Origin of the sequence: Luteibacter sp. Sphag1AF (assembly GCF_014192715.1) — a bacterium.
Taxonomy (GTDB): Bacteria; Pseudomonadota; Gammaproteobacteria; order Xanthomonadales; family Rhodanobacteraceae; genus Luteibacter.
Window position 1 is genome coordinate 169,010 of sequence record NZ_JACHYH010000004.1, and the last position, 115,343, is coordinate 284,352.

At 63.6% G+C, this 115,343-nt stretch carries 91 protein-coding genes, 1 tRNA gene, 1 pseudogene and 1 riboswitch (2 of these 94 running past the window's edge); of the genes and pseudogenes, 59 read left to right on the top strand and 34 right to left on the bottom strand.

Annotated elements, in window-relative coordinates:
• The 4 genes in view from FHW69_RS12535 to FHW69_RS12550 are tightly spaced (at most 35 nt apart) and all read left to right on the top strand, a layout consistent with a single transcriptional unit that may run on beyond the window.
• On the top strand, positions 1–112 hold the final stretch of the coding sequence (locus tag FHW69_RS12535; protein WP_183423410.1) for a spore coat U domain-containing protein. 389 nt of this gene lie to the left of the window's left edge; 112 of the gene's 501 nt are visible here — the last part of the coding sequence; the start codon falls outside the window, past its left edge; its stop codon occupies positions 110–112.
• A gap of 35 nt (positions 113–147) precedes the next feature.
• Positions 148–852 (top strand): molecular chaperone, encoded by a 705-nt coding sequence (locus FHW69_RS12540; RefSeq protein ID WP_183423412.1) that lies wholly within the window; start codon positions 148–150, stop codon positions 850–852.
• Positions 806–3,166: a fimbria/pilus outer membrane usher protein gene (locus FHW69_RS12545; protein WP_183423414.1), complete on the top strand. Its 2,361-nt coding sequence runs from the start codon at positions 806–808 to the stop codon at positions 3,164–3,166. Before FHW69_RS12540 ends, FHW69_RS12545 begins: the two co-directional genes overlap by 47 nt.
• Positions 3,163–4,164 (top strand): spore coat U domain-containing protein, encoded by a 1,002-nt coding sequence (locus tag FHW69_RS12550; RefSeq protein WP_183423415.1) that lies wholly within the window; start codon positions 3,163–3,165, stop codon positions 4,162–4,164. The genes FHW69_RS12545 and FHW69_RS12550 overlap by 4 nt, the downstream gene beginning before the upstream one ends.
• 5 nt (positions 4,165–4,169) lie before the next feature.
• On the opposite strand, the gene rsgA is transcribed toward FHW69_RS12550, so the two are convergent.
• A complete protein-coding gene (rsgA, locus tag FHW69_RS12555; RefSeq protein ID WP_183423416.1) occupies positions 4,170–5,225 on the bottom strand; it encodes a ribosome small subunit-dependent GTPase A in 1,056 nt (351 codons plus the stop codon).
• A gap of 98 nt (positions 5,226–5,323) precedes the next feature.
• On the opposite strand from rsgA, the gene FHW69_RS12560 reads away from it, so the two are divergent.
• The 6 genes from FHW69_RS12560 (at position 5,324) to grxD (ending at position 10,708) form a co-directional block, all read left to right on the top strand.
• Entirely contained in the window at positions 5,324–6,586 is a 1,263-nt protein-coding gene (locus tag FHW69_RS12560; protein ID WP_183423417.1) for an aminotransferase class I/II-fold pyridoxal phosphate-dependent enzyme, read from the top strand.
• A complete protein-coding gene (locus tag FHW69_RS12565; RefSeq protein ID WP_183423418.1) occupies positions 6,583–7,212 on the top strand; it encodes an SGNH/GDSL hydrolase family protein in 630 nt (209 codons plus the stop codon). Before FHW69_RS12560 ends, FHW69_RS12565 begins: the two co-directional genes overlap by 4 nt.
• Positions 7,213–7,239: 27 nt before the next feature.
• The gene (locus FHW69_RS12570) at positions 7,240–8,223 is read left to right on the top strand and encodes an RHS repeat-associated core domain-containing protein (RefSeq protein WP_221195526.1); all 984 of its coding nucleotides are present in this window, start codon (positions 7,240–7,242) and stop codon (positions 8,221–8,223) included.
• Positions 8,220–8,663: a hypothetical protein gene (locus FHW69_RS12575; RefSeq protein ID WP_183423420.1), complete on the top strand. Its 444-nt coding sequence runs from the start codon at positions 8,220–8,222 to the stop codon at positions 8,661–8,663. Before FHW69_RS12570 ends, FHW69_RS12575 begins: the two co-directional genes overlap by 4 nt.
• Before the next feature lie 160 nt (positions 8,664–8,823).
• Positions 8,824–9,693 (top strand): UDP-2,3-diacylglucosamine diphosphatase, encoded by an 870-nt coding sequence (locus FHW69_RS12580; protein ID WP_183423421.1) that lies wholly within the window; start codon positions 8,824–8,826, stop codon positions 9,691–9,693.
• Between the two features lie 91 nt (positions 9,694–9,784).
• A complete protein-coding gene (grxD, locus tag FHW69_RS12585; RefSeq protein ID WP_183423422.1) occupies positions 9,785–10,708 on the top strand; it encodes a Grx4 family monothiol glutaredoxin in 924 nt (307 codons plus the stop codon).
• 82 nt (positions 10,709–10,790) lie between these two features.
• Here the strand turns inward: grxD and FHW69_RS12590 are convergent, their stop codons facing one another.
• A complete protein-coding gene (locus FHW69_RS12590; protein ID WP_343204017.1) occupies positions 10,791–13,268 on the bottom strand; it encodes a protease pro-enzyme activation domain-containing protein in 2,478 nt (825 codons plus the stop codon).
• A gap of 764 nt (positions 13,269–14,032) precedes the next feature.
• Between FHW69_RS12590 and FHW69_RS12595 the strand changes: the two genes are divergently transcribed.
• On the top strand, positions 14,033–17,098 hold the full coding sequence (locus FHW69_RS12595) for a TonB-dependent receptor (protein WP_183423424.1): 3,066 nt from the start codon (positions 14,033–14,035) through the stop codon (positions 17,096–17,098).
• Between the two features lie 530 nt (positions 17,099–17,628).
• Positions 17,629–20,649 carry a TonB-dependent receptor gene (locus FHW69_RS12600; RefSeq protein WP_183423425.1) on the top strand — a complete coding sequence of 1,007 codons (3,021 nt, stop codon included), beginning with the start codon at positions 17,629–17,631 and terminating at the stop codon, positions 20,647–20,649.
• A gap of 123 nt (positions 20,650–20,772) precedes the next feature.
• Here the strand turns inward: FHW69_RS12600 and FHW69_RS12605 are convergent, their stop codons facing one another.
• Positions 20,773–21,906: an NAD(P)/FAD-dependent oxidoreductase gene (locus tag FHW69_RS12605; RefSeq protein ID WP_183423426.1), complete on the bottom strand. Its 1,134-nt coding sequence runs from the start codon at positions 21,904–21,906 to the stop codon at positions 20,773–20,775.
• A gap of 102 nt (positions 21,907–22,008) precedes the next feature.
• Here FHW69_RS12605 and FHW69_RS12610 point away from each other — a divergent pair, with 102 nt between their 5' ends.
• Positions 22,009–22,683 (top strand): TetR/AcrR family transcriptional regulator C-terminal domain-containing protein, encoded by a 675-nt coding sequence (locus tag FHW69_RS12610; protein ID WP_183423427.1) that lies wholly within the window; start codon positions 22,009–22,011, stop codon positions 22,681–22,683.
• Positions 22,684–22,692: 9 nt separating this feature from the next.
• On the opposite strand, the gene FHW69_RS12615 is transcribed toward FHW69_RS12610, so the two are convergent.
• The 5 genes from FHW69_RS12615 to FHW69_RS12635 all read right to left on the bottom strand — a co-directional run bounded on the left by FHW69_RS12615 (position 22,693) and on the right by FHW69_RS12635 (position 29,185).
• Complete coding sequence (locus tag FHW69_RS12615; protein ID WP_255494779.1) at positions 22,693–24,342, bottom strand: Na+/H+ antiporter; 1,650 nt, start codon at positions 24,340–24,342, stop codon at positions 22,693–22,695.
• Between the two features lie 121 nt (positions 24,343–24,463).
• Positions 24,464–24,931, bottom strand: a complete 468-nt coding sequence (locus FHW69_RS12620) for a hypothetical protein (protein WP_183423429.1) — start codon at positions 24,929–24,931, stop codon at positions 24,464–24,466.
• A 128-nt stretch (positions 24,932–25,059) separates the two neighbouring features.
• A complete protein-coding gene (gene mgtA / locus FHW69_RS12625) occupies positions 25,060–27,681 on the bottom strand; it encodes a magnesium-translocating P-type ATPase (RefSeq protein ID WP_183423430.1) in 2,622 nt (873 codons plus the stop codon).
• 164 nt (positions 27,682–27,845) lie between these two features.
• Complete coding sequence (locus FHW69_RS12630) at positions 27,846–28,028, bottom strand: hypothetical protein (protein ID WP_183423431.1); 183 nt, start codon at positions 28,026–28,028, stop codon at positions 27,846–27,848.
• 257 nt (positions 28,029–28,285) lie between these two features.
• Positions 28,286–29,185, bottom strand: coding sequence for a LysR substrate-binding domain-containing protein (locus tag FHW69_RS12635; RefSeq protein ID WP_183423432.1), 900 nt, complete (start codon positions 29,183–29,185; stop codon positions 28,286–28,288).
• 117 nt (positions 29,186–29,302) lie between these two features.
• Between FHW69_RS12635 and FHW69_RS12640 the strand changes: the two genes are divergently transcribed.
• Both FHW69_RS12640 and FHW69_RS12645 read left to right on the top strand, forming a co-directional pair.
• Positions 29,303–29,503 carry a hypothetical protein gene (locus tag FHW69_RS12640; RefSeq protein ID WP_183423433.1) on the top strand — a complete coding sequence of 67 codons (201 nt, stop codon included), beginning with the start codon at positions 29,303–29,305 and terminating at the stop codon, positions 29,501–29,503.
• A 68-nt stretch (positions 29,504–29,571) separates the two neighbouring features.
• Positions 29,572–30,519, top strand: a complete 948-nt coding sequence (locus FHW69_RS12645; RefSeq protein WP_343204018.1) for an aldo/keto reductase — start codon at positions 29,572–29,574, stop codon at positions 30,517–30,519.
• Positions 30,520–30,632: 113 nt separating this feature from the next.
• On the opposite strand, the gene FHW69_RS12650 is transcribed toward FHW69_RS12645, so the two are convergent.
• From FHW69_RS12650 to FHW69_RS12665, 4 genes are all read right to left on the bottom strand, one after another.
• A complete protein-coding gene (locus FHW69_RS12650; RefSeq protein WP_183423435.1) occupies positions 30,633–32,864 on the bottom strand; it encodes an NADP-dependent isocitrate dehydrogenase in 2,232 nt (743 codons plus the stop codon).
• 163 nt (positions 32,865–33,027) lie between these two features.
• Positions 33,028–36,159, bottom strand: a complete 3,132-nt coding sequence (locus tag FHW69_RS12655) for an efflux RND transporter permease subunit (RefSeq protein WP_183423436.1) — start codon at positions 36,157–36,159, stop codon at positions 33,028–33,030.
• A gap of 139 nt (positions 36,160–36,298) precedes the next feature.
• On the bottom strand, positions 36,299–39,538 hold the full coding sequence (locus FHW69_RS12660) for an efflux RND transporter permease subunit (protein ID WP_183423437.1): 3,240 nt from the start codon (positions 39,536–39,538) through the stop codon (positions 36,299–36,301).
• 69 nt (positions 39,539–39,607) lie between these two features.
• A complete protein-coding gene (locus FHW69_RS12665) occupies positions 39,608–40,888 on the bottom strand; it encodes an efflux RND transporter periplasmic adaptor subunit (protein WP_183423438.1) in 1,281 nt (426 codons plus the stop codon).
• Between the two features lie 381 nt (positions 40,889–41,269).
• Between FHW69_RS12665 and FHW69_RS12670 the strand changes: the two genes are divergently transcribed.
• Positions 41,270–41,803 carry a c-type cytochrome gene (locus FHW69_RS12670; protein ID WP_343204019.1) on the top strand — a complete coding sequence of 178 codons (534 nt, stop codon included), beginning with the start codon at positions 41,270–41,272 and terminating at the stop codon, positions 41,801–41,803.
• 12 nt (positions 41,804–41,815) lie between these two features.
• Here the strand turns inward: FHW69_RS12670 and FHW69_RS12675 are convergent, their stop codons facing one another.
• Positions 41,816–42,412: an ACP phosphodiesterase gene (locus FHW69_RS12675; RefSeq protein ID WP_183423439.1), complete on the bottom strand. Its 597-nt coding sequence runs from the start codon at positions 42,410–42,412 to the stop codon at positions 41,816–41,818.
• Positions 42,413–42,460: 48 nt separating this feature from the next.
• Between FHW69_RS12675 and FHW69_RS12680 the strand changes: the two genes are divergently transcribed.
• From FHW69_RS12680 to FHW69_RS12695, 4 genes are all read left to right on the top strand, one after another.
• Positions 42,461–43,147, top strand: coding sequence for an alpha/beta fold hydrolase (locus FHW69_RS12680; protein WP_183423440.1), 687 nt, complete (start codon positions 42,461–42,463; stop codon positions 43,145–43,147).
• On the top strand, positions 43,144–44,262 hold the full coding sequence (gene zapE / locus FHW69_RS12685; protein WP_183423441.1) for a cell division protein ZapE: 1,119 nt from the start codon (positions 43,144–43,146) through the stop codon (positions 44,260–44,262). The genes FHW69_RS12680 and zapE overlap by 4 nt, the downstream gene beginning before the upstream one ends.
• Before the next feature lie 89 nt (positions 44,263–44,351).
• Positions 44,352–44,801: a hypothetical protein gene (locus FHW69_RS12690; RefSeq protein WP_183423442.1), complete on the top strand. Its 450-nt coding sequence runs from the start codon at positions 44,352–44,354 to the stop codon at positions 44,799–44,801.
• Between the two features lie 65 nt (positions 44,802–44,866).
• Positions 44,867–45,598 (top strand): N-acetylmuramoyl-L-alanine amidase, encoded by a 732-nt coding sequence (locus FHW69_RS12695; RefSeq protein ID WP_343204020.1) that lies wholly within the window; start codon positions 44,867–44,869, stop codon positions 45,596–45,598.
• Positions 45,599–45,607: 9 nt separating this feature from the next.
• Here FHW69_RS12695 and ltaE read toward each other — a convergent pair whose 3' ends face one another.
• Positions 45,608–46,621: a low-specificity L-threonine aldolase gene (gene ltaE / locus FHW69_RS12700; RefSeq protein ID WP_183423520.1), complete on the bottom strand. Its 1,014-nt coding sequence runs from the start codon at positions 46,619–46,621 to the stop codon at positions 45,608–45,610.
• Positions 46,622–46,722: 101 nt separating this feature from the next.
• Here ltaE and FHW69_RS12705 point away from each other — a divergent pair, with 101 nt between their 5' ends.
• Entirely contained in the window at positions 46,723–47,241 is a 519-nt protein-coding gene (locus FHW69_RS12705; protein ID WP_183423444.1) for a gluconokinase, read from the top strand.
• A 106-nt stretch (positions 47,242–47,347) separates the two neighbouring features.
• On the opposite strand, the gene FHW69_RS12710 is transcribed toward FHW69_RS12705, so the two are convergent.
• The 3 genes from FHW69_RS12710 to FHW69_RS12720 form a co-directional block, all read right to left on the bottom strand.
• A complete protein-coding gene (locus FHW69_RS12710; protein WP_343204021.1) occupies positions 47,348–49,855 on the bottom strand; it encodes a glucose/quinate/shikimate family membrane-bound PQQ-dependent dehydrogenase in 2,508 nt (835 codons plus the stop codon).
• 116 nt (positions 49,856–49,971) lie between these two features.
• Entirely contained in the window at positions 49,972–51,648 is a 1,677-nt protein-coding gene (locus tag FHW69_RS12715) for an AMP-binding protein (protein ID WP_255494780.1), read from the bottom strand.
• Between the two features lie 103 nt (positions 51,649–51,751).
• Positions 51,752–53,395, bottom strand: coding sequence for a methyl-accepting chemotaxis protein (locus FHW69_RS12720; RefSeq protein WP_255494781.1), 1,644 nt, complete (start codon positions 53,393–53,395; stop codon positions 51,752–51,754).
• Positions 53,396–53,660: 265 nt separating this feature from the next.
• On the opposite strand from FHW69_RS12720, the gene FHW69_RS12725 reads away from it, so the two are divergent.
• The 3 genes from FHW69_RS12725 to FHW69_RS12735 are packed head-to-tail and all read left to right on the top strand — an operon-like array spanning position 53,661 to position 55,883.
• Entirely contained in the window at positions 53,661–54,716 is a 1,056-nt protein-coding gene (locus tag FHW69_RS12725; RefSeq protein ID WP_221195527.1) for a catalase family peroxidase, read from the top strand.
• Positions 54,713–55,282, top strand: a complete 570-nt coding sequence (locus FHW69_RS12730) for a cytochrome b (RefSeq protein WP_183423448.1) — start codon at positions 54,713–54,715, stop codon at positions 55,280–55,282. Before FHW69_RS12725 ends, FHW69_RS12730 begins: the two co-directional genes overlap by 4 nt.
• A gap of 49 nt (positions 55,283–55,331) precedes the next feature.
• Complete coding sequence (locus tag FHW69_RS12735) at positions 55,332–55,883, top strand: DUF2501 domain-containing protein (protein ID WP_183423449.1); 552 nt, start codon at positions 55,332–55,334, stop codon at positions 55,881–55,883.
• Between the two features lie 4 nt (positions 55,884–55,887).
• Here FHW69_RS12735 and FHW69_RS12740 read toward each other — a convergent pair whose 3' ends face one another.
• Positions 55,888–58,653, bottom strand: coding sequence for a response regulator (locus tag FHW69_RS12740; protein ID WP_183423450.1), 2,766 nt, complete (start codon positions 58,651–58,653; stop codon positions 55,888–55,890).
• 353 nt (positions 58,654–59,006) lie between these two features.
• A riboswitch (cobalamin riboswitch) is annotated at positions 59,007–59,223 on the top strand.
• A gap of 156 nt (positions 59,224–59,379) precedes the next feature.
• Between FHW69_RS12740 and FHW69_RS12745 the strand changes: the two genes are divergently transcribed.
• The 3 genes from FHW69_RS12745 (at position 59,380) to FHW69_RS12755 (ending at position 63,575) form a co-directional block, all read left to right on the top strand.
• Entirely contained in the window at positions 59,380–61,893 is a 2,514-nt protein-coding gene (locus FHW69_RS12745; protein WP_183423451.1) for a ribonucleoside-diphosphate reductase subunit alpha, read from the top strand.
• A 102-nt stretch (positions 61,894–61,995) separates the two neighbouring features.
• Positions 61,996–63,024, top strand: coding sequence for a ribonucleotide-diphosphate reductase subunit beta (locus FHW69_RS12750; protein WP_183423452.1), 1,029 nt, complete (start codon positions 61,996–61,998; stop codon positions 63,022–63,024).
• 158 nt (positions 63,025–63,182) lie between these two features.
• Positions 63,183–63,575, top strand: a complete 393-nt coding sequence (locus tag FHW69_RS12755) for an acyl-CoA thioesterase (RefSeq protein ID WP_183423453.1) — start codon at positions 63,183–63,185, stop codon at positions 63,573–63,575.
• Positions 63,576–63,592: 17 nt separating this feature from the next.
• Here FHW69_RS12755 and FHW69_RS12760 read toward each other — a convergent pair whose 3' ends face one another.
• Positions 63,593–65,197 carry an oleate hydratase gene (locus FHW69_RS12760; RefSeq protein WP_221195528.1) on the bottom strand — a complete coding sequence of 535 codons (1,605 nt, stop codon included), beginning with the start codon at positions 65,195–65,197 and terminating at the stop codon, positions 63,593–63,595.
• Between the two features lie 173 nt (positions 65,198–65,370).
• Here FHW69_RS12760 and FHW69_RS19065 point away from each other — a divergent pair.
• From FHW69_RS19065 to FHW69_RS12775, 4 genes and pseudogenes are all read left to right on the top strand, one after another.
• Positions 65,371–65,568 (top strand): annotated as a pseudogene (locus FHW69_RS19065) (MerR family transcriptional regulator); the annotation flags it as partial.
• Positions 65,569–65,802: 234 nt separating this feature from the next.
• Positions 65,803–66,795 carry an aldo/keto reductase gene (locus FHW69_RS12765; RefSeq protein WP_255494797.1) on the top strand — a complete coding sequence of 331 codons (993 nt, stop codon included), beginning with the start codon at positions 65,803–65,805 and terminating at the stop codon, positions 66,793–66,795.
• A 47-nt stretch (positions 66,796–66,842) separates the two neighbouring features.
• Positions 66,843–67,670 carry an NADPH-dependent 7-cyano-7-deazaguanine reductase QueF gene (gene queF / locus FHW69_RS12770; RefSeq protein ID WP_183423456.1) on the top strand — a complete coding sequence of 276 codons (828 nt, stop codon included), beginning with the start codon at positions 66,843–66,845 and terminating at the stop codon, positions 67,668–67,670.
• Between the two features lie 126 nt (positions 67,671–67,796).
• A complete protein-coding gene (locus FHW69_RS12775; protein ID WP_183423457.1) occupies positions 67,797–68,396 on the top strand; it encodes a hypothetical protein in 600 nt (199 codons plus the stop codon).
• Positions 68,397–68,491: 95 nt separating this feature from the next.
• On the opposite strand, the gene FHW69_RS12780 is transcribed toward FHW69_RS12775, so the two are convergent.
• Together FHW69_RS12780 and FHW69_RS12785 are read right to left on the bottom strand one after the other, a co-directional pair.
• On the bottom strand, positions 68,492–68,860 hold the full coding sequence (locus FHW69_RS12780; RefSeq protein ID WP_183423458.1) for a hypothetical protein: 369 nt from the start codon (positions 68,858–68,860) through the stop codon (positions 68,492–68,494).
• Positions 68,861–69,049: 189 nt separating this feature from the next.
• Positions 69,050–69,685 carry a sensor histidine kinase gene (locus FHW69_RS12785; RefSeq protein ID WP_183423459.1) on the bottom strand — a complete coding sequence of 212 codons (636 nt, stop codon included), beginning with the start codon at positions 69,683–69,685 and terminating at the stop codon, positions 69,050–69,052.
• Positions 69,686–69,898: 213 nt separating this feature from the next.
• On the opposite strand from FHW69_RS12785, the gene FHW69_RS12790 reads away from it, so the two are divergent.
• Complete coding sequence (locus FHW69_RS12790; RefSeq protein ID WP_159896214.1) at positions 69,899–70,072, top strand: DUF1328 family protein; 174 nt, start codon at positions 69,899–69,901, stop codon at positions 70,070–70,072.
• Between the two features lie 79 nt (positions 70,073–70,151).
• Here FHW69_RS12790 and FHW69_RS12795 read toward each other — a convergent pair whose 3' ends face one another.
• Entirely contained in the window at positions 70,152–73,448 is a 3,297-nt protein-coding gene (locus tag FHW69_RS12795) for a TonB-dependent receptor (protein WP_255494782.1), read from the bottom strand.
• A gap of 292 nt (positions 73,449–73,740) precedes the next feature.
• On the opposite strand from FHW69_RS12795, the gene FHW69_RS12800 reads away from it, so the two are divergent.
• Positions 73,741–74,160 carry a DUF4142 domain-containing protein gene (locus FHW69_RS12800; RefSeq protein WP_183423460.1) on the top strand — a complete coding sequence of 140 codons (420 nt, stop codon included), beginning with the start codon at positions 73,741–73,743 and terminating at the stop codon, positions 74,158–74,160.
• 21 nt (positions 74,161–74,181) lie between these two features.
• On the opposite strand, the gene FHW69_RS12805 is transcribed toward FHW69_RS12800, so the two are convergent.
• From FHW69_RS12805 to FHW69_RS12830, 6 genes are all read right to left on the bottom strand, one after another.
• Positions 74,182–74,258 (bottom strand) — tRNA-Arg (locus FHW69_RS12805).
• A gap of 170 nt (positions 74,259–74,428) precedes the next feature.
• The gene (locus FHW69_RS12810) at positions 74,429–76,321 is read right to left on the bottom strand and encodes a M61 family metallopeptidase (protein WP_183423461.1); all 1,893 of its coding nucleotides are present in this window, start codon (positions 76,319–76,321) and stop codon (positions 74,429–74,431) included.
• A 182-nt stretch (positions 76,322–76,503) separates the two neighbouring features.
• Complete coding sequence (locus FHW69_RS12815) at positions 76,504–78,009, bottom strand: amino acid permease (protein ID WP_183423462.1); 1,506 nt, start codon at positions 78,007–78,009, stop codon at positions 76,504–76,506.
• An 87-nt stretch (positions 78,010–78,096) separates the two neighbouring features.
• Positions 78,097–79,137, bottom strand: coding sequence for a glycerophosphodiester phosphodiesterase (locus tag FHW69_RS12820; RefSeq protein ID WP_255494798.1), 1,041 nt, complete (start codon positions 79,135–79,137; stop codon positions 78,097–78,099).
• A 56-nt stretch (positions 79,138–79,193) separates the two neighbouring features.
• The gene (locus FHW69_RS12825; protein WP_343204023.1) at positions 79,194–81,437 is read right to left on the bottom strand and encodes a TonB-dependent receptor; all 2,244 of its coding nucleotides are present in this window, start codon (positions 81,435–81,437) and stop codon (positions 79,194–79,196) included.
• A 312-nt stretch (positions 81,438–81,749) separates the two neighbouring features.
• On the bottom strand, positions 81,750–83,492 hold the full coding sequence (locus tag FHW69_RS12830; RefSeq protein ID WP_183423464.1) for an alkaline phosphatase: 1,743 nt from the start codon (positions 83,490–83,492) through the stop codon (positions 81,750–81,752).
• 106 nt (positions 83,493–83,598) lie between these two features.
• On the opposite strand from FHW69_RS12830, the gene FHW69_RS12835 reads away from it, so the two are divergent.
• The 7 genes from FHW69_RS12835 to argS all read left to right on the top strand — a co-directional run bounded on the left by FHW69_RS12835 (position 83,599) and on the right by argS (position 93,243).
• Positions 83,599–85,548 carry an alkaline phosphatase family protein gene (locus FHW69_RS12835; protein WP_183423465.1) on the top strand — a complete coding sequence of 650 codons (1,950 nt, stop codon included), beginning with the start codon at positions 83,599–83,601 and terminating at the stop codon, positions 85,546–85,548.
• A gap of 80 nt (positions 85,549–85,628) precedes the next feature.
• Positions 85,629–87,623: a bifunctional 2',3'-cyclic-nucleotide 2'-phosphodiesterase/3'-nucleotidase gene (locus FHW69_RS12840; protein ID WP_183423466.1), complete on the top strand. Its 1,995-nt coding sequence runs from the start codon at positions 85,629–85,631 to the stop codon at positions 87,621–87,623.
• A 132-nt stretch (positions 87,624–87,755) separates the two neighbouring features.
• Complete coding sequence (locus tag FHW69_RS12845; RefSeq protein ID WP_183423467.1) at positions 87,756–87,899, top strand: hypothetical protein; 144 nt, start codon at positions 87,756–87,758, stop codon at positions 87,897–87,899.
• Between the two features lie 162 nt (positions 87,900–88,061).
• Positions 88,062–89,153, top strand: a complete 1,092-nt coding sequence (locus FHW69_RS12850) for a homoserine dehydrogenase (protein ID WP_343204024.1) — start codon at positions 88,062–88,064, stop codon at positions 89,151–89,153.
• Positions 89,141–90,094, top strand: coding sequence for a homoserine kinase (locus FHW69_RS12855; protein WP_183423469.1), 954 nt, complete (start codon positions 89,141–89,143; stop codon positions 90,092–90,094). The genes FHW69_RS12850 and FHW69_RS12855 overlap by 13 nt, the downstream gene beginning before the upstream one ends.
• A 3-nt stretch (positions 90,095–90,097) precedes the next feature.
• Positions 90,098–91,402 carry a threonine synthase gene (gene thrC / locus FHW69_RS12860; protein ID WP_183423470.1) on the top strand — a complete coding sequence of 435 codons (1,305 nt, stop codon included), beginning with the start codon at positions 90,098–90,100 and terminating at the stop codon, positions 91,400–91,402.
• 83 nt (positions 91,403–91,485) lie between these two features.
• On the top strand, positions 91,486–93,243 hold the full coding sequence (argS, locus tag FHW69_RS12865) for an arginine--tRNA ligase (RefSeq protein WP_221195529.1): 1,758 nt from the start codon (positions 91,486–91,488) through the stop codon (positions 93,241–93,243).
• A 57-nt stretch (positions 93,244–93,300) separates the two neighbouring features.
• Here the strand turns inward: argS and FHW69_RS12870 are convergent, their stop codons facing one another.
• Positions 93,301–94,050 carry a tetratricopeptide repeat protein gene (locus tag FHW69_RS12870; RefSeq protein ID WP_183423472.1) on the bottom strand — a complete coding sequence of 250 codons (750 nt, stop codon included), beginning with the start codon at positions 94,048–94,050 and terminating at the stop codon, positions 93,301–93,303.
• Positions 94,051–94,244: 194 nt separating this feature from the next.
• The gene (locus FHW69_RS12875) at positions 94,245–94,406 is read right to left on the bottom strand and encodes a hypothetical protein (RefSeq protein ID WP_183423473.1); all 162 of its coding nucleotides are present in this window, start codon (positions 94,404–94,406) and stop codon (positions 94,245–94,247) included.
• Positions 94,407–94,644: 238 nt separating this feature from the next.
• On the opposite strand from FHW69_RS12875, the gene FHW69_RS12880 reads away from it, so the two are divergent.
• From FHW69_RS12880 to ubiA, 13 genes are all read left to right on the top strand, one after another.
• Complete coding sequence (locus FHW69_RS12880) at positions 94,645–94,926, top strand: Atu4866 domain-containing protein (protein ID WP_183423474.1); 282 nt, start codon at positions 94,645–94,647, stop codon at positions 94,924–94,926.
• A 167-nt stretch (positions 94,927–95,093) separates the two neighbouring features.
• Positions 95,094–95,228 (top strand): hypothetical protein, encoded by a 135-nt coding sequence (locus tag FHW69_RS19070; protein WP_255494784.1) that lies wholly within the window; start codon positions 95,094–95,096, stop codon positions 95,226–95,228.
• A gap of 89 nt (positions 95,229–95,317) precedes the next feature.
• A complete protein-coding gene (locus FHW69_RS12885; protein ID WP_183423475.1) occupies positions 95,318–96,901 on the top strand; it encodes a 2-isopropylmalate synthase in 1,584 nt (527 codons plus the stop codon).
• Between the two features lie 13 nt (positions 96,902–96,914).
• Positions 96,915–97,865 (top strand): branched-chain amino acid transaminase, encoded by a 951-nt coding sequence (locus FHW69_RS12890; RefSeq protein ID WP_183423476.1) that lies wholly within the window; start codon positions 96,915–96,917, stop codon positions 97,863–97,865.
• On the top strand, positions 97,862–99,277 hold the full coding sequence (gene leuC / locus FHW69_RS12895) for a 3-isopropylmalate dehydratase large subunit (RefSeq protein WP_183423477.1): 1,416 nt from the start codon (positions 97,862–97,864) through the stop codon (positions 99,275–99,277). The genes FHW69_RS12890 and leuC overlap by 4 nt, the downstream gene beginning before the upstream one ends.
• On the top strand, positions 99,274–99,870 hold the full coding sequence (gene leuD, locus FHW69_RS12900; RefSeq protein ID WP_183423478.1) for a 3-isopropylmalate dehydratase small subunit: 597 nt from the start codon (positions 99,274–99,276) through the stop codon (positions 99,868–99,870). Before leuC ends, leuD begins: the two co-directional genes overlap by 4 nt.
• Entirely contained in the window at positions 99,867–100,931 is a 1,065-nt protein-coding gene (leuB, locus tag FHW69_RS12905) for a 3-isopropylmalate dehydrogenase (protein WP_183423479.1), read from the top strand. The genes leuD and leuB overlap by 4 nt, the downstream gene beginning before the upstream one ends.
• A gap of 26 nt (positions 100,932–100,957) precedes the next feature.
• Positions 100,958–102,694, top strand: coding sequence for a dihydroxy-acid dehydratase (ilvD, locus tag FHW69_RS12910; RefSeq protein ID WP_183423524.1), 1,737 nt, complete (start codon positions 100,958–100,960; stop codon positions 102,692–102,694).
• Positions 102,695–102,751: 57 nt separating this feature from the next.
• Complete coding sequence (gene ilvC, locus FHW69_RS12915) at positions 102,752–103,777, top strand: ketol-acid reductoisomerase (RefSeq protein ID WP_183423480.1); 1,026 nt, start codon at positions 102,752–102,754, stop codon at positions 103,775–103,777.
• A 173-nt stretch (positions 103,778–103,950) separates the two neighbouring features.
• A complete protein-coding gene (ilvB, locus tag FHW69_RS12920) occupies positions 103,951–105,756 on the top strand; it encodes a biosynthetic-type acetolactate synthase large subunit (RefSeq protein ID WP_183423525.1) in 1,806 nt (601 codons plus the stop codon).
• Positions 105,757–105,758: 2 nt separating this feature from the next.
• Positions 105,759–106,241, top strand: a complete 483-nt coding sequence (ilvN, locus tag FHW69_RS12925; protein WP_183423481.1) for an acetolactate synthase small subunit — start codon at positions 105,759–105,761, stop codon at positions 106,239–106,241.
• Between the two features lie 99 nt (positions 106,242–106,340).
• Positions 106,341–106,493, top strand: a complete 153-nt coding sequence (locus tag FHW69_RS12930) for a hypothetical protein (protein WP_183423482.1) — start codon at positions 106,341–106,343, stop codon at positions 106,491–106,493.
• Positions 106,494–106,539: 46 nt separating this feature from the next.
• On the top strand, positions 106,540–107,556 hold the full coding sequence (gene ubiA / locus FHW69_RS12935) for a 4-hydroxybenzoate octaprenyltransferase (RefSeq protein ID WP_183423483.1): 1,017 nt from the start codon (positions 106,540–106,542) through the stop codon (positions 107,554–107,556).
• Between the two features lie 2 nt (positions 107,557–107,558).
• On the opposite strand, the gene FHW69_RS12940 is transcribed toward ubiA, so the two are convergent.
• Both FHW69_RS12940 and FHW69_RS12945 read right to left on the bottom strand, forming a co-directional pair.
• Entirely contained in the window at positions 107,559–108,257 is a 699-nt protein-coding gene (locus FHW69_RS12940; protein ID WP_183423484.1) for a ComF family protein, read from the bottom strand.
• A gap of 24 nt (positions 108,258–108,281) precedes the next feature.
• Positions 108,282–108,488 (bottom strand): hypothetical protein, encoded by a 207-nt coding sequence (locus FHW69_RS12945; protein WP_183423485.1) that lies wholly within the window; start codon positions 108,486–108,488, stop codon positions 108,282–108,284.
• Positions 108,489–108,628: 140 nt separating this feature from the next.
• Here FHW69_RS12945 and bioB point away from each other — a divergent pair, with 140 nt between their 5' ends.
• The 5 genes from bioB to bioC are packed head-to-tail and all read left to right on the top strand — an operon-like array spanning position 108,629 to position 113,272.
• On the top strand, positions 108,629–109,636 hold the full coding sequence (bioB, locus tag FHW69_RS12950) for a biotin synthase BioB (RefSeq protein ID WP_183423486.1): 1,008 nt from the start codon (positions 108,629–108,631) through the stop codon (positions 109,634–109,636).
• Positions 109,633–110,844, top strand: a complete 1,212-nt coding sequence (gene bioF, locus FHW69_RS12955) for an 8-amino-7-oxononanoate synthase (RefSeq protein ID WP_183423487.1) — start codon at positions 109,633–109,635, stop codon at positions 110,842–110,844. The genes bioB and bioF overlap by 4 nt, the downstream gene beginning before the upstream one ends.
• Positions 110,845–110,889: 45 nt before the next feature.
• Positions 110,890–111,627: a sulfurtransferase gene (locus tag FHW69_RS12960; RefSeq protein ID WP_183423526.1), complete on the top strand. Its 738-nt coding sequence runs from the start codon at positions 110,890–110,892 to the stop codon at positions 111,625–111,627.
• Positions 111,624–112,397, top strand: coding sequence for a pimeloyl-ACP methyl ester esterase BioH (bioH, locus tag FHW69_RS12965; RefSeq protein ID WP_183423488.1), 774 nt, complete (start codon positions 111,624–111,626; stop codon positions 112,395–112,397). Before FHW69_RS12960 ends, bioH begins: the two co-directional genes overlap by 4 nt.
• On the top strand, positions 112,394–113,272 hold the full coding sequence (gene bioC, locus FHW69_RS12970; RefSeq protein ID WP_183423489.1) for a malonyl-ACP O-methyltransferase BioC: 879 nt from the start codon (positions 112,394–112,396) through the stop codon (positions 113,270–113,272). Before bioH ends, bioC begins: the two co-directional genes overlap by 4 nt.
• 40 nt (positions 113,273–113,312) lie before the next feature.
• Here bioC and FHW69_RS12975 read toward each other — a convergent pair whose 3' ends face one another.
• Positions 113,313–113,870, bottom strand: a complete 558-nt coding sequence (locus FHW69_RS12975) for a DNA-3-methyladenine glycosylase I (protein WP_183423490.1) — start codon at positions 113,868–113,870, stop codon at positions 113,313–113,315.
• Positions 113,871–113,951: 81 nt separating this feature from the next.
• On the opposite strand from FHW69_RS12975, the gene FHW69_RS12980 reads away from it, so the two are divergent.
• Entirely contained in the window at positions 113,952–114,845 is an 894-nt protein-coding gene (locus tag FHW69_RS12980; protein WP_183423491.1) for an EamA family transporter, read from the top strand.
• Between the two features lie 6 nt (positions 114,846–114,851).
• Here FHW69_RS12980 and FHW69_RS12985 read toward each other — a convergent pair whose 3' ends face one another.
• Positions 114,852–115,343, bottom strand: partial view of a pyridoxal-phosphate dependent enzyme gene (locus FHW69_RS12985; RefSeq protein ID WP_183423527.1) — the 3' portion only. 462 nt of this gene lie beyond the right edge of the window; only the last 492 of its 954 coding nucleotides appear in the window; its start codon lies off the right edge, out of view; it ends in the stop codon at positions 114,852–114,854.

Genomic DNA, 115,343 nt, shown 5'->3' on the forward strand with positions numbered 1-115,343 from the left:
GGGGACCGGTAGCGGCACGACACAGTCGGTGCCCGTGTACGGTCGCGTTCCTTCAACGAACTTCCCGGCCGGCAGCTACGCCGACGTGATCACCGCCATCGTCACGTACTGACGGTGTGCCGGTGGTTCATGCGGGTGCGGGGCGCCGTGTTGCTCGCGGTCTGGGCGCTTTGCGTCCACGGCACGGCAATGGCCAGCGGCCTGCAGGTTTCCCCGATCGGATTGCAGCTGGCTCCCGACGCCCAGGCGGATGCCTTATGGCTCACGAATACGGGCAGCGACATCATTCATGCGCAGGTCCGCGTGTTCCGCTGGACACAGGTGGACGGCAAGGACGTGCTGGAACCGTCGCGCGACATCATCGTCAGTCCACCCATGATCACGGTGGCACCGGGCGAGCGCCAACTGGTGCGCGTGATACGCGGCGCGGATGCGCCGGCCGATACGGAAGCGTCCTATCGCGTGCTGGTGGACGAATTGCCGGTCGATCAGGACAGCAAGCCGGGACTGCGTTTCGTACTGCGCTATTCGATTCCCGTTTTCCTCAGCCCGACGGACGGGCGCGCCGTGGTCGCCAATCTGCGCGCGCAATGGGTCGATTCACCCGAGGGGCCGGCTGTGCGGGTGATCAATACGGGCAACGGACATGCGCAACTGGCGGATCTCGCGATAGCCGGGCCCAACAACCGGCATACCACCGTTCTGCCGGGACTCGTAGGCTATACGCTGCCGGGCAGCACCATGACGTGGCGCCTTCCGGAAGGCACACGACGCGCCGGCGCCACGCTGCGCGTAAGGATCAACGGTGACGCGTCGGAGTCGACTCTCGCCATGGACGCGGACGGCCGTTAGCCTTCTGATGCTGGATGCCGCCGCCCTGCACGCGACCTCCCGTGACGAAGCAGAGCCTGCTCCACCACCACCGACAGTCACGCCACGCACGCGCGTGGCCGGGGAAGACCTGTATCTGGAGGTGGTCCTGAACGGTACGACGACCAGTCGGCTAGTGCACTTCATCCGTCGCGGCGACGCGCTTTGCGCCTCCACCACGGATCTTCGCTCGCTGGGATTCGCCATTCCGCCGGACAACAACGAACGGTGCCTGGACGACGTGGAAGGCGTGCGTTACGCGTACGACGTGCCCATGCAGCGCGTGTCGATCAACGCAGCACCAGACTTGCTTTCACTGCCGCGCAAGCTGCTCAACCCGGCCGAACGTCCGGCGACCACGCCGACCAGTTCCACCGGCGTGCTGCTCAATTACGACATCTACGGATCAAGCGGCAGCGGTACCGGCAACCTCAGTGCGCTGGCTGAAGCGCGCGCGTTTTCATCGGGCCTCGGCGTATTGAGCAACACGGCACTGGCCCGCCGCTATCAGACGCCGGGCGAGGGTTGGCAGGGTGATTCCGTGCGCCTGGATACGCAATGGCGCATGTCGTTTCCACAGCGCTCAGAAGCACTGACCATCGGCGACACATTCACCGGATATCTTTCCTGGACACGCCCCACGCGCATCGGCGGCATTGCGTTCGGTACGGATTTCGCGTTGCAGCCGTACCGGATCACCACCCCGCTGCCGCAGTTTTTCGGCGAAGCCACGGCACCTTCAGCGGTCGAGCTGTATGTGGATGGCATCCGCCAGTACAGCGGGAAAGTGCCCGCTGGCCCGTTTCAGCTTACGGCCGTCCCGGGGGTGGATACGGCCGGACAGGCCCAGGTGGTACTGACCGATGCGCTCGGGCGCAGCAGCACCGTCACGTTTCCCATCTATTCCGCGCGCCAGCTGTTGCGCGCCGGGCTGGACGACTGGTCGGTGGAACTGGGCGCCGTGCGCGAAGACTACGGCATCCGCTCTTTCCAGTATGGCAACGCACCGATGGCCAGCGGCACCTGGCGGCACGGTGTCACCGACAGTTTCACCTTCGAGAGTCATGCGGAAGCGGGCGACGGGCGCGGCACGGCCGGCGCGGGCGCGGTGTGGACACCCGGCGGCGCCAGCGTGCTGAACGCATCGGTGTCGGCCGCCTATGGCGGCGGCATGCAGTACGGCGCCGGTTACACGTGGATGGGGCACTTCATGAATGTGTCACTCGATACGCTGCGCGGTTCGGCCAGCTATCGCGACGTGGCATCGCGATATGGTGCGCCGCCGCCGCGCGTGAGTGATCGCGCATTGATCGGATTCAACGTGCCACATGCCAGCTTTGGCGCGAACCTGGTCCGGCTTCAATACGCCGGACAACCGATGAGCCGCTACGCCGGGCTGTTTGCCATCGGTAACCTTGGGCGTGGTGCATCGATCAATTTCAGCCTCAACCAGAACCTTGACGAAGCCCGCGACCGCAGCATCTATGTGGGCGTGACACTCGCGCTGGACGCAAACACCACGCTCAGTACATCGGTACAGCGCGACCGCGACCACACCACCGGCATCGTGGATGCCAGCCGTCCGATCGACGGCGACGGCGGCTTTGGCTGGCACGTGCAGGCACGTGGCGGCCAGGACGGCGGTGGACTGGGCGAGCTGGGCTGGCTCACCAATCAGGGCCAGGTCACCGTCGGCGCCAGCAACATCGGGCCGGGCGGGTACAGCTACGCCGACGTCAACGGCGCGGTAGTTTTCCTGGGGGGCCACGTGTTTGCGGCACGACGCATCGACGATGCGTTCGCGCTGGTCACGACCGAAGGCGTGCCGGACATCCCCGTGCTGCTGGAAAATCGCCGCACGGGAGTCACAGATAGTCACGGCACCTTGCTGGTGTCGCGCCTGAATGCCTATCAGGACAACCGCCTCGCGATTGACCCGCTGGACCTTCCCGCCGACTCGCGCGTGCAGCGCGTGGAAGCCATCGTGGCGCCCGCAGATCGCTCCGGTGTGATCGTGCGCTTCCCGGTTCATCCGGTGCGCGCGGCCTCTGCGGTGCTGGTGGATGAGCACAACGCAGACATCCCGCTGGGAAGCCGCGTTGACGCCGGCGACGGTCAGCCTGCCGCAGTCGTGGGCTACGACGGGCTGGTGTATCTGGACAACCTCAAAGGCACGACGCAACTGCGCGTGACGCTGCCCGATGGCGGCGTGTGTGCGGCGACGCTGGTGTATCCGGACAGTGCCCGCGATCTTCCGCAACTGGGACCGCTTGTGTGCAGGAAGACCACGCCATGAAAATGATTTGCACACTGCTCTTACTGCTTGCCGCACTGTGTTTCGCGCCCGGCGCGCAGGCCACCACCACCTGCAAGGTCAACTCCGTCACCGCAGTGGCATTCGGGCCCGTGCAACCGACGTCGGGAAACATCACCACGATGGCCACGCTGACTTATTCATGCAGCTACACCGGCGGCGTCATCGGTGCGTTGTCCGGGGCATTCGTGCGCATGTGCGTGAGTCTCGGGCCGGGCGCGAACAACCTGTATAACCCGCGCACCATGCTCGACAGCAGCGGCGACGCGATGACCTTCAACATCTACAAAGACAGCGGGCACTCGCAAATCTGGGGTTCATCCGCAGACACCGGCACCACGCCCAACAATTTCACGACCCAGTTCGGCATTCTGTCCACGGGGACGAGCACCACCGGAACGATCACGCTGTACGGCCAGGTGCCGGGGCCGCAGGCAGGACTGGCGTTTGGCAGCTACACGGCCACGCTCACCAGTTCGATGGCGTACGCCTATAACGAAGTGCTGCTCAGCCTGGGCACCTATCCCACCACGTGCACGAACGGCAGCACGGGCAACGGCACCAGCGTCGGGCCATCCGTGAGTGTCACCGCCAACTCCCCCGCATCCTGTGCCATTGGCACCGCCACGGACCTGTCCTTCGGCACCGTGCCGGGGTTTCTCAACACCGTGACCGACCAGACCTCGCTGGTGCGCGTCACATGCAGCAATCGCAGCCCGTTCCAGATTGGCCTGGACAATGGCCAGAACGCGCTCGCAGGGCAAAGACGCATGGTCAACGGAACGAACCATGTGAGCTATGAGCTGTATGCGAACCCCGGACGAACAACACGATGGGGCAATACGCTCAACACCGATACCGTCAGCAGCGCAGGAACGGGCATTGAGCAGGACCTGACCGTCTACGGACGCGTGCCCGTGCAGACACCTGTCCCGCCGGGCAATTACAGCGATGTCATCACCGTCACGCTGACTTACTGATCCGGTCAGTCGTCCTGACCACGACGGAACTTGCGATGACTTTTCGTCGGTGGCTTGGCGGCCGCCTTGCGCTTGAGCCGGGCTTCCAGCGTGGCGGCCTGCTCTTCGCGCTCGTCGTGCAGCTTCAGGAAGCTGCGCCACCGCTGCGGCGACAGCTCGCCGGACAGAAGCGCCGCCTGGATGGCGCATCCCGGTTCGTTGGTGTGTCCGCAATCGGTAAAGCGGCACTGTGACGACAACGTCTCGATATCCGCGAACAGATCGAGATTTTCTTCGCCCGTGAGCTTGAGTTCGCGCATGCCCGGGGTGTCGATCAGGCAACCGCCGGTCGGCAGTTTCAGCAGCGCGCGGTGCGTGGTGGTGTGCCTGCCGCGGCTGTCGTGCGAACGGACGGCCTTGGTGGCCATGCGCTCTTCGCCAAGAATCGTGTTGGTCAACGTGGACTTGCCCGCGCCGGAAGAACCCACCAGCACGGCACTGCTGCCAGGCCCGAGGTACCGGGCCAGCAGCGGAACGGTGGCCGTGTCGCGCGTGTTGATGGCGTGGATGTCGGTGCCTTCGGCCACGCGTGCGCGTACGGCCGCGATGGCTCCCGGCACATCATCGGCCATGTCCGCCTTGCTGAGCAGTACGACCGCCTGCGCCCCGGACCCTTCGATCAGCGCCAGATAGCGCTCGATCCGGGTGGGATTGAAGTCACCATCCAGGCCCATCAGCACCAGCACGTAGTCGATGTTGGTGGCGATCACCTGGCGCTCGTAGCGTTCGCCAGCTGCTGCGCGGGTCAGCACCGTGCGCCGGGGCAGCACGGCCTCGATCACCGGATGGGACGCGTGATCCAGGAACACGAAGTCGCCCACGGCCGGCCGGATCGAGGGATCCAGTCCGCGTTTCAGGAACTGGCCCGCAGGCTGCGCATTGAACGTGCCCACGCCATCGTCCAGCTCGTAGCCGGCGCGATGCTGGGCCACCACCCGGGCCAGCCGGCGGCTGTCTTCGGGCAGGCTGGGTTCGCGCCAGCCGATCTGGCGCAGGCGCGCGATATCCGGTGTATCGGTCATGACGGCAATTATGCCCTTGTTCTGCCCCGATTTTGCCTCGCAGCGACAGATCGACGCTGCTAGGATCGGGAAGCGACCGCCGGAAAGGCCTGGCGGGCATGAACTTGAATGGACTTTTCGTGGCTCCGATCAAACCCAGCGCGCATCTTGCTGACGTACGTTATGAAATCCGCGGCGCGCTCACCCGGCGTGCACGTGACCTGGAAGCCGCCGGCCATCCGATCATCAAGCTCAACATCGGCAACCCCGGCCGTTACGGCTTCAAGACCCCGGATCATCTGCGCGAAGCCATCGGCGCGCACCTGGTGGACAGCGAAGCCTACGGCCACGAGCAAGGCCTGGAAGAAGCCCGCGAAGCCATCGCCGCCCAACAAATCGCCCGCGGCGCGCGCGGCGTGGAGGTGGAGCGCATCTTCATCGGCAACGGCGTCAGCGAACTGATCGACATCTCCCTGCGTGCGCTGCTGCAACCGGGCGACGAGGTACTGCTGCCCAGCCCGGATTACCCGCTGTGGAGCGCGGCCACCATCCTCAACGACGGCAAGCCGCGCTATTACCGCTGCCCGGCCGAGCGTGGCCACCTGCCGGACCCGGAGGAAATCGAGGCACTGATCACGCCGCAGACGCGCGCACTGGTGCTCATCAATCCCAACAACCCCACCGGCGCCGTCTATCCGCGCGAACTGCTGGAGCGCATTGTGGAAGTGGCTGGCCGTCATGGCCTGCTGCTCCTGTGTGACGAAATCTACGACGAGATTCTTTACGACGGCGTGCCCTTCCAGCCGCTGGCGGAAATCGCGGGCGACCTGCCCTGCGTCAGTTTCGGCGGCCTCAGCAAGGTGCACCGTGCCTGCGGTTACCGCGTGGGCTGGATGAGCCTGTCGGGTGATCCGCGCCGCAACGCCGAGTATCGCGATGCGCTTCAGCTGCTGGCCGCACTGCGCCTGTGCGCCAACGTCACGGCGCAGTGGGCGGTACGTCCCGCGCTTCTGGACAAGCCCACCATTGGCGAGCTCACCACCCCGGGCGGTCGCCTCCATGAGGCTCGCCGTGTGGTGCTCGAAGGGGTGGCGGCCAGTCCCTGGTTTGACGTCGTGGCACCGGGCGGCGCCATTTATGCGTTCCCGCAGGTACGCGCCGATGCGCTGCCCCACTTCGACGACACCGCCTTTGCGCTGCGCCTGCTGGAAGAGGAAGCCGTACTCGTGGTGCCCGGCACCAGCTTCAATCTGTCCGCAAGCCGCCACCTGCGCCTGACGCTTCTTCCCGAGCCAGCCCAGCTTGCGGAAGTGTTCGTGCGCATGGACCGCGTGCTGGCCCGCATGGCCGCAGAGAGCCAGCCGGCCAGCGCTGTCGCATGAAGTCAGCCACCTATCTCGCCCTCGGCGATTCATACACCATCGGTGAGGGCGTCGATCCGGCAGGCCGCTGGCCGGATCAACTCGTTGCACGACTGCGCACCGATGGCGTGACCATCGAGGATCCGCAGATCATCGCCACCACAGGATGGACGACGGACGAACTTTCCGCCGCCATCGACACCGCAACGCTCGCACGTCACTACGATCTGGTCACGCTGTTTATTGGCGTCAACAACCAGTATCGCGGTCGCCCTGCCGAGGAATATCGCGAACAGTTTCTGGCATTGCTGACGCGCGCCATGGCATTCGCAGGCGACGCACGACGGGTCGTGGTCGTATCCATCCCCGACTGGGGCGTCACCGCCTTTGCGCAGGATCGGGACCGCGCCGCCATCGGCCGCGACATAGACATCTTCAACGCCATTGCCCGCGACGAAACGATCCGCGCACACGCGCGCTGGGCCGACATAACACCCGCGTCCCGCATCGCAGGCGCGCAGCCGGACATGCTGGTGGCCGACGGCCTCCATCCTTCCGCCGCGCAATACGCGCTCTGGACTGACGTCATCGAACCCATGGCACGCGCCGCATTGAAAGAGGCAGGCTTTTCCGCGAAGCTGCCCTGATGCCAACCGGCATTGTTGGGGGGAATGATGCGCAAGCAGATGAAGAGCAGCTGGCATATTGCCGGCTCGTTGCTTTTGGCGAGCAGTTTGAGCCAGGCAGCTAACGCGAGTGAGAAGGTTACGTTCTACTACACAGACGTACAGGGAACTGTGCTGGCCACTGCTGATGAGCAAGGCAACCTCTCGGGAAGTTCAGACCGTAAGCCCTATGGCATCCAGGTCATGGGCATGCGCCAGAACGGCCCCGGCTATACCGGACACATCGACGATTCGGACACCGCCCTGATCTATATGCAGGCGCGTTATTACGACCCCGAGGTAGGGAGATTCCTGAGTACCGATCCTATTCGGCCATCTGCTGCCAACGTATACGGCTTTAACGGATACGCATACGCAAACAACAATCCGGTTCGATTCATCGATCCAGACGGTCGCTTCAGTCGCGGAGCAAACTGGGATGCGAAGAGTTGGAAGGAATTTAACCGCGCGCAACAGAACTCTGCGAAACGTCTGGAGAATGTTGCAGCAAAGATAAACGGGGCACTCAAGTCGGGCGCCGGCTTGAAGGAAGTCACTAGTGCATTTGAACGCAATTTCGGCGAAGGCTCAGCGACGACCGAGAACCTGACCAAAGTGGCGTCCGATCTATCCAGCATGGCAGCGGCCTTACGTGATACCAGCCCAGACGCTATTGCCGCGAATGCGACCACAACAAAAGAACTCCAGGCTTCATACAAGGATGTGAAGCCCACTACATTGGCGGGTGTCCCCAAAAGTGGACCAAAGCAAGTATTAGTAAATATGGATCATCCCGCCATTGGCAACGAGGTAGCGATGGCTTGGGCTGCCGGGCATGAGGCGGCTCACGCCGTGCTTGACTACGACGATCACTCAGTCAACGGTGTCAATGCATACAAGCTGGGAACTACCGAACAGCAGAACAGCTTCCGGGACCTTCCGAGCTCAGAACGCTTGGTCAACCCGGATCATCTAATGAATTTCTCCCCATGAACAACACTCATCTGCTTCGCGCAACCGCAATAGCTCTTCTTCTCGCCGTTTCAGGGTGCGCCACGACCAACACCTTTGAACGTCCTCCTCCGGAAAGTTACGAGCTGCAAATTGTCGACAATGTAGCCGCGCACCGCTTCGATCTGACACTGGTATCCCACGACCGGGCAATCTGCGTGGCCAATGAAAATTGGCCGGAGACTGGACGCATGCCGGTCGCCAACGACAAGGTGACGGTCACGACGGGGCAAGCCACCCTGCCTGTTGACGCAGCCATGTTCGACGTGTATTGCCCGGGTGGTTGTGGCCAGCAGCGGGCCACGCCCAAGAAGCCATTGACCGGCTTCATTTCCTACGAAGCCGTGGGCAACGTAGCGGAACTGGCGGCCGATCCGGACAAGCAGCTTCACTTCAGGGTGCAACCCACGTATTGCAGGTAGTCGGCGGCCAAGGACGCATGACGCACCAGGGATGGTGGATGAAGCTCAGGGCATGGGTCTGGCTTTAAAGAAGACGTCATCGTCCATGCCGTCACGCTGACACGCTGCTGCAACGTCGGGGGACGACCATGCCCATCCGGGACCTCCCGGAGCCACGCGCATGGCCAAGCTCACCTGCCGCACCGCGTTCATATCGGACGTGCACCTTGGTACGCCAGACTGCAAGGCGGACTTTCTCCTCGATTTTCTCCAGCATCTGGATTGCGGGAAGCTGTTCCTCGTTGGCGACATCGTCGACATGGAAGCCATGGCCCGGCGCCGCGGATGGCGGCGCGAGCACAGCGCCGTGGTCGGGCAGATTCTGGACATGGCCTCCCGGGGCGTCGAAGTCATCTATATCCCGGGCAATCACGACGCACCGCTGCGCGGCCTGGCCGGGCAGATGCTGGCGGGCATCCGGGTGGAACTGGACGCCGTGCACGAAGGCGCGGACGGACGCCGTTATCGGGTAAGCCATGGCGACGAGTTCGACCCGGAACACGTCGGCCGCACCTGGATGCTGTATCTGGGCGACACCCTGCACCGCGCCATCTGCTGGGCCAACCGCCGCGTGCATGCCGTGCGCCGCCGGATGGACCTGCCCTACCTGCCGCTGTCGATCATCATCAAGTCGCACGTGGGCAAGGCGCTGGCCTATATCCGCGGCTATGAGGAAAGGGTGGCACGGGACGCCCGCGAACGCGGTTTCGATGGGCACATCTGCGGACACATCCACTATGGGCACGTGCGCACCATCGACGGGGTGGTTTACCTCAACGATGGCGACTGGGTAGAGCACTGCACCGCTCTGGTGGAGGATGCCAGCGGCGCGATGGAGCTGATTCACTGGACGGGCCAGGCCACCCCGCTCGGCCGGGCCAGCCGGGAAACCGTGCTCCCCTCGCCGGCCGGCGCACTGGCATTTGCGCCGCTTGCCGACTGCCGGGCCAATCTGGCCGAACTGGAAGCGACCAGCCGCCAGGCCGCCTGACGGCCGGCAAGAGGTTGAAAACGGGGTCAAGGGGAACCATGTCCGGCCCATGCCGGTAGAATGGCCCCCTTATCTTTACCGCGGTGACCCCATGGCCCTCGATACCCCCACCCGTGAACGCATCGAAACGCTCCTGAACGACCACGAAGTGGTGCTGTTCATGAAGGGTTCGCGCGCCCAGCCGATGTGCGGCTTTTCCGCTGCCGCCACCAACACGCTGAACGAACTGCTGCCCACGTACCACACGGTCGACGTCCTGTCGGACCCGGAAATCCGTGAAGGCATCAAGGAATACGGCCAGTGGCCCACCATTCCGCAGCTGTATGTGAAGGGTGAGCTGGTGGGCGGTTCGGACATCATCCGCCAGCTGTATACCAGCGGTGAGCTGCACACCCTGTTCGGTGCGTCGCCGCCGGATCGCACGCCGCCTGAAATCACCATCACCGACAAGGCCGCTGACGCCATCCGTGGTGGCATGGCCAGCGCGCAGGGCATGTCGCTGCATCTGGAAATCGGCCCGGACCACAGCGCGGGCTTCCAGCTTGCACCCGCTGGCGACCACGACATCGTGGTGCACGCCAACGGTATCGAAGTGCATTTCGATCCGGGCAGCGCTCAGCGTGCCAAGGGCGTGATTATCGACTGGGTGTCCACCGTGCAGGGCGAAGGCCTCAGCCTCAAGTTCCCGGGCGCCGTCGAGATCCACTCGATGACCGTCGTTGAACTGAAGGCTCGTCTGGACGCGAACGACATCGTGCTGGTGGACGTCCGCCCGGCGCACGCACGCGCCATCGCCGCGCCGTTGCCGCAGGCACGCATCCTGGAAGACGAAGGCTACGAAGCGCTGGCAGCACTGCCGAAAGACACGGCCATCGCGTTCATCTGCCACCACGGCATTTCCAGCCGCGCAGCCGCCGAGCGCTTCGCCGCTCATGGCTTCACGCAGCTGTACAACGTGGAAGGCGGCATGGATGCATGGTCGGTCCAGATCGACAGCAGCGTTCCGCGTTACTGATCCGCTTGAAACCTGCCTGCCCCTGAGGCAGGCATGAAAAGGCCCCCATCGTCCGATGGGGGCCTTCTTTTTGCGCGCTACATCAGTTCGTCCAGGTAGCCTTCAAGGTCACACCGGAGAACGCGGCATAGCCATTCAACATCACGTAGTACGTGCCGGTCTGCGGCGACGCGACAGTGCAGCTTTCGGTGTTGCCCGTCACGTACGGGCGGCAGTCGTAGCTGGAGGTCGTCGGTGCCGAGCCGAACTTCAGGTACAGATCCGCATCACCGGTACCGCCGGAAATCGCGACCTTGAGGTTGGTGGCTCCGGCCGGGATCGTGATGGTGTATCTCAGCTGCGCATTCTTCGCCGCCGCAAGACCCGTCACAGCCACGCCGTTGCTCAGCACGTTGCCACCCGTCCCGCTGCTCACCGTGACCGAGGTCGACTTCGAATTGGTGGCACCGCCGTTGTCCGTCACTGTCTCCGTCGCCGTGTACGTGCCTGCGGCGGCATAGGTGTGGCTCGGGCTCGCAGTGGTCGACGTGGAGCCGTCGCCGAAGGTCCACGCGTGCGATGCAATCGTGCCGTCGCTGTCCGTGGAGCTGTCGGTGAAGGTCGCGGTCAGACCGCTGGTTACCACGCTGAAGTTTGCCACCGGCGGCGTGTTGGTCGTACCACCACCGCTGACCCAGTTGGCCTGCGCATACGTGTTGAGCTTGGAAATATCAAAGCTGCCGAAGCCGGTCGCCTGATCGAAGCCCGTGGTCGCGGTGTAGCCGTGGTTCTGATAACCGTTGTTGCCCGAGGTCACGTCATGCAGCAGCGATGTCTGCGTCGGGAAAGCGGCGTAGAAGTTCGATGCCGGGAAGCCGATGGCGTTGTTCGCTGCCGACTCGATACGGGCAAACGCACCCACGAACAACGGCGAGGCCAGACTGGTACCGCCCACCTGTTCGTTGGAACCGTTCACCACGATGACCGCACCTGACGACGAGGCCGCATCGAAGGCCAGATCAGGACCGACGCGCTTGCTCGCACCCAGTGCCGTGACCTGCCAGGCAGGCGCCGTCTCATAAAGGCTGGTGCCGCCACCGGTCGCCCACAGGCGCTGGTTGTTGTCACCCTCGCTCGGCGCGATGGCAGCGAGGCCTTCATTCCATACCGTCTCACCCGTCCACGTCGTGCCCGTGGTCGAGAGCGTCGTGCCACCCACCTGAATCACGTACGGGGAGCTGGCCGGTTCGCTGACCGAGTAATGCGTCAGATCGATCTTCACCGTGCCGGCCGAGTTGGCCACGTAGCCCGGGGAGCCCGAGGTCGGGTCGGTCGACCACTGGTACACGCCTGCGTCGCCCGAAGCGATGGAGAAGGTCTGACCCTGGGCCACGGCCTGCTGGAAGATCGCATCGTCGGCGGCCTGGGTACCGGACTGCTCTGCCGCCGTCTCATCTTCACCGAGGGAAACGTTGATGATCTTGGCGATGTTGTCGACAACGGCCTGGTTATAGGTAGAAGTGATGCCAGCGTCCGTGATGCCACTGGAACTGGAGTCGCCGTTGGCCGACGTGTAGAAGATCAGCTGCTTCACGCCACCGGAGATGCCGACGATGTCCTGGCTGTCCAGCGACCATTCGCCGTTGGAGTCCGGATCGTTGGCGAACGTGCCGCTGCCCACCTGCTTGACCAGCGTGTTGACCGTGGAAAGGCCCGCGCCCGTGGTGAACGTCTTCAGATCGGCGACCGTCTGGGTCATCGAGCCCCACGTGATGATGCCCACGGCCGTATTGGTCGCCGCAGGCACCGAGCCTGCGTCATAAATGGTGGCGAAGTCTTTCGGACTATGCGATGTCACCGCCGCGGCGGCCTGCGTGCTGGAGGCAGGACCGGGAACGGTGACGTTCTCCGGCTTGTACACGTGATGCAGCGTGTGTTTGACCGACACGTTTTGCAGACCGAGCACAGCGTTGACGCTGTCACCCAGTGCAGCAGGAACCATGGCCGGCGCATCGTTGGCGAAGAACTGGCGGCCATTGGCGCTGAACTGCTTGATGGACGTATTGAAGCCGTTGACGGCTGAGGTGGTCGTGCCATCTGCGGAAATCAGCAGATGGTTGGGCGCCACTTCAATATGGGTGAAACCGGATTGTGTCAGATGCGCGACCACGGCCTGGACCTGCGCATCCGTGGGCGCGTAATTCGCCTTGAACTGTGCAGGTGTGAGGAACTTGCCAAACCGGGCACTTCCTGGCGTGTTCACGTCACTCAGAAATGATTGCAATGCATCCGTGTTGCGAAGCTTCAGACTCACCACGATGTGCAGCGGGTGATCGGCTTCCAGCGCCGTGACCACGGCACCATTCAAACTCGGTGCGCCGGTCATGTTCAAAACGTACGACGAAGCAGAAACGGCAGGAGTCGCCGTACTGGCCGCAGTGACCACGCCTGTGGAAGTCGGAGCAAGCAATGCGGCCCGGGTTTTCGTACTCACCCAGCTATCGGCAGCATGCGCGGAAACGGAAAACATCGCTGCAATCACCGCGACGGAAAGAACAGTCCTGCGGGATACGACGCTCAACCTGTTGAATCCTTGAGTCTTCATATTGGTCCTGTAGGTAAGCCACATGGATTTTGTTCACGAAATAATTCCGTGAACCACGGCACTACTCACTTTGTGGCTTGGCGCGAAGCGGAATTCACAATCCGACTCAATGGCAAAAAATCGGGTTATTTATCCGCAAGTTATTACGACGCGCCATCCCCAAAGTTCAACACTCCCCTGCTCATTTCGAGCATCAGCATCGCAACCTTTCACTGGGCTTTCCTCTAATTCATCGAGTGAAAAAGTAATCGTCGTTCGTGATGTCGGACACAAAAACAATCCTTGATAGCCCCTTAAAACAAGGCATAAACGGCAACATGCCGATAATCAATCGACGTCTGGACGTCCATTCACAAACGCAGGTTTTTACGTAGGACTAATTCCTATTGTTGATTTACTTACATCGGTATTACGTTTGCTTCACGAGTCGCCATGCGGCCCGTGCGAGTCTTACGACAAAAAAGTGAGGCCGCTTGAGGGATCCATGGATGGCTTGCGTCGTGTCCTTGGGGAGTAGCTCTTATGTTCACGCCACCTGGTGCCTTCGCGTCATCCGCGCGCCCACGTCCGCACGTACTACCTGATCAGCAAATACAACGCATGAGCTGAGCGCGCGCCTGCGCGCATATCCGGCCTTGCGAACCCGTTGTGCACTGCACGACGGGCAGGGGAGGTTTTTGCCGTCAAAAAGGGCGGTGGATTCACTAACGCGAAAACGTTCGTACATTGAGGAGGCGTTTATGCCCGTTGTAACCCGTTCCCATAATCCCACCCCTCGCCGACTGGCTCTCGCCGTGGCCATCGCCTTTGGCGTGGTCGGCGCAGGCGGCGCATGGGCGCAAAGCAATTCCACTGGCGTTATCTTCGGTTCTGCCGCACCGGGGGACACCATCCACATTGAAAATGCAGGCACTGGTTTCAAGCGTGACCTGGTGACCGATTCCAGTGGCCGATATCGTGCGGCGTCGTTGCCGATCGGCGTTTATAACGTGTCGCTGATTCGCAACGGTACAACCGTCGACTCGCACAACGGCGTACAGACGTCCATCAGCCAGGGTACGGACGTGTCCTTCGCTGCAGGTGCCTCGGCCTCGTCGGCCAGCGCCACCACGCTCGGCACGGTCGAGGTATCGGGCAACACCCTGCCTGCCATCGACGTCAGCTCGGTTGACTCCCGTACGGTGCTGTCATCCGATCAGCTGCAGAAGCTGCCGATTGCACGCACGTCCATCAGCTCCATCGCGCTGCTCGCGCCGGGTACGGTGCAGGCGGCACGCGGTTACGGCAACGCGCTGTCGTTCGGTGGCTCGTCGGCCTCTGAGAATGCCTATTACATCAACGGATTCCAGGCCACCAACCCGCTGACCGGCGTGAGCTCGCGCCAGCTTCCCTATGACGCCATTGATCAGGAACAGGTGCTCATCGGTGGTTACGGCGCGGAATATGGCCGCTCCACCGGCGGCGTGATCAACGTGGTCAGCAAGCGCGGCACCAACGAGTTCAAGGGCGACATCCAGGTACTGTGGTCACCCAGCGAACTCGCGCAGCAGCCCCGGGACGTCCGGCTGAGGAGTGGAACGCTGTATGAGAAGGGCAACGCGTTTGCACTTCGCAACAACGACAACCTTCAGTACTCCGGATCGTTCTCCGGCCCGCTCATCAAAGACAAGCTGTTCTTCTTCGTTGCGGCCGACTGGATCAAGCAGACCGGCGACTACACCGGCCCCACGTCCGTCAGTGACGATGAGCATCAGTCCGCGAAGACCCGCCGCTGGTTGGGCAAGATCGACTGGAACATCACCGACAATCACATCCTTGAATTCACGGGCTTCGGTGATAACGAACAGACCGATTCGACGCTCTATGCGTACAACTACGCCACCGGTCGCGGCAACTTCCTGGGCACGCAGTACACCAAGAACTACAACCTGACCCAGACCAACGCGACGCCCGGCGGCAACACGTATATCGGCCACTACACCGGCTACATCACCGACGACTTCATCATCAATGCCATGTATGGCCGCTCCAACTCCAGCCATCAGCAGACGGTGAATGGCGTTTCCGGCACCCCCTGCCCTCTGATCACCGACGCACGCGCCGAGTTCACCAACAACCGCCAGACGGGCTGCCTGGTTGGTGCATCCACCACGCTGCTTCCGGGTGCCAGCGACAAGACCCGTGGCTGGAACATCAACCTTGAGTATCACCTCGGCGACCACGATCTGCGCGCCGGTATGGATAACTACGTGCTCCGCGCAACCTCCGGCGCCATCCCTGTGGGCGGCACGGCATACATCTACAACGACGTGGGTGACGGTACGTCGATCAAGCAGCGCCTCATCAACCTTGGCCTGAGCCCGACGCTGTACAACCCGGCCGACTTCCCGAACGGTTACTACGTTGAATCGTCGGCCCTCACCACCGGCACGTCTGCCCGCACCAATCAGCGTTCGCAGTTCATCGAAGATCGCTGGCAGATCACCGACCGCGTGAGCACGCAGATCGGCTTGCGCAATGAGCAGTTCACCAACTACAACGGCGTGGGCGAGGTCTACGCGAAAGAGCGCCATCAGCTCGACCCGCGCCTGGGCGTTTCATGGGACGTGTACGGCGACAGCTCGCTGAAGGTGTATGCGAATGCGGGCCGTTACCACCTCGGCCTGCCCACCAGCGTCGCGATTCGCGGTGCCGGCCCGTCCACCTTCCCGTCGCAGTACTTCTCCTTCACCGGCATCGATCCGGTCACCGGTATTCCGCAGGGCCTGAGCACGGGCGCACCGTACTCGCAGACCTACTACCTCAACGGCGCCAACGGTACTCCGCCTGACGCCAAGACCGTCTCCGCGCAGCAACTGCACTCGTACTACCAGGATGAATACATCCTCGGCTTCGACAAGCAGATGCCGGACAACTGGGTCGTGGGTGCGAAACTCATGTACCGCAAGCTGCGCAGCCTGATCGACGATACGTGCGATCCGGGTCCGCTGCAGGCCTGGGGCGATGCCAATGGTGTGGGTCCGCAGGTGGCCGCCGGTATTGCACGAAGCACCGGTTGCTGGCTGTACAACCCGGGGCGCGCCAACACCTTCACGCTGTCGCCGGCTGATGGCCAGTACATCAGCGTTCCGCTGACCGCCGACGCGATTGGCGAACCGAAGCCGAAGCGTGCGTACTACATGGTGAACCTGTATGCAGAGCATCAGTTCGCCGACAAGTGGTACGGCCGCATCGACTACACGTTCTCTCGCAGCTACGGCAACTCGGAAGGCCAGCTCGATTCGGACATCGTGCAGGCTGACGTGTCGACCACAGAAAGCTGGGACTTCCCGGCCATCATGGAAAACACCAACGGCCCGCTGCCCAACGACCAGAAGCACCAGCTGCGCGTTTTCGGCACGTATTCTCCCACGGACGAATGGCAGTTCTCCACGGTGACCCGTGTGGCCTCCGGCACGCCGGTCAGCTGCATTGGTGTTCGTCCGACCTCGGCGGGCGGCGACCCGTTCGGTTACGGCCCGGCCTATTTCTGGTGCAACGGCCAGCCATCACCCCGCGGTTCACGTGGCCGCACACCCTGGACGTATAACCTTGATGTGAGCGCCGCCTGGAAGCCGGCTTTCCTGGATCACAAGCTCGCCCTCAGCATCGACGTATTCAACCTTTTGGGTAAGCAGCGCGTTACCCAGTACTTCGAGGTCGGCGAACTGCCCAACGGCTCACCGAACCCGAACTATCTGCGTCCGCGTTCGTTCCAGGATCCGCGCTATGTACGCCTGGGTGCCCGTTACGATTTCACGCTTTAAAGGAATAACAAGACCGAAGGGCGGCGACTCACGATGGGTCGCCCGCCTTAGCACTCCCCAGATTCGGCAACTACCAGAGGGTAGTTGCCGTTTTTTTTGAAAGCAATTTGAAAGCCGAACGCCGCGCGATAAGTTTCGACTGCGCGTCAGAAGGATGAAAGATATTTCATACAACTCATGTCAACGAAACTTTCACGGTAATTTCCTGCAACAGGAAACCGCGTCAAATGGACGTCCGAGCGATTTCATGCGATTGCGAAAGATGAATTGACGCAAGTCCCGTACCAAAACCATGCACGCAATAACTTGCGTTCAGCAAAAGGCACATTGCCGCGTCTCAACACACCAAGTAGCGTCCGCCCCGGTCGAACGTTTTACTTTCGTTAAACGTTGGCAACCACACACACACGTGGGCAATCAGAACCGGGGAGATTCACAAAATGCATTTGCGCAGTTCTTTGGGGAACGCAACGCGTCGTTCACTTGCCGTCGCCGTTGCGGTATCGCTTGGCCTTGTAGCGACCGCAGCGATGGCACAGAGCACAGTGGGTTCGGTTTACGGTACGGCCGATGCAGGGGCACAGGTCACCATCGTCAACCAGGGTAATGGCTTCACCCGCAGTGTGACCGCGGGTAACGATGGAAAGTTCTCCATCTCGTCGCTTCAGCCGGGCGACTACCAGATCAGCGAAACCAACAAGGGTCAGACGGTCAACCGTGTGATCAGCATCGTTGCTGGCCAGGGTTTCAATCTGAATCTTGCTGCACCGTCGGGTGCCACCTCTGGCGCCGAGAATCTGAGCACGGTTTCGGTCACCGCCAATGCGCTTCCGCCGATCGATATCGCGTCGATGCAGACCAACACGGTTCTGACCTCCGCACAGATCAAGCAGCTTCCGATCGCACGCAACCAGACGGCTGTCGCATTGCTGGCACCGGGTGCCACCAAGGGCGACAGCGCCTTCGGCAACCTCGCTTCGTTCAGCGGCGCATCGGTTGCTGAAAACAGCTACTACGTGAACGGCTTCAACGTCACGAACTTCTTCCAGAGCCTGACCTATTCGCAGGTTCCGTTTGAAGCGATTGACCAGGAAGAAATCATGGAAGGCGGTTACGGTGCCGAATACGGCAACTCGACCGGCGGCGTGATCTCGGTCAACACCAAGCGCGGCACGAACGAGTGGAAAGGTGGCGTCGATGTCACCTGGAACCCGTACAACCTGCAGGCCAGCCAGCCCAACATCTACCTCCAGAATGGTTCGCTTCTGCGCAACACCGGCAGCAACAAGAACTACCTGGTTGGTAACAACAACACGGGCAATGCCAACGATTTCGGCACGCGCTACAACGCGTGGATCGGCGGCCCGATCATCAAGGACAAGCTGTTCATGTTCGCCCTCGTGGGTGGCACGAAGACCAGCGACGAGCACTACGGCGACGTGACCGGAGGCGGCAGCTACAACCGCACCTCCATCAGCGACCCGCGCTACCTCGTCAAGCTGGACTGGAACATCAACGAAAGCAACATCCTTGAGTACACCGGCTTCAGCGATACCAGCAAGACGAACCAGAGCATCTACGGCTATGGCTACGATGACTCCGGCAAGCCGTATCGCACCGACTATCTCGGCAACGTGTACGACAAGACGGGTGGCCAGACCAACATCCTGAAGTACACCAACTACGTCACCGATGACTTCACGATCAGCGCGCAGTACGGCAAGAGCGTGAACAAGCGCGCGAATACCGCGACCGCCGCCAACGGCATCGTGGAAACCTATGACGGCGACATCTTCGACGCCGCCAACTCGCCGGGTTGCCCGGGCATCACCGACAACCGTCAGCCGGTCAAGGCAGGCGCACAGGCTTATCCGCATTGCGGCTTCGCCGGTGAACTGAACACGCCCAACGGTGAAGACCGTCGTGGCGCAGGCCGTATCGACTTCGAGTACAAGCTGGGCGATCACGACCTGAAAGCTGGCTGGGCCCGCGACCACTTCACGTCGCAGACCGGTACCGCCTACGAAGGCGGCGCGCTGTACACGTACGTGTCGATTCCCGAATCCATCCTGGGCCACGCGCCCGGCCTTGATCCGTCCGACAGCGTCGTGGAACAGACGGTGTTCGCGACGGGTGCGAAGATCGGCGTGACGCAGAAGTCCTACTACCTGCAGGACGACTGGCACATCACGGACAACTTCATTGCCCGCATCGGTGCGCGCAACGATGGTTTCGAGAACACCAACAGCGTTGGCCAGACCTACGTCAAGCAGGTGCACAGCTGGCAGCCGCGCCTCGGCTTCTCGTGGGACGTTCATGGCGATTCGTCGCTGAAGATCTACGGCAGCGCCGGCGATTACTCGCTGCCGCTCGATGCCAACGTTGCACTTCGCGGTGCGTCGGCCTCGCTGTACCAGCAGCAGTTCTTCAGCTACACGGGCACCAACCCGCTCACGGGCGCCCCGACCGGCCTGGGCCCGCTTTCCGACGCATACGCTGCGGCGTTCCCGTCGCGTACGGGCGTCGTCTACCAGAACGGCGAAGCGGGCGTTGTGCCCGATCCGGGCTCGGTGGTCACGCAGGGTCTGAAGCCGTTCAAGCAGCGTGAGTTCATCCTCGGCGCGCAGCAGCAGGTTGGCGACTGGACACTCGGCATCAAGGGCATCTACCGCTTCATCCTCACGGGTGTGGACGACTCCTGCGACTTCCGTCCGATTGCCGCTTACGCCAACCGCACGTACGGTCTCGACCTCGATACCACGAGCCTGACGCCGGACGCATCGAACGTTCCGGGCTGCTACATCTTCAATCCGGGCAGCGGTGTCACGCTCAATACGCCTGTGGATGCTTCGGGCAAGATCTACAACATCCACCTGTCCGCAGCGGACGTGGGTGAGCCGAAGTACAAGCGCTCGTACGAAGCCCTTCAGCTCACCGCGGAACGCAGCTTCGACAACGTCTGGTACACCAAGGCGTCGTACGTGTGGTCGCACACCCGCGGCAACTCCGAAGGTGGCGTGGACTCGAACAACGGCCAGGCCGATACCGGCACGACCGAGCTCTTCGACTATCCGGAAATCATGGCTGGCACCAATGGCTATCTGCCGAATGATCGCGAGCACACGTTCAAGCTCTACGGCGCATGGCAGATCACGCCGGAATGGCTGGTTGGCGCCAACGGCATCTTCCAGACCGGTCGTCCGGAAAACTGCTACGGCCTGAATCCGATTGATTCGCAGGTCGTGGGCGGCTACGGCTCGGGCGCCTACCTGTACTGCAACGGCATGGTCGTGCAGCGCGGTTCCGTCGGTCGCACGCCGAACTACTGGAACATCGACCTGAACGCGTCGTACAAGCCCCAGTGGTTCAAGGGCCTGACGCTCACCGCCAACATCTACAACGTGTTCAACAAGCAGAAGGTGCTGTCGGTCAACGAAGTGGGCGAAGACAACAACGGTGCATCGCTGGCTACCAGCACGTACCTGACGCCTACCAGCTTCCAGCAGCCGCGTTACGTGCAGATCTCTGCCGAGTACGACTTCTCGCTCTGATACAAAAAATGAGATTGGGTACGCGCCGTTCCCGCGGCGCGCTACCTGGCACTCTCCCCAGATTGCCGCCGGCAACCCCGGCGGCTTTTTTTGTGCGCGCGCCGCCAGACCTGCGCGAGCGAGTCACCGTGCCTCTTCGGTATTTGAGAACATGTCGGTCAGACTGTGCGGCGAGTCAGCACCGAACAGGATGCCCTGCACCTCGTCGGCCTCGGCCGCTGCCGCCGCGCTGCGGATGAACAGCTCTTCCTCGTACGCAGCAAGCGCCGCCTCCACGTCGCCCGGATGCGCTACCAGCGCGTGTGCCAGTTGAGCGCCGTCGTACATCGCAAGGTTGGCACCCTCGCCAGAGGGCGGCATCAGATGTGCTGCATCGCCCAGCAGCGTGACGCCGGCGGTGCGGTTCCAGCGATGATCCTGCGGCAACGTGTACAGCGGCCGGAGCACGGGGGTTGTATCGCTGTCCGTGATGAGCGCCCGGAGTGCAGGTGCCCACCCTTCAAACTCATTCGCGATGCGGGCCAGCGCGGTCTTTGCATCGGCGAAGTCGATGGCGGCCATCCACGCTTCCGGCCTGCTGAGCGACACGTACGTGTGCAGCACGCCGCCCGGTTCGCGATGGGCCATGATGCCCTTCCCCGGTGCCACCGCGAACAGCGAGCCGCCACCCACCACCTCGGCGCTGGGCGCGTGACGGACGTCGCTGTCGTGCAGATGCGTCTCCACGTAAGAGATGCCGGCGTAGACAGGCTTCATCGCAGACACCAGCGGCCGGACCTTCGACCATGCGCCGTCCGCGCCCACCAACAAATCGGTGGTCGCGGTTGAGCCATCGGCAAAGGTGAGCTCATGACGCCCGTGGTCCTGTGACGCGATGGATGCCAGCTTGTGTCCCCAGCGGATCGTGTCCGCAGGTAGCGATTCCAGCAGGATTCGCCTCAGTTCACCCCGACGCACCTCCGGCCGCCCGCCCGAGCCGTCGTCGGGTGCCTCAAAGAGCACGCGACCATCGCGGTCGAGTACGCGGGTGGCCTGGCCACCGGGGAAAACGAGCCCGATAAAAGCGTCATGGAGGCCGGCAGCTTTAAGCGCCAGCTGCCCGTTGAAGTCATGGATGTCGAGCATGCCGCCCTGCCCGCGCGCCAGCGCGGACGTTTCTGCCTCATAGACGGTAGCGGCGATGCCGTGGACATGAAGGACGCGGGCCAGCACCAGACCGCCGAGACCGGCGCCTATGATTGCGATGGGGGTATGCACGGGGAATTCCTTGATGGGGTAGCGGCCGACGTTCCGGGCACGTCCGTGGAACGTCGTTCCAGTTAGATTGGAACGACGTTCCACTTATGTCAATATGCACCCATGGCCAGCAAAGCACGCACCGCACCGCGCCGGGAGGAATCACTTTCCCGGGAACGCATCATCGAAGCCTCCATCGACCTGCTGGACAGCGGCGGCGAAGCAGGGCTCACCTTCCGTGCACTCTCCGAACGGCTGGCGACTGGCGCGGGCGCCATCTATTGGCACGTGGCCAACAAGAGCGACTTGCTGACCGCCGCGAGTGACGCCGTCGTGGCGCAGACGATGGAGGCGCACGTGGACGCGGCCACGCCTGAGGCGGCCATTCGCACCCTCGCGCTGGGCATGTTCGATGCCATGGATGCGCATCCGTGGGTCGGCACGGCACTGGCCAGGGCGCCCGGGCAGTTACCGATGCTGCGCCTCATGGAACGGCTTGGCCAGCAAGTGAATGCGATGGGTGTGCCGCATCATGCGCAGTGGGCCACCGTGTCGGCGGTGTTGAACTTCATTCTGGGTGTGGGCGGCCAGAACGCGGCCAACTCGCAGACGGGCCGTGAGCAGAAGCTGGATCGGAACCACGTTCTGGGCTCGCTTGCTGCCACGTGGTCGGCGCTGGACGCCGAGGCTTTCCCGTTCACCCGAAGCATCGCCGAGCAGTTCAGCTCGCACGATGACAAGGCGGATTTTCTGGCAGGTGTCGACCTGATTCTGCGCGGTATGCAGCCGCAGGTCTGAAGGCGCCACCTAGCCGGCATGCAGGCCGGTAAGCGCCGCCTCGGCCAGGTCCACCTCGCGCAGCAATACGCCCAGCGTTTCATCGTTGATGTGGTGCGTGCCACGCAGGTGATACAGCTCCTTGCGCTCGGCACGCAGCGCGGCAAGCCGAATGGCGCGCTCGGTTCCCGCCTCCGCGCGGGCCTTGTCCGGAACGTCACCCTCTTCGCCCGCCGCTTCCATGCGCTGCTGGTAATCGGACATCACCCTCGCGGCCACCTGTGACGACAAGGCCACGCTGTCCTCGTCCGCATCTTCCTGGATGCGCTTCACCTCCGCCTCGATGCCGCGCAGCGCGGCCTGTGCCGTCAGGGCGCGCGCCTCACGCTCCTCACGGACGCGCGGGTCTTCGCCCGGCAGCTTCAGACCTTTCACCAGCAACGGCAGCCCGATGGCGCCGAAGATCAGCGTGCAGAGAATGACTCCGGAGGCGAGAAAAACAAGAAGGTCGCGAACAGGAAACGGCACGCCCTCGCGAATCACCAGCGGAATGGAAAGCACGCCGGCCAGCGTGATTGATCCGCGCACGCCGGCAAGCGCCGTCGTCCACACCAGGCGCACACCCGGCCTCGGTCGCGATTCATGGCGCACCAGCGAGCGCAGCAACACGAAGCGCAGCGACACCCATACCCAGATGAAACGCAGCAGCACCAGCGCCAGCGTGATCGCCACCACATAACCCGCCAGATACCACATGTGTCCGCCACCGGCCTGCGCAAGATCCAGCTTCGCGTTGCCCAGCACGCCCGGCAGTTGCAAGCCCAGCAACAGGAAGATGATGCCGTTGAAGGTGAACTCCACCATCGACCAGACGCTGTTGTTCTGCATGCGCGTGGCAACGTGACCACCCTTCAGCACGTCGGTGTAGTTCATCATCATGCCGGCTGCCACAGCGGCCAGAATGCCCGACACGTCGAAATGCTCGGCCAGAAGGTACGCCGCGAACGGCAGCAAAAGCAGCAGCGCAACCTGGCTGGAGGGATCGCCCTCGCCGCTCCAGCGCACCAGCCGGCGACGCACGTGCCCGAACACCCAGCTGACCAGCGCACCGGCCAGAATGCCGCCCAGGGCCTTGATGAAGAAATCGACGGACGCATCGGCCAGCGAGAAATGCCCTGTCACCGCCGCCATCACGGCGAACTGGAGGGCCACCAGGCCCGACGCATCGTTGAACAGCGCCTCACCCTCAAGCACGTGCAACAAGCGCGAGGGAATGCGGCTGCCACCCGTAATCGACGTCACGGCCACGGCATCGGTGGGTGACAGCACCGCGGCGAGCGCGAAGGCCACCGGCAAGGGCACGGTGGGAATCATCCAGTGGACGAAGTAACCCACGCCCACGATGGTGAAAAACACCAGCCCGATGGCCAGCGCGAGAATCGGCCCACGCAGGAGAAACAGCTCACGCTTCGGAATGCGCCAGCCATCCGCGAACAGCAGGGGCGGAATGAACAGAAGAAAAAACAGCTCGGGATCGAACTGGACCCGCATGCCAAACATGGGCATGGCGAGAACGGCCCCCAGGCCGATCTGTACGAGCGGGAGGGGAAGCTTGATGGGAAGCAGGCGTACCACCGCACCGGACAGCGCGACGACCAGCAGCAAGACGAGGGCGGTCATGACAATACTCATGCCCTCAACGCTAACGGGGCATGGCAGCCATGTCGAGATAGAAAGAGCGCTGCCCGGTCACGACAACCGGGCAGCGCTCAGTTTCAGGGCCGATGGCCGCGACCTGGCCTCAGAGGCACTCGGTAAGCACTTCGTAGATGGGCACCCCGGTTCCCGGAAGCGGAGCTTCCATCGGATCGGACGCCTCAAGCGCGCTGTAGAAGTCCTCGACCGGGGTTCGCGGGGCGAGCGGAATGCGGCACTGGAAGAAGTGGCTGTTGGTCGTTACCTCACCCGTTGCAGGCAGCACCTCGTCGTAGCTGCCGAAGAATGTCCACAGACACTCCTGCATGTATCCCTTCCGGCTGTCGGCCGAACAGGTGAAGCGTATGGAGCGAAGGTTGCTGTAGTCACCTTCGCAGAAGGTGTCACCACAGATGAAGTCAAATGAACGGTTGAGCCTTTCGCGCAGTTCGTCGAAACGATCCAGGGCGAACTCCTTGCTGGGATAGTCCACCACGTCGACATAGCGGCTTTTGGCGGCAAATGCCGGCAACGATGCGAGCAACAGCAACAACAAAAGACTGATTCGGAACACGATGGTCTCCTTGCGTGAGGGTCCGCAAATCAGACCTCACGCAGCCACCCGCCCGAAAGAAGCCGCGCTCACCCCACCCCGTAGGCCGCCCACCCGGATCAACCGGATGGGCGGCCGGCACGCTCGGATCAGAGCCAGCGACCGAAGCGCCGGATGTAGATCGTCTTCATCAGCTGCGTCAGCACGCAATAGCAAAGCAGCGTCACGGCCAGCCAGGCGAAATAGATGCCCGGCAGCGGCTGCATGCCGATTTTCGCGCCAATCTCGCTGTACGGAATGAGCATGCCGATCACGATAATCAGGCCAGTCAGCGCCAGCACCGGCGCGGATGCCACGCTTTGCAGGAACGGAATGCGGCGTGTGCGGATCATGTGCACCACCAGCGTCTGCGACAGCAGGCCCTCGATGAACCAGCCGGACTGGAACAGCGACTGATGTTCCGGGCCATTGGCACCGAAGTAATGCCACATCAGATAGAACGTGGTCATGTCGAAAATGGAGCTGACCGGGCCAATCCACACCATGAAGCGACCGATGTCGCCGGCGTCCCACTTGCGCGGCTTGCGCAGGTATTCGTCATCCATGCGATCAAACGGAATGGACAGCTGCGACAGGTCGTACAGCAGGTTCTGCACCAGAATCTGCAACGGCAGCATCGGGAGGAACGGCAGGAATGCGCTGGCCACCAGCACGCTGAACACGTTGCCGAAGTTGGAGCTGGCCGTCATCTTGATGTACTTCATGATGTTGCCGAAGGTGATGCGACCTTCGATCACCCCCTCTTCCAGCACCATCAGATTCTTTTCGAGCAGGATGATGTCCGCCGATTCCTTGGCGATATCCGTCGCGGTATCCACGGAGATGCCAACATCGGCCTCGCGCAGCGCTGGCGCGTCATTGATGCCGTCGCCCAGAAAGCCGACGGTGTGCCCGCGACGCTGAAGCGACTTGACCACGCGCGCCTTCTGCACCGGCGACATCTTGGCGAACACCGTGGTTTTCACCACCAGATCGTCGAGCGCGTCATCGTCCAGCGCTTCCACGTCCCGGCCCAGCACGGAAGCGGTAACGTCCAGCCCCACTTCGGAGCAGATCTTGCGCGTCACGGCTTCGTTGTCACCGGTGATGACCTTCACGGCCACGCCATGGTGATGCAGCGCGCGGATCGCGGTGGCGGCGGAGTCTTTCGGCGGATCGAGGAACGCCAGGCATCCCACGGCGATCAGGCCACTCTCGTCCGCAATGCCGTAGGGACGGTCGTGCTTAGGCTCGCGACGGATGGCGACCACTAGTACGCGCAGGCCATCCTCATTGAGGCGACGCGTCATGGAGCGGATTTCGCGACGCTTCTCATCGGTCAGCGTCTCGATGGTGTCGCCAATCTTCGCCTCGGTGCAGATGGCGAGCATTTCTTCCACCGCGCCCTTGCACACAAGCAGATGCTGACCATCCTCCCCGCTGACGATCACCGACATGCGACGGCGCTGGAAGTCGAAGGGGATCTCATCAACGATGCGGTACTGGCGCGCGCTTGGCTCCAGGTCGCGGTGTGCGAGCACGGCCTTGTCCATGAGGTTGCGCAGGCCCGTCTGGAAGCGGCTGTTGAGATAGCCGTATTCCAGCGCTTCGTCCGACTCGGCGCCGGAAAGATCCAGATGACGTTCCAGCACGATCTTGTCGAGCGTGAGCGTGCCGGTCTTGTCGGTGCACAGCACGTCCATCGCGCCGAAGTTCTGAATCGCATTCAGTCGCTTGACCACCACCTTGCGCTTCGACATGGCGATGGCGCCTTTGCCGAGATTGGCGGTGACGATCAGCGGCAGCATTTCCGGCGTGAGGCCCACAGCCACCGACAAGGCAAACATGAAGGCCTGCAGCCAGTCACCCTTGTCGATGCCGTTGATCAGGAAAACAATCGGCACCATCACCGCCATGAAGCGGATCAGCAGCCAGCTCACGCTGGAGACGCCACGATCAAAACTGGTCTGCACGCGCTGCCCGGACAACGTGTGTGCCAGCGAGCCCAGATACGTGCGGCCGCCGGTGGCCAGCACCACAGCGGTTGCCGTGCCGCTGACTACGTTGGTGCCCATATAGCAGACGGTGGCCAGGTCCAGCGGATTTTCCACGCTGCCGGTGTCGCGGCCGTTCGGCGCCACTTTCTCCACCGGCAGCGATTCGCCGGTGAGGATGGCCTGGCTGATGAACAGATCCTTGGCGGCGATCAGGCGAAGGTCCGCAGGAACCATGTCGCCCGCGCCCAGATGCACGATGTCGCCCACCACCAGCTCTTCCACCGGCACTTCGATGCGCTCGGCATGGCCATCATCAGCACGGCGGGTGACGGTCGAGGTATTGCGCACCATCGCCTTCAGCTTTTCAGCCGCGTGCGAGGAACGGAATTCCTGGGTGAAGCTCAGCAGCACACTGATGCCCACCATCACCGCGATGATGATCGGGCCGGTGAGGTCATCCGGCTCGGTGGCCAGCTGCACGATGGCCAGCACCAGCAGCACGATGATGAACGGGTTCTTGAAGGCCCGCAGAAGCTGCAACGTCCAGTGCGGCGGCTTCTCGTGGCTGACCTCGTTGACGCCGTCACGGTCGAGTCGCGCGGCAATCTGCTCCTCATTGAGGCCCTGCAGGCTCGTTTCCATGGACACAAGCAGCTCCGCGCCCGGGCGCCATGCGTCGCGGACGAGGTTGTCACTGAATGTGGGGGTGGCCGTAGCCTTGCCGCGCTTGTTCATCACTCGCTTTCCCTGGTGCACGTTCAAGCCACCAGGCGCGAGCAGACGTCAACGTGAGTTGCGACGTCCCGCGCCAGCGCGTGGCTGACGAATGGTGTTCTTGTGCTGGTCTGCCGGCCCGGTATTTCGCGGCGTGTGCCGCGCCCGGGACGCTATGTCGCCGCTCATACTGGCGAAAGGGTGCGACTCTGGGGTTTCGCCTGGCTTTCATCCGCAAGACGGGAACGCGGCACGGTGATGGTGCGCGGACGAGCGGAAGCAGCGTTGCCGGCACGACGACGGGCCAGGGCGAACGCAAGACGGCGGCCGAACATGCGGGCACCGGACATATCAAGATTGAGCTTCATGGCTCACTCCTCAGATAACGGAAGCTCACGGCTTCCGTCGAGAGTGAGCCGGACTTTCCCCAGTCAGGAAAGCGCCGACTGACCGTTACGGTCGCCGCGGGCGGTTATTTTTGAACGCCGCCATCCGATGCTTGCGGATGTCGGCGCGTCGACTAGGGTAGACGTCCATATGCCTTGAATAAGGAAAGGTCGGGATGCTGGCCGCACGTGAAATCCGCGCGGTAGCGCGAGAATTGTCGTGCTGCGGCGCGCAAGTGTCAAGCTCCGCGAGGCATGCCGATGCCCGCTTCGTGGCATGCCGCTTCCTCCCGCAACCAATCGCGGAACGCCGCTACGCCAGCGTGGGATTCCGAACGGCGGGGGTAGACCAGATAGTAGGCTTCAGCCACCCGCAGGCGCTCTTCACACAGCACGACCAACGACCCGCACTCGATAAGTGAACGGGCCATCACCAGGCGCGCGAGGGCCACGCCCATGCCTTCCAGGGCCGCCCGTTGCAGGGTTTCAGTGTTGTCGAAGCGCGCCACGTAGCGATTGGGCAGTGGCATGCCGAATTTGTCCGCCCATCCGGTCCAGCGACCGGACGGGTCGCCCAGCAGGGGCCAGCCAGTCAGCGAGGTATCCGGCATGCCGCCCATGCGTTCGATCAGGGCCGGGCTTGCCACGGGCACGATGTATTCGCCGAAAAGGCGCTCGGATATGCAGCGCGGCCACTGCCCCAGGCCGTACCGTATCGCAGCATCCACGGGTTCCCGGTCGAAATCGACCAGGGCAGCGGTGGATTGCAGGCTCAGTTCCAGTTCCGGATGGCGCGCCACCAGCCGCGGCAGTCGCGGAACCAGCCAGCTGGATGCCACCGAGGGCAGCACACTGACCGTCAGCGCATCCTGATGGCGCCCCGCATACCGGTGCAGCGCCTGTTCGATGCCGTCGAAATGGTGACCGATGGCATCCAGAAGGTGGTTGCCCTCCATGGTCAGCGCCACGCCGCGCGGCCCGCGCTCGAAGAGGCGGCGTCCCAGGCGGGATTCCAGATTGCGGATCTGATGGCTCAGGGCGCTGACCGTCAGATTCAACTGGTCTGCCGCACTGGACAGCTTGCCAGTGCGCGCCACCAGTACAAAACCTTGCAACAGGGCCAGCGGCATCCGCGACATGTGAATTCCCCTCAAGTCAGGATTGCAAACATATCGCTTTTTCGGCTGCCGTCCAAAGCGCACGCTTTGACCCCACAACAAGTCGCAGCGTCCTGCGACGTGATCGGGGAGAGGATCATGGCGTCGATGTTCACCGGACTGGCGTTCCTGCACGGACACATTACTAACCGCGAGTTGATCTGGTCGCTGGCCCGACCGGCCACACCGGCCCCGGCCCCGGAAAAAACGGCCCGCAAGGAGCGGCCCGTCCGCGCCGCTTCGGAGGCCTGCACGCTTGCACCCTGCGACTGCGTCATTGCACCGCGCCACGCCTGCTGAGTTGGCGACATCACCTTTACCGCCTTCACGGCATCATGGTGGCTTTCCGCATCTGTCTGGAGAGCCCCGTGACGAAACGCAAACTCGGCCAATCAACCCTTGAGGCAGCCCCGCTGGCCTTCGGCGGCAACGTATTCGGCTGGAGCGCCGATGAGAAGCGCTCGTTTGAGCTTCTGGATGCGTTTGTCGATGAAGGCCTGAACCTCATCGACACGGCAGACGTCTATTCGGCATGGGTGCCCGGCAACGAAGGCGGCGAGTCGGAAACCATCATCGGCAAGTGGCTGAAGAAGTCCGGCAAGCGCGACAAGGTACTGATTGCGACCAAGGTGGCCAAATGGGGCCGTTACCCGGGCCTGTCGCCGGTCAACATCCGCGAAGCCGTGGAAGACTCGCTGCGTCGCCTGCAAACCGACGTGATCGACCTGTATCAGGCCCACGAGGACGATCCGAAGGTGCCGCTGGAGGAGACGATGAACGCGTTTGCCGACCTGGTGAAACAGGGCAAGGTGCGCGTGCTTGGCGCATCCAATTACAGTGCCACGCGATTTGCCGATGCCCTGAAGATCAGTCGCGAAAATCACCTGCCGCGCTATGAAACGTTGCAGCCGGAATACAACCTGCTTGATCGCGCGGGTTACGAAAGTGAATTGCAGCCGCTGGTCGTCAAGGAAGGTGTGTCGGTCATCAGCTATTACTCGCTGGCCAGCGGTTTCCTGAGTGGCAAGTATCGCTCCGAGGCAGATCTGGACAAGAGCAAGGCGCGCGGCGGCTCGGTAAAGAAGTATCTGGATGCGCGCGGCCTGCGCGTGCTGGATGCGCTGGATGAGGTGGCTCACGCACATGGGGCGACGCCGGCGCAGGTGGCACTGGCGTGGCTGATGACGCGCCCGGGCATTGCAGCGCCCATTGCCAGTGCAACGACGGTGGACCAGCTGCGTGAGATTGCTGGTGCGGCGAAGCTGGCGCTCAGCGCACAGGACATTGGCAAGCTCGACACTGCCAGCGCCCCGTAAAGTCGCTGGCAAGCCCGCGATGGGTGCTTGCCAGTGAATGGACGTCCATCCGCGTCGACAAGAAAAAGCCCGCCCGCACCCCACAGGTGCAGGCGGGCCTGGGCCGGACTGACTTACGCGGTCAGCATGGCCAGTGCCGCATTCAACGTGGCGCTGGGGCGCATGGCCTTGCTGACCCGTGCCAGGTCCGGCTGGTAATAGCCACCGATGTCCACGGCGTGACCCTGCACACCGACGAGTTCGGCAAGAATCGTTGCCTCGCCCTCTTCCAGTGCACGTGCCAGCGGAGCGAACTTCGCCTTCAGAGCAGCATCATCGTTCTGTGCGGCCAGAGCCTGCGCCCAGTACATCGCCAGATAGAAGTGGCTGCCACGGTTATCCAGTTCACCGACCTTGCGGGCGGGGGACTTGTTGCTGTCGAGGAACTTGCCGTTGGCCTGATCCAGCGTGCGAGCCAGCACGGCAGCACCCGCGTTGTCGTAGCGGTTGCCCAAGTGCTCAAGCGATGCCGCCAGCGCAAGGAATTCACCCAGCGAATCCCAGCGCAGGTAGTTCTCTTCCACGAACTGCTGCACGTGCTTGGGGGCCGAACCACCTGCACCGGTCTCGAACAGGCCACCGCCAGCCATCAGCGGCACGATCGACAGCATCTTGGCGCTGGTGCCCAGCTCCATGATCGGGAACAGATCGGTGAGGTAATCACGCAGCACGTTGCCGGTGACCGAGATGGTGTCCTCACCCTTGCGGATGCGATCCAGCGAGAAGCGCGTGGCTTCCACCGGCGACATCACGCGGATGTCCAGACCCGTGGTGTCGTGATCCTTCAGGTAACGCTGCACCTTGGTGATGACCTGCGCATCATGCGCACGGGCCGGGTCCAGCCAGAATACGGCCGGCGTCGAACTCAGGCGTGCACGGGATACGGCAAGCTTCACCCAATCCTGGATCGGCGCGTCCTTGGTCTGGCACATGCGCCAGATATCGCCCGCTTCGACTGCGTGCTCCATCAGCACGTTGCCCGCGCTGTCGGTGACGCGCACGTGGCCATCGGCTTCGATCTGGAAGGTCTTGTCGTGCGAGCCGTATTCTTCCGCCTTCTGCGCCATCAGGCCCACATTGGGCACGCTGCCCATGGTTGCCGGATCGAAAGCGCCATGCGCCTTGCAGTCCTCGATCACCACCTGGTACACGCCCGCATAGCTGCGGTCGGGAATGATGGCCTTGGTGTCCTGCAACTTGCCGGAGGCGTCCCACATCTTGCCGGAGTCACGAATCATCGCGGGCATGGATGCGTCGACAATGATGTCGCTGGGCACGTGGAGGTTGGTGATGCCCTTGTCCGAATTGACCATCGCCAGGCCGGGGCGCGTGGCGTATTGCGCGGTCACGTCGGCTTCGATGGCTGCCTGCTGGTCAGCCGGCAGCGACTTGATGCGCGAGTACAGGTCGCCGATGCCGTTATTCGCATCGAAGCCCACCTGGCGCAGCACGTCGGCGTGCTTGCCAAGCGCATCCTTGTAGAACTCGTTGACGACGACACCGAACATGATGGGGTCCGAGACCTTCATCATCGTGGCCTTCAGATGCAGCGAGAACAGTACGCCCTGGCTCTTCGCATCGGCGATCTGCGCATCAATGAATGCGGACAGTGCCTTCTTGTTCATGACCGCTGCGTCGATCAGCTCACCGGCAGAAATCGCCGTCTTTTCCTTCAGAACCTTGCTCGTGCCGTCCTTGCCGAACCATTCGATGCGGACATTTCCGGCCTGCTCGACCAGTACGGACTTCTCGCTGCCGTAGAAATCACCGCCATCCATGTGGGCAACGTGCGATTTGGAATCGTGACTCCACGCACCCATGCGGTGCGGATGCTTGCGGGCGTAATTCTTGACCGAAAGCGGTGCGCGGCGATCCGAGTTGCCTTCGCGCAGCACGGGGTTGACGGCACTGCCCTTCACGCGGTCGTAGCGTGCCTTGGCGTCTTTCTGTGCGTCGTCGCGCGGCTCGTCCGGATAGTCGGGAAGGTCGTAGCCCTTGCTCTGAAGTTCCTTGATGGCAGCCTTGAGCTGCGGCACCGACGCGCTGATGTTCGGCAGCTTGATGATGTTGGCTTCCGGCGTCGTGGCCAGTTCGCCAAGCTCAGCCAGATCGTCGGCGATCTTCTGATCGGCCTTCAGGCGATCCGGGAACTGGGCAATGATGCGCCCGGCGAGCGAGATGTCGCGCGTTTCCACGGCGATGGACGCGGTAGCCGTGAACGCCGCCACGATGGGCAACAACGACTGCGTGGCGAGGAACGGCGCTTCGTCCGTCAGGGTGTAGATGATCTTTGGCGTACTGGACATGTCAGGGACCTCTCAGGTTACGGCTCGTGTTGGGGGCGCCAGAGGCTGGTCGCAAGGCGCACGCGTGCGCCGCGCCCGGTTCCGGTCGCGCAAGCCCTTCATTGTCGCGGTTTCGCGCCGGTTTTTGAACGCCGCCGTCAGTGCGGCGGCGTATGGACACGACTCAGCTGGCTTTCGCAAGCTCGCGGCGCGCCCGGCGACGGGCGATGCGGGCGGCCTTGCGCGCCTTCCAGCGGTCGCTGAGGCACGCGAAGATCACGTACAACGCAGGCGTGCTGAGGAGCGTGAGGCTCTGGGAGATGATGAGACCACCGATCATCGCGATACCCAGCGGACGACGCAACTCGGAACCTTCGCCCAGACCGATCGCCAGCGGCACCGCCGCGAGAATGGCGACCATCGTGGTCATCATGATCGGCCGGAAGCGCACGAGACATGCCTCACGAATGGCTTCCATCGAGGTCTTGCCGTGCTCGCGCTCCGCCACCAGTGCGAAGTCGATCATCATGATCGCGTTCTTTTTCACGATACCAATGAGCAACACCAGCGCGATCATCGCGATGATCGACAGCTCCGTGTCCGTAATCAGCAGCGCGGCAAGCGCGCCCACACCCGCAGCAGGCAGCGTGGACAGGATGGTGACCGGGTGAATCAGGCTCTCGTACAGCATGCCCAGCAACAGGTAGACCGTGATGATCGCGGCCAGGATCAGCAGCGGCATGTCGCTCTGGCTCTGCTGGAAACGCTTGAAATCGCTGCCCACGTCCAGGCGGATGTCACCGGGCATGCGCATGTTGCTGATGGTCTTCTGAATGACCTGCATCGCCTCGCCCATGCTCACGTTGGGAGCGAGGTTGAAGCTGACGCCCATGCTCGTGTACTGGTCTTCGTGCACGATCTGGCTGGGTGCAAGTCCCGGCTTCTGCTGAGCGACCGCCGTGATGGGTACCATCGCACCGGAACGGGACTTCACGTAAAGCTGGTTGATCGCTTCAGGCGTGGCGGCAAGACCGGGCAATGAGTTGATGATGACGCGGTACTGATTGATGTCCGAATAGATGGTGGACACAGCGCGCTGACCGAACGCGTTATACAGCGCGCCGTCGATATCGCCGATGGACACACCCAGACGCGCCGCATCGTCGCGGTTGATGACCATGTTCTGACGAAGGCCCTGCGCGTCGATGTCGCTGCCGACATCCTTCAGCATCGGATTTTTCTTCAGCTCATCGACCAGCCTGGGCAGCCATTCCTGCAATTCAACGATGTCGTTGCCCTTCAGCGACACGGAATACTGCGCACCCTGACTCGAACCACCACCGCCACCGGTGGGCAGATCCTGCAACGGGCGAAGGCGCAGATTGAGGTCGGGGAACTTGTTGGCCTTGGCACTCAGGCGCGCCAGTGCGTCGAACGTGGTTTCGTCGCGGCCCTCGGCGCGTGTCTTCAATTCGATGTTGAAGTTGCCGCTGGAGCCCGTACGGCTGGTGCCCAGACGCGAGCCCACCGCCTTCACAGCCGGGTCGGCCAGCAACATGTCGGTGACGCGAGCCTGGCGGATCATCATCTCGCCGAACGACACGGTGGAGCTGCTGGTTGCGCGGGCAGAAATCAGACCGGTGTCCTGCAACGGAAACAGGCCCGCCTTGACCATGCCTGCCAGCACGAAGGTCAGCGCGATAAGAAACAGCGGCGTCAGCGCCATCAGCAGAGCGTGACGCAGCGTCCAGTCCAGTGCGGTGCGATAGACACCCAGCATCCGCTCGTGGAACACATCCAGCTTGCGACCCAGCCACGACGGCTTGCCCTGATGCTTGTGCGCAGAAAGGAAATGGCCACACAACGAGGGCGTGAGGGTAAGCGACACCAGCGCGGACACGCCGATGGCCGCGCACAGCGTGACCGTGAATTCCTTGAAGAACATGCCCGTGATGCCGCTGGCGAACAGCAGCGGAATGAACACGGCAACCAGTGAGGCCGTGATCGAGACGATCGTGAAACCGATTTCCTTCGCCCCCAGCAACGCGGCCTCGAATCGGGGTATGCCTTCATCCATGTGACGGATGACGTTCTCGATGACGACGATGGCATCGTCCACCACGAAGCCAATGGCAATCACCAGCGCGAGCAGCGTGAGGTTGTTCAGCGTATAGCCCAGCACATACATCACCACGAACGCGCCAGCCAGCGACAACGGCACTGCCAGGCCCGCAATCACGGTGGGCGCCAGGCGGCGAAGGAACAGCGCCATGGTCATGATGACCATCGCAAGGCTGATCATCAGCGTGATCTGCACTTCCGCCAGCGACGCACGGATGGTGGGCGTGCCATCGAAGAACGGTGAAAGCTTCACGCCGGCCGGCAACCAGGTCTGCATCTGCGGCACCTGGGCCTTGATGTTGTCGACCGTGGCGATCACGTTGGCGTCGGACTTCTTGTACACGTACATCAGGATCGCGGGACGACCGTTGAACCAGGCCGCCTGATACGCATCCTGCTGACCGTCGTACACCTTCGCCACGTCGGTAAGGCGAATGGGAACGTTGTTCTTGTTAGCGATGATGAGCTTGCCGAATTCTTCTGCAGTGTGCAGCGAATCGGTGGCGGTCACCGACATCGTCGTGTGACCGTCGGAAAGGAAGCCCTGCGGCGAGGTCACGTTGGCCGCAGTCAGCGCGTTGCGCAGCTGATCCGGCGACAGGCCCATCGCATTGAGCGCGCGCAGATTCACATCCACACGGATGGCAGGCGTGGCACTGCCCGCGATATCCACCGACGAGACGCCTTCCTGCTGGCGCAGACGCTGCGCGAGGATGGAGTCGGCCAGGTTGTACAGCGTGGTGGGAGACTGCGTGTCGGAGGTCAGCGCCAGCACGATCACCGGATCGTCGTTGGGGTTGGCCTTCTGGTAACTGGGGGCATTGAGCAAACCGCTGGGCAGATCCGCCTGCGCACCGTTGATCGCGGCCTGCACGTCACGTGCGGCAGCGTCCAGATTGGTGCCGTTCTGGAAGAACAGAAGGACGAACGTGCTGCCCTCGGAACTGTTCGATCGCATCTGGTCGATGCCTGGCACCTGACCCAGATGGCGTTCCAGCGGAGCCGCCACGGTCGACGCCATGGTGCTCGCGTCCGCGCCGGACTGCTGGGCCTGCACGAAGATCGCCGGAAACTGGATGTTCGGAAGCGCAGCCACGCCCAGCATGAAGTAGCAGATCATGCCGCAAACGAAAATGCCGATGGCAAGCAACGACGTGCCGATCGGTCGGCGGATGAACGGGCCGGAAATATTCATGCGCGGTGGAGTCGATGTGTCGAATCGGAAGATGCTGACGTCATCGCAACAATAACGTCACTCCCGCAAAAAGGTTTCGCCGGGCGGGTGACCGTCCGGCGAAAGATGAGGTGGATCGGGAACCTTCCCGGTAACGCCATCAGTTGGCGGTTCCCGGGGTTGCCTGAGCCAGAGCGCGACGTTCCTTGCGCACCTGCAACCAGTCAGAGAAGCGTTCCATGTACAGATAGATCACCGGCGTGGTGTACAGCGTGACCAGCTGCGACAACAGCAGACCGCCAACGATGGACACACCCAGCGGCTTGCGCAACTCCGAACCGATACCGGTGCCAAGTGCCAGCGGAAGCGCGCCGAGCAGTGCGGCTGCCGTGGTCATCATGATGGGACGGAAGCGCAGCAGGCAGGCGCGACGGATGGCATCGTGCGCGTTCATGCCGGTGCGCTTCGCCTCGATGGCGAAGTCGATCATCATGATCGCGTTTTTCTTCACGATGCCGATCAGCAACACGATACCGACGATGCCGTCCACCGAGAGGCTCATGCCGCACATCAGCAGTGCGAGCAGTGCGCCCACGCCCGCGGGCGGCAGGGTGGAGATGATGGTGATCGGATGGATGTAGCTCTCGTACAGCACGCCCAGCACGATGTAGATGACCACGATGGCGGCAAGCAGCAGAAGCACTTCGTCGCCCACCGAGGAAGAGAACTCGGCAGCCTTGCCGATGAACTGGCCACGGACCTGCGGCGGGAAGTTCAGCTGCTTCTCCACCTCGGCAATCGCATCCACTGCCGCCGACAGCGAATAGCCCGGCGCCAGGTTGAACGAGATGGTCACAGCGGGAAGCTGCTGCAGGTGGGTGACGACCAGCGGCGCATTGGTGACCTTGGAGCTGGCCAGCGATGCAATGGGAATGGTGCCACCGCTACCAACCTGGAAACCGACGTTGCCGGTGTTGCCAATGCCCGAGGGCGTCGCCGAGTTGCTGGACGCCAGCTGGCCGAAGCTGGTGGCGTTGCTGCCCGTGAGGGCACCGTTGCCGTTGCCGCGGACGGTCAGCTTGTTCAGCAGATCGGAGCTGGTGCGGAATTCCGGACCCACTTCCAGCACCACGCGGTACTGATTGAGCTGGGTGAAGATCGTTGAAATCTGGCGCTGACCGAACGCGTCGTACAGCGTGTCGTCGATGGTCTGCACCGGCACGCCAAGACGGCTGGCCGTGTCACGGTCGATGGTGAGCTTCAGCGCCTGACCCTGATCGGCCAGGTTGTTGTCCACGTCGGCCAGCTCCGGACGCTTGCGCAGCGCCTGGGTCATCTGGTTCGCGTAGCCGGAAAGCTCCGTAGCATTCACGTCCGACAGCGAGTACTGGTATTCCGTGGCCGACACCTGGCTGTCCAGCGTGACGTCCTGCACGGGCTTCAGATACAGCGCCACACCGGGAATGCCAGCGGCGGCCTTCTGCAGGCGTGCCACCACTTCTTCCAGACCGTCGCGCTCGCTGCGCTCCTTCAGCACCAGCGACAGCTGACCCTGATTCAGCGTGGGATTGACCGAGCCCGCGCCGATGAAGGCGGCGACACCCGCCACGGCCGGGTCTTTCTGCAAGGCATCCGCCACGGCCTTCGTGCGCTGTTCCATTTGCGGGAAGGCGACGTTCTGGTCAGCCTGCACCACGGCCGTGATGAGACCGGTGTCCTGCTCAGGCAGAAGACCCTTCGGGATCACCATGTACAGCACGACGGTGAGCGCCACCGAGAACGCGGCAACCATCATCGTCAGCGGACGGTGATCCAGCACCCAGTCCAGACTGCTGCCATAACCTTCAACGATGCGCGACCACCAGGTGTGCTTGCCCGAGGCCGACGCGTGCTCGTGCGCATCTTCCGCATCGGGCAGTTCGTCGGCTTTCAGCAGGTACGCGCACATCATCGGCGTGAGCGTCAGCGACACCAGCATGGAGATGGCGACCGCGATGGTCAGCACCCATGCGAACTCGTGGAACAGGCGACCGGTAACGCCGGGCATCAGCAGCAACGGCAGGAACACGGCGATCAGCGAGACCGTCAGCGACACGACGGTGAAGCCGATTTCCTTCGCGCCGATTTCTGCGGCTGTCTTGCCGTCGTGGCCCTGTTCGATATAGCGGACGATGTTCTCGATCATCACGATCGCATCGTCGACGACGAAGCCGGTTGCGACCGCCAGCGCCATCAGGGAGAGGTTGTCCAGCGACATGCCGGCAAACGACATGACGCCGAACGTGCCCATCAGCGAGAGCGGCACCGCCACCGACGGAATGACCGTGGCCCACAGGCGGCGCAGGAACACGAAGATCACCGCCACCACGAGGCAGACCGTGAGGATCAGCGTGAACTGCACATCTTCCACCGACGCGCGGATGGTGATGGTGCGGTCGGCGAACACTTTCAGATGGACGTCCGCCGGCAGCACTTTCTGCAGGTCGGGGATGGTCTGGCGGATGTGCTCCACCGTCTGCACGATGTTGGCACCGGGCTGACGACGGATATCCAGCAGCACGGCAGGCTTGCCGTTGGCCCAGGCGGCCAGCTGGTCGTTCTCCACGCCATCCACCACGTTGGCCACATCCGACAGGCGCACAGGCGCACCGTTGGCGTAGCTGATGATGGTGTTCTTGTACTCAGCCGCCGTGGACAGCTGATCGTTGGTGCCGATGCTGTAGGACTGCGTCTTGCCGTTCAGCGTGCCCTTGGGCGCATTGACGTTCGCCTCGGTGAGCGAGCTGCGCACGTCTTCCATCGTGAGGCCAAGATTGGCCAGCTGCGCGGGATTGACCTGAATGCGCACAGCCGGACGCACGTTGCCCGCGATGGACACCAGGCCCACGCCCTGCACCTGCGCCAGCTTCTGCGCCAGGATCGAGTCCGCATAGTTGTTCACGTCACGCAGCGGCAGGCTGTCGGACGTGAGCATCAGCGTCATGATCGGCGCGTCGGCCGGGTTCACGCGGTTGTATACCGGCGGATACGGCAGGTTGTTGGGCAGCGTGCCGCGGGCCTGATTGATGGCTGCCTGCACGTCCTGCGCGGCGATGTCGATGTCCCGGTCCATCGCGAACTGCAGCACGATGGTGGACAGCCCGGCAGACGAGTCGGAGCTCATCATCGTCAGGCCGGAAATCTGGCCGAAGTTGCGCTCGAGCGGCGTGGTGACCAGCGCCGCCATCGTCGTGGCGCTGGCGCCCGGATACTGCGTGCTGACCACGAGGCTGGGCGCGTCGATTTCCGGCAGCGCCGACACCGGCAGCTGGCGGTAACCGAGGATGCCGAGCAGAAGCACCGCCACCATCAACAGTGACGTGGCAATCGGCCGGCGAATGAAGAGTGTCGAAAAACCCACGTGACGTTCCTGGTTGTGGTGCTGTCGGCCCGCTGGGCCGGTCCCGGTATGGGCCGGCCCGTCTTTCGATCAGCCGCGGCGACCGCCGCCCTGTCCCTTGCCCTGACCCTTGGCCTTGGAAAGCTCATCCGCCGTCGGCGCGGCAGGCACCTGACCCGGCGCCAGCGGCTGGATCTTGCTGCCCGGCTTCAGGCGGAACTGACCTTCCGTGACCACCTTCTCGTCGATCTTCAGGCCCTTGGCGATCAGCACGTGGCTGTCACCCACTTCGCTGGCCACATCCACAGCCTGCATCTTGACGGTGTTGTCGCCCTGCACGAGGTACACGTAGTCGCCATCGGGACCACGCTGCACAGCCTGAGCCGGAATCACCAGACCGTTGCTGACCGTGCGCACCTTCAGCTGCACGTTCACGAACTGACCCGGCCACAGCTCGGTCTTCGGATTCTGGAACACCGAGCGCAGGCGGAACGTACCGGTGCTGGTGTCGATCGTGTTGTCGATCACATCCAGTGCGCCGGTGGAAACCACGTGGCTGTCGATGCGATCCAGCGCCATCACTTCCAGCGAACCGGCCGCACCACCCGGCGTACCCATCGACGAACGGACCATGTCCAGGTTCTTCTCGGGCAGATAGAACATGACGTAGACCGGATGCAGCTGGGTCAGCGTCACGATGGCGTCGGTCGTGGCGACAATGTTGCCCACGTCGACCGAGCGGATGCCTGCCAGGCCATCAATCGGTGCGATGACCTTGGTGAAGCCAAGCTGCACCTGCGATGCGCGGATGGCAGCGTTGTCCGCCGCGACCGTCGCTTCAGCCTGGCTGAGCGTGTTCTTCAGGTTGTCCAGGTCCTGCTGGGAGACGTACTGCTGTCCGCCCTTGCTGACGAGGTTCACCGAACGGTCGAGGTTGTTCTTCGCCGTGGCCGCAGCGGCCTGGTCCTGGCGCAGTTTTGCCACCGACTGGTCGTACTGCGACTGGATGGTGCGCGGGTCAATCTCGGCGATCACGTCGCCCTTCTTGACCTCCTGGCCTTCCTTGAAATTCAGCTTCATCAGCTGACCGCCCACCTGCGAGCGCACCGTGACGGTGTTCAGGGCCTGAACCGTACCCAGCGCCGTGAGGTAAACCGGCACATCCTGGGAAACCACAGGCACCACCGTGACGGGCACGGGCGGCTGGTCCTTGTCCTTGCCATCACCGCCCTGCTCGCTCTTGTCCTGCGACTGTCCCTGAGCGCCACCATGTGCTGCACCGCCCTTCTTTCCCAGAAGGAAGTGAGCCGCTACGGCACCTACAGCGACCAGGACAAGGACAAACAGCGCGATCTTCCAAAAACGCGACATGAAACACTCTCCGAATGATTGAGGCCTGGAGCACCTGCTCCGGCCGCCGCGCCATGCGCATGAGGGCTGCAACCCTCTGTCGAAACAATGGATCGGGTGATCCACGGCGCCAATACTAGGTGTACCGGAACGGGATTGAACAATGCCGGTTGACAGGGGGTACCCATGACTGACGACATGGATAGCCGAAAACCCCTACTTTGACGCCCCCGTATGAGCGGGAGTTTAGAGAGGAAATGTGACGGATGGTTCCGCTATGATTGAGGTCCTGTCGCGCCCCTGTGGTGCGGCACGTGGGGGCCAGGGGCTTTCGCGTGGTTGAAAAGGCAAGCCTTGTGCCGGGATCGGCCCGAGGGCATACCCATCTGACTGGAGTACAGCGTGAGCGGTTCCCCGAGCAAATCAGATCAGAACTTCGTGCGTCAATTTTCGTGGCTTACGCTTGGACTCAGCGTATTGGCCCTTGTCCTGATGGTCATCGCTTACTCCATCTATTCGGGCATCCCCAAAGAACAGGACCCCACCCAGACCCGTGCCCAGACCGCGCGCATCGCGCCAGTAGGCGGGGTTTATGCCGGTGATACGGGCCGCGCCGCCATGGCTGCCGCCCAGGAAGCCGCTGCCAAGGCCGCCGCCGCACAGGTCGCTTACGGCGGCAGCACCGACGGCAAGACCATTTACGACAACCTGTGCCACAGCTGCCACACCGCTGGCGTGGCCGGAGCGCCCAAGCTTGGCGACAAGGGCCAGTGGGGCACGCGCATTGCCGAAGGTACGGCCACGCTGATCAAGCACGCCATCGAGGGCTACACCGGCCCGGACGGCAACCACATGCCGGCCAAGGGCGGTAACCCGTCCCTGACGGATGAGCAGGTCGAAAACACCGTCAAGTGGATGGTCGATCAGGCAAAGTGATGCCCTGAAGCCCTACAGGCCGGCCGCATGGCTGGCCTTCCAGCTTCCCGCAAACGCCTTGAGCTGCGGGAAGAAAACCCCGAAATGCTGTCGCAGTGCATCGTCGTTTGCCACAAGCAGTGGCATCGACTCGCCTACAGGGTTGGCCCGGGTCAGCCGGCGCGACAATCCCTGCAAGGCACGCTCCACCACCTCTGCACGCATATAGCCTGCCGGCAGGTCGTTGCCGTCCATATAAGAAAGAAAGCGCAGCAGCGACGGCGGCAGCGGAAAATCAGCCGCATGCAGGTCAGCGCGGAACCTCGCTGAGAAAGCGTCCAGCGGTTCGTCGGACCAGCGGGCGAAATCGCGCGCCAGACAATAATCGAACCACACGTCCAGCAGGATGCCCGCATAGCGGCGAAATGGCGGTGGAATCAGCGTCCTCGCCGCGCGGACCTCGTCGTGCTGATCCGTGAAGCTGTCGATGGCACGGTGAAGCTGAATCCCCAGACGCACCGACTCCGGAAGCTCAGGGTCGGGCGCGCCGTGCACGAAATCGCCGAGCAGACCGCCCAGTCGCAAGCCCGTGTCAGAGCCCGCCAGCAGCGCGTGAGCAAGTACATTCATCGAGGCCAGCCGTCACGGACTTCACAACGGCCGGGTATCATGGTGGTCATGAGCGATCACAATTCCCCAGCGCCGGAACGTTTTCCGGCCGAAGCCGCCAGCTTCGCGCTCGCCGGCCCCGCAGGCAAGCTTGAGACCATCACGGAAGTCAGCGAAACGGAGGTCGCTCGCAAGGGCGTGGCCGTCATCTGCCATCCGCACCCGCTTCAGGGCGGCACGATGCACAACAAGGTTGTGACGATGCTTGAGCGCTCGCTGCGCGAGTCTGGCCTCGACACCGTGCGTTTCAATTTCCGCGGCGTGGGCGAGTCCGAAGGCCAGTTCGATGATGGCCGCGGCGAAGGCGAGGACCTGGCTGCCGTGGTGGCGTGGGTGCGACGTACGCGTCCGCACGACCAACTGTGGCTGGCAGGGTTCTCGTTCGGCAGCTACGTCACCCTGAACGAAGCCGTCCGCCTGCGCGCTGATGCACTCATCAGCATCGCCCCTCCCGCAGGTCGCTGGGACTTCGAAAGCATCCGGATTCCGGCATGCCCCTGGCTGATCGTGCAGGGCGAGGCCGACGAAGTCGTGGACCCCGAAGCCGTGTTCGCGTGGATCGACAGCCTGCCGGTGGAGCCCACGCTGGTGCGCATGGCCGACACCAGCCATTTCTTCCACCGTCGCCTGATGGATCTGCGCGGCGCGGTGAAGCACGCCATCCTCGACTGGCTTCCGCCGCAGCGCAACGCATGAACTGTCCGACGCTAACCCCCAGTGAACGCTATCGTGAAGGCGTGGCCGGCCACCGCTGGGAGTCCGATCCCGCCCAGGTGCCCGTCCTGGCCCAGTTTGACCGGCTGCACGCCGCACTCTGCCAGGCCACTCCTGCCGCACCGTCCGGCGGCCTTTTCGGCAAGCTGCGCTCCATGCTCGGCAACGAACAGCCCGAACCCATCCGCGGCCTGTATCTGTGGGGAAGCGTGGGTCGCGGCAAAACCTTCCTGATGGACCTGTTCGTCTCCAGCCTGGCGCCCGGCCTGGCGCTGCGGCGCCACTATCACCGCTTCATGCTGGAAGTGCACGAATCCCTGCGTGAGCTGGGCGAACGGCAGGACCCGTTGATCGAAGTGGCTGCGCGCATTGCCGCGAAAGCCCGCGTGGTCTGCCTGGACGAGTTTCTGGTCAACGACATCGGCGATGCCATGATTCTGTCGGGCCTGCTCGATGCGCTGTTCGCACGCGGCGTCGTGCTGGTCACCACCTCCAACACGGCCCCGCCCGGCCTGTATCGCGACGGCCTTCAGCGTGCGCGCTTCCTGCCTGCCATCGCGGCCATCGAAAAGCACTGCGTCGTGCACGAGATGGTATCGCCACACGACTGGCGCCTGCGTGCGCTCACCCAGGCATCGGTATACCTCACGCCGCCGGGTCTTGAAGCAGAACGTTCGCTGCAGCGCATCTTCACCAGCCAGGCGGAAGGCGGCATCCGCGACGACGAACAGATCGACGTACAGGGCCGCGCCATTCCTGCCCGGCGTCGCGCTGACAACATCGTGTGGTTTGATTTCACCGCATTGTGCGAGGGCCCGCGCGCGGTTGCCGACTACATCGAGCTTGCGCGGCGCTTCCCCTCCGTCGTGGTGTCCAACGTTCCACAATTCACTGTGTACACAGAAAACGAGGCGAAGCGATTCATACTGCTGGTCGATGAGTTCTACGACCGGCACGTCAAGCTGATTCTCTCCGCTGCCGCGCCGATCACCGAGCTTTACGATGGCCAGCGTCTGCGCGCGGAATTCGGCAGGACAGAGTCACGCCTTATCGAGATGCAGAGCGAGGACTACCTCGAACGTGACCACAAACCGTAATACCAACCATCCAGACGGGTCTGGTGACACACGACCCGTTGCCACATGCTTTCATCGCGGACTTGCCGCGCAAACAAACGAGGGTCGCCATGGATAAGTGGGAGCTGGTCCCGGGCCGCGGAATTGTCCGTGGCGAAAACAATATCTTCTTCGGCACCCAGCGCAAGGCATTGCAGGACAGCCTCGGTGGCAAGCCTTCCGGCGACCAGCTCTGGGACGACGAAGACGAATACAGCCTTCCTGACGGCAGCGACTGGCTGCGCCTTCGCTATATGGATGGCAAGCTGTGCGACATCGAAGTCCTCGGTGGCAGCCTGCAATACGAAGGCATTGAGCTTGTGGACACCACGGGCCCTGAACTTGAAGCCGCGATGAGCGCGGCAAAACACGACCTGGTAGACACCCAGTGGCTCAGCCAGGGCCGTGATTGCATCGACTTGCAGATCGTCGTTGCCACGCGCGCCGACGAGGGCGAGGAAGGCGAAGACCGTGAGCGCATCGCGTGGGTGTTCACCAGCGTGGACTTCAAGGTCGAATGATCCCTCAGCCAACAAGCGCATGCAGGCGTGCCGCGTCCCCGCTTCTGTGGTGGCGCGGCATTTGCGTGTGCCTGTTGCTGCTACTGACGGGCTGCGCCACCACCGCGCCCACTGTGCCACCGCAGCGCAGTGCGCTGGCCCACTGGACGCCGTCACCCAACTTCAACGCACGGCGCGCGCAGCTCATCGTGCTGCATCACACCTCCATCGGCAACATGGAGGCATCGCGGCGCGTGTTGTCACGTGCTGGCGGCGGCAACCCGGTCAGTGCGCACTACCTGATCGGCGACGATGGCACGATTGACCAGCTGGTAGATGACCGGGATCGCTCGTGGCATGCAGGCGCGGCCACCTGGGCGGGCGTCACCGATATTAACTCATCGTCTATCGGCATCGAACTGGACAACGATGGCGTCGCTCCGTTTTCGAGCGCGCAGATTCAGGCACTTATCCGGCTTCTGGCTGACCTGACCACGCGCCTGGGCATACCAAAGCAGGCGGTGGTTGGCCATGGCGATATCGCGCCCGGCCGCAAGAATGATCCGAGTGTGCAGTTCCCGTGGGCGACCCTTGCACAGTATGGATACGGCCTCTGGTACGACCAGCCGCTGATTCCCGCACCGCCCGCTTTCGACAGCCTGGCCGCGATGCGGCTTGTGGGCTATGACGTCAGCAATCCACGTGCAGCGATCATCGCTTTCCATCGGCACTACAGGAACATGGAAACCGAGATGCTGGACGCAACCGATGCGTCCATTCTTTATTCCCTCCAGCGCAAGCTGATGGCACCGCGCTGATGCGTCCTTTCATCCCGTAAACGAACGGAACGCCGCAATCGTGCGCTCGATATCGTCGTCGCTTACATGCAGGTGAGTGACCAGGCGAACGTGGGGCAGATAGCCAATGCTCACCCGTACACCCACGCTGCGCAAATGCTGATCCAGCGCCTTCAGCCGGGGCGCAGGCACATCCACAAACACCATATTGGTATGGCAGCCGGTGACGTTGATGTCTGGCACGCTGCGCAAGCCATCTGCGAGGTGCTGCGCACGTGCGTGATCCTCTGCCAGTCGGCCCACATGATGATCCAGCGCATACATCGCTGCCGCGGCCAGCATGCCCGCCTGGCGCCATCCGCCGCCGGTGACCTTGCGCCAGCGACGTGCCTTGTCGATCAATGCCGCACTGCCCAGCAATACTGATCCCACGGGTGCGCCCAGACCTTTTGAAAGGCAGACCGACACACTGTCGAAATACTGCGTGATGTCGCGGGCGGGTCGGCCATACGCCGTAGCCGCGTTGTAAAGGCGTGCGCCATCCAGATGGAGGCCCAGGCCGCGACGCTTCGCCAGATCATGTGCCTGCTCAAGGTAGGCAAACGGCAGCGCGCGGCCGTGCCACGTATTCTCCAGCGCCAGCAGCTTTGACCGCGCAAAATGCGGGTCCACCGGCTTGATCGCCGCCTCCACCTTGTCCAGCGGCAGGGTGCCATCCGCATCCTGCACAATGGGCTGCGGCTGAATGGAGCCGAGAACAGCAGCACCGCCCCCTTCGAAGCGATACGTGTGTGCATCGGCGCCAACGATGTATTCATCGCCTCGCTCGCAATGGCTCATCAGGGCAAGCAGGTTGCTTTGGGTACCCGTGGGAACAAAAAGGGCAGCGTCGAAATTCAGTTCGCGGGCCATCCGGTCCTGCAACGCGTTGACGGTGGGATCTTCGCCATAGACGTCATCTCCCACCGGCGCATCCAGCATGGCGGCCCGCATGGCCGGGACGGGCTGGGTGACAGTGTCGCTGCGCAGGTCGATCCACTTCATGGCGGGGGTACTCATGGGCTGAAAGCCTTAATGGTAACGCTCGTCGGCTTCACGTCGCGCGTGGACAATACGGAAATGACCAACAGAGGAGTTCCAGGACCATGATCGTGATCCTGATGGGCGTGTCCGGCAGCGGGAAATCAACTATCGGCGTGCGCCTGGCGACCATCCTTGGCTGTGAATTCGTGGACGGCGACTCACTTCACTCCGACGCAAACCGCGCAAAGATGGCGCGTGGTGAGCCTTTGAACGATGCTGATCGCGCACCCTGGCTGGATGCCATTGCCGAAGCCATGGATGCACGCCGCACTATCGACGCCTCGCTGGTGGTGGCCTGTTCCGCACTGAAACAAGCCTACCGGGATCGCCTGAGCGCGGGCCACAACGACGTGCGCTGGGTCTATCTGCGCGGCACCCGCGCGCTGCTGGCCGAACGGCTGGGTCACCGCACCGGGCATTTCTTCGACCCTGCACTGCTCGACAGCCAATTGGCCACGCTGGAGGAGCCCGCCCATGCGGTCACGGTAGACATCGGGCCGGAGCCGGGCGACATGGTCAGTCAGATCGTCGCGGGGCTGTGTTCCAAGGCGCACGCTGGGCGCGGCGACGACAGCGACTGAGGCTTCGTCAGTGACCCATCCGGTCACGGCGATCGCTCCAGACTTGCGACTGCGCCCGCATCCGCACGCAGGTGATGCCCAGGGGCATCACCTGCGCGCTCAGACATCAATCCGGCAGCGAATACGCAATCACGGCATCACCCTGTTTCGTGCCCAGCGAGCCGTGGCCGCCAGCAGTCACCAGGATGTACTGCTTGCCATTCTTGTCCGCATAGCTCATCGGCGTGGCCTGTCCGCCTGCGGGCAGGCGCGCCTCCCACAGCTTCTTACCGGTGCGCACATCGTAGGCGCGAACGTAGTAATCCAGCGTGCCTGACAGGAAAGTCACGCCGCCAGCGGTGGTCACCATGCCACCCAGGCTCGGAACGCCCAGCGGCATCGGGATCGGCAGAGGCGCGCTATCCACGATGGTGCCGTTCTTGTGCTGCCACATGGTCTTGCCCGTTTGCAGGTCAACCCCTGCGACGTAGCCCCACGGCGGCGCCTGGCAGGGAATACCCAATGGCGACAGGAATGCGGAAAGTTCGATGGCGTACGGGATGCCCTCGGCCTTCTTGATGCCCTCCGTCTCGCTGGTGGCCATCTTTACTTCCATCTTCGCGAGCTGTTCTTTGGGAATCAGCCGCGACTGGAACGCCATGTAGCTCGGATTGACCAGCATCAGCTGACGATCCGGATCCACCGAGATGCCACCCCAGTCAAACACGCCAAAATTGCCGGGGAAGACCAGCGAGCCCTGCAACGAGGGCGGAGTGAACATGCCGTCGTAGCGCAGCGAGCGGAAGCGCACACGGCACCACAGCTGGTCGAGCGGGGTCGTGCCCCACATGTCCGCTTCGGTGACTTTGGGCGGGATGAAATTCAGCGCCGACAGTGGCTGGGTAGGCGAGGTGTGATCGCCTTCAACGGCCCCCTGCGGACGTGCCACTTCGGTAATCGGGAAGATCGGCGTGCCATCACGACGATCCAGCACATAGATGCTGCCCTGCTTCGTGGATGCGAGCACCGCCGGCTTCACTCCGTCGGCTGTTTTCAGATCCATCAGCGTCGGTTGACCGCCCACATCCATGTCCCAAAGATCGTGGTGCGTGAACTGATAGACCCAGCGCAACTTGCCCGTCGCGATATCCAGGGCCACCAGCCCGGCGCTGAATTTCTCCGACGTGGGAGTACGCCCACCGCCGAACTGATCCGGGGTCTGATTGCCCATGGGCAGATACACAAGACCCAGGTTTTCATCGACGCTGAAAAGCGACCAGACGTTGGGAGAGTTGCGCGTATAAACCTTGCCCTCGGCAATCGGCGCGGTTTCATCCGGGTTGCCCGGATCGAAGTTCCACACCAGATGTCCGTCATGCACATCAAACGCGCGGATGACGCCCGACGGCTCATCGGTCGAGTAGTTGTCCGTCACGTGGCCGCTGATGATCACCAGATCACGCGTCACGGCGGGGGGCGACGTGGAGTAGTAGCCACCGGGATTGAAGGGTCCAATGTTGGCGCGAAGATCAATCGTGCCGTGATTGGCGAAGTCATCGCACGGCACGCCAGTGTCAGCGTTCAGCGCAATCAGGCGGGCATCGGCGGTTGGCAGGAACAGCCGGCGCGGACAGCTGTTGGCAATCGCCGGGGCTGCCACGGGCGCACCGCTGGTCGATGCTGCCGCCAGTACGGGCGATGTCGACGAACTGGCAGGCTGGCCAATGGTGGCCGACGCGGCGGGTGCGGCGGCCGGATGGGACATCCCCGCATATTTGGCGTCGTCGTGATACGACACGCCACGGCACGTCATGTGCTCCCAATGCTTGAACCCGACAGGGCTCTGAATCTTCGGGTCATATTCCCAGCGCTTCTGGCCGGTCGCGGCATCCACGGCAAGCACGCGGCTGTGCGGAGTACAGATATAGATCGTGTCGCCGATTTTCAGCGGCGTATTTTCACTGGTGGTCTCGGTCGGATCATCCGGGCCAACCTTGTCGCCCGTCTCGATCTGCCAGGCGACCTTCAGCTTCGACACGTTGTCCGGCGTGATCTGCGTCAGCGGTGAATAACGCTGGCCATAGGGCGTACCGCCGTAGTCGGTCCAGTCGCCGGGAGCCTTGGCCTGCTGGTCTGCCTGCGGGCCGGTGACATCGGCCATCGGCAACTCACCCCGCAGGTCGTGATCGGTATGCACCATGCCCACGATGCCCACCACCAGTGCGACAAGGACAGCGAGCCACAGCGGGAGCACACCGGATCGTGGAGTCACCCGCACGTCCAGCGAGCTGTGAATTCGCACCAGCCCCCGGCGCACCCACGGCGTCAGCAGCCACAGGCCCATGACCCACCAGACCCACAACCTGGGCAGCAATTGCCACCAGTCCAGCCCCACTTCGCCGATAGCCCAGACAGTGGTGCCGAAAAGCAGCAGCGCGAATAGCCAGAGCGCCGCTGTGCGGCGCGACAACAGCAGGCCCGCAACCACAAGGGTGACGATGCCTGCAATGAGGTAATACCCCGAGCCACCGTGTGCTACGAGGCGAAGCCCCCCCAGCACGAGGGCAACGCCGAAAAGGGCGTAGACCACAGCGGTAACAAGTGTGACCGGACTGAAGCGCGATGCTCGATTCACGGCTAGGCCTTTTCGGTAAAGACGATGAACATGTCGCCCCTGACCTGCCATGGCTCACTTTATGCATCGCAGCAGAGGCCCACACCCCACTACAAAATCCGTTCGTGCACGTGAATTTAGGGTGATTTTTCGCCCAGTTCCTTCGCCATCGCTTCGCGCATCAGATACTTCTGCACTTTTCCGGTAACGGTCATCGGAAACGCGTCCACGAACCGTACGTAATGGGGCACTTTGAAGTACGCCAACTGGTGCCTGCAATAGTCCTGGATACCGGCGACGGTCGCCGTGGCGCCCTCGCGCAGACGTATCCACGCGCAGACCTGTTCGCCAAATCTTGCGTCCGGCACCCCAAAAACCTGGACATCCTGCACGTCGGGGTGTCCGTAAAGAAATTCCTCGATTTCACGGGGCGAAATGTTCTCGCCACCACGGATGATCATGTCCTTCAGCCGCCCCACGATAGTGCAGTAACCCTCATCATCAAGCACGGCAAGATCACCGGTATGCATCCAGCGTCCGGAGTCGATGGCATCGCGCGTGTTGACCTCGTCGCCCCAGTAGCCACGCATCACTGAATAACCGCGCGTCAGCAATTCGCCCTGCGTGCCGCGCGGAACGATTTGCCCGGCTTCGTCCACCAGCTTCACTTCCACATGCGGATGAATGCGACCGACCGTAGCCACGCGCTTGTCCAGCGGATCGCTGGCTGTCGTCTGGAAGCTCACCGGGCTGGTTTCAGTCATGCCATAGGCGATGGTGACCCCGGCCATGTTCATGTCGCGCACCACGCGGCGCATCACTTCAATCGGGCACGGCGAGCCAGCCATGATGCCCGTACGCAGGGATGAGAGATCGAAATCGCGGAAGCGCGGATGCTCAAGCTCTGCAATGAACATTGTGGGCACGCCATGCAACCCGGTGCAGCGCTCTTCCGCCACCGCCTGCAAGGTAGCCAGTGCGTCGAAGCCTTCGCCGGGAATGACCATGCACGCGCCATGCGTCACGCATGCCAGGTTGCCAAGCACCATGCCGAAGCAGTGATAGAAAGGCACAGGAATGCACAGGCGGTCGTCTTCGGTCAGCTGCATGGCTTCACCGATGAAGAAGCCATTGTTGACGATGTTGTGGTGGGTCAGCGTGGCACCCTTGGGCGCGCCGGTCGTGCCTGAGGTGAACTGGATATTCACCGGATCATCAAACGACAGCATCGCTTCAACGTCGCGCAAATGCGCCAGCGCCGCGTCGTCAGCCACAAGGTCGTTCCAGCGAAGGGCACCCGGCTGCGGCGCATCGTCCAGAACAATGACGTGGCGCAGGTCCGGCAGGGCGGCGCAGGACAGCTGCCCCGCCGGGGCCGCGCCCAGTTCCGGTGCGATGCCCAGGAGGATGTCCAGATAGCGGGACGACTTGAAGGCGCGCGGCAGAATCAGCGCACGACAGCCAACCTTGTTCATCGAATAGGTCAGCTCATGCGAGCGGTAAGCCGGATTGATGTTGACGAGAATGAGTCCCGCCTTGGGTGCGGCGAACTGTGCCACTACCCACTCGGCGCGATTGGGCGCCCAGATGCCCACGCGGTCGCCGGGGACCAGTCCCAGCGCCAGCATCGCGGCAGCGACGCGTTCCACTTCCGCATGAAATTGCTGGTAGGTCCAGCGAACGGACTGCTGACGCACCACCAGCGCGGGACGATCCGGCCAGCGTGCCGTGATCCTGTCGAGCAGCGCGCCGACGGTTTCTCCGAGTAGCGGCGTGGAACTCACACCGTGAACATAACTTGCCGCGTGTTCCAATCCACGCCCTCCGCTCGATGACATGGCCTGAGCATAAACCGGGCAGGGACATTTGCGCGAAGGGGACGGCCGGACGCCTGAAGTACGCCCGGCCATCAGTGCATCATGCGGTGGCCAGTTCACCGAAGGACGTGTCGTGCGAACGGACGTCCGCGCTGGCGCGGCCGGGCACCACGTCTTCCACTACGAAGAAGGCAATCTGTTCGCTCAGTGCCGCCGCCTGATCCTGCATGGACTTGGCCGCCGCCGACGCCTCTTCAACGAGTGCCGCGTTCTCCTGGGTGACCTGATCGATCTGCGAGATGGCCACATTGACCTGATCGACACCGGAGGACTGCTCCTGACTGGCCGCCGCAATGTCGGCAACGATGTCGGTCACCTTAGTGACGCTGGCAACGATGCCCGTCAGCGCTTGGGCAGACTGTTTCACCAGATCGCTGCCCAGATCCACGCGCTCATGGCTCTGGGTAATCAGACGCTTGATGTCGCGCGATGCCTGCGCACTGGACTGCGCCAGACGACGCACCTCGGCTGCCACCACCGCAAAGCCACGCCCCTGCTCACCCGCACGCGCGGCTTCCACCGCAGCATTGAGCGCCAGCAGATTGGTCTGGAACGCGATCTCGTCGATCAGGTTCACGATGTCGCCAATGCGACGGCTGGAATCGCCGATATCGCTCATCGCCTGCATCGCCTGCGCCGCCACGCGACCACCATGCTCCGCGTCGGCACGAGCGCCACGGGACAGGCCATCTGCGTGCCTCGCGTTTTCCGCATTCTGCTTGACCGTCGCGGTCATCTCTTCCATCGAGGCTGCCGTCTCTTCGAGGCTGGAGGCCTGCTCCTGCGTACGCTGGGACAGATCGTCGTTGCTCCTCGCAAGTTGCAGCGCCGTGGTCGATACGACGTGCGCGCCTTCCTGCACTTCGGACACGATGCCCGCCAGGCGACCGCGCATGCGATCCAGCGATTCCAGCAGACTTCCCGGGCCAAAGGCCATCTCGTCGGACTGACGAAGATCACCATCGGCAATGCGGCTGGCAATCAGGAGCGCGTGCGAGGGCTCGCCGCCAATGGTGTCGCGAATGCTCTGCATCGAAAACCACACCACCAGCATGACCAGCAGCGCGATGAGACCCGAACGGGTCAGACCAGAAATCAGGTCGTCGTGAAAGGTCGCATCAATATCGGTGAAGTACGCCCCGGTGATGAAGTGCATGTCCCACGGGGCATACAGTTTGGAATAGCTGATTTTCGGACGATGCTCATTGGTCGTGGGCATCAGCTGCGTGTAGCGGGTCAGGCCGTGGCCTTTCGTCTTGTCGACGTCGCGCATGGCCACGTAATGATGAAAGCCTTCGCCATCCACGTCATCGCGGATGCTTGTACCTACCTGTTTCGCGCGCAGCGGATGCATCAGCAGCCTGACGTCCGAATCGAACACGAAGATGTAGCCTGTGCCGTCGCTCCAGCGCATAGCGCTGATCGCCTCAAGCGCCTGCCTGCGCGCCTCGACGTCGCTCATTTCGCCCTTTGTGGCGCGCTGGCGATATTCCTCTGCAATGGAGATCGCGGAATCCACCTGGCTTTGCAGCGAACTGGCCAGTTCACGCATCTGCGTCGCCCGTCCCTGCACCACCGATATCACCGTCAGGGTCACCAGACCCATCACCACGACCGCCATCACCATCCACACGCGCGTATTGAGCGCCGTGTGGCCGAACCACCTGCGAATAACGGACAACATTGATCTCACCCCGAGAAGCGTCTGTGGGGACCGGCTGGCCCCCAATGACGGAGTAGCGGCTTGAATTCGTGAAACTTTACGGTTCAGGGTGAATTACTTTCACGAATTATTAACTTTGGCCCTCAGGGCTCGCCCAGGGGTCCGCCACAGCACGAATCTGCATGACACCGGCCCCGCCAGCCCCGATGCTGGCCCCGAAAGCAAAGACGAAAGACCCCGGTCAGCTCGAACGACCCCCTGCGGAGTTCAAGAAGCGATGCCTGACATGACACCCCCACGCCCTCCCCTTACGGGCCGCCAGCGCACGCTGCGCATCGCGTTGATCAGCTCGGTGGTGGTCGTCTCCGCCGCCGCATTTGGATATGTGGGCGGCTGGCTGGCTCCCTCGCGGCTGTCGCCCGGACGCATCGTCGACACGCTTGAGCACAACGGCGGCGATCATCCGGGCTTCCGGCGCAATCACGCCAAGGGCGTGTGCGTGGCGGGGGTGTTCGAGGCCAGCGGAGATGCGGCGACCCTGTCGCGCGCCGGCCTGTTCGCCCATGGTGTGCAGACGCCGGTCCTTGGACGGCTGGCCATCCCTGGCGGCAATCCGTACGCGGCGGACAGCAGCGTGCCCATCCGCAGTTTCGCGCTCCGCTTCACCGAAGCCAATGGCCAGCAATGGCGCACGGGCATGAATGCGATGCCGGTGTTTCCGGTCACCACGCCCAAGGCCTTTTACGACCTGCAAGTGGCCACCGCGCCGGACCCGGCTACCGGCAAACCCGACCCGGCCAAGGCGGGCGCATTCTTCGGTGCGCATCCGGAAACCCATGCGTTTCTCGGCTGGATCAAGACGGCCAAACCGTCGGCCAGCTACGTGACCGAGTCCTACAACTCGCTCAACGCGTTCTACTTCGTGGATGCCAACGGTAAGCGCCACGCCGTTCGCTGGTCGCTGGTGCCTGATGCCAGCGACGCAGCGCCTGGCCCCGCAGGCGACGCGGACTATCTGGCCACCGATCTGAACAGGCGCCTGGCGGCCGGCCCGCTGCGCTGGCATCTGCGCGTGACGCTGGCGGCCCCGGGTGACGTCGTGGACGACGCGACCGTCGCGTGGCCCGCTGACCGTCAGCAGGTGGACGCCGGCACCCTGACCATTCTGGCCACGCAACCTCAGGAAAGCGGCCCGTGCCGGGACGTCAATTACGATCCGCTGGTGCTGCCCGATGGCATCATGGGCAGCAACGATCCCCTGCTGGCCGCGCGTTCGGCGGCTTATGCCGACTCGTATCGTCGCCGCACTACGGAAGAAGCGCGCGGGGAGAGTGCACGATGAAGACCATCCCGAAACCGTTTCATCCGCTGGCCCGTGCGCTGCACTGGCTGATGGCCATCCTTGTGCTGGCCATGCTTTTCATCGGCGCAGGCATGGTCACCTCGGTCACACAGACGCACGAAACACTGATCCACATCCACAAGCCGCTGGGCATCGCCATCCTCCTGCTGGCAGTCATCCGGATCGGGGTGCGGCTGACCCACCGCCCGCCACCGCTTCCGGCTGATCTGTCGCCGCTGGTGCGTTTCGGTGCGCATGCGTCCCATCTGGTGCTGTACGGACTTCTGCTGGCCATGCCGCTGATTGGCTGGGCCATGGTGTCTGCCAGCGGGGAGCCAGTGATGCTCAGCCCATCGCTGCGGCTGCCGTCGCTCGTGCCGGCCAACCCCGTGTTGTTTGCCTGGCTGCGCAATGGCCACGCATGGCTGGCCTGGCTGCTGTTCCTGGTTGTGCTGGTGCATCTGGCGGCAGCGCTCTATCACGGCCTGATCCGCCGGGACGGCGTGCTGCGCTCCATGCTGGGGGGCAAGGCCGCGCCCGCCGATCCTGAGGACACATCCGGATAACGTCCGCGGCGGTACTTATGTGCACCTCGCCCCCTGCCGGAGTCACGCCATGCGTCCGTCCCGTCGAGCGTCCTGTTTCGCCCTTCTCCTCGTTGCCGCCGCTGGCTGTGCCAGCGCGCAGAGCATGGATCAGCTCAAGGGCATGATGGGCGGATCATCCGCCTCGTCCTTGACCTCCGGCAGTGCCAGCAATGCGGCCGGCATCATCCAGTTCTGCATGAAGAACAACTTTCTCGGCGGCGACAGCGGCGCGGCCGGGGTGAAAGACAAGCTGCTGGGTTCGCTGGGTGGAAGCAGCAAAGCCAGCGATGCCAGCAACGGCTCGGCCACCGACAAGCTGATGAGCAAATACGGCGTCGGCGGCAAATCGGCGACTAAAGACCAGGGCTACACCGATGGCGCAGCCGGCATCCTGAAAACCGGTGACGGCAAGAGCTTCGACCTGAACTCGCTGGGCAGCAATGGCGCCAAAGGCAGCATGAACCTTGGCGCGCTGGGCGGCTCCGGCGCAGAAAACTCCACCGGAGACCTCAAGCAGAAACTGACCCAGAAGGTCTGCGACAAGGTCCTGTCACAGGGCAAATCCATGATCGGGATGTAACCGGTCAGGCAGTCGCTGACCCGGTCAACACCCGGCTGACGGCCGCCATCAGATCGTTGGCGCCGTAAGGCTTGCCGATCACCGCCGTGCGGCCGTCGTCCACCATGCCATCCACCATCCGGTCGCCCGTGGCGAATACCACGGGCAGCCCTGGCTGGATACGCCGCAGTTCCTGAGCCAGTTCAACACCCGACATACCCGGCAAACTCACGTCTGCCAGCAGTACGTCGATGCGGTGGGTCTGGTGCACGCGCACCGCTTCTTCGCCGTCGGCCGCTTCAAACACGCGGTGGCCCTTGCTTTCCAGCATCTCGACAATCGACATGCGGATCAACGCGTCGTCTTCGCAGACAAGAATGCGCAGCGATGCAGGCACGGCGGGGATCACGGGCGTCACCGATTCGGACGCCTCGGACGCCGCATGATGCGCAGGCACCATGCGACGGCGACGGTTGGCCAGCACGCTGCGGATCTTCCGCGCCAGCGCCTCGCGGGAGTATGGCTTGCTCAGCAGATCAATGCCTTCATCCAGCCGGCCACCGTGCACGATGGAATTTTCGGTATAGCCGGAAGTGAACAGCACGCACAGGTCGGGAATGCGCTCTACCGCCTTGCGAGCCAGTTCGGGACTTTTCAGCGGGCCCGGCATCACTACATCGGTAAACAGCACGTCGATGGCCATGCCGCTTTCGATGATCGACAGCGCGCTCTGCGCATCGCGTGACTTCAGCACGCGGTAGCCAAGCTCCGTGAGCAGCCCCACCACGATGTCGCGCACGGCGTCGTCGTCTTCGGCAACAAGAATGGTTTCGTCACCTCCGCGCACCTCCCCTTCGTCCAGCGCCACCTGGCGATCTTCGCTTTGCGTGGAGCGCGGCAGATAAAGCTTTACCGTCGTGCCCTGACCGGGCTCGCTGTAGATCTTGATGTGTCCACCGGACTGCTTCACGAAGCCATAGACCATCGACAGGCCAAGACCCGTACCGCGGCCTTCCGGCTTGGTAGTGAAGAAGGGATCGAAAACGCGGTCGATGATGTCCGCGGGAATGCCCGAGCCGGTATCGCTGACGGCCAGCATCACATATTGACCCGCCCGCACGTCACCGTGCGCCTGTGCATACGATTCGTCCAGCAGCGCGTTGCCCGCTTCGATGGTCAGGCGGCCACGGCCTTCCATCGCATCGCGTGCGTTGATCGTGAGGTTCAGCAGCGCATTTTCCACGTTGGTCGGATCGACCAGCGTATTCCACAGGCCACCGGCGATCACCGTCTCCACTTCCACCGCTTCACCCAGCGCCCGGCGCAGCAGGTCGTCGATTTCGCGCACGAAACGGCCGATGTTCACGACCTTGGGCGCCAGCGGCTGGCGCCGGCCAAAGGCAAGCAGCTGCGAGGCCAGCTTGGAACCACGGGTGACGCCGGCCATGGCATTGGCCACGCGGCGTTCGGCGCGTTCGTTGCCGGCGATGTCACTGGCAAGCAGTTGCAGATTGCCGCTGATCACCTGAAGCAGATTGTTGAAGTCGTGCGCAACGCCGCCCGTGAGCTTGCCGATGGACTCCATCTTCTGCGCCTGGCGCAGTTGCTCCTGCGCATTGAGCAGGGCGTCCTGACGTTCGCGATCCGCCGTCACGTCACGGGCCACCGCGTGGATGATTCCGTCGCTCGGCACAGCGCGCCATGACAGATGGCGGTAGGAGCCATCCACGCAGCGATAGCGGTTTTCAAAACGAAGGGTGGCATCGCCGCCCGCCAGATGATCGGTTTCCACTTCCGTACGCGGCATGTCTTCCGGGTGCACGAAATCCAGGTACGAGCGTCCGATGGTTTCCTTTTCCGTCCAGCCAAGAATCGCCGTCCATGCCGGGCTCACCGCCAGCAGATGGGTCCGGACGTCGGCCACCACCATGATGTCGCTGGACAGGCGCCACATGCGATCACGCTCTGCGGTGCGCTCTTCCACCTGCAATTCCAGCGAGGACGCCAGCGCCTGAAGCTCCTGCTCCGCGCGGCGACGCTCCACGGCAACACGCGTGCGATTGGCGAATTCGCGCATCAGCGCAATTTCTTCAGGCAGCCAGCGGCGGGCGTGCTCGTGATTGAGGTACAGCAACGCGACGAATCCGCCGTGCTCGGTCACCGGCATGTTCACGAACGACACGGCGCTGATGGCGCGCAACGCGTCTGCCGTCGCCGCCGTGCGCGCGTCTTCATACGCATTGGCACACACCACCGTGGTGCCACGCTTCAGATCTTCGATATAGGTGCCGTACTCACGGAAGTGCAGCACGCCCGCCAGGGTATGGATGCCCGGCGCATTCCAATCCCGTTCGATGGTGATGGTTTCGGTGACCGGATCGATGGTGCCATAGCCGGCCCGGCTGACCCCGAGGGTCCGTCCCAGAATCTCGGCGGCCCGGTAAGCCACCTCCGCCATGTCGTTAACGTCCCGCAGCATGGTGCTGAGCTCGGCCAACGCCCGCCGCCGCAGGTCGGCGCCGTCCAGATCGGAAGGCGGGGGTGCCTGTGCCGGGACCAGGGACAGCCAGGAGGCATCTTCCTGCGTGGCCTCAATCACCACGATCCAGCGGGACAGGTCGTGGGAAGCGGTAAGTTCCATCCGGGTAGAAATGCCGCGAGCCGCTGCCTGCAATGCCATCGCCAGTCGCTCTTCATCCGCCCGGACCCAATGGGTGAGGATGGCCTGCGAGCCAGGCTGTGCGTCCGTCGCTGCCAGGCGGCTCTGCATCCATGTGTTGGCGAACAACATCGTCCCCGCCTTGTCGGCGACGACAATTCCGTAAGGGACGGCGTGGAGCGCCTCCTTCAGAAGGGCATGATCGTGAAGCGCGAACGATGGCGGCATGTACGGCAAACTTCCCCCGGGACTGACCTGCAATTCTAACGTGGCCCTGTGTCGGGACTTGTCAGTGTCATCTTCACATTAGGGCGCTGCCCGGCCGTCTTACATTCCATGTAAAAAAGTCCCACAAAACGGTTGAGATTTTCCGCGCTTTCTGGTCCTTCACTCGCCGTGAAACATCGCGAAAATTCGTTCCGAAGTCCAATCAATGACATAGCCTTAACACACTACATCTTGTGTTGACCTGCCCTCTTCCCGCCTATATCGTGTGCCTCGTTGGTGTTCGTCCAGACGCGACTGTCGGGCGGACTTAAAAGGGAATCCGGTGTGAAACCGGAACTGCCCCGCAGCGGTAAGTGGGAACGATCCTGTCACATGCACTGGCCCTTATTGAGAGCTGGGAAGCGACAGGTAGGCTGGCTCCGGAAGGGCCGAGCCCACAGAGTCCGAAGACCTGCCAGCAACCGCCGTCCGACCGGCGACGGTAGTGGTGACGACCTCCGCGGGGAGGCACGTCGCGGCGCGGGGCCCGTTTCGGGCATCCCGTCCACGACCCATTCCGCGCGTCTCATCCGGTAATCAGCCCTGCGCGTGGGAGCAGGCGAGCTTTCCTGGCCTTGGGGCAAGCCGAATATGACGACCATGGATTCCTCCGCGCGCGAGCGCACCACCTCGACGGCTGATGCCGCGAGCACTTCCACTGACAAAGCTCCGGCCGCCGGCTACAAGACCAGCGCCGAGCGTCCCGCACCGGATTTCACTCTGACTCCTCCGCATAATCCCGGCCAGATGCGCGTTACCAAGCGCAACGGTGGCCACGAAGTCGTCGACGTCAACAAGATCGTGCGCGCGGTAACTCGCAGCGCCGACGGCCTTTTTGCCGTCGACCCGATGCGCGTCGCCCTGAAAACCATCGGTGGCCTGTACGACGGCGCCACCACCCAGGAACTCGACCAGCTGTCGATCCGCACCTCGGCCGCCCTCACGGCGGAAGAGCCGGAATACGGCCAGCTCGCCGCGCGCCTGCTTTCCGCGTTTGTGGACAAGGAAGTGTCGGGCCAGGAAATCCAGTCGTTCTCGCAGTCCATCCTGCGCGGCCACGAACTGGGCATCCTGAACGACCGCCTGCGTGACTTCGTCACGGTCAACTCGCGCAAGCTCAACGACGCTATCGACATCCACGCGTCGCGCCGCTTCGAATACTTCGGCCTGCGCACCGTGTATGACCGCTACCTGCTGCGTCATCCGCAGAAGCGCACCGTCATCGAAACGCCGCAGTACTTCTTCATGCGCATCGCCTGCGCACTCGGTGGCAACGACATCGGCGAAACGCTGGAGCTGTACAAGCTGCTCTCGTCGCTGGAATACCTTGCCAGCTCGCCCACCCTGTTCAACGCCGGCACGGCGCACGAGCAGCTGTCGTCGTGCTTCCTGCTCGACTCCCCGCAGGACGCGCTGGAAAGCATCTACCAGAAGTATGGCGACGTCGCGCAGCTGTCGAAGTTTGCCGGCGGCATTGGCCTGGCGTACTCGCGCATCCGTTCGCGTGGTTCGCTGATCAAGGGTACCAACGGCCATTCCAACGGCCTGGTGCCGTGGCTGAAGACGCTGGACGCTTCGGTCGCCGCCGTGAATCAGGGCGGCAAGCGCAAGGGCGCTGCCTGCGTGTATCTGGAATCGTGGCATGCAGACATCGAGGAATTCCTCGAACTGCGTGAAAACACCGGTGACGACGCACGCCGCACGCACAACCTCAACCTGGCCAACTGGGTGCCGGACCTGTTCATGCGTCGGGTCGAAACCGATGGCGACTGGTCGCTGTTCGATCCAAAGATCGTGCCGCACTTCGTCGACAGCTGGGGCGACACGTTCGACGCCGCCTATGTCAAGGCGGAAGCGGAAGGCCTGGCCGTGAAGACCGTGAAGGCGCGCGAGCTGTATGCCCGCATGCTGCGTTCGCTGGCCCAGACCGGTAACGGCTGGATGACCTTCAAGGACCGCTCCAACGCCACCAGCAATCAGACGGCCAAACCGGAAAACGTCATCCATCTCTCGAACCTGTGCACCGAGATTCTGGAAGTCACCTCCGAAGGCGAAACCGCCGTCTGCAACCTGGGCTCGATCAACCTGTCGCGTCACGTCATCGACGGTCAGTTCGATTACGAGAAGCTGGCCCAGACCGTGCGCATTGCCGTGCGCCAGCTGGACCGCGTGATCGACCTGAACTTCTACCCGATTGCCACGGCAAAGACGGCCAACGTGAAGTGGCGTCCGGTGGGTCTGGGCGTGATGGGCCTGCAGGACGTCTTCTTCAAGCTGCGCCTTCCGTTCGACTCGGCCGAAGCACTGGCGCTGTCCACCCGCATCGCTGAAGAGATCTACTTCAACGCCCTGACGATGTCGAACGAGATCGCCGAGCGTGAAGGCGCGCACCCGGGCTTCGCGGAAACCCGTGCGGCCAACGGCGAATTGCAGTTCGACTACTGGCCGCAGGCCACGCCGACCGGCAAGGACGACCGCTGGGCTGCCCTGCGCGAGAAGATCAAGACGCACGGCCTGCGCAATTCGCTGCTGATCGCCATTGCCCCGACCGCAACCATCGCGTCCATCGCCGGTTGCTACGAGTGCATCGAGCCGCAGGTGTCCAACCTGTTCAAGCGCGAAACGCTGTCGGGCGACTTCCTCGTCGTCAACCGCTACCTCGTGGAAGAGCTGAAGACCCTGGGCCTGTGGACGGCCGACGTGCGCGACGCCATCAAGCTGGCTGAAGGCTCCGTGCAGGGCATCACCGCCATCCCGGCGCCGCTGCGCGAGGTGTACCGCAACACGTGGGAACTGCCGCAGAAGGCCCTCATCGACCTGGCAGCCGCACGCGGCGCGTACATCGACCAGAGCCAGTCGCTGAACCTGTTCATGGAAAATCCGAACATCGGCCAGCTGTCCTCCATGTACATGTACGCATGGAAGTCCGGCATCAAGACGACCTACTACCTGCGTTCGCGTCCCGCCACCCGCATCCAGAAGACCACGGTCTCCTCGGGCGCGGCAGCGGCTCCGGTCGCAGCCCCGGTGGTTGCGCAGGAAGAGGCAACGGCGGCGGTGTTCTGCTCGCTTGAGAACCCCGAGTACTGCGAAGCCTGCCAGTAAAAACAAAAGCGGGGCGGGAGACCGGGATGCGAGCCTTCAACGAGGTTCCTCCCGGCTCCTGACCCCCTGTTCCATGCCCCACCGAATTTCGAGGTTCACTTTATGTCCGCAGCTCCGATCACCCGCGATTCCCACATTCTCGACCCCGGCTTTGAGCTGACCCTGCGGCCGATGAAGTACCCGCAGTTCTACGAGATGTACCGCGCCGCGATCCGCAACACGTGGACCGTTGAAGAAGTGGACTTCTCGCTGGATACCTCGGACCTCAACACCAAGATGTCCGATGCGGATCGCCACCTGATCCATCGCCTCGTCGCCTTCTTCGCCACGGGTGACTCCATCGTGTCGAACAACCTCGTGCTGAACCTGTATCAGCACGTGAACTCGCCCGAAGCGCGCATGTACCTCTCCCGCCAGCTGTATGAAGAAGCGCTGCACGTGCAGTTCTATCTCACGCTGCTGGACACCTACATCCCCGAGCCGTCCGAGCGCAACAAGGCGTTCGCCGCCATCGAGAACATTCCGTCCATCCGTCAGAAGGGCGAGTTCTGCTTCAAGTGGATCGACTCCATCCAGGGCCTCAACCGCCTGGAAACCCGCGAGCATCGCCGCCAGTTCCTGCTGAACCTGATCTGCTTCGCCGCATGCATCGAAGGTCTGTTCTTCTTCGCGGCGTTTGCGTACGTGTACTACCTGCGTTCGCGCGGCCTGCTGCACGGCCTGGCTTCGGGCACCAACTGGGTGTTCCGCGACGAGTCCGGCCACATGGCCTTCGCGTTCGAGGTGGTGCGCACCGTGCGTGAGCAGGAACCGGATCTGTTCGACGACGAAATGCGCGCGCAGGTCGAAGCGATGATGGAAGACGCCATCGCATGCGAAACCCAGTTCGCCGCCGACGTGCTCTCCGGCGGCGTTGCCGGCCTGTCGGTCAACGACATGCGCCAGTACCTGGAATATTGCGCCGACCAGCGCCTGGTCCAGCTGGACATGCCGAAGAAGTACGGCTCGAAGAACCCGTTCGACTTCATGGACCTTCAGGACGTGCAGGAACTGACCAACTTCTTTGAGCGCCGCGTGTCGTCCTACCAGGTCGGCGTGCAGGGCGAGGTCACGTTCGACGCATCGTTCTGATCCCGCTGCCCGGCTGAAAGCCCGCCCCTGCCACGCAGCGGCGGGCTTTTTAGTGGCCCCAGGACGTCCCCGAGGGGGCGGCATTAAGCCCGTGTCTGGCGTGCGGCCAGCCGGAAAGGGCTATAATGCTGCATTGCACAATACCCCTGAGAATCCCCATGCAGCCCGCTACCCGCCTCACCGAAGCCCGTCTCCTGGAAATTGTTTTCCCGGATCACACCAACCACCTGGGTACGCTTTTCGGCGGCCAGGCGCTGGCGTGGATGGACAAGGCCGCCTTTCTTGCCGCGTCGCGTTACTCGCGCAAGGTGGTGGTAACCGCGCGTTCGGAGCAGGTGGATTTCCACGTGCCTGTGCGCAAGGGCCAGATGGTGGAGCTGATCGCCACCGTGGTCGGCGTGGGCCGCACCTCGATGAAGATCGACGTGGCCATGTTCACCGAAGACCTGATCTCCGGCGAGCGCGAGCTGTGCACGCGCGGCACGTTCACCATGATTGCGCTGGACGCCGACCACAAGCCGACGCCTGTCGAGCCGCTGCCCACGGCCTGAAGCCCATCGTCGTGCGCTCACTCCCCGGCCGTGGCGCCATGGGAGTGCAGCGCACGATACGCATCGCGAAGCGCGGTCGGATCGTGTTTCGCCTTGTAAACCTGGGGTGGCTTGCGCGTCAGCCCCAGCAGTGACCACGCCGCCGTCATGGCCGAGCGTACCGAGTACTCCACGGTGAACACCACATCGTCCGGCTGCTCGCAGAACTGCCCCACGATGGCCAGGTTGTGGAAACCCTCCGGACGAACCTGAGGACGATCTCCCGCCTTGCGGCGAAGAAACTGGCTGGTGATGAACGGCATCATGCAGGGAATGCACGTAGTGCTCGCTGCGATGCGCCTGTCGCTGTCGTCGATCCCCAACTGGCCTAGCAACTCCGTCAGGATCTCGCGACCACTGCACTCGCCGATGGGTTTATCGACGAAGTTGCCGCGCGCACTCATGTCCAGCGCGTAGCCCCACACCACCTGCACGCCATCGGGCTGACCGATGAAGTGCGGCTGGTGCGGCACGACGATCGACATCAGCCAGCGCGAATCAGCGAAAGTGATGAGTCCGCCCTCGCCTGGCACGTTGCCTGTCATGTCGAGGATGTGCTGAAGCAGCGCGGGATCACGCAACGTCAGTGTGAATGAGGTCCAGCGCGAATCGTCGGCGTGATCGCAGAATGCGCGCGGATTGCCCAGATGCGGACGGTTGCGCGCAATGCGTTCCCAGAAGCTCCATGCGCCGCCGTCCTTCTTGCCAGGCAACACAGGCGCGTGGTCCATGTCGCCCAGCGACGAGGCTTCCGTCATGGACCCCAGCGTCGCCACCACGATGTCGTCAGGACGCACGGTCATCGCAGCAAACACGCCATCACGGCGATAGAAGATGGCCTCCACGCGCTCACCATCCTCGCCATGCACGAAGCCAAGATCGGTCACCTCGGTGTTGGCCTCGAAACGCACGCCGCGATCCTTCAGCCAGCGCGACAGCGGCAACACCATGGAGTCGTACTGGTTGTAAACCGTGCGCATGATGCCGCGCAGCCTGTTGAAGCCACCGACCATGTGAATGAAACGCACCAGATAGCGCTTGAATTCCACCGCGCTGTGCCACGGCTGGAACGCGAATGTCGTACACCACATCAGCCAGAAGTTGGTGCCGAAAAACGTCCGATCCATGCGGTCAGCGATGGAACTGTCGCCAAGGATGGCTTCCGGCGTCACGGCCAGCGCTTCCAGCGTCACGATCTGTCGCTCTGTCAGACCGAATGGCGGAGCGGGGATCGGCTGACCACCGCGCACCAGGCGCGCTTTGGAATCGGTCTTCAGCACCCGGTTCCACGCCATGATCTCTTCCGTCACCGTGCGCCCGCCATCCAGTGTGGGAATGGAATCGAACAGGTCGTACGTGCACAGATATTTGCTCTCGATCATCCGGCCGCCGCGCACGACGTAGCCGTTGGTGGGATCGCCTGCGCCATCGAGCGCACCGCCGAAGCGCCCTGACTCCTCATAGATGGTGATGTGCCTCCCCGGCACGCCGCCATCCCGGATGAGAAACACTGCTGTCGCCAGACTGGCAATACCGCCGCCGATCAGATGCGCGCGAACGTGCCGGGTGTCGATGGTGGGCATGAGCTGAACCGTTTGAGCGAGGGTAAGCAACATTTCTACGCTGTCCCGGCCAGCCCTCGTTGACGTGAATCAATTGAGCGCGACGTGCGTCGCTCACAGGTTTGCGAGGACATGAAAATCCCTTCACGCACACCTGTTGACTTCGAGCGCGCTCGAAGGGTTATCGTCCCTGCATGCCTACCGCACTCAGCATTCGCGAAGCCGCCCTCGCTACGGGCCTGACCGCGCACACCCTGCGCTATTACGAACAGATCGGCATCATCGATCCGGTGCCCCGGCGCTCTGGACAGCGCATTTACGGGGACAACGAGATGGCCTGGATCGAGTTCGCGCTGCGCCTGCGCGCCACCGGCATGTCCATGCGCGACATCCAGGAATACGCACGCCTGCGTCGCGAGGGTGAGTCCCCGGCCAACGTGCGCCTGAAAGGCGACCTGCTGGCCCAGCATGCGCGAAGAACTGCGCCAGCTCACCGAAACCATTGCCCGGCTGGACGAAAAAATCGAGCTCTACCGCACGATGTACGACCAGCCCCTTCCCGACATCCCCGCGGACCCGGCCCCCTCGGCCGCTCCGATTACCCCCTCGCCCCGGAGAAAACAGGCATGAACCATCGCACCTTAGGCAAGCACGGCCCGAAGGTCTCCGCCCTCGGCCTCGGCTGCATGGGCATGAGTGAGTTCTACAGCGGCCGCGACGACGCCGAATCCATGGCCACGCTGGAACGCGCGTTCTCGCTGGGCATCGACTTCCTTGACACCTCCGACGCCTACGGCCCGCACACCAATGAAGAATTGGTCGGAAAGGCTATCGCCAGCCGTCGCGACAAAGTGTTTGTGGCCACCAAATTCGGCATCGTCCGCGACACATCCAACCCCGGCGCCCGCGGCATCAACGGACGGCCGGACTATGTGAAGAAGTCGGTCGAAGGCAGCCTGAAGCGCCTTGGCACCGACTACATCGACCTTTACTACCAGCACCGCGTGGACCGCGAGGTGCCCATCGAGGAAACCATCGGCGCGATGGCTGACCTGGTGGCGCAGGGCAAGGTGCGTTACCTGGGCATGTCCGAAGCGTCCAGCGCCACCATCGAGCGTGCGCACAAGGTTCACCCCATTACCGCGCTGCAAACCGAATACTCGCTGTGGACGCGCGATCCGGAAACCAACGGCATCCTCGATACCTGCCGAAGGCTGGGCATCGCCTTCGTGGCGTACAGCCCGCTGGGCCGCGGCTTTCTCACCGGCGCGATCACCCGGCCGGAAGATTTCGAGGACGACGACTATCGCAAGAACAGCCCGCGTTTCCAGGGTGAAAACTTCACCAGGAATCTGCAGATGGTCCAGAAGGTCAAAGACTTCGCGACCGCGCGTGGCTGCACGCCTTCACAGCTGGCGCTGGCCTGGGTGCTGGCACAGGGTGACGACATCGTGCCCATTCCCGGCACCAAGCGGCGCAAGTATCTGGAGGAAAACGCAGGAGCACTGGACGTACGGCTGGAGCCTTCGGAGGTCGCGCAGATCAACGCGTTCTTCCCGGCCGATGCGGTGGCGGGCGAGCGTTACCTGCCCACCATGATGAGCTCCCTCAACGGCTGAGGCGCCTCTCACGTACAATGGCGGTTCTTTGAATGCATTGAACCGCCATGTCGTCCCCTGATCATTCGCCGCTGGGCAAAGCCACCGTCTACGCCGACCGCTACGACGCCGGGCTGCTCTTCCCCATTCCCCGCCAGGGAAAGCGCGACGAAATCGGAGTCAGCCATCCGCTGCCGTTCCACGGCACGGACGTCTGGAACGGCTATGAGCTGTCCTGGCTGAACCCCGCCGGCAAGCCGATGGTGGCCATCGCGGAGTTCCGCGTACCGGCCACCACGCCGAACATCATCGAGTCGAAGTCCTTCAAGCTGTATCTGAACAGCTTCGCCCAGGAGCCGCTGACTGACACCGACGCCCTGCGCGCGGTGCTGGAGCGTGATCTTTCGGCGGCGGCAGGCGGGCCGGTTTCCGTGGTCCTGCACACGCCCCGTCAGCTGGAAGGCACGCCCATCGAGGAGCCCAAGGGCTTCGTGGTGGACGATCTGGACATCGCGATGGACGCCTACGGGCCGCCCCGTGCCGACTTCCTCGGCACGGGCGAGGGCGCCGAAGTCACCGAAACACTGGTTTCCCACCTGCTGCGCTCCAACTGCCCGGTAACCGGTCAGCCGGACTGGGGCAGCGTGCAGATCCGCTATACCGGCGCCCCCATCGACCGCGAAGGGCTGCTCCGCTACATCGTCTCGTTCCGCAACCACACGGAATTCCACGAGCAGTGCGCGGAGCGCATTTTCATGGACATCACGGCGCGCTGCGCGCCCGTCGCCCTCACCGTCTATGCGCGCTACACGCGCCGCGGCGGCCTGGACATCAATCCGTTCCGCAGTACCGACCCCACCGCGGTGCCTGCCAATCCGCGTGGCGCCCGCCAGTAACGGGGCCGTTCATGCGCACTTCATTGCTCTTGCCTTTACTTACGTAGCCTGTACTCTGCCGCGGCCACAGGGGAAACCACGCCGCGGTCCCCCGATTTGAATCGAACGTATCCGGAATCACACGCCATGAAGCTTTCCTTCCGCTCCACCGTTGTCGCCACGGCTACCCTCGCCGGTATGCTGGTCCTTACCGCCTGCGGCAAGAAGGAAGAGCAGGCCGCCGCGCCGGCACCGTCCGCCACGGCTGCTGCTCCGGCTGCCGCTTCCACCGCTCCGGCCGCCGCCTCCACCGCCGCCGTGGCCGCTCCGGCAGCCGCCAGCACCGCACCGGTCGCCGCAACGCCGGTCGCCGCTCCCGCCGCTCCCGCCGCAGCGGGTGAGTCGCTGAAGGTTTCCTCCGTCACCCTCGGCAATGCCGTGGGCGCCGACAAGAAGGTCGCCAAGGCCAAGAACACCTTCGTCGTCAACGACAAGACGATCTACGCCAGCGTTGCCACCGACGGCACCTCGGCCGGCGCCACGCTGAATGCGAAGTGGACCTACCAGGATGGCGAGACCGTCACCACGGTCAGCGACATCAGCCAGTCCATCAGCACCGACGGCCCGGCAGTCACCACCTTCAAGATCCAGAATCCGACCGAGTGGCCGGAAGGCAAGTACAAGCTCACCGTCTCGCTCAATGGCCAGGCTGTGGGTAACGAGGCATTCGAGGTGAAGAAGCGCTAAGCGCCTCTTCACCGTGCCAACGAAAAAGCGACCGGTTCCCCGGTCGCTTTTTTTTATGGACGGGCTCGCAAATCCCGCGAGTGGGCTCGCCCGAATCAAATATGCTCGTGCAAACGCACCGCATCCACAGCGCGGCTGAGTTGCTGCATGTCGTAGGGCTTGGAGACCGTCAGCGAGTCCACATACTCAGGGGGAATGTCCGCCGGACGCGCGCACGTAGTCACGATGTACGCGATGCCCCGGCTGGACAGCGAATCGAGCACCGGCCACGCCATGCACCCCTGGAGATCCAGGTCGACGACGGCGAAGTCACACGGAGTGTCGCGGACAGATGCCATGGCCCGGTCCACCGACGCCGCGCTGGCCACGACGCGACAGCCAAGTCGCGCCAGCACGTCTTCCAGCGTGCCGGCCAGCAACAGATTGTCTTCAAAGACCAGTACGCGCGGCATATTCACATCCACGACGCCCCCTTTGTCTGGTTTTCCCCCCGCAAATCCAGCATACGCCGAACCTTCACGCGAAAACCACACTGAGATGCGTCAGTTAATACGCATTTTCATGATCATTTTTTTATGACCCCTGCCCGCTTTTGCACGTAAACGATTTCCCCGAAGCCGGGGACAACCGCATGGACGTCCATTCGCAAGGCTTCAACGGGCATGCGAGGCGGGAAGCCGGAGGGTAACTTGCAGGCCCGCCGGATCAAAAATCAGCTCACTGCCGCCATTGACCTCGTGCGCCAGCTGCCGCTCGATCAACCGGAGACCAAAGCCCCGGAGAGCCGGCGGAAGCACGGGCGGACCATCGCGTTCCGTCCAGAGAATGGCCACCTCGCCCGTAACGGCGTTCGATGACCAGTGCACGTCCACTTGCCCGGCAGGTACAGACAACGCCCCGTGGCTCACGGCATTGGCCACCAGCTCGTGCAACACCATGCCAGTGGCCCAGGCCTCCCGGGGGCTCAGAAGTACGGTCGGCCCGCTGAGCGAGAAGCGCCCAGGTTCCACAAGCGCACCCAGCGCCTCTGCCACCAGGCGGGCAAATGACAGCCTCCTCCACTGGAGCTCCGTCATCAGCCGGTAGGTGCGATTCATGGCATCGACGCGCCCCACAAACGCATCCACCTCCGGACGATCGCCCGAACCGCCCAGGGTCTGCGATGCCATGGCACTGATCACGGAAAGCATGTTGCGCACGTGGTGATTCAGCTCGCGGATCAGCGAGTCGTCATGCGGGCCGGTTTCAGCAGAGTTGGTGTAGTCCACCGGATCAGGCCTCAAAGGCATGCGGAACCTCATTCTAGCCCTGGCAAATCGCCGCTTTGCCAGCCGATGTGTACGGCCCGACAAAACCTGGTGATACCTCACCTCACCGGGCACTGACGTGAAATTCAATCCAGGAATGGTCGAATGACACCCGGAACGGCTATTCACCCGCCGCCGAAATTCAACCGAGCGATCCCTGCACACGTGGGGCGTAACTCAAGTGAGGAGTCAAACATGCTGCACTGGGCCGTCGTATTCTTCATCATCGCCATCATCGCCGCGGTTTTCGGCTTTACCGGCATCGCCGCGGGTGCAGCCAGCATCGCCAAGATTCTGTTCGTGGTGTTTTTGATCCTGTTTATCCTGTCGCTGCTGTTTGGTGGCCTGCGTCGCGGGCCTCGCATATAACCAACCCTGGTTAAAGGGAAAAGAGGCGGTACCGGCATGCCCCCAGAGCTGCCGGCACCGTCTCTTTTTTTATGCCTTATCAGAACGTGTAACGAGCCGTAATCTGCACTGACCAGCGCGACTGCGCACGATCATCTTCGGTCACGTAACCACCCGGGTTGTAGTTACCCTTCGCATCCACCGGCAATGCGTACACGTACTTGCCCGTGGCCGGGTCCACGCCCGCGAAGTTCGCCAGACTGCGCATGTACGGATAGCCGATGTCGCGGACCTGGCCCCAGCGCTTGTTGATCATGTTGGTAACGTTGAACAGGTCAAGGCGAAGCTCACCCTTGTTGCCCTTGAACAGGCCGGGGATCTCCTGGCGAATGGCGATGTCCAGTTCGTTGACCCACGGCGAATGAGCACCGTTACGCTGGGCCACCGTGCCCTCGCGCCCCTTCAGGTAGCTGTCGCGACCGATGAAGCTGTAGAACTGGTCGATGGTGGCCTGCTTCGTACCCGCCTGGAACTGCACGTCACCCGGCTTCGGAATGTAGGCCAGACCCAGCGGCCAGGACGTACCTGTGGCATTGATGCCACTGACATCATTGCCGAACGTCCAGCTGTACGGCTGACCAGTGTGGCCATCGTAGAAGGCCGAAACGCTGGTCGTGTAATCGCCGAAGAAGCGATGCTGCCAGCTCAGCGACGCGATGATGCGGCGGCTGATCTCGAAGTTGCTGTGGCCTGTCGCATCCGCATTCGGGTTGAACACGGCGTCGTTTGCCCACGTGCTGGCGGCAACTTTCTCGTTACCCGAACTCACGTCCTTGGAGCTGCCGAACACGAAGCCCACCGAGCCGGACCAGTCGGAGTCCGCCGTGAACGGCCTGGACAACTGGAGCGTGCCGTAAGTCGCCTGACCCTTGCTGGTGTTGCTCAGATAGATGACGTTGCCGAAGGCCGGATTGCGATTGGCACGCGCCGATGCGCACACGCCGTTGGGCGTGGCGCAGATGGCGGCACCCGTGGAGGTCTTGCCCACGGTACGGAACGCGTCAGGATTCGTGGTGGTCCAATAGCTGTCGCGGCCGTCCGGCAGCACGCCCGTGGCCGCACCCAGGTTCAGATCCTGGAAACGGACGGCATTCTTGGTTTCCAGATGCTCCACTTCGGCGGTGAGCACGAGGTTGGACCACGGCAGCTGATGATCGAAGCCCAGGCTCGCCTTCCACACCGTGGGCATCTTGAAGTTCGCGTCCGTTACGTCGACTTCGGGCGAACCACCCTTGCGCACGTTGGACGGAATCAGCGGATTCATCGGGTCAGCCGTAAAGCCCGTGCCGTTGGACGACGAGTAGCTGGTCAGTGACAGACCGTTATTCGTATACGGGTTGGACAACCACACCCCCGGAGGCGCACCTTCGGACAAGCCGATACCGCCACGCAACTGCGTGGGACGCTCGGTGTTGAAGCTGTAGTTGAACGAGGCACGCGGCTCAAGCACGCCGTTGCCGTCAATCGTCGCGTTGTTCGGGTAGCCCGGAAACGCGCTGTTGAAGGCCGGATTGTTCAGCGGTGCGTTGCTGACTTTCGGCAGGTCATAGCGCAGGCCGTACTGAAGCGAGAGATTGCCGATCTGCCAGGTGTCCTGTGCAAACAGGCCCCACTGCGTCAGATTCCAGCGCGCGGCGATGCTGTCCAGGTTGCCATCGGTCGGCTGATACACCGAATAGCTGAAGTAATTCTTGTTGGCGAACGCATCAATGCTGGGGAAGACGTAAGCGCCGAATTCCGTGCGACCGAACAGGTTGTAGAACTCGTCACGCTGGTAATCGACACCGGCCTTGATGGTGTGATCGCCCGCAAACCACGTACCGGCGAAGAAGCCGTTGTAGCTCTTGATGCCAAGGATGTTGTAGTGACGGAACTCTTCCTCACCCAGGTTCACGAAGGGACCGGTGATCGTGCTGCCGTTGACCACACCGTTGGTATAAACCTTCACCTGCGGCTGGCGCGTCTGCACCGTCGGACTGGCGTCATATTTGGAATAGGAGAACGCGGCCTCGGTCGAGAACGAATCATTCCAGTCGTCGTATGCGTTCAGGACCCACTGCGAATTCTCGCGATGCTTATCGAACCAGTAGCTGGAAAGGCTCAGGCTCGGCGACGTCGATGAGGTGCTGTAGCCATTGAGGTTGGGCTGTTCGCTATTGGTCTTGTCGTAGCGCAGGCTGAGGCGATGGCCATCGGCCACGTTCCAGTCGAGCTTGAACAGGCCACGCTTTTCCTGCTGGTCAGCGCCCGCCGCGTTCAGCGTGCCCGGCGTCATGCCGAGGCTGGAGGCGATCTGCGAGATGCGGTCGATATCAGCCTGGCTGATCGGAACGATGTTTCCCTTGCCCGAGCCCAGCGGGCCGAAGTTCGGCGCCGGCGCCAGCGTCTTGGACTTCTCCACGCTGGCGAAGAAGAACAGCTTGTCCTTGATGATGGGGCCGCCGACGGTGGCGCCGCCGGTCCACTGGCGCGTGTAACCCTTGAACTCATCGCCCGCCTGGTTCTTGCCCACCATGTTGCTGGCGTTGCGGTACACGTAATACACCGAACCGTGGAAGTCGTTGGTGCCACTCTTCGTCACGATGTTGATGTTCGCGCCCACAGCGCGCTTGTTGGCGACGTCGTAGTTGGCGGTGGAAATGTTGTATGCCTCGATCGCATCCAGCGAAATGGGCTGATTCAGCGCCGGCAGGCCGTTGTCTTCAAGACCGAACGAATCGTTCGTCGGCACCGAGTCAATGGTGATGTTGTTGTAGCGGCTGTTCTGGCCGAGCGCGGAAATCTCGCCCTTGCTCTTGTTGGTGATGGTGATCGCAGGGTTGAGGCGCGCAATGTCCTGAATCGAACGATTCGGCACCGGCAGCACTTTCAGTTCCTGCTGCGACACCTGGGTGCCCATGCCCTTGTTGTCGGCGGTGAAGATCTGCGCCATCGCCACGTCCGTGGCGTTGGCCCGCACCGTCACGCCTTCCATCTGCGTCGGCGCCGTGCTGCCCTGCGCCGAGACCGTCAGGTCCAGGCTCGTGTCCTGCGCGAGCGTGAGGTAGATGTCGTCACGTTCTGCTGCGCCACCCGGCGTTTTTGCCGTGACGTCAAACGGACCACCGACGCGCAGACCCTGCGCCTTGTAGCGACCTTCGGCATCCGTGGTCACCACGCGCGTGGTGCCCGAGGGAACGTGGACGATTTCTACCGTGATGCCAGCCGCAGGCGCACCGCTCGCGTCCAGGACGCGGCCGCTGAGCGATGAGGAGGTGTTTTGGGCATAAGCCGTGCTGGCCATCAAGAGCGACGCGATGGCCGCCGAAAGCCAGCGCTTGCGGATATTTCCGTGCATTCCAGGTCCCCAATAAATCCATTGATGCTCAACCCCGTACCGTCGGGGCGAGCCGCGGACGATAAGGGGCAAGCGTGACCGATTCGCGACATATTGCGTTGTGGAACGTGTCCGGTTTCGCAAAATCCGTCATGCACGTGGCCTGCACCTGACGGGGCTTAACGTCGCGCCACGGCTTGAGGAGAACGGCATGCACGGTTTTCACAGGGCCCTGATAGCAACATGGCTCGTCTTCGGCGGAGCGGCTGCCTGGGCACAGCCGCCGCAAGCTCCTGCGAGCAAGGCAGGGGCTGTGGACAACGATTTCCTGCGCCAGGCCAGCGCTGCGGGACTCACGCAGATCGCGCTTGGCAAGCTCGCTGCCGGCCATGCCGGCTCCAGCGACGTGAAGAGCTTCGGTGAACGCATGGTCACCGACCACACCGCCATCAACGTCGACATGGCGAAGCTGGCCGGCAGCAAGGGCAAGCAACTGGCCACGTCATCCGATCCGGATCAGCAGCAGATCATTTCCAAACTGGGGGAGATGACCGGCGCCGATTTTGATCGCGCGTACTCGGACACGGTGGTGAAGATGGACAAGAACGCGCAGGGCATCTACGAACTGGAAGCCACGCATGGCGAGGATGCGGACATTCGGGAATTCGCGCGCAAGACGATGTCCACGCTGAAGGAGCACGACTCGCTGGCAGGCTCGCTGCCCTTGTTCTGAGGCATGCTCACACAGAAAAACTGGCGCGCCCGGAGGGATTCGAACCCCCGACCAATGGCTTCGGAAGCCACTACTCTATCCGGCTGAGCTACGGGCGCAGGTGCAGCGGACGCGTAGTGTAGCGGAGATGGAGGGGGCCCGCGACCCTTCGGAATGCAGGCCACCGCCCCTGCGTGAGAGCGGGGCGTCTCGCGATTCGCGCGCCGTCGACGCGTCGGGGTCCGGTCCCGCACCCATACAAGAAGGCGCCCCGAAGGGCGCCTTCTTCTTACTTCGCCTTGTACAGCTCGCCCAGCCAGTCGGGCTTGCTGGTGTCCCGCTCAAGATGCGGGTACTTCAGGCCGTCGTGGTAGTCGATGCGAACGGTCTTGTACTCATCGAAGTTCTTCACCAGCAGCTCGACCGGCACGTTGGTGCCCTTGGCTGCGGTGACGGCATCCTTCAGCGCTTCGCCGGAGAATTCCTTGCCGTTGACCGCGACCACGTGCATGCCCGGCGACAGGCCGGCGTTGAAGGCCGGACCATCCCAGCGAACGTCGCCGATGTCGCCCTTCGAGGAGACCGACACGCCCAGCGAGTAGGTCAGGTCAGCGAAGCCGCGACGGGCTTCGATGGCCTTGACGGCGTCGGACGGCTTGTCGGTGTAGACCAGCTTCCAGCCACCGCGTGCGATGCCGTCGATGGGGCCCTTGTGGCCGTCGATGCGCTCGCGCAGGTAGGTCGCCCAGTCGTACGGCGCGATGCCGTTGAGGGTGGAGACCACGTCCTCGAACGTGTACGGATTGACCTTCCAGTCACCGTCCTTCATGCCGAAGAACGCCTTGGCGAAATCGTCCAGCGAGCGCTTGTTCTTTGTCAGTTCGCGCAGACGCGTATCCACGTCCAGCCACACCATCTGGCCGCCGGAATAGTAGTCTTCGCTCATCTGATAGTTGCGATAGGCGAGCGGACGACGCTGTGCAATCGTCGGATCGTTGGTGGTGTCCTGGATGTTGCGCCAGGACAGACCCGGGCGACCCTGGTCGTAGGTTGCTGCCACATAGGCCAGCGAATCGCGCGCCTGATCCTGCGTCACCAGACCCGAACGGGCCGCAACGACGTTGCCCCAGAACTGCGTCTGGCCTTCGTACACCCACAGCAGGCTGTCGCCCATCGGAACGTTGAAGCTCGGCGTGGCCAGATCGGCGCCACGACGGTACTTGCCGTCCCAGGAGTGGTTGTACTCGTGCGCGAGCAGGTCGCGTCCCATCCAGTTCTTGTCCCACTCGGTGAAGTAACCCGGCGAGGCGCTGTTTTCGCTGGAGCGGTGGTGCTCAAGACCGATGCCACCCAGCTTTTCAGTCAGGGCCAGCAGGAAGTCGTAGTGGTTGTAGTGGCGTGCGCCGTACAGCTTGTCCATCTGCTGGACGAGCTTGCGGTGGATTTCGAGCTGTTCGGGCTTGATTTCCAGCGACTTGGCGTTGTCGGCCACGATGTTCAGGTGAACCGGCGAGCGGCCATTCGGATCGAGGTCCACGCGCTTGAAATACTTGCCGGCGAAGACCGGCGAGTCGACCAGGTTGTCGAAATCAATGGGCTTGAAGTTGACCGTGCTGCCACTCTGGCTGGCCACTTCCAGCGCGCTGCCGAACTGGAAACCTTCCGGCAGCTTGAGCGAAGCTTCGATCTGCACGCGGTCAGCGTTGTAGCCGGCCGGGTAAAGCGCCACCTGGTTCCACTGCACGTTGACGATTTCAGGCGTCATGACGATGCGGCCCTGACGGGTGTCCTGCGCGGTCAGCGTCTGGAACTCCACGTCGACGCCAGTGGCGCCTTCGGGCACGTTCACGTGGAACGCATACACATTCATCTGATCGCGCGTCCACTCGATGCGCTTGCCGTTCGCCGTGACCACGAGACCGGCGAACTGGTCGATCGGGCCGGTCGGGGAATGGTGGCCCGGAATCCACTGCGGGAACAGCAGGGTCAGGGGGCCAGCCGCGGCCGGGATCGTCTCACGCACGCGGAAAATGCGGTGGTTGAGATCGGTGGCGTCCACGGAGAGCTTCAGGGTGCCGTTATAGGCGACGTCCTGCGGCGGCGGTACATCAGCATGAGCGGCCGACGCGCCGATACCGGCGATGGCGGCCAGCAGCGCGGAGGCGAGGATGGTGGCTTTCAATGGGGTCTCCCGAAAGGTGCTGGTAGCGCTCCGCCATCCTTGCCGAGCTTGTGGGTCGCGCGCCCGGGTCAACCCGCCGCGCAAGCGGTCGATGCTAACGGCACCGCCCCCCCGACCCACCCTGCCATTCGTCACGACTGACGCAACGGATGCGCCAGCCGGACGTTTCCCCGGGTATGCCGTCAGCGATTCAGGCGGCTGTGGCGCACGCCATAAGCGAAATACACGATCAGGCCGATGAGCATCCAGATGGCAAAGCGCTCGAAAGTGATCCACGGCAGGCCGTAAATCAGCGCGGCCGAGAACAGCATGCCCAGTGGGGCAACGAACCAGACAGCCGGCGTGCGGAACTTGCGCTCCAGGCCGGGCTTGCGCACCCGCAGCACCAGCACCGAGGCGCAGATGAGGATGAATGCGCTGAGCGTGCCGATGTTGACCAGCTCGGCCACTTCGCCAATGGGCAGCAGACCGGCGACCAGCGCGGTGAAGATGCCGAGGATCATGGTGGGACGGGCCGGCGTGCCGAAGCGCGGATGCACGCGCGAGAACCATGCAGGCAGCAGGCCGTCGCGGGACAGCGCAAACCAGATGCGCGCCGCACCCAGCATGAAGGCAAACAGCACGCTGATGACACCGATGACGGCTGCCACGGCGATGACGTTGCTGAGCCACGGCAGGCCAATGGCATTGAACGCATCCGACACCGAGGCTTCGCCGCCGAGCGTCGTGTAAGGAACGATGCCGGTGAGCACCAGCGACACGGCGATGTACAGCACCATGGCGACGGCCAGCGACAGCAGCACCGCACGGGGCAGATCACGCTGCGGTTCTTTCGCTTCTTCGGCGGCCGTGGTCAGCGTGTCGTAACCGAACACCGCAAAGAAGACGACGCTCGCGCCGGTCAGCACACCGTGCCAGCCGAAATGGCCCATGCCCTTGGCGTCGAAGATGCGTTCGGGAATGAACGGGTGCCAGTTGGCCGTGTTGATGAAGAAGGCACCGACGCCGATCACCAGCAGCACGCCGATGACCTTGATGCCGACGATCACGGTGTTGAGGCGGGCGCCCCACTCAGTCTTGACGGACAGCAGGATGGCGACCAGTACCGAAATGCCGGCGGCAATGACATTGAAGCGATGCGCGTCGGTCGGGCCGGGAACCGGATCGGAGACGCTGATGCCGACGGCAACGAGACCCTGCTGCCAGAAGTAGCGCATGGTGTCCGGACTCATGCTCTTCTGCGCCCATTCGGGAAGATGCACTCCCGCCGAGGCCATCAGGACCTGCACGTACCCCGACCAGCCGATGGCGACCACGGCCACCACCAGGGCGTATTCAAGCAGCAGATCCCAACCGATGATCCATGCCGCGCCTTCGCCCAGCACGGCGTAGCCGTAGGTGTAGGCACTTCCGGTGACGGGGATAAGACCCGCGAATTCCGCGTAGCACAGGGCGGCACAGGCACTGCCCAGACCGGCGATGATGAAACTCAGGGCTACGGCAGGGCCCGCGTTGACCGCTGCCTGCTGGCCGGCCAGCACGAAGATGCCGACGCCGATGATGCCGCCGATGCCGATGGCGGTCAGCTGCCACAGACCGAGCACGCGGCGGAAGTCGCGGCGCGCGCCCACTTCCGCCTGCAACATCTCCACGGACTTGTGGCGGAGAAATTTCTGGAACACCGACATCAGACAACCCCTGAAAACTGGCGAGGCGGCGATCATAGCCAATCGCGCGCCCAGGGGTTTCCGATGATCCTCAACCCCGGCGGCTGTTTACCTGTCCAGCGCCTTGCGACCCAGCGCCGGGTCGTCGGTGAAGAACGCATCGATGCCAGCCGCCAGATAGGCACGGATTTCCGCGATGGAACCCGCATCGTTGCGCGCCGCATCACCCGCCGTGCTGCGGAAGTCCTTCGCCAGGAAGTGATTTTCCGGGCGGAAGGTATACGGGTGCACCAGAAGGCCAGCTGCGTGAGCGTCACGGACCAGCGCCGTCGGCTTGCCCAGCGAACCGTCCGCATTGAGCGGAATGATGCTGCGCGTGGCCGGGCCGATGGCATCGGCATACGTAGCGACCGTTTTGAGACCTGCCGGGCTCATCATCGTCGCGTAAGTGAGACCGGGCTCATCCGCCGGGTGTGACGCCGGTGCCTCGATCAACTGAAGCAGCGTCACATTCGGATGCGACTTGCCGAGCTTGCCGCGCAGGTAACGCAGGTTGCCCACTTCAAACGACTGGATTTCGACCGGCGCCGTACGCGTATAGGTGTGCGCGTCGATGGTGGCCAGCACCTTGTCCTCCATCGGCAGGCCCAGGCCGATGAAGTACGTGGAGTGCTTGATCTCCGGAATGATGCCCACCACGCGGCCCCGCGCCGCCGATTCCGCCGCCACGAAATCAATGATTTCGTCGAACGTCACCAGTTGGAACTGACCGTCGTAGCGGGCGTTTTCCTTGCGGATCTCCGGCAGGCGTTCGCGGGCACGCAGGGTCTTGAGCTCATCCAGCGTGAAGTCTTCCGTGAACCAGCCGGTGACCGACACGCCATCAATGGTCTTGGTGGCCCGACGCGCTGCGAATTCCGGATGCGAGGCGACGTCGGTGGTGCCACCGATTTCGTTCTCGTGGCGCGCTACCAGCGCGCCGTCCTTCGTGGAAACCAGATCCGGCTCGATAAAGTCCGCACCATCCTCGATAGCCTTGGCGTACGAGGCCAGCGTGTGCTCGGGCCGGAGCGCACTGGCGCCCCGGTGACCGATGACCAGAACCTTGTGCGCCAGCGGGGGCGTGGAGCTTTGGGCATGTGCAGACATCGCGAGCGTTCCCATTACGGCAGCCAGAACGCACGAGGATAGACGAATCGTCATGCTCAGAATTCCGCGGACAGCGTGAGGAAGCTCTGGCGCGGCGCGCTGGCGTGGAAGGCCAGTGCACGGCCGTTCGGGTCGGTGCCGGCAAACGCCGTGAGGTTGGTGGCGTAGCGCTTGTCGGTCAGGTTGGTGACGTTGAGCGCCAGCGCCAGATCCTTCAGACCCATGAGCGGGCCAAACGAGTAGCCGGCACCCAGATCAAAGCTGGTGGCGCCCGCCACGCTCTGGTCGTTGGTATAGGTGTAGTAGCGCTTGCCGGTGTACTTGCCGCGCAGGCTGGCAAACCACGGACCCTGGTGCCAGCTGATTTCGCTGGCGAACATCTTCCTGGGCGTGTCGACCGTGGTCTTGCCCTTCACCGGAACAATCGCGCCGTTGGCCACGTAGTTGTCCTCGTAGGTCGAGTCGTTATACGAGACCGAGTTGTACCATTCCAGGCCCTTGATGGGCTTCAGGATGAAGGTCAGTTCGGCACCCTGGCTCTTGACCGAACCCACGTTCACGAAAGCGGTGTTGCACTCCGGACGCGTACCCTGCTCGATGCTGGGGCACGGGTTGAGCGACAGCAGACGGTTGTCGAAACGCACGTCGTAGACCGCAATGGAGGCTTCGTAGAAGCGACCCGTGCTGCGGAAACCACCGTCCCACGTACGCGACTGCTCGGGCTTCAGGGTGCCGCGGGTCGCGTTGAACGCCGCCTGCGTCACCGACAGCGGGCCACCAGCACCGCCGCCCTGGAACGCCGCGATGTTCTTCGCATAGGAAAGGAAAAACTCCTGGCCCGGAGCCAGCTCATAGGCGGCACCGATCTGCGGCAGGAAGGCCTTGCCTGCGTCAATGCGGCCGTTGGCATACGGGCTTTCCACCCCCGGCAGTTCACGCGCCACCATGCTGGTGTGCGGGCTCTTCACGCCCACATCGACGCTGAGCTTGTCTTCCAGCAGCTTGAAGCTGTCCTGGATATACGCCTGCTTCGTCGTGATCACATAGTCCTGCGAGAACAGGCGGCGATCCGGGTTGGTCAGGAAGCGGTCATCGTTGATCGGGCCGGTGATGTAATAGAAGTTGCGCTCGACGTGATGGTTGTTCTTCTCGTACCAGACGCCCGCTTCGAGATGATGGCCACCGATTTCATACTGAAGCGACGCAATCGCGCCATTGCGGTTGATGGTGTAGTTGGTGCTGCGCAGGGAGATCGGCAGCTCCTGGGCCGTGCCCGGGTTGGACTTCTGACCCGGCGCCCACCAGTGGCCCTGGCCTTCGTCTTCGTGGTGATACACCTGCGTGTGCAGCGTGACGCCATCGGCCACGGCGAAGTCACCGGCCAGGTAGTACAGATTGTCGTTACGCAGCGCGCGGCTCAGGTAGTACGCGTCGTCGATGTTGTCCACGCCGCCGGAGAAGCCGCAGCGCGCATCCTTCACCGTGCCTTTGGTGTAAGCCGGCGAGCAATACGCGGCGGCCAGCGCACGCTGCCAGTCCGGTGCGTAGAGATTCCAGTCCCAGCCGAGGCCGCGCTGCATGCCGCTCTTGGAAAGGTAGGTGTAGTCAGCCTGGCTGGTACGCGAGGTATCGGCAAACGCGGTGATGCGATTGCCTTCACCGAATTCATATACCGCCTTGCCGTTGAACTGCTTGGTGCTGGTCGGCGAATTCGGCGAAGCCCACATGTCCGCACCGGCATGAATGCCGGACAGGTACATGGAGAAGCCGTGATAGTCGCCCGTGTCGATACGCGCGTACGTGCGACGGTTGTTGTCGCTGCCGATGGTCTGGGACACCTTGCCACCAAAGGTCTTGGACGGATCGGACGAGAAATACTGGATCGCACCGCCCAGGTCGCTGGTAGACGGCGTGCCGAGCGAGCCTATGCCTTCGGCCAGTTCCACCGACGTGAGGTTTTCAGCAATCAGCGCGCGGCTGATGTTCAGGCCGTTGTAGTTGCCGTAGGCGTTGTCGCCCAGCGGCAGGCCATCCATCGTGTAACCAAGGCGGGTGGTGTTGAAGCCGCGCAGCGTGATGGTCTGCGACTCTTCATTCGCGCCGAAGGCATCGTTTGCCTGCACGGAAACGCCAGGCAGGCGATTGAGCACCTTCTGCGGGCTGGTACCGGGCGGAAGCACGCGCTGGTCTTCCGGCGTGATGCGCTGAACCTGACGGGTTTCACCCTGACCGATGACCGACACGGCGTCGAGCTGCTGCGCCTTGTCGGACGTCGGCGGCGTGTCAGAGGCGGTGGTAATGACTGCCGTTTCAAACGGAGCATCGCCCGCGTGGACCACACCGGCAAAGGCGGCAGTGAGGGCAAGAACAAGCAAGCGGCGCTGATACATCGACACGACTCCGAAGGCCTTGACAGCCATTGTCACGATTGAAGGGAATCGCAAGATCGTGAGGTGCGGATGTGTACAGGGTCTTACAGCGCTGTTTCAGTGTTACGCAGCGAGATGTGCGTCATGCAACACATCCGGAGCCATCCCGCTCCCACAGATTGAACATTCTGTGAGAGCGAGCTTGCGTGCGATACATGCCTGCGACGACACGCCTGTCGCTGATTACTTGATGGACTGCGTCTTCCAGGCTTCGTACGTCGGCCGATTCACCGGCACGCCATCAGCGTTGCAGCTGCCAAGCTTGCACAGCTCGCCGCGAATCAACGGTGCGTGCTGCACGATGACGTGGAAGATCGCATTCTCTTCAAGCTCGCCATGGAATGCAGCGGCGCCGGGACCATGCGCGAAGATCGCCACGTCTTCACCGCCATGCGTTTCTGCCTTCATCGGATACACCGACTCCTGCATGTAGTCCGGCGCGGTGGTGTCCACGTGCGTGAGGTCCGGGCGCCCCTTGGTCACGCCGGTGTATGTGCGCGGGTTGTGCGGATACGTCTTGCTGCCTTCCGGCTGCGCATCGCTAGCACCGGTGTAGCCCGGGCCATTGGCGAAGGTGAGCGTGGTGTACGGTTTGCCGGAAGCGTCCTTCGCCAGGCCGGCGCCGCCTTCTTCGTCGTAGCTGTCCGTTGCGCCGCGTACCAGGCCGAGGATCGGGTTGCCGCGCGTCGGATAACCCGCAAAGGCCATGGTGTGGCTGTGATCGGCGGTCACGACGATCAGCGTGTCGGATGCGTCCGTGTTGTCCAACGCCGCCTGCACGGCATCGGCCATGCCGATGGTTTCGTCCAGCGCGCGATACGCATTGCCTGCATGCAACGCATGGTCGATGCGACCGCCTTCCACCATCAGGAAGAAGCCGTTCGGGTTCTTCTTCAGCACCTTGATCGCCGTGGCGGTCATTTCAGCGAGGCTGGGCTCACCGGCTTTGTCGTTGGGACGGTCGTGCGCGTAGTTCATGTGCGAAGGCTCAAAAAGGCCCAGCACATTCGTCGTCTTGCTGATGTCCAGCGCCTTGAACTGCGCTTCGTTCCACACGTATTCGCCGCCCGGATGCTTCGCCTTCCACTCGGCGATGAGGTCGCGACCGTCCAGGCGCTGGCCCGACTTGTCGGCGTACTCCGGATCGGCAACGCCCCTGGGCATGAACTCGGTGCGTCCACCGCCCATGGCGACCGTCAGGCCGCTGGCCTGGGGGAAGTCGACCAGTTGGGCGGCGAAGTCCTTGCAGCCCTGCGCGCGGATGTCGGCCGGAATCGCCGCGTCCACTTCCCAGTTGCGCTCGGGCAGATGGCCATAGGTGGCGGCCGGCGTGGCGTGCGTCACGCGCGTGGTGGTCACCGCTCCGGTGGACATGCCCGCCGCAGAGGCAAGCTCCAGCGTGCTGACCAGTTCCTGCCCCTTCGAGGTCAGGCAGTCCTGGCGCTTCGGCACCTGGGACACGCCGATAAAGCCGGCGCGCGTTTTGACGCCCGACATGATGGAGGTCATGGTGCCTGCCGAGTCCGGGGTCTGCTGGTCGGTCTCGTAGGTGCGACTGAGTGCGCTGAACGGGAAATTCTCAAAGCTCAGCCGGTAGCTCTCACCGTCCACGCCCTTCAACTGACCCGCGCGGATGTGCGCCGCTGCGATTGTCGGGATGCTCATGCCATCGCCGAGGAAAACGATCACGTTCTTCGCGTGCTGCCCGCCCGCATTGGCTTCCTGACTGGCCTTCGCCGCCTGGGCGGCGCCGTTGCGGAACCACCACTCAGGGGTTTCCTGGGCAGGGCGCTGGATGGCTGGCACGTCGATTGCGGACGGAGCCGGGGTGGCCGGGGCGTGCGGCGACGGGGTAGCGCAGCCAGCGACCAGAGTGGCCGTGGCGCTCAGCAGGGCGAGCCGGAGGCTCGTCGGGATGGGCTTCATGCGGTGTCCTTCGGTGGTGTCAGCCCACGAGGGTAACGCCCGGCGACAGCAAACTGAAACAAAGGTGAAGGACCATGGCTGATTGTTCCGTCATCCCCACGAGCCCATGATCCCGCTGCGCACCCTCGCTTTCTGCCTCGCCGCGGCCGCTGCCGCGCTTTCCCCTGCGCTGGCCAGCGCCGTACCCGCACGCCGCGTGATCGTCTTCGTGTGGGATGGCATGCGTCCGGATGCCATCAGCCAGGAAGACACCCCGAACCTCAAGGCCATGGCGGATCGCGGTGTGTTCTTCGCGGACAACCATGCCACGTACCCCACGTTCACCATGATCAATGCGTCGAGCTTCGCCACCGGCTCGTTCCCGGGGACGATTGGCTTCTTCGGCAACCGTTTCTGGGCGCCCGGCACGAAGGGGCGTGACGCCAAGGGCGGCGCCATTGATTCGGTGTCGCCGGTCTATACCGAGGACTACGCAATCCTGCGTGCGCTGGACGAACACTACGACCACGAACTGCTGCAAGTACCCAACCTGCTGTCCCGTGCGCAGAAGGCAGGCATGAAGACGGCCGTCGTCGGCAAATCCGGCCCCGCGTTCCTCCAGGACTATAAGGAAGGCGGCGTCATCCTCGACGAGAACGTGGCGCTGCCGCTGGCCTTCGCAAAGCGCTTGCAGAAGGCGGGCCGCCCGTTGCCCGCCAACACCGTGAATGCCTATGAGCCGGATCGCTTCTCGCTGGAGCCGGACAACGACAAGCCCACCGCCCAGTTGCCCATCGTGACGCTGAAAGACGGCGTGACCTCCGATGCCTCCGATGGCGCAGGCACCACGCCCGCTGCGGCCAATGCGTATCTGATGGATACGTTCCTCAGCTACATCCTTCCCCAGGAAAAGCCCGATGTCAGCATCGTGTGGCTGCGCAACCCGGACATCACCGAGCATCAGTACGGCGTCGGTTCGCCGAACTTCCACGTGGCGCTGCGCCAGCAGGACGAACTGCTGGGCAAGCTGGAGACAAAGCTGCGCGAGCTTGGCATGGACGCGGATACCGACGTGGTCGTGGTGTCCGATCACGCACACAGCAATATTGCAGGCCCGACTGATCTGTTCCCGCTGCGCGGCATCAACGACGGCCGTGTCGCCAATGTTGATGCCGACTGGGGTTACTCGGTATCCGGCTCGGTGCGTCTGGCCGATGAAATGACCCGCGCAGGTTTCACTGCCTTCGACGGCACAGGCTGCATCTACTCGCCCGTGATGTCGGGCATCCGCGCCGATGGATCGCAGTTGCGTCCCACGAAGTTCGATGACGACGGCCGTCTGTGCGGCAAGCCGGGTCCGTACACCACGCCTTCGTACAAGATGCCGGCGGAACTGCCCAAAGGTGCTTTCGTCCTTGCGCCCAACGGCGGCAGCGAATATCTGTATCAGCCGGAGCACAACGCCGATCAGGTCCGCCGAGCTGTGCGTTTTCTGCAAAGCCGCCAGCCGTTCGGTGCGATTTTTGTCGACGAGCGCTATGGCCGCATTCCCGGCACGTTGCCCCTGGCCAGCGTGCATCTGGAGAATCGCCGCGCGCCGGACATCATCGCCAGCTACGACTACGACGCGAACGCCGTGGTGCAGGGATTCCGCGGCACGCTTTACAGCAGCATGTCCAACGAACGTGGCATGCATGGCAGCTTCAGCCCGGTGGATGTGCACAACACGCTGATTGCCAGTGGCCCGCATTTCCGCCGCGCCTGGCGCGATGAACTGCCCAGCGGCAACGTGGATCTTGCGCCCACGCTGGCCGCGATTCTGGGCGTGTCGCTGGGTCGCACCGACGGACGCGTGCTGCACGAAGCGCTGGAAGGAAAGGCCGGTCGTGCCGCCGACACATATCGCGTGGTGCCTGCGGACGTGCGCACCGACGAAGCTACGGGCCTGACGATGCAGCGCATCGACGGATCGGCGCTTCCGGCAAGCACGTATCGTTTTATTCTGCGAACCAAACGCCTCAATGATGGCGAGCGCGATTACATCTATTTCGACGAAGCCAAGGCAGAGCGCCACTGACCGCAGGCGATGCCGCCAACGAGCATCGCCTGGCTCATTCTGTTAATTTTCGCCCCCTCAAGTACCCACCGGACGTCCCCATGTTCAAGCCTTTCGCTCTGGCCACGCTCTCGGCCGCCCTGCTCGCGGCGTGTGCTGCCGCCCCCGGCAGCAAGCCTGCCGCCACCACCACGGCCCCGCAGGGAGCGAAGCTGGATCTGGCGATTCTGGAAACCACGGACGTTCACTCGAACATCCTGAGCTACGACTACTACAAGCAGAAAGACGATCCGACGCTGGGCTACGAGCGCGTCGCCACGCTGATCCGCAATGCCCGCAAGGAATTCCCGAACACGTTCCTGTTCGACAGCGGTGACACCATCCAGGGCACCGTGCTGGCCGACTACCAGGCAACGGTGAAGCCGATTGGCTGCGACACGGAACTGTCGATGTACCGCGCAATGGATGCGCTGGGTTACGACGGCGGCACCGCAGGCAACCATGAGTTCAACTACGGCCTGTCGTTCCTCTCGCAGGTAACCGGCACGCCGATGAACGTGGAGGGCGGCAGCGACAAGGCCTGCGCCGGCCCGCATTTCCCGCTGGTGCTGTCCAACGTGTTCAGTGCGCGCGACGAAAACCCCATCTTCAAGCCGTGGACCATCGTCGAGAAGACCGTGACCGCCACGACACCCGACGGCAAGACGGTGAACGTGCCGCTTCGCGTGGGCATCATCGGCTTCACGCCGCCCCCGATCATGGAATGGGACAAGCGCAATCTGGAAGGCAAGGTCACCGTCACCGGCGTGATGGAAGCGGCCAGGCGCTACATGCCCGAAGTGCAGGCTCAGCATCCTGACCTGATCATCGGCATCCTGCACGGCGGCCTCAACACCGAGCCGTACTCGCCGACGATGGAAAACGGCGGCTGGTATCTGGCCGGCGTTCCCGGCATGGATGCGCTGTTGCTCGGTCATTCCCACACTGAATTCCCCGGCCCCCATTACGCCGGCATGGCCGAGGTCGATGCAAAGCGCGGCCTCGTGCGCGGCGTGCCCGCTGTCATGGGCGGCTTCTTCGGCAAGGATCTTGGCGTCATTCGCATGACCCTCAAGCGCGAGGGCGATCACTGGGTCGTCGACAAGTCGGCCAGCCACAGTGAAGTGCGTCCGATCTGCGCGAAGAAAGACGACTGCGTTGCACCGGACCCGTCCATCGCACCGCTGGTGAGTGATGCTCATCAGGCCGCCGTTGCCTACGTCAACACGCCTATCGGCAGCAGCGATCACCGCATGAGCAGCTACTTCGCCGATGTGGGCGACATGTCCGCGCTTTCGGTCGTGACGGCCGCCCAGCGCGACTACGTCACCGAACAACTCGGACGCGAGCACCCGGAACTGAAAAACGTGCCGGTGCTGTCGTCGGCTTCTGCGTTCCGCACCGGCTTCGGTGGCCCGGAAGACTTCACCGATGTGGAAGCAGGCCCGCTGACCATCCGCAACGCGGCCGATCTTTATTTCTATCCGAACACGCTGGCGGCTGTGAAAGTTGACGGCAAGGGCCTGAAGGCGTGGCTGGAAACCAGCGCCACGCGTTTCAACCGCATTGACAGCAAGACCACGGCTGCGCAGCCGCTGATCAGCAAAAAGCTGCCGGGCTACAACTTCGACCAGATTCAGGGCGGCATCCAGTACGTGATCGACCTGTCCCGGCCGGACGGCGAGCGCATCACCAGCCTGCGCTACAAGGGCAAGCCGGTGAAGCCCGATCAGACCTTCGTCGTGGTCACCAACAACTACCGCGCCAGCGGTGGCGGCAGCTTCCCGGGACTGGACGGCAGCAACATCGTGCTGAACGCGCCGGACGGCAATCGCGAGGTCGTGATCCACTGGATCGAAGCGAAGAAGAACATCACCCGGGCCGATGTCGAGAAGACGTCCTGGCGCTTTGCCCCCATGAAGACGGCTGGCGATGTGACCTTCGTGTCGGCCTCGGGCAAGGAAGATGTGGCCCGTGAGTCGGGCCTGAAGAACGTCCGCCAGCTGAAGGACAACGGTGACGGCACGGCCGTCTATACGATTGATCTGTCGAAATAAGACGACACGGCCGGCTTTGGGGGAGCGGGCTTGCTCGCGATTCCTGCCAAGCCGGCCGGATCCATGCCCATCGCCGTCAGGCTTGCTCTCATGCGCTTGACAGCCGCCCCGGCCCGGGCCTAACGTCGGCCCATGTCATTCCTCGCCCACGCCCCCTGCTTTTTCTCTGCCGTGACCACGGCCGGGGCGCGCGCGTCCGATGTTCGCAACACCACCGCCACGACCACCACGACCACGACTACTACCGTCGAGGGCCGGGAGCTCGTGCGCGACTAGATCTGAAAGTCGCAACCGGCCCCGCCCTCGCAAGGGATGGGTCCGGCGCGCAATCCACGTCTTCCGATCTCAAGCGAACAGGGGCCTCTCACCCGGAGGCAACCCGTGTCCAGCGCCATCGCACAACCTGAAAGTCCGCATCACCGCGCGCCACGACGCGTAGTGGCTCCCCCGCTCGTGGTCGACATTGGCCTCATCGGGCCCGGCAAAGTGGGCACCGCCCTGCTCGCCCAGCTGAAAGATGCGGCACCACGCCTGCTTCGCGACGCCGGGCTGCATCTGCGCCTGCGCGCCGTCACCGACAGCCGGCACATGTGGCTGGATTGCGACGACGAGGCCCTCAATGGCCGATCCCATGGCGCCCAGACCTGGCGGCCGGCGGATCTGCACGCCTTCGGTGCTTACGTTCGAGGCGAAGGCGACGGCGTGGCCCTGCTGGCCGATTGCAGCGCCAGCGACCGCGTGGCGGATCACTACGCGAGCTGGTTGTCGGCCGGATTGCACGTGATCACCCCGAACAAGAAAGCGGGTAGCGGCGACCTCGCCCGCTGGCACGCCATCCACGAGGCAGCGGCAGAAGGGTCCGCGCACTTTGGCTACGAAGGAACCGTAGGCGCAGGGCTGCCCGTGATTCAGACCCTGCGCGACCTGCTCGATACGGGCGACCAGCTGATTGCCGTGGAAGGCATGCTGTCCGGCACGCTGGCATGGCTGTTCAACCGTTACGACGGGAATGCCCCGTTCTCCCGGCTGGTGCGTGAGGCGCACGACATGGGCTACACGGAACCGGACCCCCGCGATGATCTTTCCGGCGTGGACGTGGCACGAAAACTTGTGATCCTGGCCCGGGAAGCCGGCATCCGGCTCACGCTGGAAGACGTTCGGATCGAAAGCCTGGTTCCTGAGCACCTGGCCAACGTATCGCGCGAGGATTTCATGGATGCGCTGGCAGACATGGACGCCACGATGGTCGCCCGCCACGCCCTGGCCCAGGCCGAAGGATGCGTGCTTCGCCACGTGGCACGGCTGGACCAGAGCGGCGCGTCGGTGGTTCTGCAAAGCATTCCGCGCGACCACGCCTTTGCGCATTCCCGCCTGACCGACAATGTGCTGCGCTTCGCCACGCGCCGTTACTGCGACAATGCGCTGGTCGTGCAGGGTCCGGGGGCCGGCCCGGAGGTCACGGCCGCAGCGGTATTTACCGATCTGCTGCGCGTGGCCGGTGCGATGGGAGTAAAACGATGCGCATGCTGAAAGACACCTTCTCCATTCCCCGGGCCGATATGGCCAGCGCACAGGCCTTTGCCAGCGTCGGCAACGTTGGCATCGGCTTCGACATCCTCGGCCACTGTGTAGCGGGCGCCGGCGACCGCGCGGACGTGCGCCGCATCCCGGAGCGCGAAGTGCGAATCGCTGCCATCGATGGCGTGATCACCGACCTGCCCCTTCGCCCCGAAGAGAACACGGCCGGCGCGGCGCTGCTGTCGCTGCGTCATGCCCTGGACCTCCCGTTCGGCTTTGAACTTACCCTGCACAAGGGCATCGCGCTCGGTTCAGGCATGGGTGGCTCGGCCGCATCGTGCGTGGCCGCGCTGGTGGCCGCCAACGAATTGCTGGACGAACCACTGTCGCGCGAGGCGCTTTATCCCTATGCGCTGGATGGTGAATCGGTGGCCAGCGGCAGCCGTCACGGCGACAACGTGGCGCCCATGCTGCTCGGCGGCCTGGTGCTGTCCACCCATGACCGTCTCATCCGCATTCCGGTGCCGGCCCAATGGCATTGCGCACTGGTGCATCCGCATTACGTGCTGGAAACCCGCCGCGCGCGCGCCGCGCTGGCTGGCAGTTACGAGCTGGGCCAGTTCGTCACCCAGAGCGCGAATCTCGCGCTGGTGCTGGCCGGCTGCTACCGCGGTGAAGCAGCCCTGGTCCGGGAAGGTCTGTCTGATGTACTGGTGGAGCCGCGTCGCGCGCCGCTGATTCCGGGTTTTGACCGGGTGAAGCAGGCTGCGCTGGATAACGGCGCCATGGGCGCCAGCATTTCCGGCGCAGGCCCCAGCGTGTTTGGCTGGTTTGAAGACGCCGCCAGCGCCGGGCGCGCGTCGCTGGATATGGTGGCCGCATTTGCCGAGGCAGGCTATGCCAGCGACCGCCTGGTCGCTCCCGTGGACGGCCCTGCCGCCAGGGTGGGTTGAGCCATGCGCTTTGTCAGCACACGGGGCAACGCCCCGGCAGCCACGCTTTCCGATGCCATCAACGCGGGCCTGGCGCCCGATGGCGGGCTATATGTTCCCGAGAACATGCCACATCTTTCGCCAGACGATTTCCCGCAGGGGCTCTCCCTGGCGCAGACCGCCGCGTATCTGCTGGCTCCCTTTTTTGCAGGCGATGCACTCGCACCGGAGCTGAAGGCCATCTGCGCGGAGGCCTTCGCCTTCGATGCGCCGCACCGCGCGCTGGCGATGCCTGGCGCGCACGTGCTCGAGCTCTTTCATGGCCCCACGGCGGCATTCAAGGATTTCGGCGCGCGTTTCCTTGCAGCCTGCATGCGCCGGCTGCGCGCAGACGCAACGCGGCCGCTCACCATTCTCGTGGCAACTTCCGGCGACACGGGCGCTGCGGTAGGCGCTGCTTTCCACCGGGTGCCGGGCATGCGCGTGGCCATTCTTTATCCGGACCATCGTGTGTCGCCGCGCCAGGCGCATCAGCTGGGCAGCTTCGGTGACAACGTGGACGCCCTGCGCGTGGCGGGCAGCTTCGACGACTGCCAGCGCATGGTGAAAGCCGCGCTGGGCGACCGCCAGTTGCAGGCCGACGTACCGATGAGCTCGGCCAACAGCATCAGCCTGGGCCGCCTGCTGCCGCAAATGGCGTACTACGCGCACGCGGCACTCAATCACTGGCGGCGCACGCACGACGCGCTGAATGTGATGGTGCCCACCGGGAATCTTGGCAACGCGGTGGCCTGCCTGTGGGTGCGCGCGATGGGCTTGCCGGTAGGCGAGGTGATGTTTGCCTGCAACGCCAACGACACGCTGCCGCAGTTCTACGCAGGCGCGCCGTACCGGGGCCGCGACGCCATCGCCACCATCGCCAATGCCATGGACGTGGGTGCACCCAGCAATTTCGAGCGCCTGGCGCATCTGTTTGGCGGCGAAGACGCAGCCCGGGCCAATGGGCATGCGCAGAGCGTGGACGATGCAGAAATCCGCGACGTCGTGCGTCGCCATGCCCTCAGTGACGGCGAAATCTATTGCCCGCATACCGCCACGGCCATTCGCGTACTGGAGCGCCAGCGTCTGGCGGGCGATCACCGCGCCTGGACCGTGGTGGCTACGGCGCATCCGGCCAAGTTCGACACCATCGTCGAGCCACTGGTGGGGCGGCCCATCCGCGTTCCCGATGCGCTGGGCGCCATGCTCGACCGCCCGGCCTACGCGGCACCGATGGCTGCCGATCACGGCGTTTTTCACCACTGGCTGCGCCACGGCCGCGCGGCCTGACCCGCAAGGAGGCGTCTCCGGACGCCTCCGGCGTGCGCCACAGCCGGTATCATTGCCGGTCGCACTTTGAACGGATGAAACCCATGTCGCACCACTCCGACGCCACGCTGGCCAGCCGGGTCGATCACCTGCTGGAAGCCGCTTTCCGCGATTGCGGTCTGCCGACCGACACCGCGCGATCGGTGCCGGCCTCGCGTGCGGAACTCGGTGACCTGCAATGCAATGGCGCCATGCCGCTGGCCAAAACGCTGGGTCGCCCGCCGCGCGACATCGCCACCGACGTCGCCGCACGCCTGCGCGAGTTGCCCCAGCTGGAGTCCGTGGACATCGCCGGCCCGGGCTTCATCAACCTGCGCCTGTCGCCGGCCTTCCTGGCCTCGGTGGCTGAAGAGCAGCTGGCCGCAGACGGCGCCGGCATCGTGCGCCAGCCTCCGCAGCGCATCCTGATCGACTTCGGTGGCCCGAATGTGGCCAAGCCGCTGCACGTGGGCCACCTGCGCTCCCTGGTCATTGGTGAAAGCCTGCGTCGCATTCTCGGAGCGCTGGGCCACCACACCATCGGCGACGTGCATCTGGGCGACTGGGGCTTGCAGATGGGCATGCTGATCGCGGAAATCCGCCTGCGCTGGCCCGACCTGCCCTGCTTCTCGGCCGAACCGACGTTGCCCGAAGGCGTGCTGCCGCTGGGCATGGACGACTTGCAGAAGCTGTATCCGGAAGCGGCTGCCGCGTGCAAGGCAGAACCCGCCCGCATGGAAGAAGCCCGCGCCGCCACGGCGGCGCTGCAAGCCGGCAACCCGGGTTACATGATGCTGTGGCGCGCGATCCGCACCATTTCGCTGGATGCGCAGCGCCGTGACTTCGACTCGCTGGACGTCCATTTCGACGTGCTGCTGGGCGAAAGCGATGTGCAGTCGCTCATTCCCGGCATGCTGGACGATCTGCGCGCGCGCCACGTGGCCGTGGAAAGCGAAGGCGCGCTCGTCATTGAAGTGGCGCAAGAAAGCGACGGCAAGCCCATGCCGCCGTTGCTCGTGGCCAAGTCGGACGGCGCCGCGCTGTACGCCACGACGGACCTTGCCACCATCCTCGACCGCAAGCAGCGCGACAATCCCGACCGCATCGTCTACGTGGTGGACCAGCGCCAGGCGCTGCACTTCGAGCAGGTATTCCGTGCCGCCCACAAGGCCGGGTACGCCGATGGCATCGACCTGTTCCACGCGGGCTTCGGCACGGTAAATGGCCCGGACGGCAAGCCGTACAAGACCCGCCAGGGGGGCGTGGCCCAGCTGAAAGACCTGCTGAGCGATGCCATCGACAAGGCACGCGAACGCGTCGCCGGAAATACCGAAGTCAGCGATCCGGAAGCCCTGGCCCGCTCGGTGGGCATGGCCGCCATCAAGTTCGCCGACCTGTCGAGCTACCGCACCTCCGGCTACATCTTCGATGCGGATCGCATGGTCTCGTTTGAAGGCCGCACCGGCCCGTACGTGCAATATGCGTGCGTGCGCATCGGCTCGATTCTGGCCCGTGCCAGCGAGCGCGGCGCGGCGCCGGGCCCGATCACGGTCGATGCACCTGCCGAACGCGCGCTGGTTCTGGACTGCGCCCGCTTCCCGGAAGTGGTGACGTCGGCCGCTGCCAACCTCGCCCCGAACGAGATCGCCGATTACGTGTTCGGCCTCGCCCAGACCTTCAGCCGCTTCTACAACGAATGCCCGGTACTCGCCGCCGAAGAGGAAGCCACCCGCGCATCGCGCCTCGCACTGTGCGCGCTGACCCGCAACGTGCTGGTCCAGGGCCTGACCCTGCTGGGCATCGTGGTGCCGGAAAAGATGTAATGCGATATCCGGTGGGCACCGCGTCGCGGATGCCCACCGGGGTTGTCGCGCGCATCGTTACTTCGCCTTGGCGCGAAGATCCCTGATGTAGCCAAGCTCGCCGGTGGACTTCGGCTCGCCGGGCTTGATCTTCAGGCAACCCTCGTACGCTTTCACGGCCTCGTCCAGACGCCCCAGTTCCACCAACGCGTAACCGCTGCCCCGATAGGCGATGCACTTTGACTTCACCGGGTCAGAGGCGATGATCTCAGCATCGGCGAGCGCTTCGTTGTACAGGCGCAGCGAACTCTCGAAGTCGCGCTTGATCTGGTAGACGTAGGCGAGTTCAGACTTGTACTCGGTTTCACGGGGAGACAGGGCAATGGCCTTCTCCAGTTCCACGCGCGCATCGTCCGGGCGGTTCATCTCGTTATAGGCATAGGCGCGACCGCCATAGGCCATGGCCCAAGCCGGCCCAAGCACGGTCACGGATGATTTGCTGTCAGCCACCAGTGCGCTGCTCGAGTAGAGCAGTCCGTCCTCCATGGTGCGGGCACAGAACACGGTCTTTCCGGCCTGATTGCCGTACTTTGCCTCGTATTTGTTCACCACCTGATTGAACGGGCCGTCGATGGCCGCCTGGATCTTGCCGGCACGAATCATCGCCCAGCCTTCCATCACCGTCGCGCGATCCGCATCGTTCGCGGCATCGTCGACCTGCATCTGGACCGTTACGGTGGGCTTGCCCGGGTGCTCTTTACCCGCATGGGCGTACCCGGATGCTCCCAGCGCGGCGCATAGCGCCACGTACGAAACGACTCGCAACATCCCCTGCCTCCCCCGTTGAGCATCATGCGATGCACCCGGAGCATAGCGGGCTTGCACGGCCTCGGGGTGGGTTATGGCGCGTCGCGTCGCAGGAGGAACAATCCTGCTCGCGAAGGCGCCAGGCGGGCTGGCCCTTCCATGGCAGCCCGCCGCCGCGTCGAGCCCCGAATCGGCTATGCAGGTAGCCGTCAGGACTAGTTCGGGTGTTCCGGCAACTCATCTGGCCACGTCGGCTCACCAAACTGCTTGCCGGTACCGGGGGTCGGGACGTCGTTGCTCTCGTCTTCGTCTTCGTCTTCTTCTCCGCCCAGCCTCAGCCAACGCTCGTTGTCCGGGTCGATCTTCTGCTTGGTCATGACAGCTTCCTCTCGCCATTCCGCCACGCGGCAGCGACTTCAATCTACGAGCCTTCCCCGGGCCCGAACATAGACCGTCAGGTGTAGGGGATCGCAGGTTGCGCGGTACGACTGATGCTTTCGCATGATGCGGATGGCCGTGCGCAGCCGCCTCTTCATATAGTGCTTGACCTAAAGCGCACTCGAGGTCGTAGAGTCTCCACTCCCCTTCCTCTTGCCCGCCCCGGAGAGCCTTTCGATGTCCCGAAAACCGAGTACACAGAGCCTTACTCAACACGATCTTGCGGGCACCTGGGTGACCGCGCATGGGTATGTCCGCCAGGATCTTCATGCCGACGGACGCTATGAAGAGACCCGCGGATTCCGCAAGGCGGCCTATCGCGGCACCTGGACGGTCAGCGACAACCGCATCGTCTATGTCGACGAACGAGGGTTCAGCGCCCGGGCCGATGTGGTCGACGGCGAGATTCACCACGCCGGCATGAGGCTTTTCCGCATTCAGGCCGCCATCGCGGCCTGACGCGGGGTCATGCGCGCAATGCGCAGACCACGATTGGCAAACCCGCATAGCACCGCGCCTGCGACGATAAGACCAGTCCCATTTGATTAGCCGTCCAGACGGCTCTTGAAAAAAGTTTCGACGGAAAGTGTTGACAGTCCGCAACGGACTGACTTACGGTCGACCACATGACGCATCGCACCAACATCGGCCGCAACGCCCTCATCAACCGTCTTTCGACGGTCGGCGTTCCGCTGCGTCTTCGCGGCCTCCTTCTTCTTGCCCTTGTACTTGTACTCATTACCAGCGGAGGTGCGGGTTGAGGGCGCTCAGGTAAATTAAGAAACACACCTGAAAAACTCAAAACCCCGCACCCGGGAACGGATGCGGGGTTTTTTATTGGAGTGAAAAAATGACGGCGACAGAGCAGACACAGGCCAGCGAGCCCACCGAGGGCGACGTAGGCGAGCGCGTGAAGATCTTCGACACGACATTGCGCGATGGCGAACAAGCCCCCGGATTTTCCATGGACCGGCGGGCGAAAATGCGCATGGCGCACGCGCTGGAAGAGCTGGGCGTCGACATCATCGAAGCCGGATTCCCACAGGCCTCACCCGATGATTTCGCCGCAGTCGCCGAGATAGCCAGGTCATTGAAACAACCCACGATCTGCGCACTGGCACGATGTCAGGAGGTCGACATAGATGCCGCGGGGCGCGCACTGGAACAAGCCCGCCACTCACGCATCCATCTGTTTCTGTCGACAAGCCCGCTGCATCGCGAACACAAGCTGGGCAAGAGCAAGAACGAAGTCATAGATATCGCGGTCAACGCGATTCGCCGGGCCTCCCGGCTTTCCCACGAAGTCGAATTTTCCGCCGAAGACGCGATGCGTACCGAGCCGGACTTCCTGGTCGAAGTATTCAATGCCGCCATCGAAGCCGGCGCCACCACCCTCAACGTTCCCGACACAGTGGGCTACGTCACCCCCTTTGAAGTCGCCGACATGTTCGCGTTCCTGCGCGCGAACGTGCGTGGGGCCGAGCGCGTGGTGTTCTCCGGACATTGCCACGACGACCTGGGCATGGCCGTCGCCAACAGCCTCGCCGCAGTGAGCGCGGGCGCCCGTCAGGTGGAATGCACCATCAACGGCATCGGCGAACGCGCTGGCAACGCTGCACTGGAAGAGGTGGTGATGGCGCTGCGTACGCGGCAGCCACACTTCAACGTGCATACCGGCATCGTGACAAAACACCTGTATCCCGCCTCGCGCCTGCTGGCCCAGCTCACCGGGCAGCCCGTGCCGCGCAACAAAGCCATCGTGGGCGACAACGCGTTTGCGCACGAATCGGGCATCCATCAGCACGGCATGCTGAAGCACCGCGGCACGTACGAGATCATGCGCCCGCAGGATGTGGGCGCCACCACGTCGCTGGTGCTGGGCAAGCACTCCGGCCGGCACGCGCTGCGCCAGCGCGCCAGCGATCTGGGCTACGTGCTGGACGACGCCGCGATGGATGTGGTGTTCGAGCGCTTCAAGGCACTGGCTGATCGCAAGCGCACCGTCACCGACGAAGACGTGGAAGCGCTGGCCAGCGGTGCCGATCCCGAACACACCGGCCCTTGGCGCTTCACGCATCTGCACACCAGCTCGCATCTGGGTGGCGGCGCATCGGTGTCCTTGAAGCTCACCCACGAAGATGGCCGTACGGTGAGTGAGGCGGCCATCGGCGATGGCCCGGTAGACGCCATGCTGCGCGCTGTCGAGCGCGCTACCGGCGAAGCCATTTCGCTGGCCGATTTCAACATTCGCGCGGTCAGCGAAGGCGGCGACGCCGAAGGCCACGCGACGCTCACCGCGCATCACGACGGTCACGACTACCGCGGAAGCGGTGTCAGCACCGACATCGTGGAAGCCACCGCGCAAGCCGTGCTGGCCATCGTCAACCGTATCGAACGCCAGGTGCCGCGCCGTGCCGCGGCAGCCCATTCCTAGAGGAGACCGTTACATGCAAGCCCCGACCCATCTCTGGCACAACGGCCGCATCAAGGCATGGCACGAAGCGACCGTGCATGTGGGCGCTCATGCGCTGCATTACGGCTCCTCGGTGTTTGAAGGCGTGCGCGTGTACGCCACTCCGGACGGCCCGCGTTACTTTCGCCTGGAAGAACACACCACGCGCCTGTTCAACTCGGCGCGGGTCTATGACCTCACCATTCCGTTTGATGCCGATGCGATCAATCAGGCCTGCCGCGAGGTGATCGCCGCCAACGGCCTGGCCTCCGCGTACGTGCGCCCCATCGTCTACCGCAGCGGCTTCACCTTCAGTCTGGCGCCGCCGCTGGATACCCCCGTGGATGTCGCGATCATCGCGCTGCCGTGGGGCGCCTATCACGGCGCCGACGCCATCGAGAAAGGCGTGGATGTGTGTGTCTCTTCGTGGAACCGCGCGGCGCCGAACACCTTCCCCAGCGGCGCCAAGGCGGGTGGCAATTATCTGAACAGCCAGCTCATCGCACGCGAAGCCGCGAACGGCGGCTATGCCGAAGGCATCGCGCTGGGCACCGATGGCCTGCTCAGTGAAGGGGCTGGCGAGAATCTGTTCGTGGTCCATCGCGGCAAGCTGTACACGCCGCCATCGGCCGCGAGCATCCTGTGCGGCATCACCCGCGACAGTGTGCTGACGCTGGCTGCGGAGCGCGGCATCGAGGTGGTGGAACAACCGTTGCCGCGCGAGATGCTGTATTTCGCCGACGAAGTGTTCATGACCGGCACGGCCGCAGAGGTCACCGCCGTGCGCTCGGTGGACCGCAAGCCGGTCGGCACTGGCCAGCCGGGTCCGGTAACACGACAGATTCAGGCGGACTTTTTCGGCCTGTTCAATGGACGTACTGAAGACAAGTGGGGATGGCTCTCGCCCATCGACACGGTCGCGGATGCCGGGAGGGCCGCTGCATGAGCGCACGCACGCTGTTCGACAAGCTGTGGGACGCACATCAGGTCGTCGCCGAAACGGATACCACGCCGGGCGTCCTGTATATCGACCTGCACCTGGTGCACGAAGTCACTTCGCCGCAGGCATTCGATGAACTGCGTTCGCGCGGGCTGTCTGTCCGTCGTCGCGACCGCACACTGGCCACGCTGGATCATTCGACGCCGACGTTGCCTGCCGATGCCAGCGGCAAGCGCCCCTACTACACGCCGGAAGCAGAGGCGCAGGTCGCCACTCTGGAAAGAAACGTTGCCGAGTTCGGCATCGACCTGATGGGCTGGGACAGCCCGCATCGCGGCATCGTACACGTAGCCGGGCCTGAAGTCGGTGCCACTCAGCCGGGCATGACCATCGTCTGTGGCGACAGCCACACCGCTACACATGGCGCGTTCGGCGCGCTGGCCTTCGGCATTGGCACGACGGAAGTCGGTCATGTGCTGGCCACGCAATGCCTGCTGCAACGCAAGCCCAAATCGCTGGCCATTCACGTGGATGGCGTGCTGCAAACCGGCGTAACCGCGAAAGACCTGATCCTGCACATCATTGGCCAGATCGGCATCGGGGGCGGTACCGGGCACGTCATCGAATACACAGGCGAAGCCATTCGCGCACTGTCGATGGAAGAGCGCATGACCGTGTGCAACATGTCGATTGAAGCAGGCGCCCGCGCGGGCCTGATCGCGCCGGACGACATCACCTTCGCGTGGCTGGAAGGCCGCGAGCGCGTGCCCAAAGGCGACGCGTGGAAGCGCGCCGTGGCTCACTGGCGCACGTTGGCCACAGACCCGGGCGCGAGCTACGACAGCGAAGTACGCATCGACGCTTCCACCATCCAGCCAAGCATCACTTACGGTACGCACCCGGGCATGGTGGTCGCGATCAACGCCACGGTGCCCGCGGCACGCGATGCACTGGAACAGCGTGCGCTCGATTACATGAAGGTGACCGCAGGCCAGCCGATGACCGGCGAGTCGGTGGACGTCGTGTTCATCGGCAGCTGCACCAATGCACGCCTGTCCGACCTGCGTGCGGCGGCACAGATCATGCGCGGTCGCCGGGTGGCCAGCGGCGTCCGCATGCTGGTGGTGCCCGGTTCCGAACAGGTACGCCGTGATGCGGAACGCGAAGGGCTGCATCAGGTATTCCGCGATGCCGGCGCCGAATGGCGCGAGCCGGGCTGTTCGATGTGCATCGCCATGAATGGCGACCTCGCTCAGCCGGGCCAGCTCGTCGTATCCACCAGCAACCGCAATTTTGAAGGCCGGCAGGGCAAGGGTGCCCGCACGGTGCTCGCCAGCCCGCTGGTTGCCGCTGCATCCGCCATTGCCGGCTGCGTTGCCGATCCCCGCGCATACATCGAAGAAGAGGCCGCCGCATGAGCCAGACCACCCGACCGCTGGCTTACGTGCATTCGCGCACGGCTGTGCTGGCCAACGAAAACATCGACACCGACCGCATCATCCCCGCGCGATTCCTCACCACCACCGAGCGCACGGGGCTGGGGAAACACTGCTTCGAGGACTGGCGCTACAACGCCGACGGCACCGACAACCCGTCATTCGTGCTCAACCAGCCCGCCTCGCGCGGCTGCTCCATCATTGTCGCGGGCCACAATTTCGGCTGCGGTTCGTCGCGTGAACATGCGCCGTGGGCGCTTCTGGACTTCGGCATCCAGGCGGTGATCTCCAGTGAGATCGCCGACATTTTCCGCGGCAATGCACTGAAGAACGGCCTGCTGGCCATCGTTGTCAGCGCACCCGAACACCGCTGGCTGATCGAAAACCCCGGCGTCGAACTGCGCATCGACGTGGCGTCGGGAACGATCCGCCTGCCGGACGGCGGCACGATTGCCTTCGATCTGGACGCGTTCGCGCGTCACTGCCTGCTCAACGGAGTGGATCAGCTGGGCTTCCTGACGCAGCAGGACGCCGCCATCACCGCGTTTGAAGCACGGATGGAGGAAGCCGCATGAAGGCATCCATCGTTGTACTGCCGGGTGACGGCATTGGTCCGGAAGTGGCTTCGGCAGGCGTGGCCGTACTGCGGCAGATTGCCGAGCGATTCGGCCATGACTTCACCTTCGCCGAGCATGCCATCGGGGGCGATGCGATTGACCGCTTCGGCGACCCGCTGCCGCCTGCCACGCGCGAGGCTTGCCTCGCTGCCGATGCGATTCTGCTCGGCGCCGTCGGTGGTCCGAAATGGTCCGACCCGAATGCGCCGGTACGCCCCGAACAGGGCCTGCTGGCCATGCGCAAACTGCTGGGCGTGTTTGCCAACGTGCGTCCGCTGAAGCTGCATCCGCGCGCGGCGGCGCTGTCACCGCTGAAGCCGGAGCGCACGAAAGGTGTCGATCTGGTGTTCATCCGTGAACTGACCGGCGGCATCTACTTCGGCGCGAAAACCCGGACAGACGATGCGGCCACCGACGAATGCCGTTACACGGTGGAAGAAATCGAGCGGGTGATGCGCCACGCCTTCGACCTGGCGCGTACGCGCCGCAGGAAAGTGACATCGGTCGACAAGGCCAACGTTCTGGAAACCTCGCGCCTGTGGCGTTCGGTTGCCACCCGCGTTGCGGCCGACTATCCGGACGTGGCGCTGGAACACCAGTTGGTCGATTCGATGGCCATGCACCTGCTGACCCGTCCCGCCGATTACGACGTGATCGTGACCGAAAACATGTTCGGCGACATCCTGACCGACGAAGCCTCGGTGCTGGCCGGCTCGCTGGGCCTGTCGCCCTCCGCCTCGGTGGGCGGCCCGGGGGCCGGCGTGTATGAGCCCATTCACGGCTCGGCACCCGATATCGCGGGCAAGGCGCTCGCCAATCCACTCGGCACGATCCTCAGCGTGGCGATGCTGCTGCGTCATTCGCTGGGCCTGACCGACGAAGCCGACGCCGTGGAAGCCGCCGTGGATCACGTGATGGAACACGGCAATCTCACCCGCGATCTGGGCGGCGACGCGACCACGCATGCCGTGACGCGCGCTGTGCTGGACGCCTGCAACGCCAGTGCGGAGGTCGCATGAACGACAGGAAGATTCCCATCCGCACGCTGCGCAGCGACGCGATCAAGACCGGTCCTGATCGCGCACCCGCCCGCGCCATGCTTCGCGCCACAGGTCTGGACGATGACGCCATCGCCCGGCCGATGGTCGCCATCGTGCACAGCTGGTCCAACGTGTCGCCGTGCAACCTCAACCTTCGCGAACTGGCCGAAGCGGCGGCGGAAGGTGTGCGTGCCGCAGGCGGCACGCCCGTGGAATTCAACACCATCGCGGTGACCGACGGCATCGCCATGGGTACGTCCGGCATGCGCGCCTCACTTGTGAGCCGCGAGCTCATCACCGACTCCATCGAACTGGCGGTGGATGGTCATTGCCTCGATGCGATGGTGGTTCTCTGCGGCTGCGACAAGACGATCCCCGCCACGGCCATGGCGCTGGCCCGCCTCAACATTCCCGGCGTGGCGCTGTACGGCGGCAGCATTGCGCATGGCAGCCGGAATGGCTGCCCCATCACCGTGCAGGAAGTATTTGAAGCGGTAGGCGCGCACGGCGCGGGCAAGATCGACGACGCGGAACTGGAAGACGTGGAGCGTCATGCGTGCCCTGGCGCGGGCGCCTGCGGCGGTCAGTTCACGGCCAACACGATGGCCATGGTGCTGACCACCCTGGGCCTCACCCCGGTGGGCCTCAATGACATTCCGGCAACCGACCCGGCCAAGCTGGATGCCGCTCGCCGTTGCGGCGAACTGGCCATGGAATGCCTCAACACCCAGCGCCGTCCGCGTGACCTGCTGACACCGACCGCGTTCCGCAACGCGGCGCGCATGGTGGCGGCCACGGCCGGTTCCACCAATGCCGTGCTGCATCTGCTGGCCATTGCGCACGAAGCACGCGTGCCGCTGAGCATTGAGGACTTTGAATCCGCGTCGGTGAAGACGCCGGTCATCGCGGACCTGAAACCCGGCGGCCGCTACAGCGCTGTGGAACTCACGGCGGCGGGCGGCACAGCCATCGTGGCGCGTGAACTGCGTGCTGCTGGCTTGCTGGATGACTCCCCGACGGTAACGGGCCGCAGTCTGTTCGCCGAACTGGACGCCGCCCCCGCGGCAACCGAAGGTCAACAGGTGGTGCGCAGCGTGGCGCACGCATTCAAGCCGCGTGGCGGTTACAGCATCCTCTACGGCAATCTGTCACCGGAGGGCAGCATCCTCAAACTTGCCGGGCATGGTCGCCTGAGCCACGCCGGTCCCGCACGCGTATTTGAAAGCGAGGAAGACGCGTTTGCCGCCGTGCAGGCGGGTCGCATCCGCTCAGGCGATGTGATGGTCATCCGCAACGAAGGCCCCGCGGGTGGCCCGGGCATGCGCGAAATGCTGGCCGTGACCGCCGCACTGGTGGGACGCGGTCTCGGCAACGACGTCGCGCTGATTACCGACGGACGATTCTCCGGAGCCACGCACGGCTTCATGGTGGGACACGTCGCGCCGGAAGCCGCACGTGGCGGCCCCATCGGGCTGCTTCGCGAAGGCGATGCCATCTTCATTGATGCCGGAACGCGCGAACTGCGCACTGACGCCGACCTGGCAGCGCGCCGCGCCAGCTGGCGACCGGCGCCGCCCAAAGTCACCCGCGGCGTGCTCGCCAAGTACGCCCGACTGGTCGGCTCGGCCGCCGAAGGCGCGGTAACCCATGCCTTCGAAGATGACGAAGACGCGCCGACACCCGCCTTCAACACGCGCGACGAATCCGCCGAAGACCTGACGCAGGTACTGATCGGCAACTGATCCCGCTTTCCTTCGCGCACTGCGAGTGCGCTTCGTTGAATATCAGGAGAAACACCCGTGACCGAGAAACAAGCCACCACCGCTCCGCTGCACAATGCCCGTATCGCCGTGCTGGGTTACGGCAGCCAGGGTCGGGCGCATGCCCTCAACCTGAAAGACTCCGGACTCGACGTCGTCGTGGGCCTGCGTCCCGGCGGCCCGTCGTGGAGCCGCGCCTATCAGGATGGCTTCGCCGTCGCCGAGCCCGCCGAAGCAGTGCGCGGTGCGGATCTGGTTGCCGTGCTCACGCCCGACATGGTGCAGCCCGCGCTGTACCGTGAATCCATCGAGCCGAACATCAAGCCAGGCGCGGCGCTGCTGTTCGCCCACGGCTTCAACGTGCACTTCGGGCAGATCCAGCCGCGCAAAGACATCGACGTGGTGCTGGTTGCACCCAAGGGTCCGGGCGCGCTGGTCCGTCGCGAATACGAAATCGGCCGCGGCGTTCCCTGCCTTTACGCCGTGCATCAGGATGCCACGGGAAGCGCGCAGGAAAAGGCAACGGCCTATGCCGCGGGCATCGGCGGTGCGCGCGCCATGCTGATTGAAACCGACTTCAAGGAAGAGACCGAAACCGATCTCTTCGGCGAACAGGCTGTGCTGTGCGGTGGCGCCAGCGAGCTGGTCATCAAGGGCTTCGAGACGCTGGTGGAAGCGGGCTATCGCCCGGAAATCGCCTACTACGAGGTGATGCACGAACTGAAGCTGATCGTGGACCTGTTCTACGAAGGCGGCATTGCCCGCATGCTGGAATTCATCTCCGAGACGGCCCAGTACGGCGACTACACCCGCGGGCCGCGTGTGGTGGATGAAGGCACGAAGGAGCGCATGAAGGCGGTGCTGAAGGACATTCAGGACGGCACGTTTGCCCGCGAATGGACGGCTGAATACCAGGCCGGTCTTCCGAACTACAAGGCGTTCAAGAAGCGCGACCTGGAACATCCGATTGAACAGGTCGGCGCGCGTCTTCGCGCACGCATGCCGTGGTTGCAGGCCAACCGCGCTGAAAGCCCGGCCACCGAGGCAGCACCTGCTGCCGAGTAAGCGTCGTCCCGGCGGCCGGCAACGGCCGCCGGCGTCTGCAAGAAGCACTGGATCTTCTTCAACAGGCTGCTCGCGCAACCCGCGATTTCAAGGATTTCTCTGACGTGAACGCGCAACTGGATTCCATCGGCGACATTAGCCGCCCCTCTTCCCATCCGTTGGCCGGAAAGGCCATGACCGGCGCCGACATCGTGGTGCAGGTGCTGGCTGATGAGGGCCTCGATGTACTTTTCGGCTATTCGGGGGGCGCGATCCTCCCCGTCTATGACGCCGTATTCCGCCACAACGAAGCCAACCTGCGCGACGACGGCAGCGAACCCCTTCCGCTGATCGTCCCCGCCAACGAACAGGGAGCCTGCTTCATGGCGGCGGGTTACGCGCGCGCCTCCGGGCAGGTGGGGGTTGCGCTGCTGACCTCCGGCCCCGGCGCCACCAATGCGGTGACCCCTGTGCGCGATTCCATGGCCGATTCGATTCCGCTGGTGGTCATTTGCGGTCAGGTGCCCACGGCGGCCATTGGCACCGATGCCTTTCAGGAAGCGCCCATCAGCACCATCATGGGCGCCTGTGCCAAGCACGTTTTCCTGGTGACCGATGCCTCCGCGCTGGAAGCCACGCTGCGCACGGCGTTTCATATTGCGCGCAGCGGACGGCAGGGTCCGGTCGTCGTGGACATTCCCAAGGACGTGCAGAACACTCCGCTGACGTTCCGCGGCAATCGCGAACTGCCCATGCGCGGCTACCGCGCGCGACTGCGTGCCGTGCAGGACGCGACGATCAGCGAAGACCACTGCGCAGCCTTCTTCGCAGCGCTGGGCCGGGCGAAGCGGCCGCTGATCTATGCCGGCGGCGGCATCATTTCATCGGGCGCTTCTGCGTCACTGCAGAAGTTTTCTCGCACCTTCGGCATACCGGTGACCACCACGCTGATGGGCATCGGCGGCTTCGATACTACCGACCCGCTGGCCCTGCACATGCTGGGCATGCACGGCACGGCGTATGCGAACTATGCGATGGATGACTGTGACTTTGTCTTTGCCCTGGGCGCGCGCTTTGATGATCGCGTGGTGGGCGTGCCGGCAGCCTTCGCGCCGCGCGCGAAGACCATCGCGCAGATCGACATTGATCCGGCCGAGATCGGCAAGGTCAAACCGGTGCACTGGCACCACGTGGGACACCTGGACGCGGCCCTGCAGCGTCTTGTGAAGTACGGACAGCGTCACGGGTTCAGCCCCCGCGAGGATGGGCGGTATGACGCGTGGCACGCTCACGTAGCGGCGCTGAAAAAGGATCACGCCCTCAATTATCAGCGCGACAGCGCTTTGATTCAGCCGTATGCCGTGATCGAGGCGATCAACCGGATCACCGATGGCCGCGCCATCATCACCACGGGCGTGGGCCAGCACCAGATGTGGTCGGCACAGTACTTCGATTTCCGCGAGCCGCGTCGCTGGCTGACCTCCGGCTCCATGGGCACGATGGGTTTCGGGCTTCCGGCGGCCATTGGTGCGCAGTTCGCCCGCCGCGACCTGACCGTGATCGACATTGATGGCGATGCCAGCATCCGCATGAACATTGGCGAGATGGAAACGGTCACCACGTACAACCTGCCGGTCAAGATCGTGGTCCTCAACAACGCCGGCGACGGCATGGTGAGGCAGTGGCAGAAGCTCTTCTTCAAGGGCAGGTTCTCGGCCTCGGACAAGAGTCTGCACAAAAAGGATTTCGTCAGGGCGGCTCAGGCAGATGGCTTTGCCTGGGCACAGCGCCTCGACGACCCGACGCGTGTGAACAGCACCATTGCCGACTTCCTGGCATTTGACGGCCCCGCCTTTCTTGAAGTGGTGATCGACCCCGATGCGGGCGTGTATCCGATGGTGGGCCCGGGCGCCACGTATGCGCAGATGATCACCGGCGACTGGATCGCCAGCCGCACCGGGCCCGTGGCGGAAACCGCCGGGCCGACGGGGATGTTTTGACGATGCGGCATCTGATTTCCATCCTGCTGCAGAACGAGGCGGGTGCACTGGCACGTGTCGCGGGACTGTTTGCTTCGCGCGGTTACAACATCGAGTCACTGACCGTGGCTGCGACCCCTGACGTGGAAGCGTCCCGATTGACGCTCGTGATCTTCGGTGACGACGGCTTGGTCGACCAGATCATCAAGCAGTCGCGCAAACTGGTGGACGTGATCGAGATTGCGGAACTGACCCGCCGCGACCATCTGGAACGCGAGCTGCTGGTAGTGCGGACAGATGGCGCGCCTGAACGCGTGGACGCATGCGTGCAACAGTTCGGTGCCCGTGTTCTTGAGCGGCATGGGACAAGCGTGCTGGTGGAATTCACCGGCCAACCTGACGAGGTGGACCGGTGCCTCGATGCGCTGATGCGTGCGGCAGAACTATGTGAGCACGCACGCAGCGGCATTGCTGCCATCGAACGCGCGGTGCTGACAATGGCTTGAGCGACGAGGCGGTGAACGACGCCGGGTTCACCGCCTCATCTCGCCTGTTTCACCACGCCGGTAGGAGGCTGGAACTCTTCCCCACACCCGGAGAGCCCCATGCCGACCAACCCGACCAGCCCCAGCACACCGTTCGCCGAGCCAGGCAAGCAACGCCCCGACAGCGAGATCAGGCAGCCGGGCAGCTATAGCCCGGAAAGGGATGCGGATCCGGAACCCCTCGACGAAAACGACGATCCGCTTGAGCCGTAAGCTGTTGCGACGAAAAGGGTCATGCCTCGTCGGCTAAACTGCCTGCATGAGTCAGACGCCGCGAAAGCCCACTACCCGTCCCAAGTCACGTACCGACGCGCCGGTCGCCCGTCGCGCGGTACCCACAGCCCCTCGCAGCCGTCCCGCTGACGCTTCCACGCGCGCGGAACGCACGCTGGACTGGCTGTTGAAGCCGCTGCCGCCGCATCTGCGCGAGAAGGCCCATGCCTATCTGGTGCTCACCCGCATGGACCGGCCTGTCGGCGCGCTTCTGCTGCTGTGGCCCACGTGGTGGGCGCTATGGCTGGCAGCCAAGGATTTTCCGCCGGTTGGCCCGCTGATCATTTTCACCCTTGGCGTCTTCGCGATGCGCGCGGCAGGTTGCGCCATCAATGACTACGCCGACCGCAAGCTGGACCCCCAGGTAGCGCGCACCGCAGGGCGGCCCATTGCCTCCGGACGCGTTACGCCGCGCGAAGCGTTGATTGTCTTCGCTTCATTGCTGGTGTTCGCATTCGTGCTGGTGCTGTTCACCAATGCGCTGACCATCGGGCTGTCGTTTGCGGGCGCCGCGCTCGCCGCCATTTATCCGTTCACCAAGCGATACACGCACCTGCCGCAGGTCGTACTGGGCGCGGCGTTTGGCTGGTCGATTCCCATGGCGTTTGCGGCCGTGACGAACCATGTGCCACCACTGGCGTGGCTGCTTTTCATCGGCAATATCATCTGGTCGGTGGTGTACGACACTGAATACGCCATGGTCGACCGCGAGGACGACCTGAAGGCGGGCGCGAAATCCACCGCCATTCTTTTTGGCGATGCGGACCTGGTCATCATCGGCGTGCTCATGGGCACGTTCCTCCTGACCATGGTGCTTGTGGGCACCCGCGCCGCACTGCACTGGCCTTACTGGATCGCCCTGCTGGTGGCGACCGGATTGTTCGGCTGGCAGCAGTGGATCATGCGTGGCCGTGCGCGCGATGCCTGCCTCACTGCGTTCCGCAACAACAATTGGCTGGGCCTCGCGCTCTGGGTCGGCATCGTGATCGCGCTGGCCCTCTGAGATCACAGCGGCGCACGCGCCAGCACCCACACGTCAACGCGCGCCACCCCGGCCTGACGCAGCACGCGCGCGCACTCGGCCAGCGTAGCGCCCGTGGTCATCACGTCGTCCACCAGCACAGCATGTGACGCAGTAACGGACTTTCGCAGCCGGAATGCCCCTCGCACGTTGCGACGGCGCGTGGATGCATCGAGTTCGGTCTGGGCGTGCGTGCTGCGATGGCGTACCAGCAGGTCATGGCGCAACGGAACGCGCAGTTCACGTGCCAGCGGGCGAGCCAGTTCCAGCGCCTGGTTGTAACCGCGCTCCCGAAGTCGGGATACATGCAGCGGCACGGGAAGCATCAGGTCCGGCAACGGTGCCGGGGCGGGCATCTCACGCCAGCGCTCGGAAAGCACACGGCCACAGGCAAGACTGCCGTGGAACTTGAAGCGTCCCTCCAGCACATTCAGCGGCCACGCATACGTGAACGGAACCCACGCGCTGTCCCACGGGGGCGGACGTTTCTGGCAGCGGCCGCAGAGCCGCGTGGCAACCGGAAGCGGCAATGCGCAGCGCGCGCAGCAGACCTCGTTGCGGACGAGCGCGGCAGCACAGGGCTCACACAGATCGCTGATGCCCGTGCCATGCGCGCCGCAAAGCACGCAGCGCGTCGGCAACACGAGCCGCGAAAGCCATCGACCAACGGCCTGACAGGTCATGGACGCCTCCGTGCGTCGGGTAAATCAGCCGCGCGGCTTGAACATCGCCGCATCCAGGATCGACCACAGATGGATGATCCACCCCATCCAGATGATCCACAGCACCGCCGCCAGCACGAACATGATCAGCGCCTTGAACGGACGGCCCTGTACCAGTTGCCCCAGCCCCGGTATGAAAAAGCTGCAGATGGCAGCGAGAACATTGCCCGAACTTCCTTGCCCAGCGGTCATACGACACCTCTAACACGAGCGACGGTGAGGTCATGGTAAGGCATCGGCAGCTCCGTCGCCGTCAACCAGAGTACGCGCGCGTAGGTTGACATAGCCCCGGCCGCGTTCCCAAACTTCGCGCCTGAAGCCAAGGAGCCCTCATGCCCACAGCCATCCGCCACGACTGGTCGCGCGCCGAAGTCGAAGCCCTGTTTTCCCTTCCGTTCAACGACTTACTGTTTCAGGCGCAGACCGTTCACCGCGCCCATCACGACCCCAATGCCGTGCAGGTGTCCACGCTGCTGTCGATCAAGACCGGCGGCTGCCCCGAGGACTGCGCTTACTGTCCGCAGGCCGCGCGCTACGCCACGGGTGTAAAAGCGGAGAAGCTGATGAGCGTGGAAGCCGTCGTGGCCCGCGCCCAGGCTGCGAAGGACGCAGGCGCCAGCCGCTTCTGCATGGGCGCCGCATGGCGTTCGCCGAAGGATCGCGACGTGGAAAAGGTGGCCGACATCGTCAGCGCGGTAAAGGCGCTTGGCCTGCAAACCTGCGCCACGCTCGGCATGCTGACCCAGCCGCAGGCCACGCGCCTGAAGTCGGCCGGCCTGGATTTCTACAACCACAACCTCGATACGGCGCCTGAGTTCTACGGCGAAGTCATCCAGACCCGCGACTTCCAGGACCGTCTGGACACGCTGGAATGCGTGCGCGAGGCGGGCCTGAAGACCTGCTGCGGCGGCATCGTTGGCATGGGCGAATCGCGCGCCCAGCGCGCCGGCCTGCTGCAGACGCTGGCCAATCTGCCCGAGCATCCCGAATCCGTGCCCATCAATCAGCTGGTGCAGGTTCCGGGCACGCCCCTGGCAGGCACCGAGGCGCTGGACCCGTTCGAGTTCGTTCGCAGCATTGCCGTGGCCCGCATCCTGATGCCGGCCTCCGTGGTACGCCTGTCTGCCGGCCGCCAGGCCATGGACGATGCGTTGCAGGCGCTTTGCTTCGCCGCGGGCGCGAATTCGATTTTCTACGGCGAGAAACTGCTGACCACCGGCAATCCGGACGTCGAGCACGACCGCCAGCTGTTCCAGCGCCTGGGTCTTCAACCGCTGCAGGTGGAGATTGAGCCGGGCACCGTGCACGCCGACATCGTCGAACGCGCCGACGCCGCGTGACCCGTCCGGATCTGCTCGCGCGCCTGCATGCGTCGCGTCTGGCGCGCGATCAGGCCGGACTGCTGCGCCGTCTGCGGACGGTGGATGAGCGCACAGGCGCCATTCGCCGCGTGGACGGACGCCAGCTCATCGACTTTTGCAGCAACGACTATCTGGGCCTTGCCAGTCATCCTGATCTGATCGACGCCCTCGGCACCGCCGCCGCGCGTGATGGCGTGGGTAGCGGCGCGGCCCATCTGGTCTCGGGCCACCACCGGGAACATGCGGCGCTGGAAGAAGAGCTTGCCGACTGGACCGGCCGCGAGCGGGCCCTGCTGTTTTCCACCGGCATCATGGCCAACCTCGGCGTGATGCAGGCGCTGTTCAACGCAGGCACGCCTCCCGGACGAAACACGGCGCTATGCGTGCAGGATCGCCTGAACCACGCCAGCCTTATCGACGGGGCTCAACTGTCCGGTTCGCGCTTGCTTCGCTACGCCCATGCCGATGCCGACGCTGCTCGCCAGGCATTGCGCGCCAACGAGGGGCAGGCCGCCCTTCTCGCTACCGACGGCGTATTCAGCATGGATGGCGACGTGGCCCCTTTGACTGCCCTGGCCAGGGTCTGCAAGGACGAAGGCGCGCTGTTGTACGTCGATGATGCCCACGGCCTGGGCGTGCTCGGGGTCGCCGGAGCGGGATCGCTGACGGAAGCGGGCGTGTCGCCCGCAGATGCCCCCTTGATGATGGGGACGCTGGGCAAGGCGCTGGGCTGCGCCGGCGCTTTCGTGGCGGGCCCGGCCGACGTGATCGACGGCATCCTTCAGTTCGCCCGTACCTATGTCTATACAACCGCGCTGCCACCCGCCCTGGCGGCCGCCACGCGGGCGGCCGTGCGTCTCGCGCGACTGGATCCGGAAGGCCGGCGCGAACGGCTTTGCGCCCACGTGGCCCGGTTCCGTCAGGGTGCGAAGGCCATCGGCTTGCCGCTGATGCCGTCGCGCACCGCTATTCAGCCTCTGATGCTGGGTGATGCCGACCGGGCCATGGCGGTCGCGGCGGCGCTGGATGCGCAGGGCTATCTGGTTACCGCCATCCGGGCGCCCACCGTGCCCCCCGGGTCGGCACGGCTGCGGATCACGCTGTCTGCGGCGCATACCAACGTTCAGATCGACGGCCTGCTTGGCGCACTGGCTGCGGCCTGCCCTGCTTCCCCCGGGGGCGCCTGAGCCCCGACTGTTATAATCGTCGCCCGCTCGACCCCGCCCATGCCCATGTCTATCCTCAATATTTCCGCCTACAAGTTCGTCAGCCTCGACGACTGCGCCGACCTGCGCGCGTCTGTCACGGAGCAGTGCGAAGCGCTGGAGCTGAAGGGCACCATCCTTCTGGCACCCGAAGGCATCAACCTGTTCCTGGCTGCGCCGCGCGAGCGTATCGAGGCCTTCATGGCCTGGCTGCACCGCGACCCGCGCTTTGCGGATATCACGCCGAAAGAGAGCCTCTCCGACAACGTGCCATTCGGACGCATGCGTGTGCGCCTGAAAAAGGAAATCATCACGATGCGTGCCCCGCTCATCCGGCCCGAAGAAGGACGCGCCCCGGCGGTAGCGCCGCCGGTGCTGCGCCGCTGGCTGGATCAGGGACACGACGACAACGGCCGCGAGATCGTACTTCTGGATACACGCAACGACTACGAAGTGGACGTGGGCACGTTCGAAAACGTGGTGGAGTACCGGCTGTCGAGCTTCACCGATTTTCCCGGTGCGGTGGCAGCCGACCGCGAACGCTTCGACGGCAAGACCGTCGTGTCGTTCTGCACGGGCGGCATCCGCTGCGAGAAGGCCGCTATCCACATGCGCGAAGTGGGCATCGACCACGTGTATCAGCTGGAAGGCGGCATCCTCAAATACTTCGAGGAAGTAGGTGGCGCGCACTGGCGCGGTGACTGCTTCGTCTTTGACGGGCGCGGTGCGGTGGACCCGACCCTGGCGCCGAGCAGCGACGCATGAACAGCCTCCATATCGACGTGCGTGGCACGGGTGCCATCCCACTGGTGATGATCCATGGCTGGGCCATGCATGGCGGTGTGTTTGCACCGCTGATCGAACGACTGGAATCCACTTGCACGATGTATGTGGTGGATCTGCCGGGGCATGGCTATTCGCGTGACAGTACCGTTCCGCTTCAGTTGCAGCCCTGCATCGATGCCATTGCGGCGCAGACGCCTCCGGCATTCTGGCTGGGCTGGTCGCTGGGCGGCCTGATAGCGCTGGCGGCGGCATACAAGCCGCCGGCACAGGTCGAAGGCGTCATCATGCTGTGTGCCACGCCGCGTTTCCTTCGCAATGACACATGGCCATTTGGCAACGACCCCGCACTTCTGAGCCAACTGGCCACCGACCTCGACCAGGATTTCCGCGGAACGCTTGAGCGCTTCATTGCGCTTGAAGCCATGGGTAGTGAAGACCCGCGCAGCGAAGCACGGCGCATTCGTGACGAGGTTTTCTCGCGCGGCGAACCTGATCCACGCGTGCTGCAGGAAGGCCTCGCACTTCTGGAATCGACCGACCTGCGCAACGAGTGGGCCGCCATGGGGCAATCCAGCCTCTGGATCGCAGGCAACCGCGACCGGCTGGTGCACCCGCGGGCCATGGAGAACGCCGCCCGCACGTGTCGCGGCAATTTCGTCAATATTGCCCACGCAGGGCACGCCCCCTTTATCGGGCACGTCGAGCCGGTGGCCGATGCCCTGACATCCTTTTTTGGCGAACACGCATGACCGACTTCCATTTCGACCGCCGCCAGGTGCGCCACAATTTCAGCCGCGCCGCAGGCACATACGAGAAACACGATGTACTGCAACGCGAAGTGCAGGCGTCCCTGATCGAGCGGCTGGACATCTACAAGCAGACGCCCGAGCGGGTGCTTGATGTCGGCGCGGGCACGGGACGCGGCAGCGCCGCGCTTAAGAAAAAGTATCCGAAGGCGCAGGTCATCGCCATGGATCTTGCGTTGCCGATGCTCAAGCGCGCGAAGGAACACAGCAGCTGGCTGAAGCCGTTTTCGCGCGTGTGCGCGGATGCGTATTCACTGCCGGTGCCGGATCAGAGTGTGGACGTGCTGCATTCCAACCTGTGTTTCCAGTGGTGTGATGACCTGGCACGCCTGTTTACCGAGTGCGCGCGCGTGCTCAAGCCAGGTGGCCTGCTCACATTCTCCACGTTTGGTCCGGACACGCTGAAGGAACTTCGCGAAGCCTGGTCGCAGGCTGATCAACACGCCCACGTGGCGCGATTCCTCGACATGCACGATGTGGGCGACGCCATGCTGACGGCCGGCCTGCGCGATCCGGTGCTGTTTGCCGAACGCTACACGCTGACGTATCCCGACCCAAAGGCATTGCTGGCCGAGCTCAAGGGGCTCGGCGCCACGAATGCCGATACCTCCCGCTCGCGCGGACTGACCGGAAAGCAGCACTATCTGCAGATGCTGGCCGCTTACGAAGCCATGCGCGTGGATGGAACCATTCCATCCACGTGGGAAGTGGTGACAGCGCATGCTTTCGGCCCACCGGAAGGCCAGTCCCGTCGCATGGACGGCGGCGAAATCGCCACGTTCCCCCTCGACAGCCTGCGCGGCTCGCGCCGAAAGTAATCCGGTGGAGGTGCGAGTACGCTCGCGCTCCCACAGAAGTTCAGGCGTAGCGGTGGCAGTCCACTACATGGTCGTTGACCATGCCGGACGCCTGCATCAGCGCGTAACAAATGGTACTGCCCGCGAAGCGAAAGCCCCGCTTGCGCAACGCAAGGCTCATGGCGTCTGACTGCGCCGACTGCCCCGGAACATGGGATGCCTGGGTCCAGGCGTTGGTGATCGTATCCCCGTCAACAAACGACCACAGGTATCCGGAGAACGAGCCGTGCTCGGCGATGATGCTCAGCGCGGCACGCGCGTTGGTGCGCGCAGAGGCAATCTTCAACCGGTTGCGGATGATGCCCGTGTCGTGCGCCAGCGCATCGAGATCATGGTCTGACATCGCTGCAATGCGCGCGATGTCGTAGCCATGATAGACCTGCCGGTAATGGTCGCGCTTGGCCAGGACCGTGCGCCACGCGAGGCCGGCCTGCGCACCTTCAAGCACGAACAGTTCAAACAGGCTCTGATCGTCGCGACAGGGAACGCCCCATTCCCTGTCGTGGTACTCGCGCTCGATGTCGCTATGGTCCGCCCATGCGCAACGTATGATGGTCATGGCATGCTCCTTTTGTGACGACGGAGCATAGCCAGCCGCCCGCGTTGATAATGTCCGCTTTAAGCATTGGTGTCCGTGCGCATGAGAGAAGAAACATCACGTCGCAGCGCTGTCGTCGCACTGGGCATCACCGTCGTCATCTGGGCGTACAGCTGGATCGTGATGAAGCAGGTGCTCCGTTACGCAGGCCCCTTCGACTTCGCAGCCATCCGCTACACACTTGGCGCGGCTCTGCTTTTCAGCGTGCTACTGGTCACCCGCAGCAGCCTGCGCGCGCCTCCGCTGATACCGACGATCATCGTAGGCCTTAGCCAGACAGCGGCGTTCCAGGGATTGGGCCAGTTGGCGCTCGTCAGCGGCGGCGCAGGACACGTGGCCCTGCTCGCGTACGCCATGCCTTTCTGGGCAGTGCTGCTCGCCTGGGTGCTGCTCCATGAGCGGCCCACGCGCCGGCACGTGCTGGGACTGGTGCTCGCTGCCACGGGCCTGATTTGCGTCATCGAGCCCTGGCAAGGGCTGGGCAGCGCGCAAAGCACGTTCTTCGCGCTGGCCGGAGGCGCGTGCTGGGCACTGGGTACGGTGATGAGCAAGAGGGTGTTCCAGACACACAACCCCTCGCCGCTGACGTTCACCGCATGGCAAATGCTGTTCGGCGCGATGGCGCTGATCGTCGTGGCGCTTTGCGTGCCCCAGCGCGCCATCGACTGGTCCGCCCCTTTCCTTGCCGGCCTCGCCTACAGCGTGATTCTCGCCTCCAGCGTGGCGTGGGGACTCTGGCTCGTGGTGGTCAAGCGGCTGTCGACGGCGGTGGCGTCGGTGTCGAGCCTGGCGGTGCCCGTCACCAGTGTGCTCATGGCGTGGGCCATTCTGGGCGAACGGCCGACTCTCATGGAAGGAGTCGGCATCGCCTTTATCCTCGCGGGCCTGGTCGCTGTCACCGGCGTGCGGCTGCGGCGGGCCCGCATCGCGGGCTGATTGCCGCTACCAGGGCAGCGCATCGAGATCGACGTTGCCACCCGTCAACACCACACCCACCGTACGACCGGCAAACTGCGGGGCGTAACGAAGCAGCGCCGCGAGCACCGTGGCACTGGATGGTTCGATCACCAGCTTCAGTTCGGTCCACAAGAGCTTCATGGCTGCCACCGTTTCCTCATCGGAAACGGGGAGTGCTGTCACCGAATGCTGCTGCAACACGGCGAAGTTTGGCTCGCCGATCAGCGTGCGCAGCCCATCGCAAATCGTGTTGGCAACAAATGGTCCCACCCGCTTGCCGTCACGCAGCGAGCGAAAGGCATCATCCGCACCTTCCGGCTCTGCGCCAAACAGACGGATGGACGGTTCCACGCCATGCGCTGCAATGGAACATCCCGAAGCCAGCCCACCGCCGCCAATCGGAAACAGGATCGTGTTGATACCCGGCGCCTGACGCAGCAACTCCGGAACCAGCGTGCCCTGCCCCGCCATGACGCG

What these genes read in the sequence shown, in the direction of transcription:
- FHW69_RS12725 (WP_221195527.1), top strand. Translation starts at nt 53,661, where the DNA reads ATGACACCCCCACGCCCTCCCCTTACGGGCCGCCAGCGCACGCTGCGC.
- FHW69_RS12795 (WP_255494782.1), bottom strand. Translation starts at nt 73,448, where the DNA reads ATGCACGGAAATATCCGCAAGCGCTGGCTTTCGGCGGCCATCGCGTCG.
- FHW69_RS12870 (WP_183423472.1), bottom strand. Translation starts at nt 94,050, where the DNA reads ATGTTGCGAGTCGTTTCGTACGTGGCGCTATGCGCCGCGCTGGGAGCA.
- ubiA (WP_183423483.1), top strand. Translation starts at nt 106,540, where the DNA reads ATGAGTCAGACGCCGCGAAAGCCCACTACCCGTCCCAAGTCACGTACC.
- FHW69_RS12755 (WP_183423453.1), top strand. Translation starts at nt 63,183, where the DNA reads ATGCAGCCCGCTACCCGCCTCACCGAAGCCCGTCTCCTGGAAATTGTT.
- FHW69_RS12595 (WP_183423424.1), top strand. Translation starts at nt 14,033, where the DNA reads ATGCCCGTTGTAACCCGTTCCCATAATCCCACCCCTCGCCGACTGGCT.
- FHW69_RS12730 (WP_183423448.1), top strand. Translation starts at nt 54,713, where the DNA reads ATGAAGACCATCCCGAAACCGTTTCATCCGCTGGCCCGTGCGCTGCAC.
- FHW69_RS12830 (WP_183423464.1), bottom strand. Translation starts at nt 83,492, where the DNA reads ATGAAGCCCATCCCGACGAGCCTCCGGCTCGCCCTGCTGAGCGCCACG.
- FHW69_RS12790 (WP_159896214.1), top strand. Translation starts at nt 69,899, where the DNA reads ATGCTGCACTGGGCCGTCGTATTCTTCATCATCGCCATCATCGCCGCG.
- FHW69_RS12760 (WP_221195528.1), bottom strand. Translation starts at nt 65,197, where the DNA reads ATGCCCACCATCGACACCCGGCACGTTCGCGCGCATCTGATCGGCGGC.
- FHW69_RS12930 (WP_183423482.1), top strand. Translation starts at nt 106,341, where the DNA reads ATGCCGACCAACCCGACCAGCCCCAGCACACCGTTCGCCGAGCCAGGC.
- FHW69_RS12640 (WP_183423433.1), top strand. Translation starts at nt 29,303, where the DNA reads ATGGCGTCGATGTTCACCGGACTGGCGTTCCTGCACGGACACATTACT.
- FHW69_RS12680 (WP_183423440.1), top strand. Translation starts at nt 42,461, where the DNA reads ATGAGCGATCACAATTCCCCAGCGCCGGAACGTTTTCCGGCCGAAGCC.
- FHW69_RS12560 (WP_183423417.1), top strand. Translation starts at nt 5,324, where the DNA reads ATGAACTTGAATGGACTTTTCGTGGCTCCGATCAAACCCAGCGCGCAT.
- FHW69_RS12940 (WP_183423484.1), bottom strand. Translation starts at nt 108,257, where the DNA reads ATGACCTGTCAGGCCGTTGGTCGATGGCTTTCGCGGCTCGTGTTGCCG.
- FHW69_RS12820 (WP_255494798.1), bottom strand. Translation starts at nt 79,137, where the DNA reads ATGTCTGCACATGCCCAAAGCTCCACGCCCCCGCTGGCGCACAAGGTT.
- FHW69_RS12840 (WP_183423466.1), top strand. Translation starts at nt 85,629, where the DNA reads ATGTTCAAGCCTTTCGCTCTGGCCACGCTCTCGGCCGCCCTGCTCGCG.
- ilvN (WP_183423481.1), top strand. Translation starts at nt 105,759, where the DNA reads ATGCGGCATCTGATTTCCATCCTGCTGCAGAACGAGGCGGGTGCACTG.
- argS (WP_221195529.1), top strand. Translation starts at nt 91,486, where the DNA reads ATGTCGCACCACTCCGACGCCACGCTGGCCAGCCGGGTCGATCACCTG.
- FHW69_RS12845 (WP_183423467.1), top strand. Translation starts at nt 87,756, where the DNA reads ATGTCATTCCTCGCCCACGCCCCCTGCTTTTTCTCTGCCGTGACCACG.
- FHW69_RS12635 (WP_183423432.1), bottom strand. Translation starts at nt 29,185, where the DNA reads ATGTCGCGGATGCCGCTGGCCCTGTTGCAAGGTTTTGTACTGGTGGCG.
- bioC (WP_183423489.1), top strand. Translation starts at nt 112,394, where the DNA reads ATGACCGACTTCCATTTCGACCGCCGCCAGGTGCGCCACAATTTCAGC.
- FHW69_RS12630 (WP_183423431.1), bottom strand. Translation starts at nt 28,028, where the DNA reads ATGAAGCTCAATCTTGATATGTCCGGTGCCCGCATGTTCGGCCGCCGT.
- zapE (WP_183423441.1), top strand. Translation starts at nt 43,144, where the DNA reads ATGAACTGTCCGACGCTAACCCCCAGTGAACGCTATCGTGAAGGCGTG.
- FHW69_RS12880 (WP_183423474.1), top strand. Translation starts at nt 94,645, where the DNA reads ATGTCCCGAAAACCGAGTACACAGAGCCTTACTCAACACGATCTTGCG.
- FHW69_RS12980 (WP_183423491.1), top strand. Translation starts at nt 113,952, where the DNA reads ATGAGAGAAGAAACATCACGTCGCAGCGCTGTCGTCGCACTGGGCATC.
- FHW69_RS12610 (WP_183423427.1), top strand. Translation starts at nt 22,009, where the DNA reads ATGGCCAGCAAAGCACGCACCGCACCGCGCCGGGAGGAATCACTTTCC.
- FHW69_RS12600 (WP_183423425.1), top strand. Translation starts at nt 17,629, where the DNA reads ATGGCACAGAGCACAGTGGGTTCGGTTTACGGTACGGCCGATGCAGGG.
- grxD (WP_183423422.1), top strand. Translation starts at nt 9,785, where the DNA reads ATGGCCCTCGATACCCCCACCCGTGAACGCATCGAAACGCTCCTGAAC.
- leuC (WP_183423477.1), top strand. Translation starts at nt 97,862, where the DNA reads ATGAGCGCACGCACGCTGTTCGACAAGCTGTGGGACGCACATCAGGTC.
- bioH (WP_183423488.1), top strand. Translation starts at nt 111,624, where the DNA reads ATGAACAGCCTCCATATCGACGTGCGTGGCACGGGTGCCATCCCACTG.
- FHW69_RS12765 (WP_255494797.1), top strand. Translation starts at nt 65,803, where the DNA reads ATGAACCATCGCACCTTAGGCAAGCACGGCCCGAAGGTCTCCGCCCTC.
- ilvB (WP_183423525.1), top strand. Translation starts at nt 103,951, where the DNA reads ATGACCGGCGCCGACATCGTGGTGCAGGTGCTGGCTGATGAGGGCCTC.
- queF (WP_183423456.1), top strand. Translation starts at nt 66,843, where the DNA reads ATGTCGTCCCCTGATCATTCGCCGCTGGGCAAAGCCACCGTCTACGCC.
- FHW69_RS12785 (WP_183423459.1), bottom strand. Translation starts at nt 69,685, where the DNA reads ATGCCTTTGAGGCCTGATCCGGTGGACTACACCAACTCTGCTGAAACC.
- FHW69_RS12775 (WP_183423457.1), top strand. Translation starts at nt 67,797, where the DNA reads ATGAAGCTTTCCTTCCGCTCCACCGTTGTCGCCACGGCTACCCTCGCC.
- FHW69_RS12960 (WP_183423526.1), top strand. Translation starts at nt 110,890, where the DNA reads ATGTCTATCCTCAATATTTCCGCCTACAAGTTCGTCAGCCTCGACGAC.
- FHW69_RS12615 (WP_255494779.1), bottom strand. Translation starts at nt 24,342, where the DNA reads ATGACCGCCCTCGTCTTGCTGCTGGTCGTCGCGCTGTCCGGTGCGGTG.
- FHW69_RS12565 (WP_183423418.1), top strand. Translation starts at nt 6,583, where the DNA reads ATGAAGTCAGCCACCTATCTCGCCCTCGGCGATTCATACACCATCGGT.
- bioB (WP_183423486.1), top strand. Translation starts at nt 108,629, where the DNA reads ATGCCCACAGCCATCCGCCACGACTGGTCGCGCGCCGAAGTCGAAGCC.
- FHW69_RS12580 (WP_183423421.1), top strand. Translation starts at nt 8,824, where the DNA reads ATGGCCAAGCTCACCTGCCGCACCGCGTTCATATCGGACGTGCACCTT.
- FHW69_RS12675 (WP_183423439.1), bottom strand. Translation starts at nt 42,412, where the DNA reads ATGAATGTACTTGCTCACGCGCTGCTGGCGGGCTCTGACACGGGCTTG.
- FHW69_RS12875 (WP_183423473.1), bottom strand. Translation starts at nt 94,406, where the DNA reads ATGACCAAGCAGAAGATCGACCCGGACAACGAGCGTTGGCTGAGGCTG.
- FHW69_RS12575 (WP_183423420.1), top strand. Translation starts at nt 8,220, where the DNA reads ATGAACAACACTCATCTGCTTCGCGCAACCGCAATAGCTCTTCTTCTC.
- FHW69_RS12570 (WP_221195526.1), top strand. Translation starts at nt 7,240, where the DNA reads ATGCGCAAGCAGATGAAGAGCAGCTGGCATATTGCCGGCTCGTTGCTT.
- FHW69_RS12890 (WP_183423476.1), top strand. Translation starts at nt 96,915, where the DNA reads ATGCAAGCCCCGACCCATCTCTGGCACAACGGCCGCATCAAGGCATGG.
- FHW69_RS12815 (WP_183423462.1), bottom strand. Translation starts at nt 78,009, where the DNA reads ATGTCGGTGTTCCAGAAATTTCTCCGCCACAAGTCCGTGGAGATGTTG.
- FHW69_RS12690 (WP_183423442.1), top strand. Translation starts at nt 44,352, where the DNA reads ATGGATAAGTGGGAGCTGGTCCCGGGCCGCGGAATTGTCCGTGGCGAA.
- FHW69_RS12655 (WP_183423436.1), bottom strand. Translation starts at nt 36,159, where the DNA reads ATGAATATTTCCGGCCCGTTCATCCGCCGACCGATCGGCACGTCGTTG.
- FHW69_RS12720 (WP_255494781.1), bottom strand. Translation starts at nt 53,395, where the DNA reads ATGTTGTCCGTTATTCGCAGGTGGTTCGGCCACACGGCGCTCAATACG.
- FHW69_RS12705 (WP_183423444.1), top strand. Translation starts at nt 46,723, where the DNA reads ATGATCGTGATCCTGATGGGCGTGTCCGGCAGCGGGAAATCAACTATC.
- FHW69_RS12855 (WP_183423469.1), top strand. Translation starts at nt 89,141, where the DNA reads ATGCGCATGCTGAAAGACACCTTCTCCATTCCCCGGGCCGATATGGCC.
- FHW69_RS12745 (WP_183423451.1), top strand. Translation starts at nt 59,380, where the DNA reads ATGACGACCATGGATTCCTCCGCGCGCGAGCGCACCACCTCGACGGCT.
- FHW69_RS12750 (WP_183423452.1), top strand. Translation starts at nt 61,996, where the DNA reads ATGTCCGCAGCTCCGATCACCCGCGATTCCCACATTCTCGACCCCGGC.
- leuB (WP_183423479.1), top strand. Translation starts at nt 99,867, where the DNA reads ATGAAGGCATCCATCGTTGTACTGCCGGGTGACGGCATTGGTCCGGAA.
- FHW69_RS12665 (WP_183423438.1), bottom strand. Translation starts at nt 40,888, where the DNA reads ATGTCGCGTTTTTGGAAGATCGCGCTGTTTGTCCTTGTCCTGGTCGCT.
- FHW69_RS12945 (WP_183423485.1), bottom strand. Translation starts at nt 108,488, where the DNA reads ATGACCGCTGGGCAAGGAAGTTCGGGCAATGTTCTCGCTGCCATCTGC.
- FHW69_RS19070 (WP_255494784.1), top strand. Translation starts at nt 95,094, where the DNA reads ATGACGCATCGCACCAACATCGGCCGCAACGCCCTCATCAACCGTCTT.
- FHW69_RS12740 (WP_183423450.1), bottom strand. Translation starts at nt 58,653, where the DNA reads ATGTTGTTCGCCAACACATGGATGCAGAGCCGCCTGGCAGCGACGGAC.
- ltaE (WP_183423520.1), bottom strand. Translation starts at nt 46,621, where the DNA reads ATGAAGTGGATCGACCTGCGCAGCGACACTGTCACCCAGCCCGTCCCG.
- FHW69_RS12885 (WP_183423475.1), top strand. Translation starts at nt 95,318, where the DNA reads ATGACGGCGACAGAGCAGACACAGGCCAGCGAGCCCACCGAGGGCGAC.
- FHW69_RS12835 (WP_183423465.1), top strand. Translation starts at nt 83,599, where the DNA reads ATGATCCCGCTGCGCACCCTCGCTTTCTGCCTCGCCGCGGCCGCTGCC.
- FHW69_RS12975 (WP_183423490.1), bottom strand. Translation starts at nt 113,870, where the DNA reads ATGACCATCATACGTTGCGCATGGGCGGACCATAGCGACATCGAGCGC.
- rsgA (WP_183423416.1), bottom strand. Translation starts at nt 5,225, where the DNA reads ATGACCGATACACCGGATATCGCGCGCCTGCGCCAGATCGGCTGGCGC.
- leuD (WP_183423478.1), top strand. Translation starts at nt 99,274, where the DNA reads ATGAGCCAGACCACCCGACCGCTGGCTTACGTGCATTCGCGCACGGCT.
- FHW69_RS12650 (WP_183423435.1), bottom strand. Translation starts at nt 32,864, where the DNA reads ATGTCCAGTACGCCAAAGATCATCTACACCCTGACGGACGAAGCGCCG.
- thrC (WP_183423470.1), top strand. Translation starts at nt 90,098, where the DNA reads ATGCGCTTTGTCAGCACACGGGGCAACGCCCCGGCAGCCACGCTTTCC.
- FHW69_RS12735 (WP_183423449.1), top strand. Translation starts at nt 55,332, where the DNA reads ATGCGTCCGTCCCGTCGAGCGTCCTGTTTCGCCCTTCTCCTCGTTGCC.
- mgtA (WP_183423430.1), bottom strand. Translation starts at nt 27,681, where the DNA reads ATGAACAAGCGCGGCAAGGCTACGGCCACCCCCACATTCAGTGACAAC.
- FHW69_RS12550 (WP_183423415.1), top strand. Translation starts at nt 3,163, where the DNA reads ATGAAAATGATTTGCACACTGCTCTTACTGCTTGCCGCACTGTGTTTC.